General features: G+C 59.0%; 109 protein-coding genes, 1 pseudogene and 2 riboswitches (2 of these 112 running past the window's edge). Of the genes and pseudogenes, 68 read left to right on the forward strand and 42 right to left on the reverse strand.

The window, feature by feature from the left end; translation table 11 throughout:
• A protein-coding gene (locus EXN68_RS03715) for an apolipoprotein A-IV repeat region-like domain-containing protein (protein ID WP_142839667.1) crosses the window boundary here: on the reverse strand, positions 1-3,746 show its 5' portion. It extends 2,635 nt beyond the left edge of the window; 3,746 of the gene's 6,381 nt are visible here — the first part of the coding sequence; it begins with the start codon at positions 3,744-3,746; its stop codon lies beyond the left edge, outside the window.
• Between the two features lie 480 nt (positions 3,747-4,226).
• On the opposite strand from EXN68_RS03715, the gene EXN68_RS03720 reads away from it, so the two are divergent.
• Together EXN68_RS03720 and EXN68_RS03725 are read left to right on the forward strand one after the other, a co-directional pair.
• Entirely contained in the window at positions 4,227-4,595 is a 369-nt protein-coding gene (locus EXN68_RS03720) for an Hpt domain-containing protein (RefSeq protein WP_142839668.1), read from the forward strand.
• 130 nt (positions 4,596-4,725) lie between these two features.
• Positions 4,726-5,046 (forward strand): 2Fe-2S iron-sulfur cluster-binding protein, encoded by a 321-nt coding sequence (locus tag EXN68_RS03725; protein ID WP_142839669.1) that lies wholly within the window; start codon positions 4,726-4,728, stop codon positions 5,044-5,046.
• 307 nt (positions 5,047-5,353) lie between these two features.
• On the opposite strand, the gene EXN68_RS03730 is transcribed toward EXN68_RS03725, so the two are convergent.
• A complete protein-coding gene (locus EXN68_RS03730) occupies positions 5,354-5,980 on the reverse strand; it encodes a DUF922 domain-containing Zn-dependent protease (RefSeq protein ID WP_142839670.1) in 627 nt (208 codons plus the stop codon).
• 104 nt (positions 5,981-6,084) lie between these two features.
• Between EXN68_RS03730 and folP the strand changes: the two genes are divergently transcribed.
• From folP to folK, 3 genes are all read left to right on the forward strand, one after another.
• Entirely contained in the window at positions 6,085-6,945 is an 861-nt protein-coding gene (gene folP, locus EXN68_RS03735) for a dihydropteroate synthase (RefSeq protein WP_161991180.1), read from the forward strand.
• Positions 6,946-7,023: 78 nt separating this feature from the next.
• Complete coding sequence (gene folB / locus EXN68_RS03740) at positions 7,024-7,389, forward strand: dihydroneopterin aldolase (protein ID WP_142839671.1); 366 nt, start codon at positions 7,024-7,026, stop codon at positions 7,387-7,389.
• Positions 7,390-7,393: 4 nt separating this feature from the next.
• Positions 7,394-7,909, forward strand: coding sequence for a 2-amino-4-hydroxy-6-hydroxymethyldihydropteridine diphosphokinase (gene folK / locus EXN68_RS03745; RefSeq protein WP_193559503.1), 516 nt, complete (start codon positions 7,394-7,396; stop codon positions 7,907-7,909).
• Positions 7,910-7,923: 14 nt separating this feature from the next.
• Here the strand turns inward: folK and EXN68_RS03750 are convergent, their stop codons facing one another.
• The 4 genes from EXN68_RS03750 to EXN68_RS03765 form a co-directional block, all read right to left on the reverse strand.
• A complete protein-coding gene (locus EXN68_RS03750; RefSeq protein WP_142839672.1) occupies positions 7,924-8,484 on the reverse strand; it encodes a hypothetical protein in 561 nt (186 codons plus the stop codon).
• 129 nt (positions 8,485-8,613) lie between these two features.
• Complete coding sequence (locus EXN68_RS03755; protein ID WP_142839673.1) at positions 8,614-9,693, reverse strand: YcjF family protein; 1,080 nt, start codon at positions 9,691-9,693, stop codon at positions 8,614-8,616.
• Complete coding sequence (locus tag EXN68_RS03760) at positions 9,690-11,168, reverse strand: YcjX family GTP-binding protein (RefSeq protein WP_142839674.1); 1,479 nt, start codon at positions 11,166-11,168, stop codon at positions 9,690-9,692. Before EXN68_RS03760 ends, EXN68_RS03755 begins: the two co-directional genes overlap by 4 nt.
• 131 nt (positions 11,169-11,299) lie before the next feature.
• Complete coding sequence (locus tag EXN68_RS03765; RefSeq protein WP_237681348.1) at positions 11,300-11,776, reverse strand: SixA phosphatase family protein; 477 nt, start codon at positions 11,774-11,776, stop codon at positions 11,300-11,302.
• Positions 11,777-12,078: 302 nt separating this feature from the next.
• On the opposite strand from EXN68_RS03765, the gene dksA reads away from it, so the two are divergent.
• Positions 12,079-12,498: an RNA polymerase-binding protein DksA gene (dksA, locus tag EXN68_RS03770; protein WP_046800250.1), complete on the forward strand. Its 420-nt coding sequence runs from the start codon at positions 12,079-12,081 to the stop codon at positions 12,496-12,498.
• 113 nt (positions 12,499-12,611) lie between these two features.
• On the opposite strand, the gene EXN68_RS03775 is transcribed toward dksA, so the two are convergent.
• Complete coding sequence (locus EXN68_RS03775; protein ID WP_161991182.1) at positions 12,612-13,895, reverse strand: flagellar biosynthetic protein FliO; 1,284 nt, start codon at positions 13,893-13,895, stop codon at positions 12,612-12,614.
• Between the two features lie 332 nt (positions 13,896-14,227).
• Between EXN68_RS03775 and cckA the strand changes: the two genes are divergently transcribed.
• The 6 genes from cckA (at position 14,228) to EXN68_RS03805 (ending at position 22,188) form a co-directional block, all read left to right on the forward strand.
• Positions 14,228-16,813 (forward strand): cell cycle histidine kinase CckA, encoded by a 2,586-nt coding sequence (cckA, locus tag EXN68_RS03780; protein WP_142839677.1) that lies wholly within the window; start codon positions 14,228-14,230, stop codon positions 16,811-16,813.
• Between the two features lie 305 nt (positions 16,814-17,118).
• Entirely contained in the window at positions 17,119-17,472 is a 354-nt protein-coding gene (gene clpS, locus EXN68_RS03785; protein WP_142839678.1) for an ATP-dependent Clp protease adapter ClpS, read from the forward strand.
• Between the two features lie 10 nt (positions 17,473-17,482).
• Positions 17,483-19,999 carry an ATP-dependent Clp protease ATP-binding subunit ClpA gene (gene clpA / locus EXN68_RS03790; RefSeq protein ID WP_142839679.1) on the forward strand — a complete coding sequence of 839 codons (2,517 nt, stop codon included), beginning with the start codon at positions 17,483-17,485 and terminating at the stop codon, positions 19,997-19,999.
• A 68-nt stretch (positions 20,000-20,067) separates the two neighbouring features.
• The gene (locus EXN68_RS03795) at positions 20,068-20,826 is read left to right on the forward strand and encodes an AzlC family ABC transporter permease (RefSeq protein WP_142839680.1); all 759 of its coding nucleotides are present in this window, start codon (positions 20,068-20,070) and stop codon (positions 20,824-20,826) included.
• Positions 20,823-21,167, forward strand: a complete 345-nt coding sequence (locus tag EXN68_RS03800) for an AzlD domain-containing protein (protein ID WP_161991183.1) — start codon at positions 20,823-20,825, stop codon at positions 21,165-21,167. Before EXN68_RS03795 ends, EXN68_RS03800 begins: the two co-directional genes overlap by 4 nt.
• Before the next feature lie 70 nt (positions 21,168-21,237).
• Complete coding sequence (locus tag EXN68_RS03805; RefSeq protein WP_142839958.1) at positions 21,238-22,188, forward strand: phosphatase PAP2 family protein; 951 nt, start codon at positions 21,238-21,240, stop codon at positions 22,186-22,188.
• Here the strand turns inward: EXN68_RS03805 and EXN68_RS03810 are convergent.
• A complete protein-coding gene (locus EXN68_RS03810) occupies positions 22,167-23,057 on the reverse strand; it encodes a LysR family transcriptional regulator (protein WP_142839681.1) in 891 nt (296 codons plus the stop codon). The genes EXN68_RS03805 and EXN68_RS03810 overlap by 22 nt on opposite strands.
• 109 nt (positions 23,058-23,166) lie before the next feature.
• On the opposite strand from EXN68_RS03810, the gene EXN68_RS03815 reads away from it, so the two are divergent.
• The gene (locus EXN68_RS03815) at positions 23,167-24,018 is read left to right on the forward strand and encodes an urea carboxylase-associated family protein (RefSeq protein ID WP_142839682.1); all 852 of its coding nucleotides are present in this window, start codon (positions 23,167-23,169) and stop codon (positions 24,016-24,018) included.
• Positions 24,019-24,199: 181 nt separating this feature from the next.
• On the opposite strand, the gene EXN68_RS03820 is transcribed toward EXN68_RS03815, so the two are convergent.
• From EXN68_RS03820 to EXN68_RS03835, 4 genes are read right to left on the reverse strand one after another with little or no spacing between them, the layout of a single operon-like run.
• The gene (locus EXN68_RS03820; RefSeq protein WP_142839683.1) at positions 24,200-24,628 is read right to left on the reverse strand and encodes an HIT family protein; all 429 of its coding nucleotides are present in this window, start codon (positions 24,626-24,628) and stop codon (positions 24,200-24,202) included.
• Between the two features lie 22 nt (positions 24,629-24,650).
• A complete protein-coding gene (locus EXN68_RS03825; protein WP_142839684.1) occupies positions 24,651-25,844 on the reverse strand; it encodes a GNAT family N-acetyltransferase in 1,194 nt (397 codons plus the stop codon).
• Positions 25,841-26,581, reverse strand: a complete 741-nt coding sequence (locus EXN68_RS03830) for a glycerophosphodiester phosphodiesterase (protein WP_161991184.1) — start codon at positions 26,579-26,581, stop codon at positions 25,841-25,843. The genes EXN68_RS03825 and EXN68_RS03830 overlap by 4 nt, the downstream gene beginning before the upstream one ends.
• The gene (locus EXN68_RS03835) at positions 26,578-27,048 is read right to left on the reverse strand and encodes a RidA family protein (protein WP_065115506.1); all 471 of its coding nucleotides are present in this window, start codon (positions 27,046-27,048) and stop codon (positions 26,578-26,580) included. Before EXN68_RS03835 ends, EXN68_RS03830 begins: the two co-directional genes overlap by 4 nt.
• Positions 27,049-27,164: 116 nt before the next feature.
• Between EXN68_RS03835 and EXN68_RS03840 the strand changes: the two genes are divergently transcribed.
• The 14 genes from EXN68_RS03840 (at position 27,165) to lpxB (ending at position 41,488) form a co-directional block, all read left to right on the forward strand.
• Positions 27,165-28,007: a cell envelope integrity EipB family protein gene (locus EXN68_RS03840; protein ID WP_142839685.1), complete on the forward strand. Its 843-nt coding sequence runs from the start codon at positions 27,165-27,167 to the stop codon at positions 28,005-28,007.
• 192 nt (positions 28,008-28,199) lie between these two features.
• Positions 28,200-28,967: a 30S ribosomal protein S2 gene (gene rpsB / locus EXN68_RS03845; RefSeq protein ID WP_046800236.1), complete on the forward strand. Its 768-nt coding sequence runs from the start codon at positions 28,200-28,202 to the stop codon at positions 28,965-28,967.
• A 362-nt stretch (positions 28,968-29,329) separates the two neighbouring features.
• On the forward strand, positions 29,330-30,256 hold the full coding sequence (tsf, locus tag EXN68_RS03850; protein ID WP_142839686.1) for a translation elongation factor Ts: 927 nt from the start codon (positions 29,330-29,332) through the stop codon (positions 30,254-30,256).
• A 97-nt stretch (positions 30,257-30,353) separates the two neighbouring features.
• Positions 30,354-31,076, forward strand: coding sequence for a UMP kinase (gene pyrH, locus EXN68_RS03855; RefSeq protein ID WP_003502561.1), 723 nt, complete (start codon positions 30,354-30,356; stop codon positions 31,074-31,076).
• A gap of 67 nt (positions 31,077-31,143) precedes the next feature.
• Positions 31,144-31,701, forward strand: a complete 558-nt coding sequence (gene frr / locus EXN68_RS03860; RefSeq protein ID WP_046800234.1) for a ribosome recycling factor — start codon at positions 31,144-31,146, stop codon at positions 31,699-31,701.
• A 64-nt stretch (positions 31,702-31,765) separates the two neighbouring features.
• A complete protein-coding gene (locus tag EXN68_RS03865; RefSeq protein WP_142839687.1) occupies positions 31,766-32,509 on the forward strand; it encodes an isoprenyl transferase in 744 nt (247 codons plus the stop codon).
• Positions 32,509-33,342, forward strand: a complete 834-nt coding sequence (locus EXN68_RS03870; RefSeq protein WP_142839688.1) for a phosphatidate cytidylyltransferase — start codon at positions 32,509-32,511, stop codon at positions 33,340-33,342. The genes EXN68_RS03865 and EXN68_RS03870 overlap by 1 nt, the downstream gene beginning before the upstream one ends.
• A gap of 49 nt (positions 33,343-33,391) precedes the next feature.
• Positions 33,392-34,513, forward strand: coding sequence for an RIP metalloprotease RseP (gene rseP, locus EXN68_RS03875; protein ID WP_161991216.1), 1,122 nt, complete (start codon positions 33,392-33,394; stop codon positions 34,511-34,513).
• 199 nt (positions 34,514-34,712) lie between these two features.
• Entirely contained in the window at positions 34,713-37,037 is a 2,325-nt protein-coding gene (bamA, locus tag EXN68_RS03880; protein ID WP_142839690.1) for an outer membrane protein assembly factor BamA, read from the forward strand.
• A gap of 49 nt (positions 37,038-37,086) precedes the next feature.
• The gene (gene lpxD, locus EXN68_RS03885) at positions 37,087-38,154 is read left to right on the forward strand and encodes a UDP-3-O-(3-hydroxymyristoyl)glucosamine N-acyltransferase (RefSeq protein WP_142839691.1); all 1,068 of its coding nucleotides are present in this window, start codon (positions 37,087-37,089) and stop codon (positions 38,152-38,154) included.
• Positions 38,147-38,614 carry a 3-hydroxyacyl-ACP dehydratase FabZ gene (fabZ, locus tag EXN68_RS03890; RefSeq protein WP_142839692.1) on the forward strand — a complete coding sequence of 156 codons (468 nt, stop codon included), beginning with the start codon at positions 38,147-38,149 and terminating at the stop codon, positions 38,612-38,614. The genes lpxD and fabZ overlap by 8 nt, the downstream gene beginning before the upstream one ends.
• On the forward strand, positions 38,611-39,426 hold the full coding sequence (lpxA, locus tag EXN68_RS03895; RefSeq protein ID WP_142839693.1) for an acyl-ACP--UDP-N-acetylglucosamine O-acyltransferase: 816 nt from the start codon (positions 38,611-38,613) through the stop codon (positions 39,424-39,426). Before fabZ ends, lpxA begins: the two co-directional genes overlap by 4 nt.
• A gap of 3 nt (positions 39,427-39,429) precedes the next feature.
• A complete protein-coding gene (locus tag EXN68_RS03900) occupies positions 39,430-40,302 on the forward strand; it encodes an LpxI family protein (protein ID WP_161991185.1) in 873 nt (290 codons plus the stop codon).
• A 4-nt stretch (positions 40,303-40,306) separates the two neighbouring features.
• Positions 40,307-41,488, forward strand: a complete 1,182-nt coding sequence (lpxB, locus tag EXN68_RS03905) for a lipid-A-disaccharide synthase (protein ID WP_142839694.1) — start codon at positions 40,307-40,309, stop codon at positions 41,486-41,488.
• Between the two features lie 112 nt (positions 41,489-41,600).
• Here the strand turns inward: lpxB and gltA are convergent, their stop codons facing one another.
• A complete protein-coding gene (gene gltA / locus EXN68_RS03910) occupies positions 41,601-42,890 on the reverse strand; it encodes a citrate synthase (RefSeq protein WP_006312523.1) in 1,290 nt (429 codons plus the stop codon).
• 307 nt (positions 42,891-43,197) lie between these two features.
• Here gltA and EXN68_RS03915 point away from each other — a divergent pair, with 307 nt between their 5' ends.
• Positions 43,198-45,633, forward strand: a complete 2,436-nt coding sequence (locus EXN68_RS03915) for a ComEC/Rec2 family competence protein (RefSeq protein WP_142839961.1) — start codon at positions 43,198-43,200, stop codon at positions 45,631-45,633.
• Between the two features lie 19 nt (positions 45,634-45,652).
• Here EXN68_RS03915 and EXN68_RS03920 read toward each other — a convergent pair whose 3' ends face one another.
• Both EXN68_RS03920 and lexA read right to left on the reverse strand, forming a co-directional pair.
• Positions 45,653-46,330 carry a glutathione S-transferase family protein gene (locus EXN68_RS03920; protein ID WP_142839695.1) on the reverse strand — a complete coding sequence of 226 codons (678 nt, stop codon included), beginning with the start codon at positions 46,328-46,330 and terminating at the stop codon, positions 45,653-45,655.
• A gap of 413 nt (positions 46,331-46,743) precedes the next feature.
• Positions 46,744-47,466 (reverse strand): transcriptional repressor LexA, encoded by a 723-nt coding sequence (gene lexA, locus EXN68_RS03925; protein WP_142839696.1) that lies wholly within the window; start codon positions 47,464-47,466, stop codon positions 46,744-46,746.
• Positions 47,467-47,678: 212 nt separating this feature from the next.
• Between lexA and EXN68_RS03930 the strand changes: the two genes are divergently transcribed.
• The 12 genes from EXN68_RS03930 (at position 47,679) to lipA (ending at position 59,372) form a co-directional block, all read left to right on the forward strand.
• Positions 47,679-48,560, forward strand: a complete 882-nt coding sequence (locus EXN68_RS03930) for a VOC family protein (protein WP_142839697.1) — start codon at positions 47,679-47,681, stop codon at positions 48,558-48,560.
• Positions 48,560-49,405 carry a 3-deoxy-8-phosphooctulonate synthase gene (gene kdsA, locus EXN68_RS03935; RefSeq protein ID WP_142839698.1) on the forward strand — a complete coding sequence of 282 codons (846 nt, stop codon included), beginning with the start codon at positions 48,560-48,562 and terminating at the stop codon, positions 49,403-49,405. Before EXN68_RS03930 ends, kdsA begins: the two co-directional genes overlap by 1 nt.
• Positions 49,406-49,542: 137 nt before the next feature.
• On the forward strand, positions 49,543-50,817 hold the full coding sequence (gene eno / locus EXN68_RS03940; protein ID WP_003512870.1) for a phosphopyruvate hydratase: 1,275 nt from the start codon (positions 49,543-49,545) through the stop codon (positions 50,815-50,817).
• A 344-nt stretch (positions 50,818-51,161) separates the two neighbouring features.
• The gene (locus EXN68_RS03945) at positions 51,162-51,479 is read left to right on the forward strand and encodes an FtsB family cell division protein (protein ID WP_003512872.1); all 318 of its coding nucleotides are present in this window, start codon (positions 51,162-51,164) and stop codon (positions 51,477-51,479) included.
• Positions 51,480-51,632: 153 nt separating this feature from the next.
• Positions 51,633-52,676: a pyruvate dehydrogenase (acetyl-transferring) E1 component subunit alpha gene (gene pdhA / locus EXN68_RS03950; RefSeq protein ID WP_046800221.1), complete on the forward strand. Its 1,044-nt coding sequence runs from the start codon at positions 51,633-51,635 to the stop codon at positions 52,674-52,676.
• A 17-nt stretch (positions 52,677-52,693) separates the two neighbouring features.
• The gene (locus EXN68_RS03955) at positions 52,694-54,115 is read left to right on the forward strand and encodes a pyruvate dehydrogenase complex E1 component subunit beta (protein ID WP_142839699.1); all 1,422 of its coding nucleotides are present in this window, start codon (positions 52,694-52,696) and stop codon (positions 54,113-54,115) included.
• Between the two features lie 12 nt (positions 54,116-54,127).
• Positions 54,128-54,415, forward strand: a complete 288-nt coding sequence (locus tag EXN68_RS03960) for a hypothetical protein (RefSeq protein ID WP_161991186.1) — start codon at positions 54,128-54,130, stop codon at positions 54,413-54,415.
• 2 nt (positions 54,416-54,417) lie between these two features.
• Positions 54,418-55,788: a pyruvate dehydrogenase complex dihydrolipoamide acetyltransferase gene (locus EXN68_RS03965; RefSeq protein ID WP_142839700.1), complete on the forward strand. Its 1,371-nt coding sequence runs from the start codon at positions 54,418-54,420 to the stop codon at positions 55,786-55,788.
• Between the two features lie 12 nt (positions 55,789-55,800).
• A complete protein-coding gene (locus tag EXN68_RS03970; RefSeq protein ID WP_142839701.1) occupies positions 55,801-56,445 on the forward strand; it encodes an SGNH/GDSL hydrolase family protein in 645 nt (214 codons plus the stop codon).
• A gap of 60 nt (positions 56,446-56,505) precedes the next feature.
• Positions 56,506-57,951 carry a dihydrolipoyl dehydrogenase gene (lpdA, locus tag EXN68_RS03975; RefSeq protein ID WP_142839702.1) on the forward strand — a complete coding sequence of 482 codons (1,446 nt, stop codon included), beginning with the start codon at positions 56,506-56,508 and terminating at the stop codon, positions 57,949-57,951.
• Positions 57,952-58,047: 96 nt separating this feature from the next.
• A complete protein-coding gene (locus tag EXN68_RS03980) occupies positions 58,048-58,296 on the forward strand; it encodes a GlsB/YeaQ/YmgE family stress response membrane protein (RefSeq protein ID WP_065115534.1) in 249 nt (82 codons plus the stop codon).
• Between the two features lie 104 nt (positions 58,297-58,400).
• Positions 58,401-59,372, forward strand: coding sequence for a lipoyl synthase (gene lipA, locus EXN68_RS03985; RefSeq protein ID WP_142839703.1), 972 nt, complete (start codon positions 58,401-58,403; stop codon positions 59,370-59,372).
• Positions 59,373-59,540: 168 nt separating this feature from the next.
• Here the strand turns inward: lipA and EXN68_RS03990 are convergent, their stop codons facing one another.
• The 3 genes from EXN68_RS03990 to EXN68_RS27585 form a co-directional block, all read right to left on the reverse strand.
• Positions 59,541-60,473: a DMT family transporter gene (locus EXN68_RS03990; protein WP_142839704.1), complete on the reverse strand. Its 933-nt coding sequence runs from the start codon at positions 60,471-60,473 to the stop codon at positions 59,541-59,543.
• Positions 60,474-60,834: 361 nt separating this feature from the next.
• Complete coding sequence (locus tag EXN68_RS04000; RefSeq protein ID WP_142839705.1) at positions 60,835-61,569, reverse strand: helix-turn-helix transcriptional regulator; 735 nt, start codon at positions 61,567-61,569, stop codon at positions 60,835-60,837.
• A 128-nt stretch (positions 61,570-61,697) separates the two neighbouring features.
• Positions 61,698-61,874 (reverse strand): hypothetical protein, encoded by a 177-nt coding sequence (locus tag EXN68_RS27585; protein WP_003496171.1) that lies wholly within the window; start codon positions 61,872-61,874, stop codon positions 61,698-61,700.
• A gap of 247 nt (positions 61,875-62,121) precedes the next feature.
• Here EXN68_RS27585 and EXN68_RS04010 point away from each other — a divergent pair, with 247 nt between their 5' ends.
• Both EXN68_RS04010 and EXN68_RS04015 read left to right on the forward strand, forming a co-directional pair.
• On the forward strand, positions 62,122-62,691 hold the full coding sequence (locus tag EXN68_RS04010) for a P-loop NTPase family protein (RefSeq protein WP_142839706.1): 570 nt from the start codon (positions 62,122-62,124) through the stop codon (positions 62,689-62,691).
• A 9-nt stretch (positions 62,692-62,700) separates the two neighbouring features.
• Positions 62,701-63,156 carry a type II toxin-antitoxin system RatA family toxin gene (locus EXN68_RS04015; protein WP_142839707.1) on the forward strand — a complete coding sequence of 152 codons (456 nt, stop codon included), beginning with the start codon at positions 62,701-62,703 and terminating at the stop codon, positions 63,154-63,156.
• On the opposite strand, the gene EXN68_RS04020 is transcribed toward EXN68_RS04015, so the two are convergent.
• A complete protein-coding gene (locus tag EXN68_RS04020; protein ID WP_142839708.1) occupies positions 63,138-63,647 on the reverse strand; it encodes a CinA family protein in 510 nt (169 codons plus the stop codon). The two genes, EXN68_RS04015 and EXN68_RS04020, sit on opposite strands and share 19 nt — an antisense overlap.
• Positions 63,644-64,831, reverse strand: a complete 1,188-nt coding sequence (locus EXN68_RS04025; protein ID WP_142839709.1) for a bifunctional 2-C-methyl-D-erythritol 4-phosphate cytidylyltransferase/2-C-methyl-D-erythritol 2,4-cyclodiphosphate synthase — start codon at positions 64,829-64,831, stop codon at positions 63,644-63,646. Before EXN68_RS04025 ends, EXN68_RS04020 begins: the two co-directional genes overlap by 4 nt.
• A 275-nt stretch (positions 64,832-65,106) precedes the next feature.
• On the opposite strand from EXN68_RS04025, the gene dusB reads away from it, so the two are divergent.
• The 8 genes from dusB to hflX all read left to right on the forward strand — a co-directional run bounded on the left by dusB (position 65,107) and on the right by hflX (position 75,863).
• Complete coding sequence (gene dusB / locus EXN68_RS04030) at positions 65,107-66,123, forward strand: tRNA dihydrouridine synthase DusB (protein WP_142839710.1); 1,017 nt, start codon at positions 65,107-65,109, stop codon at positions 66,121-66,123.
• On the forward strand, positions 66,120-67,268 hold the full coding sequence (locus tag EXN68_RS04035) for a two-component system sensor histidine kinase NtrB (protein WP_046800206.1): 1,149 nt from the start codon (positions 66,120-66,122) through the stop codon (positions 67,266-67,268). Before dusB ends, EXN68_RS04035 begins: the two co-directional genes overlap by 4 nt.
• On the forward strand, positions 67,265-68,716 hold the full coding sequence (gene ntrC / locus EXN68_RS04040; RefSeq protein ID WP_046800205.1) for a nitrogen regulation protein NR(I): 1,452 nt from the start codon (positions 67,265-67,267) through the stop codon (positions 68,714-68,716). Before EXN68_RS04035 ends, ntrC begins: the two co-directional genes overlap by 4 nt.
• Before the next feature lie 150 nt (positions 68,717-68,866).
• Positions 68,867-71,128 (forward strand): sensor histidine kinase NtrY-like, encoded by a 2,262-nt coding sequence (locus tag EXN68_RS04045; RefSeq protein WP_142839711.1) that lies wholly within the window; start codon positions 68,867-68,869, stop codon positions 71,126-71,128.
• Positions 71,118-72,482, forward strand: a complete 1,365-nt coding sequence (gene ntrX / locus EXN68_RS04050; RefSeq protein ID WP_035217431.1) for a nitrogen assimilation response regulator NtrX — start codon at positions 71,118-71,120, stop codon at positions 72,480-72,482. Before EXN68_RS04045 ends, ntrX begins: the two co-directional genes overlap by 11 nt.
• 47 nt (positions 72,483-72,529) lie before the next feature.
• Positions 72,530-73,906 (forward strand): Trk system potassium transporter TrkA, encoded by a 1,377-nt coding sequence (gene trkA / locus EXN68_RS04055; RefSeq protein WP_142839712.1) that lies wholly within the window; start codon positions 72,530-72,532, stop codon positions 73,904-73,906.
• Positions 73,907-74,090: 184 nt separating this feature from the next.
• Positions 74,091-74,333, forward strand: a complete 243-nt coding sequence (gene hfq, locus EXN68_RS04060; RefSeq protein ID WP_003496145.1) for an RNA chaperone Hfq — start codon at positions 74,091-74,093, stop codon at positions 74,331-74,333.
• Positions 74,334-74,441: 108 nt separating this feature from the next.
• Entirely contained in the window at positions 74,442-75,863 is a 1,422-nt protein-coding gene (gene hflX / locus EXN68_RS04065) for a GTPase HflX (RefSeq protein WP_193559495.1), read from the forward strand.
• Between the two features lie 153 nt (positions 75,864-76,016).
• On the opposite strand, the gene mazG is transcribed toward hflX, so the two are convergent.
• Both mazG and EXN68_RS04075 read right to left on the reverse strand, forming a co-directional pair.
• Complete coding sequence (mazG, locus tag EXN68_RS04070) at positions 76,017-76,862, reverse strand: nucleoside triphosphate pyrophosphohydrolase (protein ID WP_142839713.1); 846 nt, start codon at positions 76,860-76,862, stop codon at positions 76,017-76,019.
• Between the two features lie 69 nt (positions 76,863-76,931).
• The gene (locus tag EXN68_RS04075) at positions 76,932-77,519 is read right to left on the reverse strand and encodes a deaminase (RefSeq protein WP_142839714.1); all 588 of its coding nucleotides are present in this window, start codon (positions 77,517-77,519) and stop codon (positions 76,932-76,934) included.
• A 262-nt stretch (positions 77,520-77,781) separates the two neighbouring features.
• Between EXN68_RS04075 and cysG the strand changes: the two genes are divergently transcribed.
• From cysG to EXN68_RS04105, 5 genes are all read left to right on the forward strand, one after another.
• Complete coding sequence (cysG, locus tag EXN68_RS04085; RefSeq protein WP_142839716.1) at positions 77,782-79,245, forward strand: siroheme synthase CysG; 1,464 nt, start codon at positions 77,782-77,784, stop codon at positions 79,243-79,245.
• Positions 79,238-79,552, forward strand: coding sequence for a DUF2849 domain-containing protein (locus EXN68_RS04090; protein ID WP_046800199.1), 315 nt, complete (start codon positions 79,238-79,240; stop codon positions 79,550-79,552). The genes cysG and EXN68_RS04090 overlap by 8 nt, the downstream gene beginning before the upstream one ends.
• Before the next feature lie 8 nt (positions 79,553-79,560).
• Entirely contained in the window at positions 79,561-81,231 is a 1,671-nt protein-coding gene (locus tag EXN68_RS04095; protein ID WP_142839717.1) for a nitrite/sulfite reductase, read from the forward strand.
• A gap of 10 nt (positions 81,232-81,241) precedes the next feature.
• Positions 81,242-81,748, forward strand: a complete 507-nt coding sequence (locus EXN68_RS04100) for a DUF934 domain-containing protein (protein ID WP_142839718.1) — start codon at positions 81,242-81,244, stop codon at positions 81,746-81,748.
• A 148-nt stretch (positions 81,749-81,896) separates the two neighbouring features.
• The gene (locus tag EXN68_RS04105) at positions 81,897-82,709 is read left to right on the forward strand and encodes a ferredoxin--NADP reductase (protein ID WP_142839719.1); all 813 of its coding nucleotides are present in this window, start codon (positions 81,897-81,899) and stop codon (positions 82,707-82,709) included.
• Positions 82,710-82,774: 65 nt separating this feature from the next.
• Here the strand turns inward: EXN68_RS04105 and EXN68_RS04110 are convergent, their stop codons facing one another.
• On the reverse strand, positions 82,775-84,052 hold the full coding sequence (locus EXN68_RS04110) for an MFS transporter (RefSeq protein WP_142839720.1): 1,278 nt from the start codon (positions 84,050-84,052) through the stop codon (positions 82,775-82,777).
• A gap of 196 nt (positions 84,053-84,248) precedes the next feature.
• Here EXN68_RS04110 and EXN68_RS04115 point away from each other — a divergent pair, with 196 nt between their 5' ends.
• A complete protein-coding gene (locus EXN68_RS04115) occupies positions 84,249-84,752 on the forward strand; it encodes a hypothetical protein (protein ID WP_142839721.1) in 504 nt (167 codons plus the stop codon).
• Positions 84,753-84,781: 29 nt separating this feature from the next.
• On the opposite strand, the gene EXN68_RS04120 is transcribed toward EXN68_RS04115, so the two are convergent.
• The 6 genes from EXN68_RS04120 to EXN68_RS04145 form a co-directional block, all read right to left on the reverse strand.
• Positions 84,782-85,585: an endonuclease/exonuclease/phosphatase family protein gene (locus tag EXN68_RS04120; protein ID WP_142839722.1), complete on the reverse strand. Its 804-nt coding sequence runs from the start codon at positions 85,583-85,585 to the stop codon at positions 84,782-84,784.
• A gap of 186 nt (positions 85,586-85,771) precedes the next feature.
• Positions 85,772-86,329 (reverse strand): fasciclin domain-containing protein, encoded by a 558-nt coding sequence (locus EXN68_RS04125; RefSeq protein ID WP_046800194.1) that lies wholly within the window; start codon positions 86,327-86,329, stop codon positions 85,772-85,774.
• 217 nt (positions 86,330-86,546) lie between these two features.
• Positions 86,547-89,411: an aminomethyl-transferring glycine dehydrogenase gene (gene gcvP, locus EXN68_RS04130; protein ID WP_142839723.1), complete on the reverse strand. Its 2,865-nt coding sequence runs from the start codon at positions 89,409-89,411 to the stop codon at positions 86,547-86,549.
• Positions 89,411-89,773 carry a glycine cleavage system protein GcvH gene (gene gcvH / locus EXN68_RS04135; protein WP_006315335.1) on the reverse strand — a complete coding sequence of 121 codons (363 nt, stop codon included), beginning with the start codon at positions 89,771-89,773 and terminating at the stop codon, positions 89,411-89,413. The genes gcvP and gcvH overlap by 1 nt, the downstream gene beginning before the upstream one ends.
• Before the next feature lie 27 nt (positions 89,774-89,800).
• Complete coding sequence (gcvT, locus tag EXN68_RS04140) at positions 89,801-90,940, reverse strand: glycine cleavage system aminomethyltransferase GcvT (RefSeq protein ID WP_142839724.1); 1,140 nt, start codon at positions 90,938-90,940, stop codon at positions 89,801-89,803.
• Between the two features lie 152 nt (positions 90,941-91,092).
• Positions 91,093-91,180: riboswitch (glycine riboswitch) on the reverse strand.
• A 124-nt stretch (positions 91,181-91,304) separates the two neighbouring features.
• Complete coding sequence (locus EXN68_RS04145; protein WP_142839725.1) at positions 91,305-91,490, reverse strand: DUF3008 family protein; 186 nt, start codon at positions 91,488-91,490, stop codon at positions 91,305-91,307.
• Between the two features lie 165 nt (positions 91,491-91,655).
• Here EXN68_RS04145 and EXN68_RS04150 point away from each other — a divergent pair, with 165 nt between their 5' ends.
• Both EXN68_RS04150 and EXN68_RS04155 read left to right on the forward strand, forming a co-directional pair.
• The gene (locus EXN68_RS04150; protein WP_404944513.1) at positions 91,656-92,045 is read left to right on the forward strand and encodes a hypothetical protein; all 390 of its coding nucleotides are present in this window, start codon (positions 91,656-91,658) and stop codon (positions 92,043-92,045) included.
• An 89-nt stretch (positions 92,046-92,134) separates the two neighbouring features.
• Positions 92,135-93,115 (forward strand): DUF1775 domain-containing protein, encoded by a 981-nt coding sequence (locus tag EXN68_RS04155; RefSeq protein WP_142839727.1) that lies wholly within the window; start codon positions 92,135-92,137, stop codon positions 93,113-93,115.
• A gap of 224 nt (positions 93,116-93,339) precedes the next feature.
• On the opposite strand, the gene EXN68_RS04160 is transcribed toward EXN68_RS04155, so the two are convergent.
• A complete protein-coding gene (locus EXN68_RS04160; protein WP_142839728.1) occupies positions 93,340-93,660 on the reverse strand; it encodes a hypothetical protein in 321 nt (106 codons plus the stop codon).
• 202 nt (positions 93,661-93,862) lie between these two features.
• Between EXN68_RS04160 and crcB the strand changes: the two genes are divergently transcribed.
• The 6 genes from crcB (at position 93,863) to EXN68_RS04190 (ending at position 97,959) form a co-directional block, all read left to right on the forward strand.
• Positions 93,863-94,240 (forward strand): fluoride efflux transporter CrcB, encoded by a 378-nt coding sequence (crcB, locus tag EXN68_RS04165; RefSeq protein ID WP_142839729.1) that lies wholly within the window; start codon positions 93,863-93,865, stop codon positions 94,238-94,240.
• 66 nt (positions 94,241-94,306) lie between these two features.
• Positions 94,307-95,296, forward strand: a complete 990-nt coding sequence (locus tag EXN68_RS04170) for an RluA family pseudouridine synthase (protein WP_142839730.1) — start codon at positions 94,307-94,309, stop codon at positions 95,294-95,296.
• A 6-nt stretch (positions 95,297-95,302) separates the two neighbouring features.
• Positions 95,303-95,965, forward strand: coding sequence for an HAD family hydrolase (locus EXN68_RS04175; protein WP_142839731.1), 663 nt, complete (start codon positions 95,303-95,305; stop codon positions 95,963-95,965).
• Between the two features lie 32 nt (positions 95,966-95,997).
• Positions 95,998-96,792 carry an ATP12 family chaperone protein gene (locus EXN68_RS04180; protein WP_142839732.1) on the forward strand — a complete coding sequence of 265 codons (795 nt, stop codon included), beginning with the start codon at positions 95,998-96,000 and terminating at the stop codon, positions 96,790-96,792.
• A 60-nt stretch (positions 96,793-96,852) separates the two neighbouring features.
• Positions 96,853-97,341: a hypothetical protein gene (locus EXN68_RS04185; protein WP_142839733.1), complete on the forward strand. Its 489-nt coding sequence runs from the start codon at positions 96,853-96,855 to the stop codon at positions 97,339-97,341.
• A gap of 228 nt (positions 97,342-97,569) precedes the next feature.
• A complete protein-coding gene (locus EXN68_RS04190; protein ID WP_142839734.1) occupies positions 97,570-97,959 on the forward strand; it encodes a RidA family protein in 390 nt (129 codons plus the stop codon).
• 59 nt (positions 97,960-98,018) lie between these two features.
• Here the strand turns inward: EXN68_RS04190 and fghA are convergent, their stop codons facing one another.
• From fghA to EXN68_RS04205, 3 genes are read right to left on the reverse strand one after another with little or no spacing between them, the layout of a single operon-like run.
• A complete protein-coding gene (gene fghA / locus EXN68_RS04195; protein ID WP_142839735.1) occupies positions 98,019-98,852 on the reverse strand; it encodes an S-formylglutathione hydrolase in 834 nt (277 codons plus the stop codon).
• A 31-nt stretch (positions 98,853-98,883) separates the two neighbouring features.
• On the reverse strand, positions 98,884-99,561 hold the full coding sequence (locus EXN68_RS04200; protein ID WP_142839736.1) for a DUF1345 domain-containing protein: 678 nt from the start codon (positions 99,559-99,561) through the stop codon (positions 98,884-98,886).
• 25 nt (positions 99,562-99,586) lie between these two features.
• Complete coding sequence (locus EXN68_RS04205) at positions 99,587-100,042, reverse strand: YaiI/YqxD family protein (protein WP_142839737.1); 456 nt, start codon at positions 100,040-100,042, stop codon at positions 99,587-99,589.
• 165 nt (positions 100,043-100,207) lie between these two features.
• On the opposite strand from EXN68_RS04205, the gene EXN68_RS04210 reads away from it, so the two are divergent.
• On the forward strand, positions 100,208-100,660 hold the full coding sequence (locus EXN68_RS04210) for a DUF5680 domain-containing protein (protein WP_142839738.1): 453 nt from the start codon (positions 100,208-100,210) through the stop codon (positions 100,658-100,660).
• Between the two features lie 77 nt (positions 100,661-100,737).
• On the opposite strand, the gene EXN68_RS04215 is transcribed toward EXN68_RS04210, so the two are convergent.
• Positions 100,738-101,394 (reverse strand): peroxiredoxin, encoded by a 657-nt coding sequence (locus EXN68_RS04215; protein ID WP_035217366.1) that lies wholly within the window; start codon positions 101,392-101,394, stop codon positions 100,738-100,740.
• Between the two features lie 476 nt (positions 101,395-101,870).
• Between EXN68_RS04215 and EXN68_RS04220 the strand changes: the two genes are divergently transcribed.
• Both EXN68_RS04220 and EXN68_RS04225 read left to right on the forward strand, forming a co-directional pair.
• The gene (locus EXN68_RS04220) at positions 101,871-103,085 is read left to right on the forward strand and encodes an MFS transporter (RefSeq protein WP_142839739.1); all 1,215 of its coding nucleotides are present in this window, start codon (positions 101,871-101,873) and stop codon (positions 103,083-103,085) included.
• Between the two features lie 91 nt (positions 103,086-103,176).
• The gene (locus tag EXN68_RS04225) at positions 103,177-103,827 is read left to right on the forward strand and encodes a glutathione S-transferase family protein (RefSeq protein ID WP_142839740.1); all 651 of its coding nucleotides are present in this window, start codon (positions 103,177-103,179) and stop codon (positions 103,825-103,827) included.
• Between the two features lie 5 nt (positions 103,828-103,832).
• Here EXN68_RS04225 and EXN68_RS04230 read toward each other — a convergent pair whose 3' ends face one another.
• On the reverse strand, positions 103,833-104,264 hold the full coding sequence (locus tag EXN68_RS04230; RefSeq protein ID WP_404944514.1) for a GNAT family N-acetyltransferase: 432 nt from the start codon (positions 104,262-104,264) through the stop codon (positions 103,833-103,835).
• 86 nt (positions 104,265-104,350) lie between these two features.
• Between EXN68_RS04230 and EXN68_RS27855 the strand changes: the two are divergent.
• Positions 104,351-104,443 (forward strand): annotated as a pseudogene (locus EXN68_RS27855) (3-oxoacyl-ACP reductase); the annotation flags it as partial.
• Positions 104,444-104,449: 6 nt separating this feature from the next.
• Here EXN68_RS27855 and EXN68_RS04240 read toward each other — a convergent pair.
• From EXN68_RS04240 to EXN68_RS04270, 7 genes are all read right to left on the reverse strand, one after another.
• A complete protein-coding gene (locus EXN68_RS04240) occupies positions 104,450-105,124 on the reverse strand; it encodes a trimeric intracellular cation channel family protein (protein ID WP_237681349.1) in 675 nt (224 codons plus the stop codon).
• A 15-nt stretch (positions 105,125-105,139) separates the two neighbouring features.
• Positions 105,140-106,876 carry a peptidoglycan D,D-transpeptidase FtsI family protein gene (locus tag EXN68_RS04245; RefSeq protein WP_404944515.1) on the reverse strand — a complete coding sequence of 579 codons (1,737 nt, stop codon included), beginning with the start codon at positions 106,874-106,876 and terminating at the stop codon, positions 105,140-105,142.
• A 157-nt stretch (positions 106,877-107,033) separates the two neighbouring features.
• A complete protein-coding gene (locus EXN68_RS04250) occupies positions 107,034-107,885 on the reverse strand; it encodes a LysR family transcriptional regulator (protein WP_142839742.1) in 852 nt (283 codons plus the stop codon).
• A gap of 449 nt (positions 107,886-108,334) precedes the next feature.
• Positions 108,335-108,428, reverse strand: a riboswitch (glycine riboswitch).
• Positions 108,429-108,599: 171 nt separating this feature from the next.
• A complete protein-coding gene (locus EXN68_RS04255; protein WP_142839966.1) occupies positions 108,600-109,460 on the reverse strand; it encodes a L,D-transpeptidase in 861 nt (286 codons plus the stop codon).
• 334 nt (positions 109,461-109,794) lie between these two features.
• Positions 109,795-110,568: a class I SAM-dependent methyltransferase gene (locus tag EXN68_RS04260; protein WP_142839967.1), complete on the reverse strand. Its 774-nt coding sequence runs from the start codon at positions 110,566-110,568 to the stop codon at positions 109,795-109,797.
• Positions 110,569-110,613: 45 nt separating this feature from the next.
• Complete coding sequence (locus EXN68_RS04265; RefSeq protein WP_142839743.1) at positions 110,614-111,375, reverse strand: ABC transporter permease; 762 nt, start codon at positions 111,373-111,375, stop codon at positions 110,614-110,616.
• Positions 111,375-112,170, reverse strand: partial view of an ABC transporter permease gene (locus EXN68_RS04270; RefSeq protein ID WP_269699565.1) — the 3' portion only. 119 nt of this gene lie beyond the right edge of the window; 796 of the gene's 915 nt are visible here — the last part of the coding sequence; its start codon lies off the right edge, out of view; it ends in the stop codon at positions 111,375-111,377. The genes EXN68_RS04265 and EXN68_RS04270 overlap by 1 nt, the downstream gene beginning before the upstream one ends.

Below are 112,170 nucleotides of genomic sequence, written 5' to 3' on the forward strand. Positions count from 1 at the left end.
GCCAGACGGGTGGTGCGGCTTTCGAACGTGTCGGTAACACGTGTCGTCTGCTCGTCCAGAATGCCGGTGATGCGCTCGGCAGCTTCGTCGCTGGTGCGGGCAAAGACCGCAGTCTTGTCTTCCAGCGCCTCTGCGAAGCGGCGTCCGGCATCTTCGATCGATGTGTTCACATTGGCCAGATCACCGCCAACGCGGGCCTGCAACGTGTCGAGCGACGTTTCGATACGCGCACCTGTCTCGTCGAGACGGGTGGTGACGTTGCCGATCGAGGTTTCGATGCGGGAGGAGAGGGCGTCTGTCGCGCCGCCGATTTCGCGGGCGGCTTCGCCGATCTTGACGGCGATGTCGCCGGCGCTGTTGCGAAGACGTTCTTCGAGCGTCGCAGCGCTTCCGTCGATTGCCTTCTGCAGCGTGTCCTGCTGGGTTTCGAGCGACAGTTCGAGCATGCTGGCGCTGGAAGCGACAGTGGTGCCGATCATCATCGCCTGCTCGGAGAGCATGTCACCCATCTGGGTGGTGGCCGAGCTCAGCGTTGCAGCCATATCCGCGTGGCGCTGGTCGAGCGCGGTGCGGATATCCTCATGCGATTGCGACAGATTGCTTTCGAGGCGGGAGACCCCTTCTTCCACCGTCTGTGCAAAACGGCTGCTGCCATCTTCCACAACGGTTTCGATGCGGTTGGCCGCGCCAGAAACGCTCTGCTCGATCAGGCCGCTATTGCGCTCCAGCGAACCGGCAATGCGTTCCGCCTGTGAGCCGAGCATGGTTTCCAGCCGCTCGTGGCCGCTGGCAAGGGCGTTTTCAAGTGTAAACGCCGTGGCTTCGAGGCGCTGGCCGACACCGGCCGCCGCAAGCGAAAGCGACGATGTTCTCGCATCCATTGCCTCGGCAATCCGCTCCTCGACACCCGAAATCGTCATGTCGAGCGCCATGGTCCGGCTGTCGAGTGCATCGGCGATGCGTTCTTCCGCGCCGGAAACGATGCCGGAAAGGGCAGCCGTCCGGCTGTCCAGCGCGCCGGCAATACGGTCCTCCACGCCGGAAACGGCGCCGTGCAGGGCGGCGGTGCGGCTATCGAGAATATCGGCAATCTTTTCCTCGACGCCGGAGAAGCTCATGTCGAGCGCCATGGTCCGGCTGTCGAGTACGTCTGTGATCCGCTCTTCCGCACCGGAAACGACGTTTTTCAACGAATCCGTGCGGCTGTCGAGTGCGCCGGCAATACGGGTCTCGGCGCTTGCCACCAGCTCGCCAAGAGCTGCGGTGCGCGTATCGAGCGCATCGGCGATTTTCTCTTCTGCCCCGGAAAATGCCATGTCGAGCGCCATGGTGCGGCTGTCGAGCGTATCGGCGATGCGTTCTTCGGCACCCGAAACCACGGCGTTGAGCGCGGCGGTACGACCGTCAAGCGTTTCAGCGATACGGGTCTCGGCGCCGGCAACAACGTCGCCGAAGGTGGTCGTGCGGCTGTCGAGCGCGCCGGCGATCTTCTCTTCGGCACTGGCGACAATGCCGGTAAGGGCGGATGTGCGGCTGTCGAGTGTTTCGGAAAGCCTTTCCTCGACATTGGCGAAGGTCATGTCGAGCGACAGGGTACGGCTGTCCATCGTGTCGGCGATGCGTTCCTCGACACCGGAAATCGTGCTGGAAAGAGCAGCCGTGCGACCGTCAAGCGTTTCGGCGATACGGCTCTCCGCGCCGGAGACAACGTCGTGCAGGGCAGCCGTGCGGCTTTCCAGCGTGTCGGAAATACGGTCCTCGATACCGGAGACGGCACCGGTGATGGCGGCAGCGCGGGTTTCGAGCGTCTCCGACAGACGGCGTTCGACATCGGCGACAACGCTGTTGATTGCTGCTGCACGTTCGTCAAGCATCGCGGCGAGACGTTCGGCCGTGCCGGAGACAGAGCCGGTAATGGCCAGCGAACGGCTGGCAAGCGCTTCGTCAAAACGATCCTGGCTGGCCGAAAGTGCGCCGAACAGGGCATTGCTGCGTTCCGCCAGCACGTTGTCGATCTTCTCGTGCGAATTGGCGAAGGCATTGGTGATTTCGGCAGTGCGCTGGCCAATCGCGTCGCTGAACTCGCGGGTGCGGGTTTCCAGCGCGCTTTCAAGCATTTCCTGGCCGGTGCCCAGCGCGGTTGCAAGCGCCAGAGACTGATCGGTCATGGTGTTGCCAATGCGCTCAAGACCGCTGTTCAGCATGGTGTCGAGGGCTTCGGAGCCGCCGGCAACGGTTTCGTTGATGCGGGCGAGGCTTTCCATCAGCTTGCTGTCGAGGCTGCCGGCGCGCTGGTCGAAGGCGCTGGCAAATTCCGCCACATGCTCGTCGAAGGCCGAGTTGACCTGGCCAACCGTCGCCTGCAGTCGCTCTTCATAGAGGCCGGAACGCAGATCGAGATCCATGATCGCATCATCAGCCGTGCTCTGCAGGCTCTGGCGGAAGGAGAGACCCTTTTCCTCAAGCGTCGTCGAAAGCTTGTCGAGCACGGTATCCAGCGAACCGCCGATGATCTGCTGGCCGCGATCAATATTGCGGTTGAGTTCCAGCGTGCGCGTGGACAGCGTTTCGTTGAGCTGGCGGGTGCGCTCCTCAAGCGCGCTGTTGAGGCTTTCGGCACCGCTATCCAGCGTCGAAGCATGGATTGCGAACCGCTCAAGCAGCACTTCGCCGCGCTCATCCAGCGTCGAGGCAAGATTGTGCAGGCGCATGTCGAATTCGTTCGACAGGGTCGAACCTGAGGAATTCAATGCCTGAAGCAGGTTTTCGGTCTTGGCGGCGATCAGGCTGCCCATGGCTTCGGTGGAAGCGCGCGATTTTTCAAGCAGGGCGGCGGAGCGCGTATCGATCATCGAGGCGAAGGCTTCGCCTGTCGTGGCAAGCCGCATCGAAAGCTCTTCGCCAACGATGGAAAGCTCTTCCTTGATCTGTTCCTGTGCGCCAACGATGGACGAGCGGATGCGCTCGGCATGGTTGACGATGGCGTCGCGCTCGGCGGTCAGTTCCTGCACAAGGCTGCGGACGCGCAGTTCATTGTCGGCATAGCTGCGCTCAAGCGCGTTGACTTCGGAATGGACCAGCGTTTCCAGTTCCGTCGCACGTGCAATGGTGCGCTCGATACCGTCATTCATGGCCGAAACTTCGCGGCGAACCGCCTGGCCCACGGACATGATACGATCGGAGGCAACCGTTTCGGGCTCGGCAAGGCGAAGAGCGACTTCGGCCATCGAGCGGGCGGCGTTACGCAGATCGCGGGCACGCGCCATCATGATCGCGAAGGCGAAGAACAGCATGACGGGAACGAGGATGCCGACGACGATCGCCATCAGGCCGGGAATTGCGGTGAGGTCGGCCAGCGAGGCAATGTTCCAGAGCGCATTGCCGTAAAGCAGGTGTGCCACACCAAGGCCACCCAGCGCCCAGATTACCGACATGATCGTCGCATTTCTGAGTGCGCCGCCGATCGAGCCGCCTTCGAGCGATTTCAGGATCATCGCCGGGCTGCGCTTGGAGCCGTCATTGGCCGCTTCCAGATTGGGGGATTTGGGTGCCTGTTCGGCAGGCGCGCGCGCAGCCTCGGGAGCAGGGGTCTGTCTGCTTGCTTCCTTCAATCTGGCCTCCGGCTGCTTTGGCGCTGCGGTCTTCCGCGATTCCGGCTTTTCTTCGAAAGCACCGAGCTGCAGGGCGTCTTCCAACGCCTGAAATGCAGTCTCGTCGACAGAGTCGCTGATCTTGTTATTCGCCATGCGGTTACGCCTCGTTACACATACGCCCGGCTTCATGCCGTTGGACCACTTGCAACCTGCAAGCGGACTGCCGCCATCATGCCGGCGGAACATTATCCCGTTAAAGGGAACAATTCCGCCATTTACCAAATCCCGAATTGCTGGTGGTCCAGCTTTCGGGCGAAATTACATCACTGTGCCGTAATAACAAAGCTTGCACTTAAGCCTCGTCTTAACGGCAGTACCGTAGTGACACATTTAGGTGTTCGAAACAATTAATGCGGATTTACGGCAGCAGCGAAGTGTCGGCTTTTTAACAGTTTTTAAACCTGAGTTTCGCTCTGAACGCCTTGTTTCGCATAAGTTTAACATAAATTAACCATAGCAGAAGATTTTCGCCCGCGTCACGCCGTAATTTAAGCCGATAGCACCGGTTTGGATGCGTAAATACGACACAGATGTGACACGAAACAGGAAACGGCGAGACAAGGAATTCCAGCCATGGCAGCGGTCAGTATTGCTTTCGAAGCTCCGGATAATTGCGGCGGTGCGCCGGCCGTTACGAAAAAGCCGATCGATTTCGATCATCTTGCCCGTCAGACGATGGGTGACAAGGATCTGGAAATCGAAGTCCTGCAACTGTTCAGCCGCAACGCCCGCGCCGCATTGCATGAAATTGCCGATGCTGACGACAAGGCCGTGCGGGCAACCGCCCACCGCCTGAAGGGCGCTGCGCAGGCCGTCGGCGCCCCGGCGGTTTCCGCCGCCGCAGCTGCGGTGGAGGACCAGGGCAAGGACAGCGCCGCGATTGCAAAACTCGCGGCAACCATCGTCGAGGCGGAAAACTTCATCCTCAAGCTCTGCCGCTGAGGCGGAGTTCATCAAATTTGTCATTTTACAAGGCCGGTTCCGCCTGTGCACCCTTGAAGCGGGTTGCCAAGGCGAACCGGCCTTTCTATGTGTTTAGAACAGTTCTTAGATCACCATTTTGGATTCCGGCATGACAAAACTGACCATCGTTGCCTTTGACGGCACGCCCCATGAACTCGATGTGAGCAACGGTTCCACCGTCATGGAGAACGCCGTGCGCAACTCCATTCCGGGCATCGATGCGGAATGTGGCGGCGCCTGTGCCTGCGCGACCTGTCATGTCTATGTTGATGACGCCTGGGCGGAGCGTGTCGGCGGGCCGGAGCCGATGGAAGAGGACATGCTGGATTTCGCGTTCGAAGTGCGCCCCACCTCGCGTCTCTCCTGTCAGATCAAGATGAATGACGAGCTTGACGGTCTTGTCGTTCATGTTCCCGAACGCCAGGGCTGAAGGCTCTCCACTTGTCGGTCGCAGAAAAAGCCCCGCTCACCAGATAGAGGAGAGCGGGGCGAGGCGGGTACGCAGCATGCAGGCGAGGGAGGAAACACCTGCGAGCCCTCAAGTGCGCACCGGGAGAACCGGAGAGGGTTTCAAGCGCCGGACCCGCTGCGGGCCACAACCGTTAAAACCATATGAACAAGCTACAATGAGTCTCGGCGGCGGCACCATGACGAGAAGTCACGGGTGAGATCGGACATGACGTAACGTCATGTTTCCGTTGCGTTGCGCCTTTAATGGGAGGTGCGGCGAAGGCGGTTTACCGCCTGTTCTGCCCCTGTTCGAGCCGGTTTTTCAAAAGCCGGGTCATGCGGGCGTCGAAATTTTTCGATTCCACTACATCGAAACGCAGCTGGTCCCTGTCATGCTCATCCATCACCGTCTGGGTGATCTTGCCGACCATTTCCTGAAGCGTCTCGCAATTTTTTTGCGGATGAAGGGCTGCCAGCTGCCTTTCGAGCGAACGGGCATGGGTGCGGGCGATTTCCGCGTGCCGTTCCTCGTGGCGCTTGATATCGGCCAGCAGCGTATCCCAGATGAAGGCCAGCTCCGCCGTGGTGCGGCGGCGGTTTTTCCATCGCGGCAAAAGGATGCGGGTGTTCAACAGAACCTTGGCCGTTCCAACGCTGCACTGGCCGTTTTTTTCCACATAGGTGAGTTCGCCGCCGAATTTAATCTCGGTCGCACCGGGATGGCGCGCGCCGGTGTTGCGCGTCAGCGGGCCATGCTTGGAAAGCTGCTGGTCGAGATCGGCGGCGGTTTTGCCGGTGATCGAAAAATAGGAATAGGTCTTGCGGACGATGGTGTCGGAAAAAGCCGGCCCGGCCGAAGAAAGTGCCAGCGCGCCCGCAAGGGCGACGCAAAGAGCACGTGATGATTTGGTCATGACCCGGCCTTCCGGTTGAACTTGAAAATCGTTTGCTGCATAGGCGGAGCGGAACCTATAAGAATTGGCATAACATTCCGTTATTTCCGAAAGGCGCGTGTTACGTGATAACAGCCGGCAGCAACGTGTGGCAAGCGGCCCATGGCCGCTCCCTGAAACTTGATGGGCGTGGCCGTATTATGGCCATCGTCAACGCCACGCCCGATTCATTTTCCGATGGTGGCCGTTTTCTCGCCGTCGAGGCGGCTTTTTCCCATGCATTGAGCTGTGTGGAACAGGGGGCTGACATCATCGATATCGGCGGCGAATCCACCCGGCCGGGTGCGGCGGAGGTGACGGAGGCGCAGGAGCAGGATCGGGTACTGCCGGTCATCGAGAGGCTGCGCCACGAGACGGACGTTCTGATTTCCGTCGATACCTATCGTGCGTCGACGGCAAGGCTTTCGATCGAAGCGGGCGCGCATATCGTCAATGATGTCTTCGGCTTGCAGAAGGATGCGGAGATGGCGGGGGTGATCGCCGCCACACGCGCCGGCGTCTGCATCATGCATACCGGCCGCGACAGGCAGAAGCTCGCCGACGTCATCGAGGACCAGTTTGAATTCCTCAATCGCTCGCTCGAGATTGCGCAGGATGCGGGTGTTGCCCGAGATGCCGTCGTGCTCGATCCCGGTTTCGGGTTTGCCAAGGACGAGCGCGAAAATGTCGAGCTTATGGCGCGATTCGGTGAGCTTGCCGCTTTCGGCCTGCCGGTTCTGGCCGGCACGTCGCGCAAGCGTTTCATCGGGTCGCTGACGGGCCGGGATGCGGCCCACGAACGCGATATCGGAACGGCTGCGACGACAGCGATCCTGCGCCTTTCTGGTGCTTCGATTTTTCGCGTGCACAATGTCATTGCCACACGCGATGCACTGGCAATTGCCGATGCGGTTCTTGCCAAAGCGTCGGCAAAGGCCGATGCGTAGATCAACGAGTGCCGGAGCGCCGTGTCCCCATGAAGGCGCGGCTTTCGGGCGAAACATTCCTGCCATGGAGGCGATGCGATGAGCCGCTATACCATCATCCTGAAAAACTGTTCCTTTTTCGCCCGTCATGGCCTTCTCGAGCAGGAGGAGGTGCTGGGCCAGCGCTTTTTCGTCGATGCCGAGATGGAGGTTGAGGCGGGTGACGCGCTGGAAACCGACGAAATCGAAAATACCGTCGATTATGGTGTGGCCTTCGCCGTCATCGAAAAAATCGTCGTCGGGCAGCGCCGTTATCTCATCGAGGCGCTGGCGAACGACATCGCCAAGGCGCTGCGCGCCCGGTACCCGCAGATCGTCTGGTTGCGCATCACGGTGCGTAAACCGTCCGCTCCCGTTCCCGGCATTCTCGACTACGCGCAGGTGAGTGTTGAACACCGTGCCTGAAAAGATGACCGTCGCCGCATTGGGTCTTGGCGGCAATATCGGCGATCCCGCCGCCGCGATGGCCAAGGCCTTGCACGAACTGGATATGCATGAAAATTGCCGCCTGCTGGCCGTCTCCGGTCTTTATCGCACGCCTCCCTGGGGCAAGACGGATCAGGCGGATTTCTTCAATTGCTGCGCGCTGGTCGAAACCTCGCTTACGGCGCCCGCGCTGCTGCAATTATGCCTCGACATTGAAAGGGGCATGAAGCGGGTACGCACGGAACGCTGGGGCCCGCGCACCATCGATATCGATGTGCTGACCTACGGCAATGAATCTATCGTAACGGAAAGCATCGAAGTGCCGCATCCGCGCATGACGGGGCGGGCTTTCGTGCTGATGCCGCTCGCCGAGATTGCCCCGGATATCGAGGTGAAGGGAAAGCCGGTGCGGGAATGGCTTCAGCAGGCGGATAGAAGCGGTATTGTCCGCACAAACGAAAAGCGGGAGTGGTGGACACTCCCGCTCGGCAATGACTGAGAGGATTATCGCGCTTAGGGCTTGATCGAACCGACGGCGAGCTGATCAATATCGCGCGCCAGCGTCACACCGATGACGGGGATCATTTGGTCGGCGACCTTGACGGAAATGGTGATGTTCATCGAGTTGTCACTCGAGACGCGAGCAACCATGGCGCCATTGAGCTTGGAACGGTTGATGCCGACGACGACCTTGTCGCCGTTGACCTGTCCGGAGGTAATGTCCAGTCCCTTGCCTTCGGCACCGTCGAGGAACTTGCCTTCGTAGCTGCTGCCCTTCTGGCTGATGATGGCGGACATGGGCTGGCTGAAGACGCCGACGCGGCAGGTGCCGCCAAGCTTGATGCCGGTCTTTTTGTCATCAAGCGGTTCGCCCGTCAGATCACAGGTGAATTTGGTGCCCTTGTATTTGCCCGCGACGATTTCGCCCGGACCTTTCCAGACGCCAGCCACCGAGCGGAAGAACACGTCGTCGCGATCGCGCGATGCGGCATGGACGTCAGACAGGCCGAAACCGCCGCTGACGGACAATATGGCGGCAAGTCCGCCCACAAGCGAAAAGAAGCGCGAATACATGATACTTTCCCCGGCGAAGAAGCCTGTTCGATAGGCGGCAATCTACCGGCGGAATGGTTAATGCTTGGTTTATTTCACCCGTATTTGCGGTTTCGTTCGTAACCTTTTGAACCGCGCATGTCTGGCCGATCAGCCTTTTTCACCGCTTTTTCCGCCGCTTAAATCGGGCGTGAGGTCGGACATGAAATCACTGATTCCGGGCCGCTTCACCGCACGAAACGGTAGCGGGCGGCAAAGGTCCATCGCTGCGATACCGATTCGCGCCGTCATCAGGCCGTTGATGACGCCTTCGCCGAGGCGGGCGGAAAGCTTAGAGGCAAGCCCGTGTCCAAGGACCTGCTGGGCGAGACCATCTCCAACCGCGATCGAACCCGTGACGGCCAGATGGGCGACGACGTCGCGCAGCAGCCGGAGCATGCCGAGCGTACCGGGGCGACCGCCATAAAGCTCCGCCATGCCCCGAACCAGTCGCGTCACTTCGAATAGAACATAAGCGAGATCGACGATAGCACGCGGGCTGACGGCGGTGACCACGGAGACACGCTTGGAGGAATTGAGAATCAGCGCCCGTGCCTGCCGGTCGAGCGGCGCCAGCAATTCACGCTCGGCAAGCTCGATGAGATGCGGGCCGTCGATCACATCGTTTTCCGTATCTTTCAGCGCCGCCCGGCCCTTCGCCGTTTCGGCCCGGTGGGAGAGAACGGCATTGAGACGGGTGATGACGGCGCGGGCAGGTTTCGGGCTCTTGTCGAGGCTCGCCGTCTCGGCATCGGCCTTGAGAGACTGCACGGCGTTGAGCCGCATGATGCCGAAGACTTCCCGCCCGACAAGGACGAGAACGGCGAAGAGCGCGACGATAAGGGCGATACTCGCCGTGTAACCCAGCCAGTCGGAGCGGGAGAACAGGTTACGGATAAGCTGGTCCGCCCAAAGCCCGAAGGCGAGCGAGAACAGGACGCCAAGCGCGCCGAGCGCGAGCTTGCCGAAAGAGAAGCGGTTTTTCTTCGGCGAGGCCACCGGCAATGCGGCCGCATCGATCTCTTCAGGCGCCAGAAACGGATCGTCCTCGTCAGGCGTCAATGAAATCTCGGTATCGAAGCTGCGCGGCGCGCGTTTCTGCGCCGGCGACGGCCGTGCCGTCTCCTCTGTCTCGAGCGTGAAAGCCGCCGGGCGGCGGGCCTGCGGATCGTTGTGTGTGGGAGCCTTCATGCGAGCTTGTCTCCGAACAGGAACTGCATGGCGCGGTCGAGCCTGATATGGGGAACGGAAAGCCGGATGCCGCCGCTGCCCGGCTCGTCCACATTGGGCGGGCGGAAGCGCACGACATTGACATCCGGCAGCGTCGCCTTGTCGCCATCCTCGTCTATGCTGCGAAACAACGGCTCCGGGTCTTCGGGCAGGTCGCCGGGAAAGATCGCTGTTTTGCGATTGCCATCGAAGGTCTCGCCATTGATGGTTTCTCCAGCCATCGGCGTACCGACGATAACCGGAAGCTCGTGGCCGTCCTGACGCACGCTTGCCTCTCTGGTGGCGCGCACGGAAGCAAGCGCCATGACCTCGATGCCGGCGCCGTTCATGCCGATGGTGGTGATGGCGCGGTCCACCAGACGACGGGTCAGCCGCTCCAGCCGGTCATGGCTTTCGTGATGCAGATGGTCGGCCTTCGTGGCGGCAATCAGCACCTTGTCGATGCGCCGGCCGATCAGCGAGGATAACAGACTATTGGTGCCGGGACGGAAACAGGCAAGCACATCGCCCAGCGCCCGTTCCAGATCCTGAACGGCCTCCGGTCCGCGATTGACGGCCTGCAGCGTGTCGATCAGCACGATCTGACGGTCGAGACGGGCGAAATGCTCACGGAAGAAAGGTTTGACCACTATCGACTTATAGGCGTCGTAACGCCGCTCCATCATCGCCCGCAGCGAACCCTTTGGCGCTTTTTCGCCGGTTAGCCCCGGCAGGGGCGCAAAGGTCAGCGCCGGAGAACCTTCCAGATCGCCCGGCATCAGGAAACGGCCGGGCGGCAGGGTGGAGAGCGATCTCTCGTCGGACTTGCAGGCTTTCAGATAGGCCGCGAAACTTTCCGCCAGCCGCCGCGCCGTCATCTCATCGGCAGGTGCGTTGATATCGAGCGAAGAGGCGATCGCCAGCCATTCCTGCGCCAGTTCGGCGCGGATGCCGCTCCCGGCAAGTGCGACGGTCGCGTCACTGAACTGTTTGTAATCCTGCGACAGAAGCGGCAGGTCGAGCAGCCATTCGCCGGGATAATCGACGATATCGATGGATAGCTTGCCGGCCGAGAACCACCGGCCCCAGCCACTGGCGCTCTGGTAATCCAGCGTGATCCTGAGTTCCGAGATTGCCCGCGTCGAATCCGGCCACAGCCTGTCGCGCACCAGCGCCTGAATATGGTCTTCGTACTGGAAGCGGGGAATAGCATCGTCCGGCTGCGGCTCGAGGCGCACATTCGAGACGCGGCCTGACCGCATGGCCTCGAATAAGGGCAGGCGGCCGCCATTCAGGAGATTGTGGACGAGGGAGGAAATGAAAACCGTCTTTCCCGCCCGCGAAAGGCCTGTAACGCCAAGCCGCAATGTCGGATGGGTGAGGTTGCTCGCACGGTCGGCCAGATTATCGAGCGCGATAAGCGCACTGTCTGTCAGGGACGTCAGAGAAGGCGGCAATGGCAGTTTCCCGGCTGTGGTTCATGATCACGGCTGCAATATAGGAAGTCGCGGCTGCCCAAAAAAGAAGCGCCCCGGTGGATTTTCACGGCAGCCGCCATCGGCGGTGGTTCCGTCACGCGTTAGGGCTGCTACTTGCCGGGTGAGAGAAAATCGACCAGTCGCCAGCGATCCGCGCCGTTTACAGCACTGCCGTCGTGATCAAGCACGGCAAGCCCTGCTGTCGGGAAACCGGAGGGCAGGGCGGCGTGCAGCAGGTCTTCGCCGATCATCGCTTCCAGTGTCGCTTCCATGGTGGGGTTATGGCCCACCAGCATCACCGAACCAGCATCCGTCTGCGCTGCGATGAGGGAGAGATAGGTTTCGCTGCGGGCATTATACATCTCATCGACATAGGCGATTTCGATGCCTTCGTTGAAGGCGCGCTGCCAGGCCTGCGTGGTCTGCCGGCAGCGTGCGGCGGTGGAGGATAAGAGCATGTCGGGGCGGTAACGCCGGTCGGCGGCGAGGTCGGCAACGATCTCCGCCTCGGCAAAACCTGCTTCATTCAATCCACGGTCGAAATCGCGTTCCCCCGGCGCCGCCCAGGCGGCTTTGGCGTGGCGCAAAAGATAAACTCGCTTCGGATGAGAATCTGTCAAGGGCAGGAACCGGCGTTCGAAACTCTGGGGTATAGCCGGATGCTACAGGATAGGATCAAGGGACCGCAAGTCCTCTTTCCTGTTGGCAAGTCGCATTGAAGTGATCGAAGAACAGATCGCCCCGACGCCAATAAAGGATAAAAATTAGTCATTTAGATGATTTTTGTGTCAGTTTTAAAAATGCCTGAAAACTGATCTGTAGACTTGAACCGGCCTATATCATTGGAGTATACACCGCCGCATTGAGATGTTCTTCGAGGAGAATCGCGTTGAGTGAGAAGATCGATCTTAGCAAATATGTACTCTCGGAAGACGACGAGTTCATGAATGCCAGCCAGCGGGCCTACTTCCGCGCGAAGCTGGTCGCCTGGAAAAATGACATCCTGAGAGAAGCGCGCGAGACCCTCGGACATCTCGCCGAAGAAAGCGCCAATCACCCCGATCTCGCGGACCGGGCTTCATCCGAAACAGACCGGGCGATCGAACTTCGCGCCCGCGACCGTCAGCGCAAGCTGATTTCCAAAATCGATGCGGCTCTTCAGCGGATCGAAGACGGCACCTACGGTTTCTGTGAGGAAACGGGTGAACCTATCGGCCTCAAGCGTCTTGACGCCCGCCCGATAGCGACACTTTCCATCGAGGCGCAGGAACGTCACGAGCGTCGCGAAAAAGTTTATCGCGACGAATAACAAGGCTGCTGTGCCGGACGCTACCGCGAACCGGCCATCTCAAGCACCGGACATACAAAAAGGGCACGGAATTATTCCGTGCCCTTTTGCATTGAAGCTTCATGCGCGCCGCCTCAGCGGTCGCGGGTAACGGAAAGCTCGCCGAAAATACGCGCCATTTCTTTCTGCACGTCACCATCTGGCGACGCTCCGGTAACTGGTGGCGAAACGGGTTCGTTTTTCTGCTGCTTTTCCGGGGCGGCGGCAATGGACGGTTCATTGTCCGCATCCCGGCTCTTGGCAATCTCGGCTTCGAGAAAGCTCTCGAAATCGCTGGCCAACTCATCGGAAAATTTCGGCTCAGCGTCATTGGACGCAAAAGCGGGAGTTTCCGGTTTCGGCGGGAAAGGGGCCGGCGGTGCATTCGGTTCGGACTTGAGGCCGGGAAGAACCCGCTCGCGCGCCGCGTCAAGAAAATCTGCGGCGCTGGATTGATCGAGCACCGGCTCACGTGCGGCAAAAACCGGTGGAGCGATGACCGTTGGCCGTTCTTCCTCCACCTTTGCCTGCGTCACCTGTGCGGGAACCGGCGAAACGACCGGTATCGGTGTTTGTACCGGAGCGGGGGTGAAGGGTTCCGAACGATGCGGTTCGCTGCGTTCGCCGGCCGTGTCGAGCGATGCGGCGACGGCTGGCACAATGGTTGCTGCAGGAACAGCCGCAGCCACTGCTGACGGTTGCGGCGTTGGGCGAGGGATCTCCCTCTCGGGCGCGGCCTGCCTCACCGGCGGAGCGGGCTCGCGAACTGCGACCGGCGGCGGCGATACGGGTTGGGGTGGTGTCGATGGACGCGGCGGCAATGGTGACGTTGTTGCGGCCGGTTGTGCGGGGCGAGGAGCAGGTGCGGTGGGCTCCGGCCGTTGCTGCGGCTGCCTTACCGGTTCCTGTGTCACGGGAGCCGGGGCTGGCGCTGTGGCTGCGGCTGGTGCTGCGACGGGCTGCTGTTGCGGCAGGGCGGCGCGGCGTTCCTGGGGAATGGACGGCTCGGCTCTCTTCGGCTCGCTTTCCTGACGCGGCAATGCCTTCAGTTCCGGCTCCTGCACGTCCCTGACGATCGGGATTGCGCCGATACCGCTTTCGATGACGATATCTGTCGGCCCGCCGATCATCACCAGATGCTCGACATTGTCGCGGCGAACCAGCACCAGACGGCGGCGCGCATCAACGGCCGTCGCGTCGAGAACCTGCAGGCGCGGCTGCCGGTTACGCCCACCACGGATAAACGGAGAGGAACCGCTGCGCCTGCGCAGAAGCCATAAAGCAATCGCCAGAACGAGAAGCGCCACACCCACACCGACGACGGCGACGATGAGATTGTTTCCATAGGTGCCGATAAAATCATCCATCATGGAGATCATCCCTTCAGATTTTTTCGAGCAATTAATATTGCCGTGGTTCTTATAGTGTGAACGTCAAGCAGGAAAAGACGATTTTTTTGGACGCGATACAAGGTTTATCCGCCACCGTCCCCCTGGAACACAAAACCGGTTGGTGCGGCTTTCGGTTCCCTCGTCGACGGAAACGCCTGTGCATTGCGCCTCTCAGGCCGTTTTCCCTGTGCGTTTTTAAGCCTTTGTGGCCCGGCGGAGCTTTTTGATGCTCAAGCGAGTTGCTACAAGAAATTTTAACGCCCGATTCCGTCGAGGACCGTGGCTGACCGAATGACGACCTGCACGACTGCGAGGCCAAGATGACACGGGTGCGCGAGACAAGCGACAACGACCTTCCGCTGGTGGACAGGCGTGCCCGTTCCGGCACGGTTTTGCGCATCCTGCTTCTGGCGCTGATACTGATCGCCGCTGCCGCCGCCTTCGTTTATTTCAAGAACTCTTTGGAAAACGAAATCGTGCTCGGCATTCTCGGCGTGCTGGCGATGATGGGCATCTTTTTTCTGGTGTCGTCGATCATCGGTTTCATCGAGGTCATGCCGCAGTCGCAGTCGGACGGGCTTGCCCGCCGTTTCCTGTCAGCCCATCCCGAAGGCACGCTGATCACCGATGCCAAGGGGCATATGGTTTATGCCAACGCCACCTATTGCCGCATGAGCGGCACCACCAGGGCGAGCGATATACAGAGCCTTGAAACGCTTTTGTCGCGCAGCCGGGAATCGACCGAGGCGCTTTACCGGCTCATCAATGTGCTGCGGGAAGGCCGTGACGGTTACGAGGAGTTCCGGCTGCAGAAGCCGCTTGGCGAGGATGCGAGCGCCGGGCCGCACTGGTACAGGCTTAAAGGCCGGGTGCTGAAGGATGCGGGTGGCGAGGGGTTGCACGTGTTCCAGATCGCCGACATCACGCCGGAGCGTGAGGATCAGGAACGGTTTTTCCGCGAATTGCAGAATGCCATCGATTATCTAGACCACGCGCCGGCCGGTTTCTTTTCCGCCGGACGCAAGGGCGAGATCGTTTATCTGAACGCTACCCTGTCGGAATGGCTGGGCATCGATCTTGCGCAGTTTTCGCCCGGTTCGATGACGGTGTCCGACATCGTCGCTGGCGAAGGCATGGCGCTGATCGAATCCGTCCATCCGCAGGGCAGCGCCAAGCGCACCGAAATCCTCGATCTCGACATGCGTCGGGTGAACGGCCAGAGCATGCCGGCCCGCCTTGTGCATCAGGTCAGTTCCAAGGACGGTGCACCGGGCGAGAGCCGGACGATCGTTCTGATGCGCCCCAAGGGGCAGGAGGATACGGAATCCTCCTCGGCCATGCGTTTCACGCGCTTTTTCAACAATACGCCGATGGCGATCGCTTCGCTGGATGGCGAAGGCCGCATCCTGCGCATCAACGCACCCTTCCTCAAGCTGTTCTCGGGTGTTGTCGGACGTGACGATATCGACCGCGGCGTGGCGCTCGAAACCGTCCTTCACGACAACGAGAAGCCGCGGCTGGAACAGGCTCTCGCCGAGGCGAAGGATCGTCAGGGCGATATCGCGCCGTTCGATTCGCGCCACCCGAGCGACGAGACCAGGCATTTCCGTTTCTACGTAAACGCCGTCATCGATCAGGACGACGAGGCGCCGGAAGAGGTGGCAATCGTTTATGCCATCGAGGTGACGGAGCAGAAGGCGCTCGAAACCCAGATGGCGCAGACGCAGAAGATGAACGCCGTCGGCACGCTGGCGGGTGGCATCGCCCACGATTTCAACAATGTGCTGACTGCCATCCTGCTGTCGTCCGACCATCTGCTCCTGCAGGCGCGGCCCGCCGATCCGAGCTTTGCCGACCTCATGGAGATCAAGCGCAACGCCAACCGCGCTGCGGTTCTGGTGCGCCAGTTGCTGGCCTTCTCGCGCAAGCAGACCATGCGCCCGGCGGTGCTGAACCTGACCGACGTGATCGGCGATCTGCGCATGCTGGTCGACCGGTTGATTTCCGGCACTAATGTCAAGCTCGAGGTGGATTATGGCCGCGATCTCTGGCCGGTAAAGACGGACCTGTCGCAATTCGAGCAGGTGCTGATCAATCTCTGCGTCAATGCGCGTGATGCCATGCCTGATGGTGGCAAGATCACCATCCGTACCCGTAATGTGGATGCGAAGGAGGCGGCTGCGCTTGGCCGTCCGGAAGTTCCGGCCGAAGACATGGTCATGGTTGAGGTCGGCGATAACGGCACCGGCATTCCGCCTGAAATCATGGACAAGATTTTCGAACCCTTCTTCACGACCAAGGAAGTCGGCAAGGGCACCGGTCTCGGCCTGTCGATGGTCTACGGCATCGTCAAGCAGTCCGGCGGCTACATCTATCCCGAATCGGAAGTGGGAAAGGGCACTGCGTTCCGCATCTACCTGCCGCGCCATGTGGTGGAAGCCGTTGCGGGCCAGCAGCCGGGTGAAGCAGCGCTCACCCCGGTCGCGACACCTGAACCGGTAAAGGAAGAACCGCTAGACCTCACCGGCAACTCCGCTGTCGTGCTTCTGGTGGAGGACGAGGAGGCGGTGCGACGCGGCGGCAAGCGCATGCTGGAAACCCGTGGCTACACCGTGCATGAGGCGGGCTCCGGCACCGAGGCGCTGGAGGTGATGGAGGAGCTGGAGGGCAAGGTCGATATCGTTGTTTCCGATGTGGTGATGCCGGAAATGGACGGCCCTTCGTTGCTGCGGGAACTGCGCAAGTCCTATCCCGACCTGAAGTTCATCTTCGTGTCCGGTTATGCAGAGGACGCCTTTGCGAAAAACCTGCCGGCGGACGCCAAATTCGGCTTCCTGCCGAAGCCCTTCTCCCTGAAGCAGCTGGCGATCGCCGTGCGCGAAATGCTGGATGACAATGCCGGGTGACAACGCCGGGTAAGAGGGAGTAACGGCAGGCCGGTGCGACAGAGATTCGCTCCCACTGTTGGTCACTGTTGCCCTTTCCGACGGGCCGAAAACCCGCCGCCATCGCCGGTTTGTCTGCGCCCACCCTCAGGAAGCCTACACATCCCTACTTTTCCCGAGGTTTGCCCCTTCCCAAACGCAATAGTGATTGCGCCGTTGCGCAAGGGGCTTAAAATCACGTCACGACGACCTAGATATGAAGAGGCGAAGTTCTCCCTGCTGGCGATGAGCTGTCGGTTCGAGAATAGTGTGGAGAATGATGAAAGATGATCGCTAGGCCGATCTACATGCAGGGCGAGGGCGACGGGGAAGAAGGCGGCAACAACCGCGGCACCTCCGTTATCACCCGCGTCAAGGCAAAGACGAAAAGACCGAATTTGTACCGTGTTCTTTTACTGAATGACGACTACACTCCCATGGAGTTCGTCATCCATATTCTGGAGCGTTTTTTCCAGAAGGATCGCGAAGCGGCAACCCGTATCATGCTGCACGTGCACCAGCACGGCGTGGGAGAATGCGGGGTGTTTACATATGAGGTCGCAGAGACGAAAGTAAGCCAGGTCATGGATTTCGCCCGACAGCACCAGCATCCGCTGCAGTGCGTCATGGAAAAGAAATGAGGATCGCAACGTGCCAACTTTTTCCCCGAGTCTCGAGAAGGCGCTGCACCAGGCACTGACCTTTGCAAATGAGCGTCACCACGAATATGCGACGCTTGAACATCTCCTTCTGGCGCTGATCGACGACGCGGATGCCGCCGCCGTGATGGGTGCCTGCAATGTCGATCTCGATGCGCTGCGCAAGACCGTCAGCGATTATGTCGACAATGAACTGACCAACCTCGTGACCGGTTACGACGAGGATTCCAAACCCACATCCGGCTTCCAGCGGGTCATCCAGCGGGCCGTTATTCATGTACAATCGTCCGGCCGCGAGGAAGTGACCGGCGCCAACGTGCTTGTGGCCATTTTCGCCGAGCGCGAAAGCCATGCCGCCTATTTCCTGCAGGAGCAGGAAATGACCCGTTACGACGCGGTCAATTACATCTCCCACGGCATTGGCAAGCGTCCTGGCACGTCGCAGACACGTGCGCCGCGTGGTGCCGATGAGCCCGAAAGCGACAACAAGGCAAGCCGCAGCAATCCCGAGGAAGAAGGCCCGTCCGCCAAAAAGCAGCAGGACGCGCTGAAGGCCTATTGCGTCAACCTCAACGACAAGGCACGCAACGGCAAGATCGACCCGCTGATCGGCCGCCATGAAGAGGTCAACCGTACCATCCAGATCCTCTGCCGCCGCTCCAAGAACAACCCGCTTTATGTGGGGGATCCGGGCGTGGGCAAGACAGCGATCGCCGAAGGCTTGGCCAAGCGCATCGTTGAAGGCAAGGTGCCGGAAGCGCTCGCCAACGACACCATCTTCTCGCTCGACATGGGAACGCTGCTTGCCGGCACCCGTTATCGTGGTGATTTCGAAGAACGTCTGAAGCAGGTCGTCAAGGAACTCGAAGAGTTTCCGGGCGCGGTGCTGTTCATCGACGAGATCCACACCGTCATCGGCGCTGGCGCCACTTCAGGTGGCGCGATGGATGCATCGAACCTGTTGAAGCCGGCGCTGTCTTCGGGCGCGATTCGCTGCATAGGTTCGACCACCTACAAGGAATATCGGCAGTTCTTCGAAAAGGACCGCGCACTGGTGCGTCGTTTCCAGAAAATCGACGTCAACGAGCCGTCGATCGATGACACTATCGCGATCATGAAGGGTCTGAAGCCCTATTTCGAGGATTATCATCACCTCAGATATTCCAATGAGGCGATCAAGGCTGCCGTGGAATTGTCGGCCCGTTATATTTCCGACCGCAAGCTGCCGGACAAGGCGATCGACGTGATCGACGAAACCGGTGCCGCGCAGATGCTGCTGCCCGCTTCCAAGCGCCGCAAGCTGATCACCGAAAAGGAGATCGAAGCCACCATCGCAACGATGGCCCGCATTCCTCCGAAGACGGTGTCCAAGGACGACGAGATGGTTCTCGCCAATCTCGAAAAGGAACTGCGCTCGGTCGTTTATGGTCAGGACATCGCCATCGAGGCGCTGGCAACGGCCATCAAGCTCGCCCGTGCCGGCCTGCGTGAACCGAACAAGCCGATCGGCTCCTACGTCTTCTCCGGCCCGACCGGCGTCGGCAAGACGGAAGTGGCCAAGCAGCTTGCCGCCTCGCTGGGCGTCGAGATGCTGCGCTTCGACATGTCGGAATATATGGAACGACATACCGTGTCGCGCCTGCTCGGCGCACCTCCCGGTTATGTCGGCTTCGATCAGGGCGGTCTCTTGACCGATGGCGTCGACCAGCATCCGCATTCCGTGGTGCTGCTGGACGAAATCGAAAAGGCGCATCCCGACATCTACAACATTCTGTTGCAGGTGATGGACCATGGCTCGCTGACCGACCATAACGGCAAGAAGATCGACTTCCGCAACGTCATCCTCATCATGACGACCAATGCGGGTGCGTCCGAAATGGCCAAGTCGGCCATCGGTTTCGGTTCTTCACGCCGCACCGGTGAGGATGAAGAGGCGATCAACCGCCTGTTCACGCCGGAATTCCGCAACCGTCTGGATGCGATCATTCCGTTCTCGCCGCTGCCGACTGCCGTCATCCACAAGGTCGTGCAGAAGTTCGTCATGCAGCTGGAAACCCAGCTGTCCGAACGCAATGTCACCTTCGATCTGCATGAGGATGCGATCTCCTGGCTGGCGGACAAGGGTTACGACGAAAAGATGGGTGCTCGCCCGCTGTCGCGCGTCATCCAGGAACACATCAAGAAGCCGCTCGCCAATGAAATCCTCTTCGGCAAGCTCAAGAAGGGTGGCGTCGTCAGCGTCACCGTTGGAAAGAAGGACGACGGTTCCGATGGCCTCATGCTCGAGGTTCTGCCGGAAACTGCGCCCGTAAAGCCGAAGCCGGAAGCGGAACTGAAGGCTGCAAAGTCGCCAGGCAAGGCGTCGAAGGCCAAGGCGAAACCCGCCTCGAAGGCGGCAACGGTCAATGAGGAGGCGGATGTTCTGGTCGCTGAGGCGGACAAGCCCGGCGAAGAGAACAAACCGCGCCGCAAGGCCAATACGGTGCCAAAGGTGCCGAAGAAGAAATGATGCGGTGACGCGACCGATAAACCGATGCCGGGCGAAAGCCCGGCATTTTCATGTGTAGTGGATCGTGAATGCAAACGGCCGATAGCAATACCATCCCCCTGCGTGGCTGGTTCTTCAGGGGAATGCGGGGCATATTCTCGCTGCCCTCGCTCATTCTCATGACATCCTTTGTCGGTTTCAGCGCCTTCGCGCTGGAATCCGGCGTGCCGCGCGGCGAAGCGGTGTTCATGACGCTGGTGATCTGGGCTCTGCCGGCCAAGATGATCCTGATCGGCTCCATGGTTGGCGGCGCTAATCTCGCCGCCTGTTTTCTGGCGGTCACGTTATCGTCGGTCCGGATGATGCCGATGGTCGCCTCCATCGTGCCGGAGATGCGCGGTGCGAAGACGCCGACATGGATATTGCTGTTTCTCTCGCATTTTGTCGCGATCACGGCCTGGGTTTTCGCCACGCAAAACCTCTCGAAAGTGCCGCGTGAGGCACGCGCCGCCTGGTTCGCTGGTTTCGGCATCACGCTTACCGTCATCAACGCCATCATTGTCGGCCTGTGTTATGGCGTCGTCGCCGCCTTTCCGCCGCTGGTCGCCGGCGTGCTGTTTTTCCTGACGCCGGTCTATTTCGTGGCATCGATCTGGGCGTCAGCCCGCCATTCCGTCGTCAAGGTCGCTTTTGTCATCGGTGTGATCGCCGGGCCGGCCTTTGCGGTTATCGCCCCCGAATTCGATATTCTCTATGCCGGCATCGGCGGAGGCACGCTTGCCTACATGATCGACCGCTTCGTCTTTCGTCGAAAGATCAAACCCGTGTCGCCGGAGAGTGAGCCATGATGACCGAAAACTGGTGGGCGCCCTATCTGTTCATTGCAATCGCCGGCTGGCTGGCGACCGATCTGTGGCGCTGGCTCGGCGTTCTCGCCGGCAACCGCCTGAAGGAAGATTCCGAGGCGCTTTATTGGGTGAGGGCGGTCGCTACCTCGCTGGTCATGGCCGTTACCGCCAAGCTGATCGTCTTTCCAACCGGAACGCTGGAAGCCACACCCATGTGGCTGCGCATCGGTGCGGCGGCCCTCGGTTTCATCGCATTCCTGCTGGCCGGCCAGCGTGTCATCGTCGGCGTGGCTGTCCCGATCGTGCTTCTGGCCGGCGGGCTTTTTGTACTCGATTTTTAATACACGCCTTATCCGAATATTAAGCCCATTGCCCTACTTTGCCGCTGACTGGAACCGGGGCGGCAATTCCATGCGACTATTTGCGGCAGAACGTTTTGTACTTGGCGTTATAGCCATATTATTCGTCATCGATGCGACATTGATCGCCGTCAAAGGCGTCAGCGTCGACTATGCCGGATATTTTTTGTGTGCGCTGGCGGGCTCGGGCGTTTTCGTCCTTGGTCAGTTCTATCGCAAAAGCGGGCGTGATCTTCGCATCGCCACTGCCCTGATTTCGAGCGGGTTATTCATCCTGTTTTCGCTCGTCGCCTCGGTTTTCAACTACATGTTTCTGCCGGTCGCCTTTCCGGTCATCGATCAGGCGCTTTTCCGCGTGGATGCGGCTTTTGGTTATAGCTGGCCGGATATCGTTATTTGGGCAGCCACATATCCCTGGATTGGCAAAACGCTGTTCATGGTTTACGCCACCTCCTTACCGCAACTCCTGCTGATCATCATCACACTGGGTTTCACCGGTAAGGACAGGATGCTGCACCATTTTCTCGTCACAGGCGTGATTGGCGCGATGGCCAGCATCACCTTCTGGATATTTTTCCCGACCTATGGTGCCAAAGCCTATCATGAGTTGCCGCAGTGGGTTGCCCAGACAATTCCATTGGCGGTCGACCCTGCTTACGGGCGTGAGTTGATGCGACTGGGTCAGGAAGGCGTAAGCTACCTCACACCCACAAACGTGCTGGGGCTGATTGGCTTTCCGTCATTCCACATCTTCATGGCGGCTATGTCCGTCTGGTTTGTGCCGCGTCACTGGCTGGCGATGGCGGTGATCCTGCCATTGAATTTCGTGATGCTACTGGCTGTTCTCGTTCAGGGCGGACATCATCTTGCCGATGTTTTCGGCGGTCTCATCGCTTTTGTCATCGTCTGCGCCGCCTCGGCCCGCCTGCTCAACTGGATGTCGGCAAGGGAGCGGACCCGTGAGACGATAACCGCTCCGGCTCAACTTGCCGCGGCAGAATAATTGCCACGGGTTTCGCTCTCGCGGGCTTCCGTGAGAAGCCAGTCGTATAGCAGCCGGGCTGATGCGCTCATCTCTTCGGCTTCTATCAGCCAATAGTATTTTTCCGTATCGGCCGCTCGGTCAAAAAGCACTGTCAATTGCCCCTCGGTGATCTCGTCGCGCAGAAGCGCAGTCGGGCACAGACCGATACCCTGACCGGCCTTCAGCGCGGTCACCAGCAGGTTGAAATCCGCAAAGATCGGCCCGGCGCTGTGTGGCAGGGGTAGGTGAGCTGTTGCCAGCCAGTCCCGCCATGCCGTCTCGCCGTCGTCATGGAGTAACTCCGCCTGACATAGGCTCGGTGCGTCATCAAAAGGGCCGGATTTTGCAATGTAAGCCGGTGCACATGTCGGGCGCGTCTCGGCGCTGAAGAGCGCCACGGCTTTCTGTGCAGGGGCGGCACCATGTATGATGCTGAGATCGGCCTCCACGGTGTGATCCCCTCCAGCATAGCTGATTGACACCTGTATGTCCGGATGCAAGGCCCGGAAGCGCGGCAGGCGGGGCGTCAGAAAATGCGCCACCACCGAGGGCAGGCTGGCAAGGCGCACAGTCATGCGATCGCGACCCCGGCGGATACGTTCTGCACCGGAGGCGATCTGCCGCAGACCGCCTAAAACTGTGATGCCGAATTCCCGGCCCGCCGGGGTAAGCCTCACGCCTCTTGCATGCCGGTCGAACAGAGCCACGCCAAGCCAGGCTTCCAGATTGCGCACATGCTGACTGACGGCGGTTGCCGTCATGCCAAGTTCCTGCGCGGCCAGAGAAAAGCTCTGTTTTCTGGCCGCGGATTCGAAAGCGCGGAGAGTGGCAAGCGGCGGCAGTTTCATGATTGATGAGGGTAAGTTACACTTGGGCTGAGCGCAAGAAAAACCTGCCTTGTCAGCCGGGCGTTCATGCCGCAATTTCACGTCGACATTTCATCGCTTCGAGGATTTCATGACCCCTGTGCCTGCCGCCGAACCCGTCGATGCCGCCGCGCGCCGCGCTATCCGTCCCGTCGTCGTTTATCCCAATGGTACGCTTGAGACGCCGGACCTTTCGCGTCTGGAAAAGGCAAAAGAGGGCATGGAGAAGATCGACGAAGTGATCGTACCGCCGCGCGACGGTCGTACTTTCAATGTGCCGAAGGGGCATTTTTTCCGCATCGTCAGCATCGAAGGTCCGCAGGTCGGGGATTTGAATCTGTGGAACGCCGATGACCTGAACGAGCGTTTTTTCAGCGGCAAGACCCGTGCCCTGCATGCCACCCATGTTTCCGTCGGCAACCGGCTGTGGAGCAACCTGCCGTCTCTTCGGCCCATGGCGACCATCACCCACGATACGCTGTCATGGTACGGCTGGGATGAGGATGGCGGCGGTGTGCATGACGTGATCGGCACCCGCTGCGATCCCTATACCCACAAGCTGCTGAGTGGTGGCGATTACCACCATTGTTGCCATTCGAACCTGACAAACGCGCTTGCTTCGGCGAGCGGCCTGTCATTCCGGGAGGCGGAACCGCATGTGCATGATGTACTGAACGTCTTCATGTGCACGGGCTTTACCCGCGACACACACCAATATTTCATGAAGGCGAGCCCCGTGCGACCGGGCGACTTTCTGGAACTCTTTGCGGAAATCGATCTCATCGGCGCGCTCTCCGCCTGCCCGGGTGGCGATTGTGGCTCCGCCCATTCCAGCGATGCGGCTGCGTGTTACCCGCTGAAGGTGGAGATATTCCGGCCGGATATGGCTGTGCTTGATGGCTGGCCGTGGCCGGAAAGGAATGCCTATCGCCCTGTGGAGTGATGGTAAACATCACTGTCGTCATGCCGGACCAGATCCGGCATCCAGCCACGGCGCGTCTACGCCGTGAAAGAACTCTTCCGCGATCAAGGACTTGATCGCACTGGACCCCGGATCAAGTCCGGGGTGACGGTATGCGGATGCCTCTGTTCCGCCAAACACGTAGGCGTCTCAGCACCCGTCACTAAGCGAGCGCCGCCTTTATCTTCTCCGCATGGGCCTTCAGCACCTCGCCATCGGCCATCACGCCGGAATGCGGCTTCAGCGGTTCGCCTTCCTTGCGCGGAATGACGTGAAAATGCAGGTGGAACACGGTCTGGCCAGCCGCCGGCTCGTTGAACTGGGCGATGAAGACGCCATCGGCATCGAAGGCTTCCTTGGCCGCCACGGCCAGTTTCTGCACCACGGGAATGGTTTTCGCCAGCACTTCAGGGTCGGCATCGAGCAGGTTGCGCGAACCGGTTTTCGGAACGACCAGCAAATGGCCGGGGGCCTGCGGCATCACATCCATGAAGGCCAGCGTATGCTCGTCCTCGTAAAGCTTGTGGCTCGGAATTTCGCCACGCAGGATTTTTGCGAAGATATTGTTGTCGTCATAGGTGCTGGCCGTCATCGTGATCTCTCCTCATGGCGGACTAAACGTCCGGTTCCTGTCTCTCGCCCTTGCGGAAGGGCGTGTGTTCATCAAGATAGTCGCCGATATGCTCGACCTCTTCGCGCTCGCGCTGAAGATAGTCGGCAATGGCGCGGCGCAGGCCCGGATGGACGATGAAATGTGCCGAATGGGTGGTGACCGGCACATAACCGCGCGCCAGCTTGTGTTCGCCCTGGGCGCCGGCTTCCACCCGTTTCAATCCCTTCGCCAGCGCGAAATCGATTGCCTGATGATAACAGACCTCGAAATGCAGAAAGGGATGGTCCTCGATGCAACCCCAGTGGCGGCCATAAAGCGCATCCGAGCCGATGAAGTTGATCGCACCGGCAATGTAACGCCCATCGCGTTTCGCCATCACCAGCAGCACATCGTCGGCCATACGCTCGCCGATCAGCGAATAAAACTCCCGCGTCAGATAGGGCCGGCCCCATTTGCGCCCGCCGGTATCGAGGTAAAAGGCGAAGAACTGGTCCCAGATATCCTCGGTCAGATCGCTTCCGGTCAGCCAGTCGATTTCGATGCCATTTTCCAGCGCTGCACGACGTTCCTTTTTCAGCCCTTTGCGCTTGCGCGAAGAAAGGGCGTCGAGAAAATCATCATGGTCGCGATAGCCGTTATTGATGAAATGGAATTGCTGGTCTGTCCTGTGCAGGAAATCACGGGGCAAAAGGGCTGACAGGTCGTCTTCGGGTAGAAACGTCACGTGTGCGGACGAAACGCCGATCTTTTCCGTCACCTGGGCAAGGCCGGAGGCCAGAAGCGGCTTGAAGCGCGTTTCGTCCACTGTTTCGGAAGTGAGCAGCCGCGGCCCGGTCGCCGGGGTGAAGGGAACCGAACATTGCAGTTTCGGATAATAATGGCCGCCGGCCCGCTCAAAAGCATCCGCCCAGCCATGGTCGAACACATATTCGCCCTTGCTATGGTTCTTCAGATAGGCCGGTATTGCCCCTACCAGATCACCGGACGCGTTTTCGAGCAGCAGATGGTTTCCAAGCCAGCCGGTCTTGGCCGTCGCCGATCCGGACGCTTCCATCGATGATAGAAATGCGTGGGAAATAAAAGGATTATACGGTTTTCCTGACGTGTCGCGAGAAGTTCCGGAAAGCCGTTTCCAGCTCTCCGGATCGATATCCCCCAGGGATTGCGCAACGCGAATGGAATAGTCTTCTGTCATGCCGTGGCGGAGGGGTTCTCTCTCGGGTCGAAACCTTCGAATGTCATCTGGTCCGCATATTTATAGGTAGTCTCGCGCGCATTTTCATCCCTGACTGTCCAGGTAATCACCGGAAGCCCGAGTTTTCTTTGCGCCTCGATGAAGCTGTTGGGCAGATGACCCCAATGATAGGAGATGAAATCAAGCCCAAGCTGCATCGCTTCGTCGTGTTTGAAGAAGTCTTCCGGCTTGTTGCCTTCGGCCGTCAGACCCAGCGGCCAGGGAGACCCCGCAGCTTTCAGGTCTTTCAGCAGATGATGGTCGAAACTCATCAGCGCCACATGGCCCTTGTAACCCTCGAGGTCTTCCAGAACCGCCTCGGCAAAACCGTCATCGACGCCTTCGCCCTGCCGGCCTTTCAGCTCGATCACCAGCGGCACCTTGCCGGCGCAGAGCGCCAGAAGCTGCTTCAGTGTCGGAACACGATCCTTCGTCTGGCCGATGGAAAGCATCGATAGTTCGCCGGAGGTGCGTTCGCGCACGTCGCCCTTGATGCCGGTCAGGCGCGCCATGTCGTCGTCGTGAAAGATCACCGGCACGCTGTCGGCCGCCAGCTGCACGTCGCATTCGATGGCAAACCCGGCCTCGATGGCGCGGGAAAAGGCCGATAGCGTGTTTTCCCAGACCGCCTTGTTGAGATCATGATAACCGCGATGGGCGACGGGCTGCGCCGTCAACCAGGAAAGTTTCAGTGTCATGCGTCGATTTCCACGATGGCGTCGATCTCGACGGCGGCATTGAAGGGCAGGCAGGCCATGCCAACGGCGGCGCGGGCATGCTTGCCGGCATCACCGAGAACATTGGCGAGAAGATTGGAGGCGCCGTTGATGACGAGGTGCTGTTCGACGAATTCCGGAACGGAGGCAACAAAGCCATTCAGCTTGATGACACGGCGGATTTTCGAGAGGTCGCCATTCAACGCGGCCTTGACCTGTGCGAGAATGTTGACGGCGCATAATTCGGCGGCGCGCTGGGCGCCTGGCACGTCTACATCGCGGCCAACCAGGCCGGTCACCGCAATCTTGCCAGATTCCATCGGCAGTTGACCCGATACATAAAGCAGATTGCCGCTGATGGTGAAGGGAACGTAGTTTGCGGCTGGTGCTGCGGCTACGGGAAGCGTAAAGCCAAGTTCCTTGAGGCGGCCTTCGATGACATCAGACATTTTCGTCTCCGGTTTTGTTGTAAATCCTTCAAGAATCCGGCATTCAGAAGATGTTGATCCAAAAGCCGGGCGGTTGCTTGTACAATATGAGCGGCTCTTCCAACAGGAGATATTGCATGTTTGTCAGGACGCTTGGTTTCGTTGCCGCAACAGGGCTTATGACCGGCCTGTCAAACGCCGCCAATGCCTTGCCGGTGGCGGTTCCGGACCTTGTCGCGCACCGCGCAGTCTATGATCTCGAACTCAAGGATGCGTCCGACCGCTCCGGCATCGAGGGCATGACCGGCCGCATGGTCTATGAATTCACCGGCTCGGCCTGTCAGGGTTACAAGACGGATTTCCGCTTCGTGACGCAGATCAACACCGGCGATGCGGTTCGCATGACGGACCAGCAGACCACCACCTTCGAGGATCTGGCCGCAAAGAAATTCACCTTCGAGACCAAGTCCTACACCGACGACAAGCTGGACAAGGAAGTGCAGGGGGCGGCAATCGACGGCACCGACGGCGTGAAGGTCGATTTGACGAGGCCTGATGCCCGTCAGGTCAGTCTTGTCGCCAGCGAGTTCCCGACGCAGCATATGTTTCAGGTCATCGAACATGCCAGGCAGGGAAAGCGCATCTTCGAATCGCGGATTTTCGACGGTTCCGATGATGGCGATGAGAGCCTGATCACCTCGACGCTGGTCGGCAAGTCACAGACCCCGAAGGATGGCGACGCGGACGCTGGCAAGGCCGGTGATTTCGCCAAGGCGGCATTCTGGCCGGTAACGATCGCCTATTATAACGACAAGACCGGCACCGACGCCCTGCCGATCTACCGCATGTCGTTCAAGCTTTACGAAAACGGAATCACCCGCGATCTGACGATGGATTACGGCGATTTCGTTCTGACGGGGAAGCTTGCGAAGCTTGATATTCTCAAGCCCGAAACCTGCGAAAGCAAGCCAGTCCGCTGAAACGCGGCTATTTGAGCGTTTTTTTCGCATAAATGCTTGCATTTTCATGCAGGCGACTGTATGCGGCTCACCATTCCACACGCGAAGCTTGGGATGTTCCGGGAGAAATCCGGTCCGTTCCGCCCGGTGGTATCGATGAAAATCGGTGCTGTTCGCTTCGCGGGGGTTAAACCGGAAAAGGAGTAACAAGGCATGGCATTGCCCGATTTTTCTATGCGCCAGCTTCTGGAAGCTGGTGTTCACTTCGGCCACCAGACGCACCGCTGGAACCCGAAGATGAAGCCGTACATCTTCGGCGACCGTAACAACATCCACATCATCGACCTGGCTCAGACCGTTCCGATGCTGTCGCGCGCCCTTCAGGTCGTGTCCGACACCGTTGCCCGTGGCGGCCGCGTTCTGTTCGTTGGCACCAAGCGCCAGGCGTCGGAAATCATCGCCGACAGCGCAAAGCGTTCGGCCCAGTATTACGTCAACTCCCGCTGGCTCGGCGGCATGATGACCAACTGGAAGACCATTTCGAACTCGATCCAGCGTCTGCGCAAGGTTGACGAAATCCTCAACTCGGAAGGCTCCGGCTATTCCAAGAAGGAACGCCTGAACCTTGAGCGCGAGCGCGAAAAGCTTGAAAAGGCTCTCGGCGGTATCCGCGATATGGGCGGCGTTCCGGACCTGATGTTCATCATCGACACCAACAAGGAAAAGATCGCGATCGAAGAAGCCAAGCGTCTTGGCATTCCGGTTGTTGCGATCATCGACAGCAACTGCGACCCGGATCACATCGACTACCCGATCCCCGGTAACGACGACGCATCGCGCGCCATCTCGCTTTATTGCGACCTGATCGCCCGCGCTGCCATCGACGGTATCGCACGTCAGCAGGGCGCTTCCGGCCGCGACATCGGCGCTGCTGAAGAAGCTCCGATCGAGCCCGCTCTCGAAGACGAGGCTGGCGCCTGATTTAGGCCCTGTCTGGCGGCGATTTCTTGATCGCCGTCTCCTCGACCAGGATATGACAAGGCCGTCAAAGACCTTCAATGGGTTGACGGCCTTGTTCGTTTCATACCGCTCCGTCTCGGTTTTTACGAAGCTGTCGGCGTCTGATGTGGTTGAAACGGAAAGCAGTCTTCATAACGCTGTCACACTTCGGCGGCACCCATCATTTCGATGTATGGAGACGCCGCAGCACTTGGGAATGCGCATACCCCTTTCCTGAAATCCTCTCCGGTTTCAAAGGGTGTGCGGCCGGGTACACTCATCACCCAGAAATTCGGCACGGCAAATTCAGCCGGCTGACCGATCGAACCGATAAGAGGCAAACAATGACCGAAATCACAGCCGCAATGGTGAAGGAACTGCGCGAGAAATCCGGCGCAGGCATGATGGACTGCAAGAAGGCTCTTGCTGAAACCAATGGCGACATGGAAGCGGCGATCGACTGGCTGCGCGCCAAGGGCATCGCAAAGGCCGACAAGAAGTCCGGCCGCACGGCTGCCGAAGGTCTGATCGGCGTCGCCACCATGGGTCACAAGGCTGTTGTTGTCGAACTCAACTCCGAGACCGACTTCGTTGCCCGTAACGACGCGTTCCAGGATCTCATCCGCGGTATCGCCCAGGTTGCCCTCACCACCGACGGCACCGTTGAGGCTGTTTCCGCCGCCAACTACCCGGCGACCGGCAAGAACGTTTCCGACAGCATCAAGGACGCCATCGCCACCATCGGTGAAAACATGACGCTGCGCCGTTCCGCAGCGCTTGAAGTTCCGCACGGCGTTGTCGCGACCTACGTCCACAACGCTGCCGGCGACGGCATCGGCAAGCTCGGCGTTCTCGTTGCCCTGAAGTCGGAAGGCGACAAGGCTGTCCTGAACTCGATCGGCCGTCAGGTTGCCATGCACATTGCTGCAACCAACCCGCTCGCCATCCGCGCTGAAGAAGTTGACGCCGCTGTTGCTGAACGCGAACGCAACGTCTTCATCGAGCAGGCCCGCGAATCCGGCAAGCCGGAAGCCATCATCGAAAAGATGGTTGATGGCCGCATGCGCAAGTTCTTCGAAGAGGTCGCCCTTCTGTCGCAGGCTTTCGTCATCAACCCCGACATCACTGTCGGTGCTGCCGTCAAGGAAGCTGAAAAGGAAGCTGGCGCTTCCATCGAAGTGACCGGCATGGTTCGTCTGCTGCTCGGCGAAGGCGTCGAGAAGGAAGAAAGCGATTTCGCAGCAGAAGTCGCCGCAGTCGCCAAGGGCTGATTATATTTACCCAATCTTGGGAAAACGGGAGGGCATCGCGTGACAACGCGGTGCCCTTCGTGTATCCGCGTTTCGGTTACATTTCCGAGGAGTCATGATGTCTTCCAAGCCGATCTACAAACGTGTTCTTCTCAAGGCTTCCGGTGAAGCCCTTATGGGTGATCAGGGTTTCGGTATCGATGTGGCGGTGGCTGACCGGATCGCCTCCGATATTGCCGAGGCAAGGGCGATGGGCGTTGAAGTCGGCGTCGTCGTCGGCGGCGGCAATATTTTCCGCGGCGTGGCCGTGGCATCCAAGGGTGGCGATCGCGTCACCGGCGACCATATGGGCATGCTGGCAACCGTCATCAATGCACTGGCGCTCGCAACCTCGCTGCGCAAGCTCAGCATCGACACCGTCGTTCTCTCCGCAATCGCCATGCCTGAAATCTGTGAGAGCTTCTCGCAGCGTGCTGCTCTTCACCATCTTGCGCAGGGTCGCGTGGTGATTTTTGCCGGCGGCACCGGCAACCCGTTCTTCACCACCGATTCCGCCGCGGCGCTGCGCGCTGCCGAAATGGGTGCAGAGGCGATCTTCAAGGGTACCCAGGTGGACGGCATCTATTCCGCCGATCCGAAGAAGGACCCGACTGCCACCCGTTTCGACGAGCTGACCCATAGCGAAGTGCTCGGCAAGGGCCTTGCGGTGATGGATATCGCGGCTGTGGCACTTGCCCGCGAAAACCATATCCCGATCATTGTCTTCTCGATCCACGAGAAGGGCGGTTTCGCACAGATATTGACCGGCGGCGGCCGCAAGACCATCGTGCACGACAAGTAATCAAAAAAACATGCCGCCCCCCGGGGCGAATTCCGGCCGCTATGGCCGACAGAGATGGAGTATCTAGATGAGTGGTATTGACCTCAACGATATCAAGCGCCGCATGGATGGCGCCATCAATGCGTTCAAGAGCGATATAGCATCGCTGCGCACCGGTCGTGCTTCGGCCAACATTCTCGACCCGGTGACCATCGAGGCCTATGGCTCGCGTGTGCCGCTCAACCAGGTGGCAAACATCACCGTTCCCGAGCCGCGCATGCTTGGCGTCAACATCTGGGACAAGTCGATGGTCAATGCCGTCGACCGCGCCATTCGCGAATCCAATCTCGGCCTGAACCCGATCGTCGACGGCCAGAACCTGCGAATTCCGCTGCCTGAACTCAACGAAGAGCGCCGCAAATCACTCGTCAAGGTGGCTCACGACTATGCCGAAAAAGCCAAGGTGGCGATTCGCCATGTGCGCCGCGACGGCATGGATGGCCTGAAAAAAGCCGAAAAGGACGGTGACATCGGTCAGGACGAAAGCCGCGGACAGTCCGAAAAGGTCCAGAAAATGACCGACGACACGATTTCCGAGATTGAACGCTTGCTTGGCGAGAAGGAAAGGGAAATCATGCAGGTCTAATATCCCTTGTGATAGACCTGTATTTTATTCGTTTTAATTTCGCACTGCCTGTTACTGGATCGATATGCCGACGACGACACGTTCCTCAATACCCGAGCACGTCGCCATCATCATGGATGGAAATGGGCGTTGGGCAAAACAGTGCGGTCTTCCGCGCGTAATGGGGCATCGCCGCGGGGTTGAGGCCGTGCGCGAAACCGTGCGTGCGGCCGGCGACTGCGGCATCCGCTATCTCACGCTGTTTGCTTTCTCCTCGGAAAACTGGCGCAGGCCGGAATCCGAGGTGAGCGATCTTATGGGGCTTCTGAAGGCCTTCATCCGGCGCGACCTTGCGGAACTGCATCGTGAAAACGTCCGTGTGCGCATCATCGGCGACCGGCAGGGCCTGAAAAACGACATCCGCTGCCTTCTTGAAGAAGCCGAACAGATGACGGCTGACAACACCAAGTTGACGCTGGTAATCGCCTTCAATTACGGTAGCCGTGACGAGATTACCCGCGCCACCATGGCGATTGCCCGCGATGTCGCCGAAGGCCGGCTGGATGCGGCATCGATCACGCCGGAGATGATCTCGGCGAGACTTGATACGTGCGGAATGCCGGATCCCGATCTCATCATCCGCACCAGCGGCGAAGAACGCCTGTCGAATTTCCTGCTCTGGCAGGCGGCCTATTCCGAGTTCCTGTTCGTTCCGGAATACTGGCCCGACTTCGACCGGCAGCTGTTCTTTTCTGCAATCGAGCAATATGCAACGCGTAATCGCCGTTTCGGCGCCATCGCCGAGCCGGTTGCCGTGGCAGGCGCCTGATGAGCCGTGAACTCAGACTGCGGATCGTGTCCGCAATCGTCATGGCGGCGGTCATATTGGCCGCCACCTGGTATGGCGGCATCCTGTTCCGCATCGTGGCCGGTCTTCTGGCGATCCTCATCTATTATGAGTGGTCGACGATTACCCGGCTGTCCGAAACCAACTCCACCGGCAATGCCTGGGGCTGGTTTGCGGTTGCCGTCATCGCCGGCAACACGATTTTTGGCGAACCTTCGCTTGATCTGCCGCTGCTGTCGGGCTTTACGCTGACGGCAGCACTTTTCCCCGTTCTGCGCGGCAGGAACTGGTGGCTGGTGGGCGGCATCATCTATGCCGGGCTCAGCGGCATTTCGCTGGCTGCCATTCGTGGCGACGAGTTGACCGGCTTCGTCTCCATCCTGTTCATTTTCGCCGTTGTCTGGTCGACGGATATTCTTGCTTATTTCGTCGGACGCGCCATTGGCGGGCCAAAGCTCGCGCCGGCGATTTCTCCCGGCAAGACCTGGTCCGGAGCGATTGGTGGCGCCGTGGCCGCGCTGATCGGCGGCGGTGCGGTATCGCTCGCTTATCACGGCAGGATCAGTCTGCTGGTACTCGGGCTGGCGCTTATCCTCTCCGTTTTCAGCCAGATTGGCGATCTTTTCGAATCCTTCGTGAAACGGCGTTTCCAGGTCAAGGATTCCAGCCATCTCATCCCGGGCCATGGTGGCTTCATGGACCGTGTTGACGGTCTTGTTTTCGCCTGCTTTACGGTATTCCTCATTGCTTTCGTGCATGCGGCGGCAACCGGCGACGTGCCCGGATCGGGCGGCGGTCTCCTGCCGGGCTTTTAAGCGGCACGAAAGGTCACGACATAAAGGGCAGATTGTCATGAACACAGTAATGGCGGCGACCGGTTTTCTGACCGGCTACATCGTGCCCTTCATCCTGGTGCTTTCCCTGCTCGTTTTCGTCCATGAAATGGGCCATTATCTCGTCGGCCGCTGGAGCGGCATTCGCTCCACCGCATTCTCCATCGGCTTCGGCCCGGAGCTGATCGGCTTTACCGACCGGCATGGCACGCGCTGGAAGATTTCCGCGATCCCTCTCGGCGGCTACGTCAAGTTCTTCGGCGACGAAGATGCCGCGAGCAAGCCGGACAGTTCCGGCATGTCGCATATGTCGCTCGAGGAAAGGGCGCAGACACTTGCCGGCGCAAAATTGTGGAAGCGGGCGGCAACGGTTGCGGCGGGGCCCATCGCCAACTTCATCCTGGCGATTCTCATCTTTGCGGTTCTGTTCGGTGTTTATGGCCGGATGATCGCCGATCCTGTCGTGGCCGAGGTGCGTGAAAACAGCGCTGCCGCAGCGGCAGGCGTGCGCCCTGGCGACCGTCTGGTGGCGATCGACGGTGAAAAGGTCATGACTTTCGAGGATGTCCGTCGTTACGTCGGCATCCGGCCGGGCACGCCGATCACCGTGACTGTCGAGAGGGCAGGCGAGGAGCTGAAGCTGCCGATGGTGCCGACCCGCACCGAGACGACGGACCAGTTCGGCAATAAGCTGGAAATGGGCATCATCGGCATCGTCACCGACCAGACCAGTGGCAACTTCCGTCATATTGAATATTCGACGTCTGAGGCCCTGCTTGAGGGCGTGCGGGAGACGGGCCACGTCATCACCGGCACCTTCAACTATATCGGCAATCTCGTGACCGGCCGCATGAATGCCGATCAGCTGGGTGGTCCGGTCCGCGTTGCGCAGGCATCCGGCCAGATGGCAACGCTCGGCATCGCCGCCGTCATCCAGCTCGCCGCCGTGCTTTCAGTGTCGATCGGACTTCTCAACCTGATGCCTGTTCCGGTTTTGGACGGTGGACACCTGGTGTTTTATGCCATCGAGGCCATTCGCGGCAGGCCGCTTGGCGCCGGAGCGCAGGAAGTTGCCTTCCGTATCGGCATGGCGATGATTCTGGGACTTATGGTTTTTGCAACATGGAATGATATCAGCAGCTTGATCGGCTGAGGATTGTGTTTTAACGGTTTTGTTAGGGGCTTGTTTACCTTGTTTTTATGCCGAAGTGGCGAATGAGCCACTCTGGATGACGAAGTAAACAGAATTTAACGTTCTGACTTGCTTGTAGGGGAAAAGCAGGTAAAACGACGCACATGGCCGGAGTCGGGTTCCGCCCGCTGAGGGACAACGTAAAAAGGTAAGATTTGAAATGAAGGCTGGTTCAAGATTTTTGAACGCTGTGTCGGCGGTTGCGCTGTCTGCTGGTGTTTCTTCGGTTGCGGGCCTTGGCGTGCTTGCCTCTGCTGGTGCTGCAAATGCAGCCGTTATCAGCAAGATCGATGTTCGCGGGGCCGAGAGGTCCGGTGCGGACTCCGTGCGTTCCAACATCACCATTGCGCCGGGTAAAAACTTTTCCAATTCGGATATCGATGAATCGGTGAAGCGTCTTTACGCCACCGGTTACTTCTCGAATGTCTCCATGCGCGTTTCCGGCAGCACGCTGGTCGTAACCGTCAACGAGAACCAGCTGGTCAACCAGGTTGTCTTCAACGGTAACCGAAAGATCAAGGACGACAAGCTCGTTGGCATCGTGCAGACCCAGTCGCTCGGCCCGTTCAATCAGGCGATCGTGACTGCGGATATCGCCCGCATCAAGGAAGCTTATGCCGCAATCGGCCGCAGCGACGTCGAAATCACCACGCAGACCGTTTCCGTCGGTCAGGGCCGTGTGAACATCGCTTTCGTCATCAACGAAGGTGAGCGCACCAAGATCGGCCGCATCGATTTCGTCGGCAACAATTCCTATAGCGACGGTCGTCTGGCCGCCGTCATCAATACCAAGAAGTCCAACATGCTGTCGTTCCTGACACGTAAGGACGTCTATAACGAGGACAAGCTGCGCGCCGACGAAGAGGCGCTGCGCCAGTTCTATTACAACCGCGGTTATGCCGACTTCCGGGTCGTGTCGTCCGACGCTGTACTGGATGAGTCCAAGAACGAATACACCATCTCCATCACGGTGGATGAAGGCAAGAAATACGACTTCGGCAACGTCACTGTCGAATCGACTGTTCCGGGTGTCGATGGTTCTGAACTGCAGGGTCTCGTTGAAACCCGCCAGGGCGCCAGCTACAGCGCCAAGGAAGTTCAGCAGAGCATGGAAGCGATTTCCAAGCGCGTTGCCGGCGAAGGTTATCCCTTTGCCCGCGTAACGCCGCGCGGTGACCGCGATATGTCCGGCAACACTATCGGTGTGACCTATATCGTCGACCAGGGCGAACGCGCCTATGTCGAGCGTATCGAAATCCGCGGCAACACCCGTACGCGTGACTATGTCATCCGCCGCGAATTCGATATTTCCGAAGGCGATGCATTCAACCAGACGGTCATCACGGCGGCAAAGCGTCGTCTTGAAGCGCTCGGTTATTTCTCGAAGGTCAACATCTCGACCGCCGGCGGCAGCGCGCCTGACCGCGTTGTCATCGTTGTCGACGTTGAGGATCAATCGACGGGTTCGTTCGGTATCGGTGCTGGTTATTCGCAGAACGACGGCGTTCTGCTTGAAGCATCCATCGAAGAAAAGAACTTCCTCGGCCGCGGCCAGTACATCCGTCTCGCTGCCGGTGCGGGCGAAGACGATGCGCGCAGCTACACGCTGTCCTTCACCGAGCCGTATTTCCTTGGCTACCGTCTGGCCGCAGGTTTCGATCTGTTCAAGAGCCAGAGCCGCAGCGAAGACTATTACGATTACGACGAACAGGGCTTCGCGCTGCGTGTGACCGCGCCGATCACCGAAGACCTCTCGACGACGTTCAAGTATACTTACAAGCAGATCAATTATGATGGGGAAGGCGATTGGGAAAACAATTCCAATCTTGCAGAGCCATATCAGGCGCTGATTAAAGGTGGTGACTGGACGCAGTCCATCATCTCCAACACGCTGAACTACAATACGCTCGACGACCGCAACATGCCGCGCGAAGGCTGGCAGGCTGCCCTGACGAACGAATTTGCAGGCCTCGGTGGCGATTCCGAATATTACAAGATCTACGCCAAGGCGCGCTTCTTCTACACGCTGTCGGACGAGTACGATGTTATCGGCTCGATCACCGGTCAGGCGGGTCATGTTATGCCGACGGGCGACAATCTGCTGGTATTCGATCAGTTCAAGTTCGGTGGCCGTCAGGTTCGCGGCTTCAAGAACGACGGTATCGGCCCGCGCATTGGTTCTGACTCCATCGGCGGCACGACCTACTTCGCGGCCTCCGCTGAAGTCACTGCTCCGATGCCTGGCGTTCCGGAAGATTTCGGCCTGCGTCTGGCTGGTTTCGTCGATGCCGGCACCATGTATGGCAACAAGGTTTCTACGTCTCAGACTGTCCAGGATGACAACTCCATCCGCGCATCCGCTGGTATCGGCGTGATGTGGGCATCGCCCTTCGGTCCGATCCGTGTTGACTATGCTGTACCGATCGCCAAGGAAGACTACGACGAGGAACAGCGTTTCCGGTTTGGCATGTCCAACACTTTCTGATATCGGCAGTCCAGAACTGCAACTTTGAACGTTCTGGAGTTTCCGGCTAATGGAATACAACGCCTTTTTTCCGCCCCATGATGGATTGCGATTGAAAGATATCGCAGACCGTTTTGGGGCGGAACTGTCTGATGAGGCGGCGGGTGAGCGGACTATCAGGTCTGTCGCGCCGGTCTACCGGGCAAAACCCGATCAGCTCTGCTATATTCTCTCCCGCAAGAACCGCGATGAGCTGGTAAGCTGCGAGGCTGGTGCCGTCATCTGCGACGCTGCGCTGGCGAATATGGTGCCGTCTCACATTCCCGCACTGATATCGAAAAATCCGCATACGCTTTTTGCGCAGGTGGGTGCGTTGCTGCATCCCTCCGCCATGCGGCCCGCGACGATTGCGCCGATGGAAGCCGAGATTTCTCCGGCTGCCCATGTTGATCCGTCGGCGAAGCTGGAAGCGGGCGTGATCGTTGAGCCACTCGCCGTCATTGGCGCAGGCGCTCACATTGGCGCGGGTACACGGATTGGCCCGGGTGTCATCATCGGGCCGCATGTGCAGGTTGGGCGTGATTGCACCATTTCCGGTGGCGCGAGCATTCTTGTCGCCCTCATCGGCAACAATGTGATTATCCATAATGGCGCGCGCATCGGTCAGGATGGGTTCGGTTACGCTCCCGGTCCCCGCGGCATGCTGAAAATCGTGCAGATCGGCCGCGTCATCATTCAGGACAATGTCGAGATCGGCGCCAATACCACGATCGATCGCGGCACCATGGATGACACCGTCATCGGTGAAGGCACAAAGATCGACAATCAGGTCCAGATTGGTCACAACGTGCGCATCGGCCGCCATTGTGGCATCGTCAGCAAGGTCGGCATTGCGGGCAGCACCCGCATTGGCGATGGCGTGATGATCGGCGGTGCGGCGGGCGTTAATGGCCATATCACCATTGGTGACGGTGTGCAGATCGCAGCCATGAGTGGTGTGGTCGCCGATGTTCCGGCCGGCGCCCGTTATGGCGGAACGCCTGCACGCCCGATGAAATATTTCCTGCGCGACATGGCCGAAATTCTGGCACGCGCTGAAGCGCGTGATAAAAAAACAGGAGAAAAAAACAATGACTGAAGAAACGAAGACGGCGCTCGGCGCGGCTGACATTCTGGAAGTCATGAAGCTTCTGCCGCATCGTTACCCGTTCTTGCTGATCGACAAGATCATCGATATCGATGGTAACAACTCGGCGACCGGCATTAAGAACGTCACGGTCAACGAACCGCATTTCACCGGCCATTTTCCGGACCGGCCGATCATGCCAGGCGTTCTGATCGTCGAAGCCATGGCCCAGACGGCAGGTGCGATATGCGCTCGCAGTCAGGGCGAGGGCGGTCACCTGGTCTACTTCATGACAATCGACAATGCGCGTTTCCGCAAACCCGTTATCCCCGGCGACCGGCTGGAGATCCACGTCGTCAAGCAGCGTCAGCGCGGCAATGTGTTCAAATTCCATTGCGAGGCGAAGGTGGATGGCGCGCTGGTTGCGGAGGCTGATGTCGGTGCGATGATGATCCCCGAGGACCAGCAATGAGCAGGATCGCCGCCTCGGCCAAAATTCACCCGACCGCCGTTGTCGAAGACGGTGCGGTTATCGGTGAAAATGTCGTCATCGGCGCGCTCAGCTATGTCGGCGCAAAGGTCACGCTGCATGATGATGTCATATTGCACAATCATGCCATCGTTTCTGGCGTAACCGTCATCGGCCGTGGATCAGTGATCCATCCCATGGCCGTCATCGGCGGCACCCCGCAGGCGGTTCGCCATGATGGATCGGAAACGACGCTCGAGATCGGCGAACGCTGTATCATGCGCGAAGGCGTGACGATGAACGCCGGCAGTTCCGATGGCAGCGGCAAGACAATTGTCGGTGACGATAATCTGTTCCTGGCCAATTCGCATGTGGCGCATGATTGCCGCCTCGGCAATCACATCATCCTGTCGAACAATGTGATGCTGGCGGGCCATGTGACTATCGAAGACCGCGCCATCCTGGGCGGCGGCTGTGCCGTGCACCAGTTCACCCGCATCGGTCGTCAGGCCTTTATCGGCGGGCTGTCGGCGGTTAATTACGATGTCATTCCCTATGGCATGCTGAACGGCAATCCCGGCATTCTTGGCGGCCTCAATGTGGTCGGCATGACGCGTGCCGGCATTGAACGGGCGGATATTCACAAGGTCCGGCGCGTCTACAAGCAGATTTTCGAGGCTGAAGGTACGATCCGCGGTAACGCGGCGGCAATCGATCGCAATGAATATCTGGATTGCCCGCAGGCCCTCGAAGTCATCGATTTCATCGGCGCGGGCAGCGACCGCGCGATCTCTTCGCCCAATCGGGGCAAGTGAGCCGTGACAGGCGGCGGGCGTCTCGCCATCGTGGCCGGCAGCGGCCAGCTGCCGCTTTATGTGGCGACCGCCGCCCGCGAGATGGGGGAAAACCCTTTCATCGTGCGCCTGCGCGATGATTCCAGCTTCGACTGGAGCGGCTTCGACAATGCTATAATCAGCGTGGGCGACGTGGCAGGGCTCGGCCGTTTGCTGCGTGAAAACCGGGTGGACCGCGTCGTGCTTTCCGGCGCCGTGGCGCGACGGCCGGAATGGCGGGAGATCCGCCCGACTGTCGGCATCGTGCTGAAACTGCCCTCCATCGTCCGCACGCTTTTGTCGGGCGGTGATGACGCCGTGTTGCAGATGGTGATCAAGGTCATCGGCACGCTCGGCGCGAAGGTCATCGGCGCCCACGAGATTGCGCCCGGCCTGCTTGCCACGACAGGTACTTTGGGCACGCAGAAACCCACGGATGAAGATCTGCGCGATATTCGCAAGGCGGCTGAGGCGGCACTTGCGCTTGGCACGCTTGATGTCGGGCAGGGGGCGGTCTCGGTCGGCGGTCGCATCGTTGCGCTGGAAGGCGTTGAGGGCACCGATGCCATGCTGGCACGTGTTGCGGCACTGCGTGCCGAAGGCCGCATATCGCCCCGACGCAGGGGCGTATTGGTGAAGCTGTGCAAGCCGCAACAGGATATCCGCGCCGACCTGCCGACCATCGGTATCGAAACCGTGGAAAATGCGCAGAAAGCCGGACTGGCGGGCATCGCCGTCGAAGCAGGACGGGCGCTGGTGCTGGACCGCGACGAGATGTTGAAAGCCGCCGATCAGGCGGGCATATTTGTCTGCGGCATCGATACGTCACTCGGTGGTGATATGATCGGGGAGAGATGATCGGATGACGGCAGCATTAAAAGTGGCGGTCATTGCCGGAGAAGTGTCCGGCGATCTTCTGGGCGCGGATCTGATCCGCTCCCTCAAAGCCCGATATCTTGGCTCCGTTGAGCTGATGGGCGTCGGCGGCGAGGCGCTGGAGGCGCAGGGGCTGACCTCGTTGTTCGATTATTCCGAACTCTCCATCATGGGCTTCACGCAAGTCCTGAAAAAGCTGCCGAAACTCATTGCGCGCATCAACCAGACTGCGCAGGCGATCATCGCCGCAAAGCCGGATATTCTGCTGATCATTGACAGCCCGGATTTCACGCATCGTGTTGCGAAAAAAGTTCGCAAACAATTGCCGCATCTGCCGGTCGTCAACTATGTCTGCCCCAGTGTCTGGGCGTGGAAGGAATATCGCGCCACCGCGATGTTGTCCTATGTCGATCACGTTCTAGCCTTGCTGCCTTTTGAGCCCGAGGCGATGCGACGTCTGGGCGGCCCGCCGACCACCTTTGTCGGCCATCGTCTCAGCGTCGATCCCGATGTGCTGGCGGTGCGGCAAAAGCGGGCGGAACGCCCCCTTCCGGCCAAGGGCGAAGCCAAAACTATTCTTCTGCTGCCCGGGTCGCGCTCCACGGAAACCACGCGGTTGATGGAGCCATTTCGAGAGGCCGCAAAGGCCTTTGTGGAACGCAACGGCCCAACCCGTTTCGTGCTGCCCACCGTGCCGCGTCAGGAAAACCGTATCCGCGAACTGGCGGCGACATGGCCGGAAGATATAAGGCCCGAAATCGGCACAGATTCCGCCTTCAAATGGAACGCGTTTGCACGTGCCGATGCGGCAATCGCGGCCTCCGGTACTGTCATTCTCGAACTGGCGCTTGCCGGCGTGCCGACCGTTTCTGTTTATAAGACCGACTGGATTTTCACCATGCTGAGCAAGCGGGTAAAAACCTGGACGGGCGCACTTCCGAACCTGATTGCCGACTACCCGGTTGTGCCTGAATATCTCAACGAGGTGGTGCGGCCAGGATCCATGCTGCGCTGGGCAGAGCGGCTTGCATCTGACACCACAGAGCGGCGGGCCATGCTTGAGGGGTATGCGCTGGTGCAGCAGCGTCTGCACACCGATGTGCCTCCGGGCGAAACCGGCGCTGCCATTCTGCTCGATGTGCTGAACGGCCGCAGACAGCAAGGCTGACACAGGCTTGGCCGTCTTGGCCACGGGTCGAACGTGTTTATCTTACTGAAATACCCAATAGAAAAGGCCAGCGGATTTTCATCCGCCGGCCTTTGATGTTTTGATTGCCGGTTTAGCGCTTGGAAACCGGAACGTAATCGCGCTTGCCGGCGCCCGTGTAGAGCTGGCGCGGACGGCCGATGCGCTGCTGCGGATCTTCGATCATTTCGTTCCACTGTGCGATCCAGCCGACGGTGCGGGCGAGCGCGAAGAGAACGGTGAACATGGTGGTGGGGAAGCCCAGCGCCTTCAGCGTGATGCCCGAATAGAAGTCGACATTCGGGTAGAGCTTCTTTTCGACGAAGTAGGGGTCGGAAAGGGCGATCTTTTCCAGTTCCAGCGCAACCTGCATGATCGGATCGTCAGAATTGCCGGTGGCTTCCAGCACTTCATACATCGTCTTCTGCATGATCTTGGCGCGCGGGTCGTAGTTCTTGTACACGCGGTGGCCAAAGCCCATCAGGCGGAACGGATCGTTCTTGTCCTTGGCGCGGGCGATGTATTCCGGAATACGGTCAACAGAGCCGATTTCGTTCAGCATGTTGAGCGCTGCTTCGTTGGCGCCGCCATGTGCAGGACCCCAGAGGCAGGCGATGCCCGCCGCAATACAGGCGAACGGGTTCGCACCCGAAGAACCGGCAAGACGCACCGTGGAAGTGGAGGCGTTCTGCTCGTGGTCGGCATGCAGGATGAAGATGCGGTCCATGGCGCGGGCCAGAACCGGATCGACCTTGTAATCCTCGCACGGCACCGCAAAGCACATGTGCAGGAAGTTGGAAGCGTAATCCAGATCGTTCTTCGGATAAACGAAGGGCTGGCCGATATGGTACTTATAGGCCATGGCGGCGATCGTTGGCATTTTCGCGATCATGCGCAGCGAAGCGACCATGCGCTGGTGCGGATCGGTAATGTCGGTCGAGTCGTGGTAGAAGGCCGAGAGAGCACCGACCGTGCCGCACATGACGGCCATCGGATGCGCATCGCGACGATAGCCGGTGAAGAAACGGCTCATCTGCTCGTGCACCATGGTGTGGCGCGTAACGCGGGTGTCGAAGTCTTTCTTCTGCGCAGCCGTCGGCAGTTCGCCGTAAAGCAGCAGATAGCAGGTTTCCAGGAAGTCGCCCTGTTCGGCGAGCTGCTCGATCGGGAAGCCGCGGTGAAGGAGAACGCCTTCGTCACCGTCGATATAGGTGATCTTGGATTCGCAGGAGGCCGTCGACGTGAAACCCGGGTCGTAAGTGAAGGAGCCCGTGTGCTTGTAGAGCGTGGCGATATCGACGACGCTTGGTCCAATCGTGCCTTCCCTTACCGGGAGTTCCACCTGCTTTTCGCCAAGTGTCACTGTAGCGCTTTTTTCCGTCATACTGATCCTCCGAGAACATGCGGGTGGAGGCGTTGAGACACGCCTCGCGGTTAAGCGTCTACCGATTAGCTATATGATCCTTGCGCCGATGCCAAGCTATTCGAAGGTCAAATTGTGCATTGCGGCAAACGCAATTACGTTGCTTGCGGCATTATCGGCCATGGCAATTCAATCTCGGTCAACGCACGGTTAAAGGAAAGGATTGCAATCCTTCCCGCCGCCCTGCAAACCTGTTTCCGGTGCGGCAGGGGCGCGGCGCGGATTGCTTGGTCAAGGGGAAAAAAAGCATCTCGGATATGCCGAAACGTTGCAGGGCGACTTGCCCGGCGCGCATGAAATCCTGTTTCCCGTTCACCGTGCCGGCGATCTTGTGGCTTATGATCTGCCCACCCGTGTTGCCAGGCGTAATCTCAAGGCTGTCATCACCGAAAAAGTTGCCGGCTGCGTCGCCGAGGAACGCGCATTCGGCCATGATTTCCTTTTCGTTCCCGTCTTTATCGGCTGCGGCGCGATCCTGTGGTTTTCCCTTGATGTCACGCCGCCCTTGCCTGCTCTCGCCATCATGTTCCTGCTTGCTGCCGGTCTGGCGCTGTTTAGCCGATATAATAACGGCCTGTCGGCGGCGACCTGCAGCGCTGCCGCTTTTCTTCTGCTGGGCATGCTTCTGGCGGATATTGAAACCCGGCGGGCGGGAACCGTGGTACTGGATACCCCGGTTACAACCACCATCACCGGCACGGTGGTGCGCCGGGAAGTGGATGCGCGCGGCTCCTGGCGATATGTCATTCAGCTGGCTGCGACCGAAGCGCCAGCATTGTCGCGCCCGCCGGCGAGAATCTCGCTGCTTTCCCGTGGCGGAGGCGACCCCGTTGCACTTGGCGCGACCATTCAAGGCAAGGCACGGCTGTCGCCGCCTTCCGGCCCTGCTTTGCCGGGTCTGAACGACTTCGCCTTCGCTTCCTATTTCAAAGGTATTGGTGCGACCGGATTTTTCTACAAGCCGCCGCAGGCACTCATATCACCAAGGGGCGACATCAAGGTCGAGACGGGCTGGCTGGAATGGGCGGATATGCGGCTCTATGGCCTGCGCAGCGCCATTGCGGAGCGTATCCGCAATGTCATTGGTGGTGACGCCGGAGCCTTCGCCGCGTCCATCGTCACCGATGAGAGACAGGCGATCTCGGCTAACACGATGGAGGCATTGAGGCTTTCCGGCCTTGCCCATATCGTTGCCATATCCGGACTGAACATGGCGCTTGCCGCAGGCATTTTTTTTGTGGGGCTGAGGCTGACCTTCAGCCTGTTTCCCGCTTTTGCGCAGCGCTGGCCCGTCAAGAAGATTTCGGCTTTCGCGGCACTCTTGATGACGCTCGCTTATTACCTGATTTCCGGTTTCGCCGTCTCCGCCGAGCGCGCCTGGCTGATGATGTCGGTGATGCTGATCGCGGTTCTTTTCGATCAGCCGTCGCTCAGTCTCCGGAATGTCGCTATTTCGGCTCTCATCATCCTTGTCTTTTCGCCTTCGGAAATCATGGGGCCGAGTTTCCAGATGTCGTTTGCCGCGACCATCGCGCTCGTATCCACCTATGCCTGGTGGGGCCGCCGGCGCGGCGATCACGAGCGACTGTTGATCGGACGCAGACCGGTATGGATGACGGCGGCACAGATGGTAGGCACTATCATTGCCGGGGTCATCACCACGTCGCTGATTGGCGGAGTTTCGACGGCGATCTATTCGGCCGAGCATTTCCATCGTGTCACCACCTATGGACTTTTCGCCAATCTGGCTGCGATGCCTCTGATGTCGCTGATCGTCATGCCGTTCGGCCTGCTCGCCATGCTGCTGATGCCGTTCGGGCTTGATGGACCGTTCCTGAAGATCATGGGTTATGGCATGGCGCTTGTCATCGAAGTCGCCAATGAAGTGGCGTCCTGGGGCGGCAGCGCGGCAACGGGGCGGCCGCATGAGTGGTTCATTGGTCTCGGCTCCGCCGGTTTCCTGCTGCTCACCTTGCTGCGCAGCCGGCTTGCATTGCTTGGTATTCCGCTTCTTGTTTCCGCCTTCGGCCTGTCGGCGGCCACGGCCTATCGTGATGGCCCGGATCTGCTCATTCACGAGGAGGGGGAGCTGGTGGCGCTGCTGGAAGACGGCAAGGCCTATACGACAAAAACGCGACCACAGGGCTTCGTATACGGCCAGTGGCAAAGAGCACTCCTGTTGCCGGAACAGCCCGTTCCACCGGTCAATCTCAAAGCGGAGGCCGCGATAACCAGTGTAGGCTTGACCACAAAATCAAAACTTACGCCAGAGGAGATGAGGGCGGTGACACGGCAGATGACGGCAGCGCTGAAAGATGCGGAACCCGGCGTCTTCACCTGCAGCAAAGGCATATGGTGCGTGGCGCGCGTCGGGAGCGGGGAGTGGATCGTCGTTCTGGAAGACGGTCGGTTTGCCGGAAAAGCCTGCGACATCGCCGATATTGTCGTCGTTTCCCGCAGGACCTCGTTTTCGCAATGCCGCTCAGGAGCGCTTCTGCTCAACCGCGATATATTGCGGCGCATCGGTTCGGTAGAAATAAACTTTGCCGGGAGCGACCAATCCGCGGTCGTCGGACGGCTGCGCGCGGCGATTGCCGGGGCGGACAGGCCATGGAGCGAGCACCGCTATTACAACTGGAAAACCGACCGTTTCGAATACGAGGTGCCGGAACCGGTCAGGCAGTTGCTGGCGACATCGCAATGAACGCCGCCAGCATGAATATTCAGACCTTCACACGCAGATCGGCAGTCATTTCACCAATGCCGCCAATTTCCTGTTCATGCGCCGCATCGCGCCAGATTTCCTTCAATCCGGCCTCATACCATTCACGCATGGCGGGCAGGGCCAGCAGCCGGTCGCAATAGGCTTTTGCCGCAGGTGAAAGATCAGCGCCATAGGTCTGGAAACGGAACGCGACAGGGCAGAAGAAAGCATCGACCGCCGTGAATTTTTGACCGGCAAGATAGGGGCCGCCGAATTTTGTCAGACCTTCGCTCCACAACGCATCGATGCGCTTTATGTCTGCCGCAAGCCCGGCATCGCCCCCCTTCGGCTTGACCCGAATGCCGACCGACATCGGATAAAGATTGCGCAGCGAGGAAAAGCCGGCATGCATTTCACTGGCCGCCGAACGCGACCATGCCCGCGCCTGCTTGTCGCCTGCCCAGACGCCCTGGTGCCGTTCTGCGAGATATTCGGCGATCGACAGCGTTTCCCATATCGTCACGCCATCATCGACAAGGCAAGGCACTTTGCCGGTCGGCGAGAAGCTGGAAAAGGCGACACCTTCGCCAAACGGAACAAGTTTTTCATCAAAGGCGATACCCAGAGTGCGCATCAACACCCACGGCCGCAGTGACCATGAAGAGTAGTTCTTGTTGGCGATGTAAAGATCGTACATGGCTTATCTCCCGGATATGACGCGCATTTCTATACCTGTCGGGGCATGATGGAATATCGAAAATAATCCATGGCACTCATAAATCGCGTTGATGAATGGCAGGGGCTTTGCATCGAGTGTCACCATTCGGTGGCAGCGTCAGGCCGGCCGCATCCCGCAAGCGTCAACGACTTCACGCGATCAGAAGTCCACGGCGTACGACGAATTGGTGATAACAGGCCGGTGAGGAGTGCGCGACAAAGATATCCATATGAAACTGGAACTGGCTTTTACCAGACGAGATATATCTGTCTGCGGGAAGAATAAGATTGCCCGAGACTCACGTAGTCAGTCGAACTACGGAATTGCCGTCATCTTCGACAGGTACCGTCTCATGACGACACCTGTCTCGAGAGGATGACGGCCAAGTCAAATCAATGGTAACGGCGTATAAGCCCGACCAGCTTGCCCTGAATTTTTACCCGGTCAGGCCCGAAGATACGGGTTTCATAAGCGGGGTTGGCCGCCTCCAGCGCGATGGAAGCACCCTTGCGGCGGAACCGCTTCAGCGTCGCTTCCTCATCATCCACCAATGCCACGACGATATCGCCTGGATTGGCGGTATTGCTGTTGCGGATGATGACGGTATCGCCGTCGAAAATCCCCGCCTCGATCATCGAATCGCCTTTAACTTCGAGCGCGTAATGTTCACCCGAACCCAGCATGTCCACCGGTACGGCAACATCATGGGTGTTGTTTTGGATGGCGGAAATCGGCACGCCGGCGGCGATGCGGCCCATGACCGGCACCGTGGCAGCACCACCGAGATCGTTGGCGGGCGCCTTGGGCGCAGGTGCGGGTTCCGGTGCCTTCGGTTTGCCGAGGCTGCCTTCGATGACGCTTGGCGAAAAGCCGCGCTGCGGCCTCGCACCCGGCGCATAGGCCTCCGGTAGCTTGATGACTTCCAGCGCCCGTGCCCTGTTAGGTAGCCGGCGAATAAAACCGCGCTCTTCGAGGGCGGTTATCAGCCGGTGGATGCCGGATTTGGAAGCAAGATCGAGTGCGTCCTTCATTTCATCGAAGGAGGGCGGCACGCCGGACTCTTTCATTCGTTCATGAATGAAGAGAAGCAATTCCTGCTGTTTGCGCGTGAGCATGAGGAAAACACCCTTGAGAATCGTAGTGGAGGTCGCGAAACAAATACAGAACGAACACTATATGTTCCATATGTGTTCCGCAATCCCCTAAAATTTCGTGAAGCTGCTATCTGTTGTTTTGATGATTTGCCTGAAAGCACGAAATTGTGCTTTTCTGCCGTCCGGACTGTTCCGGCATGGCCATGCCGCATGCGACAGCAGGAAGCAGGGAAATGACGAAACCATACCGCATCGACCATCTCGTACTGCCTGTCGAGAACATCGACGTTGCGGCAAATCGCCTTGGAAACCTGGGATTTACGGTAGCGCCTGCGGCTCTTCACCCGTTCGGCACGCAGAATGCCTGCGTTTTTTTCGCTGACGGCACATATCTGGAGCCTCTCGCAATTGATAACCCGGCTAACTATAATGCCTCGATTGATCGCGGAGATGTGTTTACCGGGCGAGACCGGGCCTTCCGGAAACAGGTCGCAGGCGAGGGATTTTCCGCTCTGGTCGCTGCAACCCACGACGCTCGTGGCGATCACGACCGATTCGTGGCCGCAGGCCTCTCGGCAGGCAATGGCTTTGAATTTTCGCGGCCGATCAAAATGCCGGATGGTTCGCAGAGCGAGGCGGCCTTCCGGCTGGCTTTTGCAGCAGGCGGTTCCGCGGCGGATTTCTTTCTGTTCAGTTGCCAGCGGCTGCAGGCCTTGCCGGGCGACCGCTCAGTGCTGGAGCGCCATGCCAACGGCGTTTCCGGTCTCAGCGAGATCGTCCTGTTTTCCGGTGGTGACGCGAATGCGGTGCGGCTGATCGAAACTGTTTTTGGCTGTGATGGCAAGATGTCCCCGGATGGTGATGTGCTTTTTGCAACCGGCAATGCCCGCGTAAGACTGACGCAAAAGCCGGTCTTTGGCGGACATGCCTTTAATACTCCCGAAGAGGGCGGCGGTGGATTGCGCGGCGCAGGCATCGTCTTTTCCGTTCGCGATCTTGCCGTGACAGAAGCGGCACTTGCTGCTAATGGCGTGTCCAGCACAGAAGCGGCCGGCCGGCTGGTGGTGCTCCCAGCACCCGGTCAGGGCGTTGCCTTCGCCTTCGAGGAAAAATGATGAGCGTTACGAACAATCTCAAAGTCACCGCCGGCGATGGCGCCAGCAAGGTTTCCTTTTCCAATACCGAGCGTTTTTCGCTGATTGCCGGCCCCTGCCAGATGGAAAGCCGCGAACATGCCTTCATGATTGCCGGCGTGCTGAAGGAACTTTGCGACAGCCTGGGCATCGGTCTCGTTTACAAGTCTTCCTTCGACAAGGCGAACCGCACCTCGCTTTCCGGCAAGCGCGGCATCGGCCTTGACAGCGCGATGCAGGTTTTCGCCGATTTGAAGAAGGAATACGGTTTTCCTGTCCTGACCGACATTCATACCGAGGAACAATGCGCCATCGTGTCCGAAGTGGTGGATGTGTTGCAGATTCCTGCCTTCCTCAGCCGCCAGACCGATCTTCTCGTCGCCGCTGCCAGGACCGGCCGCGTCATCAACGTCAAGAAGGGTCAGTTTCTGGCGCCGTGGGACATGAAGAACGTGCTGGCCAAGCTTAACGAAAGCGGCAACCCGAATGTGCTCCTGTGCGAGCGTGGCGCCTCCTTCGGTTACAACACGCTGGTCTCCGACATGCGCTCGCTGCCGATCATGGCTTCGCTTGGCGCGCCTGTTGTCTTCGACGCCACCCATTCGGTGCAGCAGCCGGGCGGGCAGGGCGGTTCCACCGGCGGCCAGCGCGAGTTCGTCGAGACGCTTTCGCGTGCGGCGGTGGCGGTCGGTGTCGCCGGCCTCTTCATCGAGACCCATGAGGACCCGGACAATGCACCGTCTGACGGCCCCAACATGGTGCACCTGAAGGACATGCCGAAACTGCTGGAAAAGCTTCTGGCCTTCGACGCGATCACCAAAGCCTGAGGCAATGCGTTTCGTTTGTGCCAATCGATTTTAAATGGCGGGCGCTCCGTTTCTGCCGCCCGCCGTCATTGTAATTTCTTCGTCATCGTCTAAGACAGGCGACGGAAAATATCTGTTCCATTCCCAAGGGAGAGACCATGACTGCCATTACCGATATCATCGCGCGCGAAATTCTCGACAGCCGCGGCAACCCGACTGTTGAAGTCGATGTTTACCTCGAAGACGGCTCCATGGGCCGTGCGGCCGTTCCCTCCGGCGCCTCGACCGGCGCGCATGAAGCGGTTGAGCTGCGCGATGGCGGCAAGCGTTATCTCGGCAAGGGCGTGGAAAAGGCGGTTGAAGCCGTCAATACGGAAATCTTCGACGCCATCGGCGGTTTCGACGCTGAAAACCAGATCCAGATCGACCAGATGATGATCGCGCTTGACGGTACGCCGAACAAGTCGCGCATCGGCGCCAACGCCATCCTCGGTGTGTCGCTTGCTGTCGCCAAGGCTGCAGCCGAAGCCTCCGGCCTACCGCTTTACCGTTATGTCGGTGGCCCGAACGCGCATCTGCTGCCGGTTCCGATGATGAACATCATCAATGGCGGCGCGCATGCCGACAACCCGATCGATTTCCAGGAATTCATGATCCTGCCGGTTGGCGCGGAGAACATCCGTGAAGCCGTGCGCATGGGCTCGGAAGTGTTCCATACGCTCAAAAAAGAACTGTCCGCACAGGGCCACAACACCAATGTCGGCGATGAGGGCGGTTTTGCACCGGGTCTCGAAAGCGCGCCGGCAGCACTCGATTTCATCATGAAGTCGATCGAAAAGGCTGGCTACCGTCCGGGCGACGACATGTTCATCGGTCTTGACTGTGCTGCGACCGAATTCTTCAAGAACGGCAACTACGTTTATGAAGGCGAAGGCAAGACCCGTTCGCCGATCGAGCAGGCCGAATATCTGGCTGAACTCGTTGCCAAGTATCCGATCATCTCCGTCGAAGACGGCATGGCGGAAGACGACTGGGACGGCTGGAAGGCTCTGACCGATCTCATCGGCAACAAGTGCCAGCTGGTCGGCGACGACCTCTTCGTCACCAACTCCGCCCGCCTTCGCGATGGTATCAAGATGGGTGTCGCAAACTCCATCCTCGTCAAGGTCAACCAGATCGGCTCGCTCTCCGAGACGCTCGATGCAGTTGAGACCGCACACAAGGCTGGTTACACCGCCGTCATGTCGCACCGTTCGGGCGAGACGGAAGATTCCACCATCGCCGATCTCGCTGTTGCGACGAACTGCGGTCAGATCAAGACCGGCTCGCTTGCCCGTTCCGACCGGCTCGCAAAGTACAACCAGCTGATCCGCATCGAAGAAATGCTGGGTCCGCAGGCTGCCTACGCCGGCCGTTCGATCCTGCGCGGTTAATTCCGGCAGTATTGGTTTGTGATGCGGCCCGCCGCCTTGGCGGGCTCATTCAGAGGCGAGCGGTAGCATCCGCATTCCGTTACCCGGACCTGATCCGGGGTCTAGCGCGATCAAGTCCTTGATCGCGAAAGACTCTCCCCACAGCGCAGACGCGCTGTGGCTGGATGCCGGATCAAATCCGGCATGACGAGGGTTCTTTTGACGTCGCTGCCGTTCTTAGCCCGCCCTCCGGCGGGCTTTTTTCATGCCCAATTGCCAATCGCGATTTAAGGTCAACGGATAGTTAAACAATCCGGCTTAGTCTCGAGACTCAAAGGTTATGCGTTTTAAGGCTTCTCTGCGGCATGTGGACCAGACATCATAAAAAGAGACGATTCGGCCGTTTGATCGTTCCGGCCATCACGATCGCTTTTCTTTCCTATTTCGGCTATCATTCCATCCATGGCGACTTCGGCCTTCAGGCAACGGAGCGGCTGGAGCGGCAGCGTATTGCCAGAACAGCGGAGCTTGCAAAGCTGACGCAGGCGCGTGTAGCGCTGGAGCGGCAGGTGGAATTGCTGAGCGACGGCTCGCTGGAGCGGGACATGATTGATGAAATTTCCCGTTACCAGCTGAATATGTCCCGCACGGACGAAATTGTCATCATGAACACATATTTCTGATTAACCGAAATCTGGTTAATTTAACATTTGTGATTTATTCACAGCATCTTAGCGTGAATATGTGCCATGCGTTTAAAGCATTGCTGCATGGCATTTTCTTGCATATGGTACGCGCCAATCTATCCATTCAAACGGCAACTCAGGGAGGGATGAATGGCGCCGCGAAAACCAGCGACCGTATCCGGCCGCAAGACCACGGCAAAGGCTGCAACCGAATTCACCGGCAAGAACAGCCCGGACTTCTCGAAGGAAGACGAACTTCACGCCTATCGTGAAATGCTGCTCATCCGCCGTTTCGAGGAAAAGGCCGGCCAGCTCTATGGCATGGGCTTCATCGGTGGTTTCTGTCACCTCTACATTGGCCAGGAGGCCGTCGTGGTCGGCATGCAGATGTCGCAGAAGGAAGGTGATCAGGTCATCACCGCCTATCGTGACCATGGCCACATGCTGGCTCTCGGCATGAGCGCCCGTGGCGTCATGGCCGAGCTGACCGGCCGCAAGGGCGGCCTGTCGAAGGGCAAGGGCGGCTCCATGCACATGTTCTCCAAGGAGAAACATTTCTATGGCGGCCACGGCATCGTCGGCGCACAGGTTTCGCTTGGAACCGGTCTTGCCTTCGCCAACCGTTATCGTGGCAACGACAATGTTTCCGTGACCTACTTCGGTGATGGCGCTGCCAACCAGGGCCAGGTCTATGAGAGCTTCAACATGGCTGCTCTCTGGAAACTGCCGATCATCTATATCGTTGAAAACAACCGTTATGCGATGGGCACCTCGACCGCCCGCGCCACCGCACAGTCGAATTATTCGCTGCGCGGCCAGTCTTTCGGCATTCCCGGCATCCAGGTGGATGGCATGGATGTGCGCGCCGTCAAGGCCGCCGCCGACCAGGCACTGGAATATTGCCGCTCCGGCAAGGGGCCGATCATTCTTGAAATGCTGACCTACCGTTACCGTGGTCACTCCATGTCCGACCCGGCGAAATACCGTTCCAAGGACGAAGTGCAGAAGATGCGCTCCGAACACGACCCGATCGAGCAGGTCAAGGCACGGCTTCTGGAGCAGGGCTGGGCAAGCGAAGACGAACTCAAGGCCATCGACAAGGATGTCCGTGATATCGTCGCCGACAGCGCCGACTTTGCCCAGAACGACCCAGAGCCGGATGCGTCCGAGCTTTACACCGACATTCTGCTCTGATCGGGAAAGGGAACCCCATGCCAGTAGAAATTCTTATGCCCGCCCTTTCCCCGACCATGGAGGAAGGCACGCTTTCCAAATGGCTTAAAAAGGAAGGCGACAAGGTCACATCAGGCGACGTGATTGCCGAAATCGAGACCGACAAGGCGACCATGGAAGTGGAAGCCGTGGATGAAGGTATCATCGGCAAGTTGCTGATTGATGCCGGCACCGAAGGCGTCAAGGTCAACACGGCGATTGCCGTACTCCTTCAGGAAGGCGAAAGCGCCGACGACATCTCTTCTTCCGCCAAGAAGGAAGAGCCGAAGGCTGAAGCCGCAAATTCCGGTTCTGATGCCGCCGGCGGCAAGACCCGGGAAGCTGCTGAAGAGCCGAGCGCTGCCAAGGAAGCCGCCAAGGTTCCGGCAGCCCCGAAGATCGATGTCGCAGCCGATCCGGATATCCCGGAAGGTACGGAAATGGTGATGACGACGGTGCGTGAAGCACTGCGCGACGCCATGGCCGAAGAGATGCGCGCCGACGAAAAGGTTTTCGTCATGGGTGAAGAAGTCGCCGAATATCAGGGCGCCTACAAGATCACCCAGGGCCTGCTGCAGGAATTCGGTGAGCGCCGCGTCATCGACACCCCGATCACCGAGCATGGTTTTGCCGGTATCGGCGTCGGCGCTGCGATGACGGGCCTGCGACCCATCGTCGAATTCATGACCTTCAACTTCGCCATGCAGGCGATCGACCAGATCGTCAACTCGGCGGCCAAGACGCTTTATATGTCGGGTGGCCAGATGGGCGCGCCGATGGTGTTCCGTGGTCCGTCCGGTGCTGCTGCCCGCGTTGGCGCGCAGCATTCGCAATGTTACGCCGCATGGTACAGCCATATTCCGGGCCTCAAGGTCGTCATGCCCTACACGGCAGCCGACGCCAAGGGCCTGCTGAAAGCAGCTATCCGCGATCCGAACCCGGTCATTTTCCTGGAAAATGAAATTCTCTACGGTCAGAGCTTCGAAGTGCCGAAGCTCGATGATTTCGTGCTGCCGATCGGCAAGGCGCGCATTCACCGCAAGGGCAAGGATGCGACCATCGTTTCCTTCGGCATCGGCATGACCTATGCGATCAAGGCGGTTGCGGAACTCGAAAAGCTCGGCATCGATGTCGAACTGATCGACCTGCGCACCATCCGTCCGATGGATCTGCCCACGGTCATCGAATCGGTCAAGAAGACCGGCCGTCTGGTCACGGTGGAAGAAGGCTTCCCGCAGTCATCGGTCGGTGACTTCATTGCCAACCAGGTCATGCGCGCCGCTTTCGATTATCTCGATGCGCCAATCCTGACGATTGCCGGCAAGGACGTTCCGATGCCTTACGCGGCAAACCTCGAAAAGCTGGCTCTGCCCAACGTCGATGAAGTTGTTCAGGCCGTCAAAACCGTCTGCTACAAATAAGGGGAGATGATTTTGAGTGTCATAAAACAAATCCTCCCGGCAACCGAAAATTGGTACCGTGTTTTAGGTACCAAAGACGCGCCTTTGTTCGAGCGGGTAATCTTCTGGGCCGTCGTCAACGACGGTGATGGCGATGTTGTCGCCGGTGTTCCGCGTGAGGATATCGGCGTTATCGGTGCAGTCGGCGAATGGCTCGTCGACGTTGCCGGATACATCGAGATTACACCGTCACAGGTGGATTGGCTCATGGAACATCCTGAAGACCTGGAAGATTTTAATCTCGTTTGGGGGGAGGCCTAGTCATGCCTATCAACATCACCATGCCTGCCCTTTCTCCCACCATGGAAGAGGGCAATCTGGCCAAGTGGCTGGTCAAGGAAGGCGACAAGGTCGCACCCGGTGACGTGATCGCCGAGATCGAGACCGACAAGGCGACCATGGAAGTGGAAGCCGTGGACGAAGGCACGGTTGCCAAGCTGGTTGTTCCGGCCGGCACCGAAGCCGTCAAGGTCAACGCCCTGATCGCCATCCTCGCCGCCGAAGGCGAGGACGTGGCCGAGGCGGCAAAGGGCGGCGATGCCGCTCCTGCCAAGGCGGAAGCAAAGGCCGAAGCACCGAAGCAGGAAGCCGTTAAGGCCGAAGCGCCGAAGGAAGAAGCAGTACCTGCCAAGGCTGAAAAGCCGGCCGCCGATCAGGCGCCCGCGTCCTCCACGCCGGCGCCGGTTGCAAAGTCCGGTGAGCGTATCTTTGCTTCGCCGCTTGCTCGCCGTCTCGCCAAGGAAGCCGGTCTCGACCTCTCGGCCGTCTCCGGTTCCGGCCCGCATGGCCGCATCATCAAGACCGACGTGGAAAAGGCTGCCGCTTCCGGCGGTGCAAAGGCTGCTCCGGCCGCCGCGGCATCCGCAGGCACACGGGCTCCGGCCCTTGCCAAGGGTCAGTCGGACGAAGCGGTTCTCAAGCTGTTCGAACAGGGCTCCTACGAGCTTGTGCCGCATGACGGCATGCGCAAGGTCATCGCCAAGCGTCTGGTCGAATCCAAGCAGACGGTTCCGCACTTCTACGTCTCCGTGGATTGCGAACTGGATACGCTTCTGGCGCTCCGCGCCCAGCTTAACGCGGCTGCCCCCGAAAAGGACGGCAAGCCCGCCTACAAGCTGTCGGTCAACGACATGGTCATCAAGGCGCTGGCTCTTTCGCTGCGTGATGTACCTGACGCCAACGTCTCCTGGACGGAAAGCGCCATGGTCAAGCACAAGCATTCGGATGTCGGCGTTGCCGTTTCCATTCCGGGTGGCCTGATCACGCCGATCATCCGCAAGGCGGAAGAAAAGTCGCTCTCCACCATCTCCAACGAGATGAAGGACTACGGCAAGCGCGCGAAAGAGCGCAAGCTGAAGCCCGAGGAGTATCAGGGCGGCACGACCGCCGTGTCCAATATGGGCATGATGGGCGTCAAGAGCTTCTCTGCCGTTATCAACCCGCCGCATGCCACCATTCTGGCGGTCGGCGCGGGCGAACAGCGGGCAGTCGTGAAGAACGGCGAGATCAAGATCGCCAACGTCATGACGGTCACGCTTTCCACCGACCACCGCTGCGTCGATGGCGCGCTCGGAGCCGAGCTGATCGGCGCCTTCAAGCGCTACATCGAAAACCCGATGGGCATGCTGGTTTGATCGGAGAGTAACATGGTGAAGTCGGTCCTCTGCTTTGGCGATTCCCTGACCTGGGGATCAAATGCGGAAACGGGTGGCCGGCACAGCCATGACGATCTTTGGCCGAGCGTCCTGCAAAAGGCGCTCGGGCCTGAGGTGCATGTGATCCATGAAGGTCTGGGTGGCCGTACCACCGCCTATGACGACCACACCGCCGATTGCGACCGCAATGGCGCGAGATTACTGCCGACGCTGCTGCACAGCCATGCGCCGCTTGATCTCGTCATCATCATGCTCGGCACCAACGACCTGAAGCCGGCGATCCATGGTTCGGCCATTGTCGCCATGAAGGGTGTGGAGCGGCTGGTGAAACTCACGCGCAACCACGTCTGGCAGGTGCCGGACTGGGAAGCGCCTCACGTTCTGATCGTCGCGCCGCCGCAATTATGCGAAACGGCCAATCCGTTCATGGGCGCGATCTTTCGCGATGCTATCGATGAATCGGCGATGCTGGCTTCCGTCTACAGGGACCTTGCCGACGAACTCGATTGCGGCTTTTTCGATGCCGGGTCGGTTGCCCGCACGACGCCGGTGGATGGCGTTCATCTCGATGCTGAAAACACGCGGGCCATCGGCCGTGGGCTGGAGCCCGTCGTCCGTATGATGCTCGGACTTTGACAATAATTCCGTTTCGGAACGGCGTGCCGTCATCCGAATTAAGACAAGGCAGGATTTCCAATGGCTCAATCTTATGACGTCATCATCATCGGTTCGGGACCGGGCGGTTATATTGCCGCGATCCGCGCCGCCCAGCTCGGCATGAAGGTCGCCGTTGTCGAGCGCGAGCACCTTGCCGGCATCTGCTCCAACTGGGGCTGCATTCCCACCAAGGCTCTGCTGCGTACCGCCGATGTCATGCACACCGCCACCCACGCCAAGGATTATGGCCTGACGCTGGAAGGTTCGATCAAGCCGGACGTGAAGGCAATCGTCGCCCGCTCGCGCGGCATCGCCGCTCGCATGAACAATGGCGTCGGTTTCCTGTTCAAGAAGAACAAGGTCGATATCATCTGGGGTGAAGCCAAGATCACCAAGCCGGGTGAAATCGTCGTTGGCAAGTCCACCAAGCCGGTGGTTCAGCCGCAGGGTCCGGTTCCGAAGAACACGCAGGGCGAGGGCACTTACACTGCCAAGCACATCATCGTCGCCACAGGCGCCCGCCCGCGCGCGCTGCCCGGCATCGAGCCGGATGGCAAGCTGATCTGGACTTATTTCGAGGCGATGAAGCCGGAAGAGCTGCCGAAGTCGCTGCTCGTCATGGGTTCGGGCGCCATCGGCATCGAATTCGCCAGCTTCTACCGCACCATGGGCGTTGACGTCACCGTCGTCGAAATCATGAGCCAGGTCATGCCGGTCGAAGATGCGGAAATCTCCGCCTTCGCCAAGAAGCAGCTGGAAAAGCAGGGTATCAAGATTCATCTGGAAACCAAGGTTTCCAAGGTCGAGAAGGCTGCAAACTCCGTCACTGCGACGCTGGAGAAGAAGGACGGTTCTTCCGAGAAGATCACCGCCGACCGGATGATTTCCGCCGTTGGCGTCGTGGCGAATGTCGAAGGCATCGGCCTTGAGGCCGTTGGCGTGAAGACCGATCGCGGCTTCATCGTCATCGACGGTTACGGCAAGACCAACGTGCCTGGCATCTACGCCATCGGCGATGTCGCCGGCCCGCCGCTGCTCGCCCACAAGGCCGAACATGAGGCCGTCATCTGCGTCGAAAAGATTGCCGGTCTGCCGAATGTCCACCCGATGGACAAGCTCAAGATCCCCGGCTGCACCTATTGCAACCCACAGGTCGCCTCTGTCGGCCTCACCGAAGCCAAGGCCAAGGAACAGGGCCGTGACATCCGCGTCGGCCGCTTCTCCTTTGCGGCAAACGGCAAGGCCGTTGCGCTTGGCGAGGACCAGGGCATGGTCAAGACCATCTTCGACAAGAAGACCGGTGAGCTGCTTGGCGCGCATATGGTGGGTGCGGAAGTCACTGAACTCATTCAGGGCTTCGTCGTCGCCATGAATCTCGAGACGACCGAGGAAGATTTGATGCACACGATCTTCCCGCATCCGACCATTTCGGAATCGATGAAGGAAAGCGTGCTCGACGCCTATGGGCGTGTGCTGAACGCATAAGTGCCGCGTGATGCCCGGCATTGTCTAACCTTGCCGGGTGTCCCATATGTCTCAACGCCGGTTCCTCAAGGGAACTGTTCTTCAGGGAGCGTGGGAATGGAAAGTGTAGGCTGGATTGCAGCAATCATCATCGGCGGTCTCGCCGGCTGGCTTGCGGGCAAGCTCATGGACATGCGCTTCGGCATCTTCATGAACATCATTCTCGGCATTGTCGGCTCGGTTGTCGCCGTCGCCGTCCTTCGCACTCTTGATGTCTTCGTGCAGGACAGCAGGCTCGGTTATTTCGTCACGTCTTTCCTCGGTGCCAGCCTTTTGTTGTTCCTGGCAAAGCTGGTACGGCGCTGAAAATGCTTCGTGACCGGAAGGGGCTTACGCTTTTTCTGGAATTGTTCTAAAGCATCCGGCCAACAGGTGTTTAGATCGCCACAGGCGATGGAAGCAGGTTTTAAATGGTCACTATTCTCGACAGAACGTCGTCCGACGAAAAGCGTATCCGCCATCCGGAAAAGGCGCATCGGCCCGATACCGAGGTCATGCGCAAGCCGGAATGGATCCGCGTCAAGGCGCCGACCTCCAAGGGCTATCACGAGACGCGCGAACTGGTGCGCAGCCACAAGCTGGTAACGGTGTGCGAGGAAGCCGGCTGTCCGAATATCGGCGAATGCTGGGACAAGAAACACGCGACCTTCATGATCATGGGTGAAATCTGCACCCGCGCCTGCGCCTTCTGCAACGTCGCGACCGGCAAGCCCAACGCGCTTGACATGGACGAGCCTGAGAATGTCGCCAAGGCCGTCAAGCAGATGGGCCTTTCGCACGTCGTCATCACCTCGGTAGACCGTGACGATCTCGCCGACGGCGGTGCTGAACATTTCGAAAAGGTCATATGGGCGATCCGTGCTGCGTCTCCAAACACGACCATCGAAATCCTCACACCCGACTTCCTGAAGAAGCCCGGTGCTCTGGAGCGTGTCGTGGCCGCCAAGCCCGATGTCTTCAATCACAATATGGAAACCGTTCCGGGCAATTATCTGACGGTCCGCCCCGGTGCGCGCTACTTCCATTCCGTGCGCCTCCTGCAGCGCGTCAAGGAACTGGACCCCACCATGTTCACCAAGTCGGGAATCATGGTTGGCCTCGGTGAAGAGCGTAACGAAGTGCTGCAGCTGATGGATGATCTGCGCAGCGCCGACGTGGACTTCCTGACCATCGGCCAGTACCTGCAGCCGACCCGCAAGCACCACAAGGTCGAGGCCTTCGTGACGCCGGAAGAGTTCAAGTCCTACGAAACGGTTGCCTATACCAAGGGCTTCCTGATGGTCTCCTCCAGCCCGCTGACGCGGTCGTCGCATCATGCCGGCGACGATTTCGAGCGCCTGCGTGCTGCCCGCGAAAAGAAGCTGCTGGCGGCTGCGGAGTAAGCAGCGGTAGGCCCAAAAGGGGCGCACTCTCTCTCCCTCGTCATCCTCGCCCTTCAGGCGAGGATCCATTGGCGACCGAAAAGGTGGATACTCGGGTCAGGCCCGAGGACGACGTCGAGTGGCGTGGGCTCGTCAGGAAACTTGGCTGCCTGTTTTAGCTTGCCTCGCTCACACCACAACCTTCTCCGGCCTATGCGCCCGCATGCACAAGATCACGCTCAGCACCACCGAACAGATCGCCACGATCTCGACAATCGTCGGCCCGCGTCCTTCCCATAAAAACCCGTAAAGCAGCGCAAACAGCGTCTCGAACAGGATCATCTGCCCGACCAGGGTGAGCGGCAGCATGCGGCTCATGCGGTTCCAGAATGCATTGCCGAGAATGGAGGCGGTGAAACCGAGGCCAGCGGCGATGGCGGCGAAATGCAGCCAGTCTCCCATATTGTGGCTTCCTCCGCCAAAGCCGAAGGCCGGAATGGCGAGCAGCAGCGCAAGCCCGCCGGTCACGACACCGGTCATCATGTTCCAGTCATCGGCGCTGACATGGTGAAGACGTGACAGCCAGCGGGCATTGCCGACGGCAAAAGCCGTCCAGGAGGCCAGCGCGCCGAGAGCACAGGCAAGCCCGATGACGCGGGACACATCCAGACCGGCATCGTTTTCCGTCAGCGACTGCCAGGAAATGCCGATAATGCCGATTGCGCCGAAGGCAAGCGATGGCCACAGCCGCTTCAGCGACACCGCGCCATGGTCACGACTGCCGATAATGGTAACGGCGACGGGCAGGAAGCCGATGATGATCGAAGTGAAAGCAACGCCGCTGAGCTTCACCGCCGTTGATATGAAGACATAATAGGCGATATTGCCGATCATGCTCAGCCAGCCGAGCGCAAACCATTCCCGCGCGCCGAAATGCGCCGATACCCGTTTCAGGCGCGGCCCGATGATGATGAGGGAAATCAGCCCATAGGTGAGATAACGCGCCGTCGATAATTGCAGGGCCGAAAAATCAGGCACGAGTTTCGGAGCGAGAAATATGCCACCCCAGAGTGCGCCTGCCAGCACGCCGTAAAAAACACCGAGACCCGTTTTGTTGTTCATGTCATGTCACATCCACATTCACATTTGCCTGCGATGTGCCACAGGCCTTTGCGGCTGTCTTGACAAAAACTCCTGAGGTTTTGTCCGCCGCTCTGATTGTTGGTTTTTAGAGGGTTGTCCGTTGATAGCGGATCGAGGGTGTGTGAGGTTTACCCCCCTCTGCCCTGCCGGGCATCTCCCCCACAAGGGGGGAGATCGATCTGCGGCAAGGTCTCGTTCATCTCGAAGCTTGAGAATGAAGTGGAGGTAGCGCCTCCTGCCGATCTCCCCCCTTGAGGGGGAGATGCCCGGCAGGGCAGAGGGGGGTAAACCACGCCCACCTCGATCCGCTATGAGCTGACAACCTCCTGAAAGCTCAAATCTAATGAATGCCGCGGTTCCGGCGATAGGTGGCCGGCGTTTCACCCACCGCATTGCGCATGGCGCGGGTCAGCGCCGTCTGGTCGGAAAAACCGGCACTGAGAGCGATTTCGGCAATCGGCAGGCTGGATTGGCTGAGGAGCGTGCAAACCTTGTCCATCCGCAATCCGGCAAGCCAGCGGTGAGGCGGGAAACCGAATTCTTCGAGAAACAACGCGTGCAGGCGGCTGTCGCTGATCGTCACGCAGGCCGCCAGCATGTCGATCGTCCAGGGAAAGAACGGCTCCGCCCTGACGACTGCACTGAGTTTGCGCAGGCGCTGGCGGATATCGGCTTTTTCAGGCGCAAGGCTGTCCACCAGCAGGGGCGCCCAGAGACCGGCAATATCGTCGCGCCGGCCGTCGGTTTTGATGAGGCCGCGCATATAGGCGATCAATTGCCGTGTATCAGGCGCAATATCGAGAAACGGCGCGCGGGCGAATCTCTCCAGCGTCTGTTCGGAAACGGCACTTTCATCGATATCCACCACCAGCGAATGGTTTATCGCCGTCGCTTCCTGCGTATGCGATGCATCACGGTGGATGAAGACGCCGCGTCCGGTCGACAGTTCGTCCTGCCGTCCGCCCACGTCAATCCGCAGGCAGCCGGAGACTGGAAGAACGATCTGCACGAAACCGTGCCGTTCCCTAGGTCGTTCCTGCCGGTAGGTTCTGATATCTGCCGATGCGACTGTCATGACGCTGTCGTTTCCATTGTGCAAAGAAATGGCCGCCTCGAAAAAGCGGCCAGTTTCATTGTCTGATTATGACATCGTCTTGAAGGTTGGGCCAGCCGGCTTTATCGGTGGGCCATACGAAACGGCAATTAACAGTCTTCCTTGGCGGTCGATTCGCCGCGTTTGCGCTTGCGCAGAACCGGCTTGTTCTCTCTCGCCTCGCATTTTGCAACGTCGATAAGGTAGGCAAGCACGGGCATGCCGTTCATCGATGCGAGTTGCTTGGCGGATTCGAGAAGGTTGATGATGTTGGAAAAATCGTCCATCGGCTCACTCAGTGGCTCAAAGCGGTTATGTGTCGGGTCTGAACCCAAAGATGAATACGCGTGGGAAAAACGGGAGCGCCCGGCGCGTTTGCATCCAGTGGGTGTAATATTAGTGGCAAATAAATAGCAATCCCTGTGAGGGGGTTGCAATAGTCAATTTTCCGTAACTGCCATGCGCAACGACAATATCGCTTGAATGCGGGTGTCCGCACGTTAGGCAATTTTCCGGTCATGACGAGGGTATAGAATGCCGAACTATCTCGAGACAGTGGAAGACGCGGCTGCAATCATTGTTCGGGCGCAGCGCATCATGGTCGTTGGCTGCTCCGGGGGCGGCAAGTCGACGCTCTCGCAGAAACTCGCGCGCAAATTTGAGCTTCGTTATATCTCCATGGATCGCGAAATTTTCTGGCTGCCCGGCTGGGAGTTGCGCCCGCGCGAAGAACAGCGGCAGCGGATAGCCGCCATGGTCATGGAGGAGCGCTGGTTGATGGATGGCAGCAATCCGTCGTCTTTTGATATGCGCATGCCGCGCTCTCACATCGTGCTCTGGGTGAGAATGCCGCGCTGGCTCTGCCTGTGGGGAGCCATCAGCCGGGCGATCAAGGGTTATGGCAAGGCACGGCCTGAAATGGCGGAGGGATGTCCGGAAAGGATAGACGCCGATTTCCTGCGTTATATCTGGAACTTCGAGCGCCGCCATACTCCGATTTTCGAGCAGAATTTCGCTCTTTATGGTCAGGGTGTGCCGGTATTCCAGCTGAAAAGCCGAAAACAGTTTCGCCGCCTTCTTGATCTTCTTGTTATCGGCGATTAACTGCCGCTTATGCCCCAGTTCGAAACGCATCGCCACGTCAAACACTCACCCGACCGCATGTACGACCTTGTCGCCGATGTGGAGAAATATCCGGAGTTTCTGCCCCTTTGCGAAGGGCTTACCGTTCGCTCGCGCAAGGAGCGGGATGGCAAGGTGCTGCTGGTGGCGGATATGACGGTGGGCTACAAGGCCATTCGCGAGACCTTCACCACGCAGGTGCTGCTGAACCCGGCCGAGCGCGCCATCGATGTGAAATATATCGATGGGCCGTTTAAATATCTCGACAATCGCTGGCGTTTCGAAGAATCAAAAGATGGTGGCTCGGCCATTCATTTCTTCATCGATTATGAATTCAAGAGCCGGTTGCTCGGCGCCGTCATGGGGTCGATGTTCGACCGGGCCTTCCGTATGTTCGCCGAAGCCTTCGAGACCCGCGCGGACAAGATTTACGCCGACCCGACCTGATTGAGGGCGACAAGCATCTCAAGTGCAGTTCTGACGGTCGCCAGCCGGATTTCGGTGCGGCCGATCTCGCCGTAACGCATTTCATGATGCAGGATTTCGCCGCTGCGTGCCTTGGCGGCCAGATGCACCAGGCCAACGGGTTTGTCGGCGGAACCGCCTCCAGGACCGGCAATGCCGGTCACGGCCATGGCAAAATCCGCACGCGAGCGGAACAGTGCGCCATGCGCCATCTGCAGCGCCGTCTGCCGGGATACCGCGCCGAAGGTCGTCAGCGTCTCGGCGCCAACCCCCAGCATGTCCATCTTGGCCTGGTTCGTATAGGTGACGAAACCGCGATCAACGACGGCGGAAGAGCCGGCAATTTCGGTCAGCGAACCGGCGATCAGGCCGCCTGTGCAGCTTTCAGCGGTCGAGACCATGAAGCCACGCGCGGTGAAATCGGAGATGATCCGCTGCGCCAGTCTTTCTATGTCACCGGGAAAAAGGCTCATAGTGGTCTGCCCTTGTAAACGACGGTGGCGGTGGCGATGGCCGCAATGCCTTCCCGGCGGCCCACAAAGCCGATGGTTTCATTGGTTGTCGCTTTCACCGAGCAGCGCTCCAGCGCAATCCCAAGCATATCAGAGAGCGCTTCGCGCATGGCCTGGCGATGCGGGCCGATGCGCGGTGCTTCGGCGATCAGTGAGACATCGGCATTCATGATCGTGCCGCCATTGTCGCGCACCACCTTGGCCGCATGTTCGAGGAAGATGCGTGAGGCTGCACCCTTCCATTGCGGATCGGATGGCGGGAAGTGATCGCCGATATCGCCCGCACCACAGGTGGCGAGCAGCGCGTCCGTCAACGCATGCAGCGCCACATCGGCATCCGAATGGCCTTTGAGTCTCTGGTCGTGTTCGATGAACACGCCGCAAAGCGTCACGCCATCGCCGGCCTCCAGCTGGTGCACGTCGTAGCCATTGCCGGTGCGCACGTCGGGCAATGCGTGAGAGAGCTTTTCATCAGCCATGGTGATATCCCGCTTGAGAGTGAGTTTGACATTGTCGACCGAACCTTCGGTCAGCGTCACCGGCAGTCCCGCCCATTCGGCAATCGACGCATCGTCGGTAAAATCGGTCTTTCCGGAAGCGGCAGCGGCGCGGTGTGCGGCGAGAATATCTCCAAAGCCGAAGCTTTGTGGCGTCTGCGCCGCATAAAGTCCCTGCCGGGAAACCGTTTCCACGACGCGATCATCTGACCCGCGCTTCAGCGTATCGGTGACGGGCAGGGCGGGCAGAACGCCGACAGCACCTTCCTGGTGCAGCGCCACGATACGCTCCAGCATCTCGGCGGCGACGAAAGGCCGCACCGCATCATGGATCATGACATGGCTCAGATCGTGCGAGGAAAGCACCTCAAGCCCGGCCAGCACCGATTGCTGGCGCGTTGCGCCGCCGGTCACCGTGATGATCCGCTCGCCGGCGTCAACCCGCTCAAGGATCGGTGACAACAGTGCGGCATCGTCGGCATGGCTGACGATCACGATCGGGCAAGTACCGTCCCAGTCAAGAAAGGTCGACAATGTATGCTCGATCACGGCCTTGCCGCCGATCGGGCGATATTGTTTTGGCCCCTCCTCGGGGGAGCCTGCCCTTTCACCGCGTCCGGCGGCGACGATGACGATGCCGAGTTTCATAGTACTTTCCTGCATTGGTCATATGCTTTGCGCGCAACCCTTAGCGGTTGACAGTCCTGCTCTAGCGTTTCAAAACCGGGATGGCCAGCCCGATAAGACGCGCATTCATCCTGCACGCCGCAGGATCGTCTGTCATTGCGCGTCGCAACCTGCACAAATTGCCACCGACCGCAAAACAGGCAGGCAGCCGCCCCGCAAATAAAAGGTGCAACCTTCTAAAAGTGCTTGGCAACTGCGCAAACACTGTCTAAAAATAATGCAAATAACCCTTCTGCATGAAAGATCATCAGTTGTCCCTTCCGGAATTGTCAGAACCGTTCAGCATCGGCTCAGTAACGATCCGTAATCGTGCGGTGCTGGCGCCCATGTCTGGCGTGACGGATCTGCCGTTCCGGCAGCTTGCCTGGCGTTATGGCGCGGGTCTGGTCGTGACGGAAATGGTCGCTAGCCGCGAACTCGTGGCCAACAGGGGTGAATCCTGGGCGCGGCTGAAAAATGCCGGCATGGTTCCGCATATGGTGCAGCTTGCCGGGCGCGAGGCGCATTTCATGGCGGAAGCCGCCAGGATTGCCGCGGATAACGGCGCCGGCATCATCGATATCAACATGGGTTGCCCGGCCAAGAAGGTGACGGGCGGTTATTCCGGTTCGGCGCTGATGCGCGATCCCGATCACGCTCTTTCATTGATCGAGGCGACGGTTGGCGCGGTTGCTGTGCCCGTCACGCTGAAGATGCGGCTCGGCTGGGACGAAAACACCATCAACGCGCCCGAGATTGCCCGCCGCGCCGAAGCGGCAGGGGTTCAGCTCATCACCATTCACGGCCGTACCCGCATGCAGTTTTATGAGGGACATGCGGACTGGGACGCCATCCGCGCAGTGCGGGAGGTAGTTTCCGTGCCGCTGATCGCCAATGGCGATGTCGAGACCGCTGATGATGCGCGGGAAATTCTCCGTCGTTCCGGTGCGGATGCCGTCATGGTCGGTCGCGGTGCGCAGGGGCAGCCCTGGCTGCCGGCGGTGCTGGCCGGACATTCAGCACCGCAACGCGCCGAAATCGCTGATATTGCCGTCGAGCATTACGAGATGATGCTGGAATTTTACGGAAGGGAAGCCGGTCTGCGGCATGCCCGCAAACATCTGGGCTGGTATCTCGACCGTTTTGCACCGGATTTTACCGCGCCCGACAAGGCTAAAATCATGACATCGCGTGACACGGCGGAAGTGGCGGATCTGCTGCGCTCCGCCCTTTGCGAAAATGCGGGCGAAGAAGCCGCAAGGAAGGCCGCATGAGCGCTGACAAACACAGCCCGGCAGATGCAAACCCGCTCGCCATGGCGGTTCTGAACGCGGTGCAGAACCCCGTCATTCTGGTGGATGCCGAAGGTTTTATCGCATTCGCCAATTGGGAAGCCGAAGCCTTTTTCGGGGCGAGCGCCTCCCATCTTGCCCGCTACCGCGTCTCCACCTTCATTCCCTTTGGCAGCCCGCTTCTGGCGCTGATCGATCAGGTGCGGGAGCGCCGCGCGCCGGTCAATGAATATCGCGTTGACCTGAGTTCTCCGCGTCTCGGACAGGACAAGTTGGTCGACCTTTACGTCGCGCCTGTCGTCAGCGAGCCGGGATCGGTCGTCGTCGTCTTTCAGGAACGGTCGATGGCCGACAAGATCGATCGGCAATTGACCCATCGCGCGGCGGCTCGTTCCGTCACCGGGCTCGCCTCGATGCTGGCGCATGAGATCAAGAATCCGCTTTCCGGTATTCGTGGCGCCGCCCAGCTGCTGGAAACATCGGTTGCCGACGAGGACCGGGCGCTGACGCGGCTGATCTGCGATGAGACCGACCGCATCGTCTCGCTGGTCGATCGCATGGAGGTATTTTCCGATGAGCGGCCGGTGGACCGCGTGCCGGTCAACATCCATTCGGTGCTCGATCATGTGAAGGCCATCGCCAAGGCCGGCTTTGCCCGCAACATCAAGATTTCCGAAAATTATGACCCGTCGCTGCCGCCGGTCTATGCCAATCGCGATCAGCTGGTGCAGGTGTTTCTCAATCTGGTGAAGAATGCGGCGGAAGCCGTGGGCAATCAGCCGGATGGCGAGATATTGCTGACCACCGCTTACCGTCCCGGCATGCGCCTTTCAGTCGCCGGCAGCCGCGAACGCATCTCGCTGCCGCTCGAATTTTGCGTGCATGATAATGGTCCGGGCGTCCCGGCCGATCTTTTGCCGCATCTTTTCGATCCTTTCATTACCACCAAGACGAATGGTTCGGGCCTCGGCCTGGCACTTGTTGCCAAGCTGATCGGCGCGCATGGTGGCATCGTTGAATGTGACAGCCAGAACCACCGCACGACTTTCCGCGTATTGTTGCCCGTCTCGCCGGAAATGGCGCTAGACGACAGCTCTTTGCCGAACACGACAGGAAATGACCCATGACAGCTACGATCCTCGTCGCCGATGATGATGCCGCGATCCGCACGGTTCTGAACCAGGCGCTCAGCCGCGCCGGTTACGATGTGCGCATCACTTCCAATGCCGCAACGCTCTGGCGCTGGGTTTCGGCAGGTGAGGGCGATCTTGTCGTGACCGATGTCGTGATGCCGGACGAAAACGCCTTTGATCTTCTGCCACGCATCAAGAAGGCCCGGCCGGACCTGCCGGTTCTGGTCATGAGCGCCCAGAACACTTTCATGACCGCCATCAAGGCCTCGGAAAAGGGCGCTTATGATTATCTGCCCAAGCCCTTCGATCTGACGGAGTTGATCGCCATCATCGGCCGCGCGCTTTCTGAGCCGAAGCGCAAGCCGGCGAAGCTCGATGACGACATGCAGGACGGCATGCCGCTGGTTGGCCGCTCGGCAGCGATGCAGGAAATCTACCGTGTTCTCGCCCGCCTGATGCAGACTGACCTGACGCTGATGATCACGGGTGAGTCCGGTACCGGTAAGGAACTCGTGGCGCGGGCGCTGCATGATTACGGCAAGCGCCGCAACGGTCCCTTCGTCGCCATCAACATGGCAGCGATCCCGCGTGATCTCATCGAATCGGAACTGTTCGGCCATGAGAAGGGCGCCTTCACCGGTGCGCAAAACCGCTCCACCGGCCGTTTCGAACAGGCCGAGGGTGGCACGCTGTTCCTCGATGAAATCGGCGATATGCCGATGGACGCACAGACGCGCCTGCTGCGTGTGTTGCAACAGGGCGAATATACGACGGTGGGTGGTCGCACGCCGATCCGCACCGATGTCCGCATCGTTGCCGCCACCAACAAGGACCTGAAGCAATCGATCAATCAGGGCCTCTTCCGCGAGGACCTTTATTATCGCCTGAATGTCGTGCCGCTGCGCCTGCCGCCGCTGCGTGACCGCGCCGAGGATATTCCCGATCTGGTGCGTCATTTCATCCAGACAGGCGAGAAGGAAGGCCTGGAAGGCAAGCGTTTCGAGAGCGAAGCCCTTGAGGTCATGAAGGCCTATGCCTGGCCGGGCAACGTGCGCGAGCTGGAAAACCTGATCCGCCGGCTGATGGCCCTTTATCCGCAGGAAGTCATCACCCGCGAGATCATCGAGCAGGAATTGCAGTCGGATGTTCCTGACAGCCCGCTCGACAAGATGGCGGTCCGCACCGGCACGCTTAGCATTTCGCAGGCGGTCGAGGAGAATATGCGGGATTATTTTGCAAGCTTCGGCGACGGCCTGCCGCCGCCCGGCCTTTATGACCGCGTGCTGCGCGAACTCGAATATCCGCTGATTCTCGCTGCCCTGACGGCGACGCGTGGCAACCAGATCAAGGCCGCCGATCTCCTCGGCCTGAACCGCAATACGCTGCGCAAAAAGATCCGCGAGCTTGGCGTTTCGGTCTATCGCAGCTCCCGCCCGACCTGAGAATGTTGACAAGGCCGCACTTGTCGTTGCATTTTCGCCACATTGTGTTGCTTGGAAAACACTAGGAGGGAGAGAGATTCGCTAGTCTCAAGCGTTTCTCGCCTGACTTCAGGAATGTGGTGCTGGCTGGCCAGCGATTGGGAGTAGTGCATGCGGAAACCCGCCGCTGAACACGCCGTTGCCGATGAGGCAGCGGGCATGGTGGTTGCCGATCGCAGGATGTCTTTCGCTCTGCCGGGGCTGGTGCTCGCTGGCGTCGCTCTCGTTTGCGCCATCATTACCCTCTTCGTGCTTCTCGGCGTCACGCCGATTGCGCCGACATCGAATGTCGTCATTGCCTCCGTCGTCATCAATTCGATCTTCGTGATCGGCCTGATCTTTTTGATCGGCCGCGAAATCAACCGCCTGCTGAAAGCGCGCAAAAAGGGCAGGGCGGCGGCCCGTCTGCATGTGCGCATCGTCGTGCTTTTCTCCATAGTGGCAATCACGCCGGCCGTGCTTGTCGCCATCTTCGCCAGTCTGACGCTGAATGTCGGTCTCGATCGCTGGTTTTCGCTTAGAACCCAGTCGATCGTCGATTCCTCCAGCAATATCGCTCAGGCCTATATGATGGAAAATGCCGGCTACCTTCAGGGACAGACCCTGTCGATGGCCACCGACCTTGATCGCAACCGCGCGCTTTTTTATCTCGACCGTACGGGCTTCGTCGATCTGATGACCCGTCAGGCCAAGGGCCGCGGCCTGCTTGGCGCGTTTCTGGTGCAGGAAGATGGCGACGCCGTCGCTCAGGCCAACATCAAGACGGAAAAACCACTTCCCGCCATTCCGCACGATGCGCTGGAAAAGGCCGCCGCCGGCCAGCCGACGCTGATCCCGCCCGGCATTACCAACCTTGTCGGCGCCATCATCAAGCTTGAAGGCATCGAGGGCACTTTCCTCTACACCGTTCGCGCCGTCGATCCCAAGGTGATGGGTGCGATGCGGCTGATGGAGGAGAACCGTGCTGAATACAAGGCAATGGAGGCCGGCCGCGCGCCGCTGCAGATCGCCTTTGCGATCCTCTATCTCGGTTTTGCCTTGATCGTGCTTTTGGCCGCCATCTGGACCGCTATTGCGGTGGCCGACCGTATCGTGCGACCGATCCGCCTGCTCATCAGTGCCGCAGACAGTGTCGCCACCGGCAACATGCATGTTCTGGTGCCCGTCCGCGCAGTGGATGGCGACGTTGGGCGCCTGTCGCGCACTTTCAACAAGATGGTCTCGGAACTGCGCAGCCAGCAGGAGCAGATCATCGAGGCCAAGGATGATATCGACGATCGCCGCCGCTTCATCGAGGCCGTGCTGTCAGGCGTTACCGCAGCTGTTATCGGTGTCGACGAGAACCGCAAGATCACCATCGTCAATCCGTCGGGTGAAGAATTTCTGGCGCAGACCTCCGAGCAGCTGATCGGCGCGCAATTGTCGGAGATCGCGCCCGAGATCGAACAGGTTGTGACCGAGGCCAACACCTGGTCGCGCGGCAATTTCCGCAAGCAGATCAACATCATGCGACGCGGCAAGGAGCGGACGCTCAATGTGCAGGTGACCCGCGAGGATGCCCGCGACAGCCGCGACAGCTACGTCATCACCCTCGATGACATCACCGATCTCGTCATCGCTCAACGCTCCACCGCATGGTCGGATGTGGCGCGCCGTATCGCCCATGAAATCAAGAACCCGCTGACGCCGATCCAGCTTTCCGCCGAGCGCATCAAGCGCCGTTTCGGCAAGCAGATCGACGAAAGCGACCGCGCCGTTTTTGACCAGTGTACGGACACCATCGTCCGGCAGGTCGGTGATATCGGCCGGATGGTGGACGAATTCTCGGCTTTCGCACGCATGCCGAAGCCGACGAAGGAAAAGTCGGACCTGCGTTCGATCCTGAAGGACGCGGCGTTCCTGCGGGAAATCAGCGCCGCCGACACGAAATTCTCCACCGAACTGGGCGATGTCGCGCTGGAGGGCATGTTTGATGCCCGCATGCTGGGACAGGCGTTCGGCAATCTCATCAAGAATGCAACGGAAGCCATCGAGGCGGTGGAAGGCGAAAAGCGGCCGGGGAAAATCCTCGTGCGCGCCTCTTTCGACGAGGCCAATTCCCGTTTCGTGGCTGACATCATCGACAATGGCCGCGGCCTTCCCGTCGAGAACCGTCATCGCATTCTCGAACCCTATATGACGATGCGCGACAAGGGCACCGGTCTCGGCCTCGCCATCGTCAAGAAGATCATCGAAGAGCATGGCGGGTATCTGGAACTCCACGATGCCCCGCCGGAGTTCGATCACGGCCACGGCGCCATGATCAGAGTGCTGCTGCCCTATATCGAGGCGGTCGGCGGCGAAAATAACAAGGAAGCAGCATATGGCGTCTGATATTCTGGTCGTGGACGACGAGGCGGATATTCGCGAAATCGTGGCGGGCATTTTGTCCGACGAGGGCCACGAAACCCGCATGGCCTTCGACAGCGACAGTGCGCTGGCCGCGATTTCGGAGCGCGTGCCGCGCCTGATCTTTCTCGACATCTGGATGCAGGGTTCGAAGCTCGACGGTCTGGCGCTGTTAGACGAGATCAAGAGCCGCCATCCCGAAATTCCTGTCGTCATGATTTCCGGTCACGGCAATATTGAAACCGCCGTCAACGCTATCAAGCGCGGCGCTTTCGATTTCATCGAAAAACCGTTCAAGGCCGACCGCCTTATCCTGATAGCCGAGCGGGCGCTGGAGAACTCCAAGCTGAAGCGCGAGGTTCAGGAACTCAAAAAGCGCACGGGTGACGCGGTTGAACTCGTCGGCGCTTCTCTTGCGGTTTCGCAGCTTCGTCAGACCATCGACAGGGTAGCCCCCACCAACAGCCGCATCATGATCCTTGGCCCCTCGGGTTCTGGCAAGGAACTGGTGGCGCGCATGGTGCACAAGAAATCCTCACGCGCCACCGGGCCTTTCGTGGCGTTGAATGCCGCGACGATCACGCCGGACCGCATGGAAATCGCGCTCTTCGGTACCGAAGGGCTGCCGGGTCAGCCACGCAAGGTCGGCGCGCTGGAAGAGGCCCATCGCGGTGTTCTTTATCTCGACGAAGTCGGCGAAATGCCACGCGAAACCCAGAACAAGATCCTGCGTGTGCTGGTTGACCAGCAGTTCGAGCGTGTCGGTGGCGGCAAGCGGGTGAAGGTGGATGTACGCATCATTTCCTCGACCGCCCATCACCTCGAAAGCCTGATCGCCGAAGGCCAGTTCCGCGAGGATCTTTACCATCGCCTTGCCGTCGTGCCCGTGAAGGTGCCGGCTCTGTCCGAACGGCGCGAGGATATTCCTTTCCTCGTCGACATGTTCATGCGGCAGATTTCCGAGCAGGCCGGCATTCGCCCGCGCAAGATCGGCGACGACGCCATGGCCGTCCTGCAGACGCACGACTGGCCGGGCAATATTCGCCAGCTGCGAAACAATATCGAGCGACTGATGATTCTCGCGCGTCCCGAAGGCGGCGAAGCGCCGATCTCGGCCGACATGCTGCCATCAGATATCGGCGACATGCTGCCGAAGATTTCGGCGCAGGGAGACCAGCACATCATGACCCTGCCGCTGCGTGAAGCCCGTGAAATGTTTGAACGGGATTATCTGGTAGCCCAGATCAACCGTTTCGGCGGCAATATTTCGCGCACGGCAGAATTTGTTGGCATGGAAAGATCGGCACTGCATCGCAAACTGAAATCTCTCGGCGTATAAGGACAGAAGGCGCATTGCCGTAACCGATATTCCGTCAGAGAGACAGCATGAGAGTCATCATTTGCGGCGCAGGGCAGGTGGGTTACGGCATAGCCGAACAATTGTCGCGCGAGGATAACGAGGTATCGGTGATCGATACCGCCGCGCCGCTCATCTCCGCCATCACCGAGACGCTCGATGTGCGCGGTTATGTCGGCCATGGCGCGCATCCGGACATGCTGGCGAAAGCGGGTGCCGACCAGGCGGACATGATCATCGCCGTCACACTGCATGACGAGATCAACATCGTTGCCTGCGAGGTGGCGCATGCCTTGTTCAGTGTGCCGACCAAGATCGCCCGCATCCGCGACCAGAGTTATCTGAAGCCGGAATATGCCGATCTCTTCAGCCGCGAGAACATGTCGATCGACGTGACGATTTCCCCGGAAGTGGAAGTCGGCAAGATGGTGTTGCGCCGCATCGCCTTTCCAGGCGCCACCGACGTAGTGCGGTTCGCGGATGACACGATATACATGCTGGCGATTGAATGCATGGAGGACTGCCCGGTCATCAATACGCCGCTACACCAGCTTTCCAACCTTTTTCCGGACCTCATCGCCACGGTCGTCGGTGTTTTCCGTAACGGCATCCTCAAGGTGGCGCATTCCTCCGAACAGTTGAGGGTCGGCGACCTTGCCTATGTCATCTGTCAGCGCCAGCACGCCCGCCGTACCTTAAGCCTGTTTGGCCATGAGGAGCAGGAAGCGCAACGTATCGTGATTGCCGGCGCCGGCAATATCGGCCACTTCGTTGCCCGCAAGATCGAGGAGATGCAGCCGAAAACCCGGGTAAAGATCGTCGAGGCAGATCGCGACAGGGCTGTTGCCGCATCGGAGCAGCTCAGCAACACCATCGTCATGCATGGTTCGGCGCTTGATCAGAAAATTCTGATGCAGGCCGATATTCAGGATGCGGATCTGATCGTGACGCTGACCAATAACGACCAGACGAATATTCTGGCCGCCGTGATGGCGAAGCAGCTGGGTTGCAAGTCCAATCTTGCGCTGCTGAACAGTTCGTCCTTTCATGATGTCGCGGGTTCGCTTGGTCTCGATGCCTATATCAACCCTCGCGCCGTCACCATCTCCCGCGTTCTACAGCATGTGCGCAAAGGCCGCATCCGCTCGGTCTATGCCGTGCAGCGCGGGTCGGCGGAGGTGATTGAGGCTGAAGCGCTGGAAACCTCGCCGCTGGTGGGCCAGTCCTTCCGTGATATCGACATGCCCGACGGCGTACGCATCGGCGCGATCTATCGCGACGGCGTGGTGATCCGCCCGGATGGCAGCACGAAGATCAAGGCGAAGGACCGCGTCGTGCTGTTTGCCTCGGCGGATGCGGTGCGCGACGTGGAGCAGCTTTTCCGGGTTTCGATACAATATTTCTGACTGTTTCGAATCGAAAAAGCGGGTCAATACTCGTACTCGTCAGGCCGTTTTCGCCGTTGCGGAATGGGACATGATTTGATACCAGAGTTGCAGGCTGGCCAAGCGGGGGACTAGACTCGGCCGGTTTATTATTGATTGATTATTTTCCGGTGTCCCTGCCGGCAATAAAGAAAGAAGCGGCGCCATGGCGGAACGTTCTCAAAACCTTCAGGATCTTTTCCTCAATACCGTTCGTAAGCAAAAGATTTCGCTCACGATTTTTCTGATCAACGGCGTCAAGCTGACGGGCGTTGTCACTTCCTTCGACAATTTCTGCGTGCTTCTGCGCCGTGACGGTCATTCGCAGCTGGTCTACAAGCACGCGATCTCGACCATCATGCCCGGCCAGCCGATGCAGATGTTCGAAAGCGAAGAAGGCGCAGCCTGATCAGGCTCCCTCTGACGGTATCTTCGATATAAACTGACGCGGATCGGAACATTTCCGGTCTCGTCAGGTTAATCTCCATGGCCGTCCGCGCGGATGCGGTCGGCCGCAATGTTCTTTCTGGATAAGGCTGAGCCCATTTCGACGCGCGACACCTCGAACGAATCGATCATTCCGGAGCAGGAGAAGCGCCGCGACGACATGCGCGCCGTGGTCCTCGTGCCGGTCCTCAAGCAACAGCGTGAAAATCGCGATGCGGCGGCACCAGTTGCTCCCGGCCGCTCCGTCGAAGCCAAGCTTGAGGAAGCAAAGGGTCTGGCGCTTGCCATCGAGCTCGAGGTAACGCAGGGTCTCATCGTTTCCGTCAATCAGCCGCGCCCCGCCACCCTGTTCGGAACCGGCAAGATCGAGGAAATCGGTCATCTGCTGGATGAAACCAATTCCGGCCTGGTGATTGTCGATCATCCGCTGACCCCGGTGCAGCAGCGCAATCTCGAAAAGCAATGGAATGCCAAGGTCATCGACCGGACAGGCCTGATCCTTGAAATCTTCGGCCGTCGCGCCTCCACCAAGGAAGGCACGCTGCAGGTCGATCTTGCGCATCTGAATTACCAGAAGGGCCGCCTCGTCAGAAGCTGGACCCACCTTGAGCGTCAGCGCGGTGGTGCGGGCTTCATGGGCGGTCCGGGTGAAACCCAGATCGAGGCCGACAGACGCCTGCTGCAGGATCGCATCGTCAAGCTTGAGAAGGAATTGGAGCAGGTGGTGCGTACCCGCCAGCTTCACCGCGCCAAGCGCCGCAAGGTGCCGCATCCGATCGTTGCGCTCGTCGGTTACACCAATGCCGGCAAATCCACGCTGTTCAACCGCATCACCGGGGCAGGTGTTCTGGCAGAGGACATGCTGTTCGCCACGCTCGACCCGACATTGCGGCGCATGAAACTGCCGCACGGCCGCACGGTTATCCTGTCCGATACCGTCGGTTTCATTTCCGACCTGCCGACCCATCTCGTTGCGGCTTTCCGCGCGACGCTGGAAGAGGTGCTTGAAGCCGATCTCGTTCTGCATGTACGTGATATGTCCGATCCGGACAATGCCGCCCAGTCTGCGGATGTGCTGCGCATTCTCAGTGATCTCGGCATCGACGAGAAAGAAGCCGAAAAGCGCATCATCGAGGTCTGGAACAAGGTCGACCGTCTGGAGCCGGAAGCGCATGACGCCATCATGCAGCGCGCCGAAGGCCGCTCTGATATCCGCGCCGTTTCGGCGATCACGGGTGAGGGCGTCGATGCCCTGATGGAAGAGATTTCAAAGCGCCTGTCCGGTGTGCTGACGGAAACGACTGTTGTCTTGTCTGTCGAGCAATTGCCGCTGATTTCCTGGGTCTACAGCAACTCCATCGTCGATAACCGTGAAGACCATGAGGACGGATCGGTTGCGCTGGATGTTCGCCTGTCGGAAGCACAGGCTGTGGAACTGGAGCGGAAGCTTGGAAAAGCAACCATTCGCGAGCGCGAGGATTGGGAGCGCTGAACGGTCCGTAAGAAAGCCGGCATTCCCTCACATTCGACGTTATCCTTGGGCTTGTCCCGAGGATCTAAACACGTCGAATAAAATCAAGACGTTGGCAGATCCTCGGGACAGGCCCGAGGATGACGGCAGAGTGTTTGGCGAGGTTCGTCGCAATCAGGAGGGAACCACATCAAGCGACCGCTCGATGCGTTTTGCCGCCTGCCAGAGGTCTTCCATCCTCTCGAGGCTCGCCGCCTGAAGCGTCTCGCCATTATCGTTGAGCGATGTTTCGATGTGATTGAAACGTCTGCGGAATTTCGTGTTGGTGCCGCGCAGCGCATTTTCCGGATCAGTCTTGACGTGACGGCCGATATTGACCAGCGCGAAGATCAGGTCGCCAAGTTCGTCCGCAACCTTCTCCGGCCTGCCTTCCGCCAGCGCCTCGCGCAGCTCGGCGATTTCCTCTTCGATCTTGTCGAGGATGGGCGCCGGGTCCGACCAGTCGAAGCCAACGCGCGCCGCCTGTTCCTGCAGCTTCAAAGCCTCGGTCAGCGCCGGCTGGCTGCGCTGTACGCCGCCCAGAAAACCAGCCTTGAAATCCTCGGTAATACCCCGGCGCGCACGGCGCTCCGCACGCTCACGTTTTTCTTCAGCCTTGATCTGGTCCCATTGCAGCTTGACCGTTTCCGGTGTGTCGGCGCTGGAGACGGCGAAAACATGCGGGTGGCGACGGATCATCTTCGAAGTGACGGCATGCACCACGTCACCGAAAGCGAATTCGCCCATTTCCTCTGCGATGCGGGCATGGAAAACCACCTGCAGGAGAAGATCGCCCAGCTCGTCGCACAGATCGTCCGTATCCTTGCGCTCGATGGCATCGGCAACTTCATAGGCCTCTTCGATGGTGTAAGGCTTGATCGTCTCGAAAGTCTGAACGATATCCCACGGGCAACCGGTTTCCGGCTGGCGGAGCGCCTCCATGATCTCGATCAGGCGGGAAATATCCTTCGAGGCTTCCATATGTATCAAACCTTTGTTTTTACGCATTTTTCGCGCGGAGATCCGCACTGCACCCTCAACGAAAATGCCCTAGTTCAGCGGAATATCGTTGTCGCTCTTCGATGACTGATAGCTGGTGGAGAGATCATCGTAAGTTGCCTTGATACGGGCCGTCTGCGCCTTCAGGGTGGTTTTCAGCGGATCGTCCTCGCCCTCAACCAGATCGGCGATGAAGAAAGAATTCCAGAACGCGTTGTTGCGGCGATAACCGCCCGGCTCCAGCCCGAATACCTCCTTCAGGATTTTCAGATCATGCGGGATTGCAAAAGCATCGCGTGAATCCTCATGGCTGAAGAAGGAATAGAAATTGTCGAATCCGGCCCAGGTGATGGCCGACATGCACATGGTGCAGGGTTCATGGGTGGAAAGGAAAATCAGATCCTTGGTATTTGGCTTTTCACCCAGCTCGTAAAACCGCTTCAGCGTATGCACTTCACCGTGCCAGAGGGGATTTTCGAGTTCGTTGTTCGTCTCGGCAACCACCAGCGACAGGTCGGATTTGCGCAGGATCGCCGCACCGAAAACCTTGTTGCCCAAGCCCACACCGCGGGCCGTCAAGGGCAGGATATCATGCTCGATGACGTCGAGAAGGCGGGAAGCGAGGCTGTGGCTGGTCAAGGGTCTGATCCTTCGTGCCGCTTTGAAGAAAGCGGTATTCGCATGGAGAAAACGACAGAAAATGGTCCTCCCTTGTTCGGCGCGAGGACCCGGTTTGTCAAGGGATTCTCATGGGTTTGAGGGCACCGTGACCGGTGCAAAACGGGGGTGCCGGTTTGTTTTCCTCAAAAACAGGGGTGTTCGAGAAATAAAAATCCAAGCGCTGGAAAGGCTTGAATTTCTGTTTCTTCAATCTTGCGCCGCAATGCGGGATATATGTCCAATGCACAACGAACATGATTTTTCCGCAGCTGGCGATCGCCTTTCGACCTTCCCCGCTTTCTTCCGGGTTGAGGGGCGGCAGGTCGCCGTCTTTGGAAATGGCGACGAGGCTTTCGCCAAGGTAAGGCTCCTCGCCAACACCAATGCGCATATCGTTTCTTATGCCGATCAGCCGGAGGCGGATTTTTCCCGCTATCTCAGCGAAAATGGCATAGATCATCGGGCTTTGGCGTTCGCCGCTGAGCTGATCGAGGGCGCGACGCTGGTTTTTGCCGCCACCGGAAACGAGGCGCTCGACCGCGAAATCGTATCCGCCGCGCGTGCGAAGAAAATCCCCGCAAATGCGGTGGATCAGCCGGAATTTTGCGATTTCTTCACCCCGGCGATTGTCGCGCGCGCGCCCGTCGCCATCGCCATTGGCACGGAAGGGGCAGGGCCGGTGCTTGCCCAGATGATCCGCGCCCGCATCGACCAGATGCTGTCGCCGTCGCTCGGGAAACTCGCACGTCTTGCGGTGCAGTATCGTGATGCGGCTGAGGAGAATGTGCCCAGGGGCGCGTTGCGGCGCAATTTCTGGCGGCGGTTCTTTTCGGGTGCGGTTGCGGATGCTGTCGCTCTCGGGGACACCTCTTCCGCCCGTCATGCCGCAGATCGCCTGCTGCAATCGCCGGAACGCAGCGAAGGTCGCGTCTGGCTTGTTGGCGCCGGTCCCGGTGCGGAAGATCTGCTGACGCTGCGCGCACAGCGCGTGCTGATGGAAGCCGATGTGATCGTTTACGACGCACTGGTGCCGCAGGCGATTGTCGATATGGGCCGTCGCGATGCCGAAAGGCTGTCTGTCGGCAAGCGCAAGGGCTGCCACAGCAAGTCGCAGGAAGAGATCAACCGTCTGCTGGTGCGTCTTGGCCGGGATGGCAAACGCGTCGTGCGCCTCAAATCCGGCGATCCGCTGGTCTATGGCCGTGCAGGCGAGGAAATGGCGGCGCTGCGCAATGCCGGCATCGGTTACGAGATCGTGCCGGGCATCACCTCCGCCTTCGCCGCCGCTGCGGATTTCGAATTGCCGCTGACGCTGCGCGGCGTGGCTTCGTCGCTGATTTTCACCACCGGCCACGATCTGACCGGCGATGTCCTGCCCGATTGGGCCCGTCTTGCCGTTTCCGGCGCAACAATCGCCGTTTACATGGGCCGCAGCGTTGCCGCCTCGGTGGCGACGCGGCTGATCGAAGCGGGCCTGGGTGTGGAAACCACCGTCGCCGTCATTGAAAACGCCAGCCGCGCGGATCGCCGCCTGCTGCATGGCACATTGAACGATCTGCCCGACCTCGAACATCGCGATGAACTGACCGGCCCGGTCATGGTCATCATCGGTGATGCGGTGGCGGGCGCCAATTTCGACAGGTCCGAGGCGCTTGCACTGTCAGTGCAGCCGGCGGATTTCAAACGGGAGTACGTAAATGGTTGACAAGGTTTTGACCGCCAATCGTCTGGGCGACGGTATCGCCGTCTGGCTCGACGCCAATGGTGACTGGACGGAGAACCTGCAGGGCGCCATCGTCGCCCGCCATGCGGAGGCCGTCGCTTCGTTCGAGGAAATCGGCAAGCGTGATTTTTCCGCCAACAAGGTGGTCGATGTGGCCATCGTTGACGTGGTGGAGGAGAATGGCAAGCTCTGGCCGACCCGGCTTCGCGAGCGTATCCGCGCTGCCGGCCCCACCGTGCACTATGCCACCGGATTCAAGCCGGCCGATGCAGCATTTATCGCAGTCTGAGGAAGAATATGTACCGTTACGACGAGTTCGATCACGCATTTGTTGAAGGCCGCGTGGCGCAGTTTCGCGATCAGGTCGAGCGCCGGCTGTCCGGTGAGCTGGCCGAGGACGCATTCAAGCCGCTGCGCCTGATGAACGGCGTTTATCTCCAGCTGCATGCCTATATGCTGCGCGTCGCCATTCCCTACGGTACGCTTAATTCGCAACAGATGCGGATGCTGGCCCATATCGCCCGCAAATATGACCGGGGTTACGGCCACTTCACCACGCGTCAGAACATCCAGTATAACTGGCCGAAGCTTTCCGATACGCCGGATATTCTGTCTGAACTGGCCAGCGTGGAAATGCACGCGCTGCAGACGTCGGGCAACTGCATTCGCAATGTCACCGCCGATCATTTCGCCGGCGCGGCCGCCGATGAGGTTGCCGATCCGCGCCCCTATGCGGAAATTCTGCGCCAATGGTCTTCCGTGCATCCGGAATTCTCGTTCCTGCCGCGCAAGTTCAAGATCGCGGTAACGGGTGCCGAGCGCGATCGCGCCGCCATTCAGGTCCATGATATCGGCCTGCATCTGAAAAAGAACGACAAGGGCGAGATCGGTTTTGCCGTTTATGTCGGTGGCGGGCAGGGCCGCACGCCGATGATCGCCAAGAAAATCCGCGATTTTCTGCCGGAAGAGGACCTGTTGTCCTACACCACGGCAATCATGCGCGTTTATAACCTGCACGGCCGCCGCGACAATAAATACAAGGCGCGTATCAAGATCCTCGTGCATGAAACCGGTGCGGAAGAACTGGCCCGCCAAGTCGAAGTCGAGTTCGCCGAGCTGAAAAACACCGAATTGAAGCTGCCGGATGCCGATATCGCGGCGATTTCCGCTTATTTCGCGCCGCCGGAACTGAAGAACCGCCCCGAAGGCTGGGAAAGCCTGGCGCGCTGGAAGAAGGCGGATGAGGGTTTTGCCCGTTTCGTTGACCAGAACGTCCAGCCGCACAAGCACCCCGATTACGGCATGGTGACGATTTCCCTGAAACCGATCGGCGGCATTCCGGGCGATGCGACCGACGAGCAGATGGAACTCGTCGCTGATATCGCCCAGGAATACGCTTTCGACGAAATCCGCATCAGCCACGAGCAGAACATCATCCTGCCGCATGTGGCGCTGGCCGATCTGGAACCGGTCTATCGTGCACTGGTGGGTGCTGGCCTTGCGACCGCCAATGCCGGGCTGATCACCGATATCATTGCCTGTCCCGGGCTGGACTATTGCGCGCTTGCCAATGCGCGCTCCATTCCGGTGGCGCAGGAAATTTCCAACCGTTTCGGTGCTCCGGAGCGTCAGGCGGAAATCGGTGAGCTGAAGATCAAGATTTCCGGCTGCATCAATGCCTGCGGCCATCACCATGTCGGCCATATCGGCCTGCTGGGCGTGGAGAAAAAGGGAGCCGAGCTTTACCAGATCACGCTCGGTGGATCGGGTGACGAAAACACCTCGATCGGTGAGATCATCGGCCGTGGTTTCGAGCCGGACAGGGTAACCGACGCCATTGAAACCATCGTCGATACCTATCTGCGGCTTCGCCTGTCGAAAGAGGAAATCTTCCTCGATGCCTATCGCCGTGTCGGACCGCAGCCTTTCAAGGATGCGCTCTACGGTTCCGCCGCCGAAGCCGCCTGAGGAGAGCGTCATGACGAAAATCTGGAACCGCGACGGCTTCGTGGAAAACGATCCCTGGGTGATCGAAACGGAAGAGGTGAAAGCGACAGCCGCGCAAAAGCCGCTGCTGCCGCTCGCCGATTTCCTCATTCGTGCGGCGGAAAGCAACGATGTAGGCCTGGGCGTGCTGATTGCGCCGGCCGACGATGTCACCCGCCTTGAGCCCTACCTTGACCGTATCGACCTTGTGGCCGTGAGTTTTCCGGCCTTCAACGATGGCCGTGGTTTCAGCCACGCTTCGCTGCTGCGCAACCGCCTGGGTTTTAGAGGTGAGGTGAGGGCAGTCGGCGACGTGCTGATCGACCAGGTGCCGCCGATGCTGCGCACCGGCTTTACCAGTTTTGCAGTGACGAACGGTACGGCGATACGCCGCCTGTCCGAAAATCGCCTGCCGGAAATCCCGGTTTATTACCAGCCGACGGCCCGGCCGGCGGCGGGCGGCGAGGCCTATAGCTGGCGTCGGCGTGCGTCCCTGTGACACGTTGCGCGGAAATATGATTTTTTGATACATATTTCCTGAGCACATAGCAGTTGTGATATTCTCATGCCTTCAAACCTCGGCAAAAATGGTATAATTGCCCGGTTGGAGAATGTCGCTTATCGAATAAGAATGGACGGAACCTGAAATGAACGCGCCAGCCAAGACGGAAGATTTCGCGATCAAGATACCTGATGGTGTTTACGCCGAGACGGTTTTATCTGTGGAGCACTATACGGATCACCTGTTCCGTTTCCGCATGACACGTCCGGCCGGTTTCCGTTTCCGCTCCGGTGAATTCGCCATGATCGGCCTGATGGTCGGAGAAAAGCCGATTTACCGCGCTTATTCCATCGCCAGCCCCGCTTGGGATGAGGAACTGGAATTCTTCTCGATCAAGGTTCCCGACGGTCCGCTGACCTCCCATCTTCAGGCGATCAAGCCCGGTGACACGGTTCTGATGCGCAAGAAGCCGACAGGCACGCTGGTTCTGGATGCGCTGACACCCGGCAAACGGCTCTACATGTTCTCGACCGGCACCGGCATTGCGCCTTTTGCAAGCCTGATCCGTGACCCCGAGACCTATGAGAAGTTTGAAGAGGTCATCCTCACCCATACCTGCCGTGATGTTGCCGAGCTGAAATACGGCTTCGATCTGGTTGAGGAAATCCGCAACCACGAGTTCCTGAACGAAATCGTCGGCGACAAGCTCAAGCATTATGCGACGGTGACCCGTGAGGATTACCCCTTCAAGGGCCGCATCACCACGCTGATCGAAAACGGCAAGCTGTTTGCCGATCTTGGCGTTCCGGCGCTTGATCCGGAAATTGATCGCGGCATGATCTGCGGTTCCTCGGCCATGCTGAAGGACACCAAGGAATTGCTTGAAAAGGCCGGCCTGAATGAAGGCGCTAACAACAAGCCCGCCGAATTTGTGATCGAGCGCGCTTTCGTCGGCTGAACGCATAAGACGACGAGATTTCAGGAGGCCGTCAGGCCTCCTTTTTATTTGCACCTTCAGTGTAGCTATCGAGAAACGCTGTCATCATCCTGTTTCGGTGCGATTTCATTGCGATAGAGAACGAACAGTCCGATGGCAATCGCCGCGATGCCGCCGCCGACGAGATGCGACAGCGAATAACCACCCTTCGTCACCAGCCAGCCTGCCACGACATTGCTGAATGATGCGCCAATGCCCTGAACCATCATGACGCTGGCAAGGCCGACGTTAAAACGGCCGGTCCCCTTCAAGATTCTTTCCACCGCGACAGGTGTGACGATGCCGAGCAGACCGGCGCCAACGCCGTCAAGAAACTGCACCGGAAAGACGACCCAGAAATCCGTAAAGGCTGAAGCGAGAAGGCCACGTATGGGCAGGGCGACGAGAGCGATAATGAACACCGTCGAAAGACCGAAACGGCGTATCAGCCACGGCGCCATCGCAGCGACGAAAATCATCGCGAATTGCGCGACGCCGGTGATGATGGCTGTGGTGCGGAAGGGCGTTTGCAGTTCAATGGCGAAATCCTGTGCGATCAATCGACCCATGGGCGCGTTGCCAAAATGGAAGACGAGCAGAATGATGGCGAGAAAGATCAGCCCGCGTTCGTGCAGCAGAACCCTTATTCCGGATGGCCCGGGCTCTCCCTTGTCTTCGGCAAGACCACGCGCAGCCTTGTGATCGATCCTGTCAGGATCAATCGCCGCCGTCGCGACCAGAGCGCCTGCAGCAGTCAGCAGCATCAGGCCAATAATCCCATTCATGCCGAAGAAGGTGACGACCACATAGGTCGCAAAAAGCGACGCGAAATTGCCGCCGTGGTTCCAGAATTCGTTGCGCGAGATCTGATGGGAAAACAGGCGCTCGCCGACAAGACCCAGTGTGAGGCCGGCAAGTGCCGGGCCGATCACGGCGCCGACGACCGCCGTCATGATCTGCCCGGTCCAGACGATCCAGGCATCCGGAAAAATCAGCGTGATCAGCGCGCCGATGGTCACGAGAACGACAGGGATGGCAATCAGCATCCTCTTCCATGTTGCGCCATCAACAAGGGCACCGCAGAGCGGTGTCGCAAGCAGACCGACAAGGCCACCGACCGTGGCGATCATGCCCAGCGAGAGTGAAGACCAGCCCTGTGTCGCCAGAAATGCATCCAGAAACGGACCGAGACCGTCGCGGGCATCGGCGAGGAAAAAGTTCAATGCTGCAAGGGCAAAAAGCGTGCGGTCCGGGATGCCACCGCTGCGCGGCAGACCGCCCGAAGGAAGACCGCCATGCGGAGTCGAAACGCCAATAGTCGTCATGAAATACGCTCCGAAAAACATGCGCGAGTAATGGGAAATTGATCAAGGCTGGCGAGAAACAGCTGTGTCTGCATTTGGTTGCATCGGCGAGAGATAAACATAAAACTCTCGACATTTTTGATCGCCGCAGAATAGGCTGAAGGAACGTTTGACCGTACTGTCGAGTTAGTCTCCGTGGAAAAACGGATTACTCGCCATGAAAACCCATGCTTTAGCTCTTCTATTTTCGGCTGTATTGCTCGGTGGCCAGCCCGCACATGCGGATGAACGCGCATTCCTCTCATCGCTGAAAGGCACATGGGCGGGCAAGGGGACCGTGATCACACGGATCGGCACTCCGCCGATCAATGTAAGTTGTACGCTGAATTCCAATGCGGGGGCATCGTCGCTCAACATGTCTGGCACGTGCCGCGGCCTTCTTGTGGTAAGGCGCGCTATAGCGGCCGATCTTTCAGAAAAGGGCGGGCGCTATAGCGGGGCTTATACTGGCCCGTCTGGCCGACCATCGGCCCTTTCCGGCACGAGGCGAGGAAACGCAATCAACCTGACGGTCCGCTGGAACCGCGACATAAACGGCGACCGGGTTGCCGCCATGACCATCGAAAAGATTGGAGCCAACGGACTGCGGCTGCGCACCACCGATAAGGACGGCAGAACCGGCAAGACGGTGGTGACGAGCGACATCCGGCTGGTGCGCTGACGAGCGGCGATAATGTAGCGCCAGCTTGTCTATCTGAATTCAAGCAGCAGCGGGCAATGATCCGAAACCTCCGGCCGCGCCACAACGTCGAAATGGTCGATCTTCACAGCCGGATTGACCAGCATGTAATCCGCATAACGGTTCTGCTTGGTGTAATGCGAAGTCCGCGTGTCGTTAAAGCCGCGCGTCGTGACCAACTCGGTGAGGTCAAGTTCTCTTAGAACGGCAAAAGTCTCGCTGTCAGGCAAAACATTGAAATCGCCGCAGACGATAATCCGGTCACCCGCCTCGGCGATATTTCTGACCAGCTGGACGAGCCGCTTCGCCTGGGCCAGACGCGCGGGGCTGTCGTGTTTGCCTTCGGGGTCTCGCAGGCCGTGCATGTGGGCGATGACGGCGGGCTGGCCGGTTGTGAAATCGAAAATACGAATGGCATGGGCGGTCCGCGATCTCGGGTGGTCGCCATATCCATCGGCTGAAAAGGTGCCGTGAACGAAACCCTGCGCCTGCGCGACAATGGGAATGGATTTACGCACGAAGGTCGCGAGCCCCCATTGCGACGGGTATCTTATATCACCGTCCCAGAGATCACCCTGCGCTGCCGGGCAGAAGACCGCCAAGTGATCGGGCAGGGCGTCTGCGATATCCCGCAGGAAATTCGCCCTCTGCGGCAGGTCGATGCCGTGATCGCGATAGGACAGCCAGTCCTGCGTGGCATCAGGCGTATAGACCACTTCCTGCAGACACAGGATATCGGGATCGGAAGAGGAGAGATAGGGAACAAGCTCGTCATGGAGCTTCCCGCCCCAGCCGTTCAGGCAGATCAGACGCATTCACACTCCATCGCCGCGGAATTGCATGATCCCGTTTAGCATGGAACCGCTGGCGATCAATCCGTCCCGCGATTTCAGGGTGTGGAGGTGTCGCGCCCTGATGACAGAGGCCCGGATGTTTCCGGGCCTCTGATCCAGGTTCAAGCCGAATGCCTTATTCGGACATCTTGTGTCAGGCAGCGCTGACTACATCTTCGGCAGCAACACCTTGTCGATGACATGAATGACGCCGTTGGATTGCTTGACGTCGGCGATGGTTACATGGGCAACCGTACCATTCTCGTCTGTCAATGTGATTTTGCCCATGCTTTCCTTGGCCTTGAGCACACAGCCGCCGACGGTCTTCACGTCATGCTCACCCTTGTCGTCCTTGATCATCTTTTCGATGGCCGGTGACAGTGCATTGGCGGCAACGACGTGGCAGGTCAGCACTTTGACCAGCTTCTCCTTGTTCTCGGGCTTAAGAAGATCGTCGACCGCACCCTTCGGAAGCGCAGCGAAAGCTTCGTTGGTCGGCGCGAAAACCGTGAACGGACCTTTTCCTTGCAATGTTTCGACAAGCCCGGCGGCCTTCACCGCTGCGACAAGCGTTGTGTGGTCTTTCGAGTTCATCGCATTTTCAACGATGTTCTTGTCCTCGAACATTGCGGCGCCGCCAACTTTGGGGTTCGCCGCGTAAGCGGAAACCATGCCGATGGAAAGAGCTGCGGCCAGCGTCAGGGCACGAACAGAAACGTTGTACATCGTTATTCCTCCTTGGTGACTTCCAAACCCCGAAAGGCAGTTCTTCCGGTGGCCGCTATCGGTCATCCGTAGCGATAAAAGAGACGAAAGCCGTTTCCCCGAAGTTTCGAGGTGAGCCAGGAAAAATGATAAATAATTGATTTCAGGAATGATTATCTATGCCCCGACATAAAAAAGCCCGGAGCGATCCGGGCTTTTGTCTTGAACGAAACGAAGTTTACTCTGCCGCTTCGGCATAATCCTCCATCGGCGGGCAGGTGCAGATGAGGTTACGGTCACCATAGACATTGTCGATGCGGTTGACCGGCGACCAGTATTTGTCGATGCGGAAGGCGCCGGGCGGGAAGCAACCCTTTTCGCGGCTATAGGGACGGTCCCACTCGCCGACGAGGTCTTCCACCGTGTGCGGCGCGTTCTTCAGCGGATTGTTGAGCTTGTCCGCACGGCCTTCCTCGATGTCGCGGGCTTCCTCGCGGATCGCCAGCATGGCATCGCAGAAACGGTCGATTTCCGCCTTGGTCTCGGATTCCGTCGGCTCGATCATCAGCGTGCCGGCCACCGGCCAGCTCATGGTCGGCGCGTGGAAACCGCAATCGACGAGGCGCTTCGCCACATCGTCCACCGTCACACCGCAGCTGTCTGCAAGCGGGCGGGTGTCGATGATGCATTCATGCGCCACGCGACCGGTCTCGGACTTGTAGAGCACGTCGTAAGCGCCCTTCAGTCGTTCGGCGATGTAGTTGGCGTTGAGGATCGCAACCTTGGTCGCCTGCGTCAGCCCTTCGCCGCCCATCATCAGGCAATAGCTCCAGGAAATCGGCAGGATCGACGGCGAACCGAAAGGAGCTGCAGACACCGCACCCTCACGACCGTCCGTCGCCGGATGGCCAGGCAGGTAAGGAGCAAGATGCGCCTTGACGCCGATCGGCCCCATGCCAGGACCGCCGCCGCCATGCGGAATGCAGAAGGTCTTGTGCAGGTTGAGATGCGAAACGTCCGAGCCGATATCGCCCGGACGGGCAAGGCCGACCATGGCGTTCATGTTGGCACCGTCGAGATAGACCTGACCACCATGCTTGTGGGTGATCTCGCAGATCTCGCGAACGGTCTCTTCGAACACGCCGTGAGTGGAGGGATAGGTGATCATGCAGCACGAGAGGTTTTCCGCATACTGCTCTGCTTTTGCACGGAAATCATCGATATCGATGTCACCGTTATCCCGCACCTTCACCGGCACCACCTTCATGCCGACCATCTGCGCCGAGGCAGGGTTTGTGCCATGCGCCGAGGTTGGAATGAGGCAGACATCGCGATGTGTGTCGCCATTGGCAAGGTGGTAGTTGCGGATGGTCAAAAGCCCGGCATACTCGCCCTGCGCACCGGAATTCGGCTGCATGGAGAAGGCATCGTAACCGGTGACCGAGCACAGCTTTTCCGAGAGATCATCGATCATCTCCTTGTAACCGAGTGCCTGATTGGCGGGTACGAAGGGATGGATGTCGGAAAATTCCGGCCAGGTGATTGGCAGCATTTCCGCCGTGGCGTTCAGTTTCATGGTGCAGGAACCGAGCGGGATCATCGAACGGTCAAGCGCCAGATCGCGGTCCGAAAGACGGCGGATGTAACGGGTCATCTCGCTTTCGGCACGGTTCATGTGGAAGATCGGATGCGTCATGTACTGGCTGGTGCGCAGCAATTCCTTCGGCAGACGATAGTCCGGCGTAAAATCCGAGATCGAGAAATTGCCGCCAAAAGCACGCCAGACGGCCTCGAGCGTTGCCGGGCGCGTACGCTCGTCAAGGCTCATGCCGATCCTGGTCGCGCCGACCTTGCGCAGGTTGACACCTTCCGCCACGGCCGAGCGCAGGATAACGCCCTGCATATGGCCGACTTCGACGGTGATCGTGTCGAAGAAGGTTTCCGGTTCGATGGTGTAGCCGAGCTTTTCCAGTCCCTTGGCCATCAGCACGGCCTTCTGGTGGGTCTGCTGGGCAATCGCCTTGATGCCCTGCGGGCCGTGGAAGACGCCATACATCGAAGCCATGACGGCAAGCAGCACCTGCGCGGTGCAAATGTTCGACGTCGCCTTTTCGCGGCGAATATGCTGTTCGCGGGTCTGCAGCGACAGGCGGTAGGCGCGGTTGCCGCGCGCATCGACGGAAACGCCGACCAGACGGCCGGGCATGGAGCGCTTATGCGCGTCCTTGACGGCCATGTAAGCCGCATGCGGACCACCATAACCGACCGGAACGCCGAAACGCTGCGAGGTGCCGATGGCGATATCTGCGCCCATTTCGCCGGGAGACTTCAGAAGCGTCAGCGCCAGAAGATCGGCAGCGACAGCAGCGATGGCGCCTGTCTGGTGCAGACGGGAAATCAGGCCGGAGAAATCGCTGACATGACCGTGGGTGCCGGGATACTGGAAGATCGCGCCGAACACGTCGACCGGATCGAGATCGGTGAAGGGATTGCCGATAATCACCTTCCAGCCGAGCGGGGCCGCGCGGGTCTCGATCAGCGCAATGGTCTGCGGATGGCAATTGGCGTCCACGAAGAAGGCGGTTGCCTTGGACTTGGCGACGCGCTGGCACATGGCCATGGCTTCGGCAGCGGCAGTCGCTTCATCGAGCAGTGATGCATTGGCGACATCAAGACCGGTGAGATCGCAGACCATGGTCTGGTAGTTCAGCAGCGCCTCAAGGCGGCCCTGGCTGATTTCCGGCTGGTAGGGCGTATAGGCCGTGTACCAGGCCGGGTTTTCCAGAATGTTGCGCTGGATGACCGGCGGCGTGATGGTGCCATAATAGCCCTGGCCGATCAGCGAGGTCAGGACCTGGTTCTTGTTGGCCGTCTCGCGAAGACGATCCAGCGCCTCGCGTTCGGTCAGCGCCGCACCCCAGGTGAGCGGCACCTTCTGGCGGATGGAGGAGGGAACGGTGGCATCGATGAGCGCGTCGAGGCTCTTATAGCCGACGACCTTCAACATCTCTGCCATTTCCGACGGCGACGGCCCGATGTGACGCCGGTTGGCGAAATCATAGGGCTGATAGTCGGTGAAATGGAATTCGGTGGGCGTCGTCATTACGCGATCAGCTCCTTGTAAGCTGCTTCGTCGAGCAGCGTATCGGCATCCGCCACGTTGGAAAGCTTCAGCTTGAAGAACCAGCCGGCACCCTGCGGATCGGAATTGACCAGCGAGGGATCGTCAACGATCGCCTGGTTGATTTCGACCACTTCGCCATCCAGCGGACAATAGACGTCGGAGGCAGCCTTGACGGATTCAACGGTTGCAGCATCGCCATCCTTGGCAAAGGTTGCGCCCACTTCCGGCAGTTCGACGAAGACGAGATCGCCGAGCTGTTCAGCGGCGTGGCTGGTAATGCCAACGGTGGCAATATCGCCTTCGAACTTCAGCCATTCGTGTTCTGCGGTAAATTTCAGCATCGTGTTCTCTCCGGAGATAAGATGGAATTATCGTTTATAGGTGGGCTTGATGAAGGGCAGGGCAGCGACGGCAACGGGCAGGTATTTGCCGCGTACTTCCGCAAAAATCGCCGTGCCGGGAGCCGCGTAGGACACGGGCACATACCCCATGGCGACAGGGCCTTCGACCGAAGGGCCAAAACCGCCAGAGGTCACTTCGCCGATTTCCGTCTTGCCTTCGGCATCCGCGAAAAGCTTCGAATGGCCACGCACCGGCGCCTTGCCCTCGGGCTTCAGACCGACGCGGCGGCGCGAGGTGCCATCCTTGAGTTCGCCGAGAATGCGCTCCGCCCCCGGAAAACCGCCTTCGCGATCACCACCGGTGCGGCGCGCCTTCTGGATTGCCCATTCAAGCGAGGCTTCGATGGGTGACGTCGTGGTATCGATGTCGTTGCCATAAAGACAAAGGCCGGCTTCGAGACGCAGACTGTCGCGCGCGCCAAGCCCGATGGCTTCGCAATCGGGATGTTCGAGCAGGGCTTTGGCGATTTCCTCCGCCTTGCCGGCGGGTACGGAGATTTCAAAACCGTCCTCACCGGAATAGCCGGAACGGGAAACGATGCAGGGCACGTCATGCAGCGGCACTTCCTGCACGTCCATGAACTTCATTTCGGACACGCCAGCCCACAGTTCCGCCAGCACCTCTTCGGCGCGTGGTCCCTGCAGCGCGATCAGCGCGCGATCGCCAAGAAGGGTGATATCGCAGGCGTCGGAAAGATGCGCCTTCATATGGGCGACATCCGCATCCTTGCAGGCCGCATTGACGACGACGAAAAGATGGTCGCCGCGATTGGTGATCATCAGGTCATCGAGGATGTGGCCGTTATCGTCGGTGAAGAAGCCATAACGCTGGCGGCCTTCCTTGAGGCCAAGAATATCGACCGGCACAAGCGTCTCAAGCGCACGAGCGGCATCGGCATTGTCGCCGGACTTAGCCTTCACGATCACCTGTCCCATATGGGAGACGTCGAACAGACCGGCGGAGGTACGTGTCTGAAGATGTTCCTTCATGACGCCGGCCGGATATTGCACCGGCATGTCGTAACCGGCAAACGGCACCATGCGGGCGCCGAGCGAAACATGCAGGGAATGGAGCGGCGTGGTTTTAAGCTCGGCGGTATCGTCCAAGGACGCCTCCAGGGTTGCGCGAAATATCGCGCGGGCTCAGGTCATGGCGCAGACGCGCCGGTTCAAGAGCCCCCTCTGTCCTTGTCGCCTGAGATTGTTATCCCTTCGGCGAGCCGTCCTTTAGATCAAGGTGGCTTCTCTCCAGAGTTCCGTCGTCACCGCTGGTCCTTTTGCCTGAGAGTTTCCGGGGCGGTTGCTCCTTCGGCACCGCAGTGAAGCGGCTTCTCCCAACGATGATGCGACGCTCATTATCTTCGAAGCCCCGCTGTTGGCAAGGACCAAATGACGCATCTGAACAGATTCTTGCTCCATCTGCGCCATCGGCAGCGCAAGATGCGTTCAATAGTCGGAATGTCAGGCAATATCAGTCGGATTTTTTCTCCGGCAAGCCCTTGCGTTTCGTCGAGGCGAAATCCTCAAGTTCCTTTTCTGTCATGGACTTCTCCATACTTTTTGAAGCACCTTGTAAACTGGATTTCTTGATGTCGCCGCGTTTGGCGGCCAATGCTGCACCCGCCGCTTTCTGCTGGGCTTTCGATTTGGCTGGCATGTCTGCCTCCTCTGAAACGATGGTTCCAGCAGGAAAATGCTGCCTTGCGACGATTGTTCCCTTGCGAGACGTCAAGCATGCGGCAAAATTCCCCTTTGAAATCGGCAGGAAAGCGGGATATCGCATGAGGTCATGGATGCAAATCGAAACCGACGACTGACAGGGATGGAGACAATGCTTCGCATTTTCTGCGCGGCCTTGATGTTGTCGCTCGGTTTTGCCCACAAGCCCGTGCTGGCCGCAGCGCCGACGGTGTCTCTGGACGAGAGCTACCGGCTGCCGGACGGCACCTTTGCGGAAATCTGCCTTGGCCACGGCGATGGCGTCAACGTCTCCCATGGCAAGGACGATCCGGCCCATTCCGGCGATGCCATGCTGTTTTGCGAGGCCTGCCTGCTGGCCTCATCCATTCTTCTGCCGATACCCGACACCGAAGGCTGGCTGAAGACCGAATTCTCCTGGCTCGACAATCGTCTGAGCGCAAATTGGAGCTTCCGCTCTGTCCTGACGATTGAGAAACCCGCAGCGCGGGGGCCTCCATCCCTGTTCGCCTGATTTTTCGTTTTACGGGATCATCGCCGCCTGCTGGCGGCACGGAGCGACTGCCACGGCCCTTAAGGGATGCAGTCGAAGGGACAAGAGACATGAAGACCACCAAAATCATCACCTGCACATTGTTCGTCGCCTCGGTTTCGACCGCGCAGGCTTTCGCCCACGCCACTTTTGTTGACGGCTCGGCCGAACAGGAAAGCACCGTCGTCGCCGCGCTGCAGGTGCCGCACGGCTGCGACGGCGGACTTGCCACGACAGAAGTGCAGATCAAGCTGCCGGAAGGCTTCATTTCCGCCAAGCCGCAGCCCAAGGCCGGCTGGGAGCTGGAAGTCATCAAGGGTGACTACCAGAAGGCGTACAAGAACCACGGCAAGGAAATCAAAAGCGGCCCAGTCGAAATCCGCTGGAAGGGTGGCAATCTGCCGGATGAATTTTACGACACCTTCGCCGTACAGGGTAAAATCTCCGGCATCGAAGCCGGACAGGACCTGCCCTTCAAGGTAACGCAGCTTTGTGGCGACAAGGGAAAGGTTTCCTGGGATGAGGTGGCGGCAGCCGGTGTCGATCCGCACTCGCTGAAAAGCCCCGCCCCAACCATTCGCGTTGCCGCAAAGGCGGCCCATGCTGCCGGCGGCCATGATCATGGCGCCATGGATATGGATGTCGTAAAGGCTGGCAGCCTTGAGGTTTCCGGCGGTGCGACCAAGGCCATGCTGCCGGGCCAGCCAGTGGGCGGCGGCTACGTGACGATCAAGAACGCCGGCACCAGCGACGACAAGCTGATCGGCGTCGAATCCTCCACTTCCGGTCGTGCCGAAATCCACGAGATGGCTATGGTCAACGACGTCATGAAGATGCGCAAGCTGGATGACGGCATCGTCATTCCCGCCGGCCAGACGGTGGAACTGAAACCCGGCGGCCTGCACATGATGTTCTTCGACGTGAAGAAGCCCTTTGCCGAAGGCGACAAAGTGCCGGTAACGTTGATCTTCGAAAAGGCCGGCAAGGTTGAGATCGTACTATCCGCCGCCAGCGCGGCCAAGGGCAACGGTGGCGACCACCAGCACAATTGATCAATAAAGAGCGGCTACCGGAACGCGTGACAGGTCCGGTAGCCGCAAGCTTTTTTATTATTGTATCTCGTTTCTAGCGCCGTGGCGGAAAAGGCGTGATGGCCATCGCCTCCGTGATTTTTCCGGCATTCGGTTGTAAATATTTAGAAAATCATCCTGACGCCAGCCTGAATGCCGAAGGCCTGCCGATCGCGTAGCTTTATTTAGAAATTAAATTAAAATATTCAGATATCAGTCTGATTAAAATCGTTATTTTCAGATCGAGTTTTGGCGTTGTTTTCCTCATAGGCTTCCACAGCCTGCTCGAGCGTCGCCTGCGGTTCGTGGCGCTGGCTGGCGGCGGTGAGGAAATAGAGGGTGAGCGCCGGCGGCTTGATGGCCGTCATCAGGGCTCGCAGCTGAAAGTCGTCGCCATGTTCGGCCTTGCGCGCCAGTTCGTGAATGGCCTCTTCGACCTCGCTCTTGCGCGGCACGCGCTGCGACGGCTTGACGGCTTCCAGCGCATAGGCTGCCGTATTCGCAGAAACGGAAAGAACCTGTGTCATTCAACCTCCGGCCATCTTCGCGACCCTTGAAAATTGGAGAATACCATCCGCGTCTTGTTGGAAGGCTAAATCACGGGGCTGCAATTTAATCGTATTTTAGTGGACGCAAGCGGCGGGCAGAGGACTTTCGCCCGCAGTTACGATGGTCTAAAACTGCGTCGGACTGCCCGGTCCGGCCATTTCCTCCGGAGACATAATCCCCATGGTGAATATCGCTCTTGTCGCCGTCGGCGGCGCAATCGGTTCCGTTTTTCGTTATCTGGTCGGCGTCTGGAGCGTTCGGCTGGCGGGGGTGAATTTTCCCTGGGGAACACTGGCGGTCAACGTGGTCGGATCGTTCCTGATCGGTCTTCTGGTCGAGCTGGTAGCGCGGCGATTGAATGCCTCGATGGAAATGCGCCTGTTTCTCGTCACCGGCGTGCTTGGCGGCTTCACGACATTTTCGTCCTTCTCGCTTGATGCGGTAACACTTTTCGAACGCGGCGCGCTCGGCCTTTCGGCCGTTTACATCCTCGCAAGCCTCGTGGTTTCCATCGCTGCGGTTTTTGCCGGGCTGGCCTTGGGCCGCAGTTTGTTCTAAAGGCTTGATCCAAACGGCGCGCCGACGAACAGAGCGCGCGATCAAGACAGAAAGACTGGAAATTTCATGGCAGGTATCGAGCATATCAAGGTCGAGGCCGACGAGGCCGGTATGCGCCTGGATCGCTGGTTCAAGATTCATTATCCGGGCCTTGGTTTCGGCCAATTGCAGAAGCTGCTGCGTTCCGGCCAGGTGCGCGTGGATGGCGGCCGGGTGAAGACGGATGCGCGGGTGCAGCCGGGGCAGATGGTGCGTGTACCGCCTGTTGATTCCGACCTGAAGGTCAAAACCGGCCCGATTGGCTCCAGGGACCTCAAACATTCGGAAGACGCCGAACTTCTGGCGCGCATGCTGCTGCATGAAGACGACAAGGTTTTCGTTTTCAACAAGCCGGCCGGCATTGCCGTGCAGGGCGGTTCCGGCGTCAACCGTCATATTGACGGGCTTCTGGAAGCATGGACGAGCCCGAAGGGTGAAAAACCGCGCCTGGTGCACCGTCTGGACCGCGATACGTCAGGCGTGCTGGTGGTTGCCCGCACAAGAGGTGCGGCGCAGAAACTGACGGCCGCCTTCCGTGAGCGCGATACCAAGAAAACTTACTGGGCGCTGGTCAAGGGCGTGCCGCGCAAACATCAGGACAAGATTTCCACCTGGCTGGTTAAAGAGCAGACGATGGATGGCGACCGCATGCGCATCGCCAAACACGGCGAGGAGGGGGCCGATCACGCCATTTCCTATTACCGTGTCATCGATACAGCCGCGCAGAACCTCGCCTGGCTGGAAATGGAACCCTATACCGGCCGTACCCACCAGCTTCGCGTTCATGCGCTGCATATGGGACATCCGATCATCGGCGATCCCAAATATTACATCGACGATCCGAACTGGGATTTCCCGGGCGGCATCCAGAAGCGCCTGCACCTGCATGCGCGCCATATCGACATACCGCACCCTAATGGCGGCCGGCTTCGGGTCAGCGCGCCTTTGCCGCCGCATATGGTGCAGACTTGGAACCTGCTCGGCCTCGACGTGGCCGATGGCGATAGGGAAGATTGATATCAGATGAAACTGGTTCTTTTCGATTGCGACGGCACGCTGGTGGACAGCGCCGGCCTTATCCATGCCGTGATGGCCGACACGTTTGCCGATTTCGGAAAGCCGCGTCCGGATATCTCGCAGACCAAGGCGATCATCGGCCTGACGCTCGATATCGCCATAGCCCGCATGCTCGGCAAGACGCACGTGGATGACGAGGCGCTTGCGATGACGGCGCGTTATCGTGAAATCTATCACCCGATCCGGGAGCGCCCGGGCATGATCGAACCGCTTTTCGACGGCATCGCGCCTTTGATTGACACGCTTTCGAAACGGGATGACGTGCTGATCGGCGCCGTCACCGGCAAGGGTCGGCGCGGGCTGACCCATATTCTCGAAACCCACGGTTTTACGGATCACTTCATCGTTTCGCGCACGGCGGATGATTGCCCCTCCAAGCCGCATCCGGCCATGGTGATGGAATGCTGCCATGAAACCGGCATGGTTCCGGCCGACACTGTCGTCATCGGCGATGCGATCTATGACATGCAGATGGCCAAGGCCGCCGGCGCAAAAGCCATCGGTGTTGCCTGGGGTTATGCCTCGGTCGACGATCTCTGGAAGGCCGGCGCCGATGCAGTCGTCAGCCACCCGCGTGAAATCCCGGCCTATGTTCCGGCCGATATTTGAATAATCTTCTACCTGACTGATGAGGACGTGCCATGCGTGATCTCCTGAACGACCTTTCGGAGGGCCTGAGCCACCCCGACCCGATCCTGCGTGCGCAAATCCAGATGCAGAAGCCTTTGCCGAAGCGGTTCTACAAGGACGTGACCGTCGCTGATGTGGAGGAGGGCGGTTTCACCATCCATCTTGATGGCAAGCCGCTGCGCACGCCCGCCAAGAAGCCGCTGATCGTGCCGACGAAGGCGCTCGCAGGCCTGCTTCGCGACGAATGGGATGCACAGAAGGAAGTGGTGAACCCGGTGATCATGCCGGTGTCTCGGCACGTGAACACCGCCATTGATGGCATCGCCAGCGACACCCAGGCGGTTTTCGAAGACATCCTGCGTTTCTCGTCCTCCGATCTCCTGTGTTATCGCGCCGGCGATCCCGAAGCATTGGTTCAACGTCAGACTGACCATTGGGATCCGGTGCTCGACTGGGCCGCCAATGTACTTGGCGCCCGCTTTATTCTCGTCGAAGGTGTCATGCACCGTGACCAGCCGCGCGAAGCCATCGCTGCCTTCGCGGTGACGCTGCGGAAATACGATGCGCCGATCGCACTTGCTGCTCTTCACACCATGACGTCATTGACCGGCTCCGCCATTCTGGCCCTTGCACTGGCGGAAGGCGAGCTGACTCTTGAGGAGACCTGGGCGCTTGCCCATCTCGACGAGGACTGGACCGCCGAACAATGGGGTGAGGATGAGGAGGCGCTGGAACGCCGCGCCGTCAGGCTCATCGATATGCGCGCGGCACTCCATGTTCTGGAGTCGCTGAAGAGCGCCTCTTAACGGTTTTCTAACCCTGATGATCGAATATGCGGTTACCTCACGTTAGGGGAGCCGCTGATCATGAACACCACGCTGAAACGCCTTGGCATTGTTTTGCTGGCGTGTTTCACGCTCATGTCTTTCAGGCTGGAACCGGAAGCGACCAATGCCGACCGGTTGCTTTACGATGTGCGCGGCGCATTCGTCGCCGCACGCCCGGATGTCGCACCGGCGCTGATGCAGTCCATCCATGCTCAGGTACAGAGTGCTATCAGGACGACGGCGCGTGGCGAGACCAGACCACGTGTTGTGCTGACCATCCGTCTCACATCCGTCACGCGCGCGCCGTTCCTGTTCGGGGAGCGCGCCTCGGCCAAGGTGATCGTCCGCGCTGCGGCCGTGGCAACCGGCGAGGTGATCGCCGAGGCCAAATTCACCGCCACCGTTGTCAGCTTCGACAATCAGTCCATCGAGCAGGAACTTGCCTATGGCGTCGCTGAACGGGTGATCCGCGAATTCCGGCTGAACCGTTCCGGCCCGACGACACTGGCGACGGCGCTTTTTCCATAAACAGGACGCGAGACGAGCACACGAAAGCCATTCGTCTCTTTGCTGTGGATCCGCTGCTTCAAAAAAGTGCGCCTCGACGTTCGTAGCTTCACATACGTTGCGTATCTTAATTGACATACGCTGCGTACGTCACTATCTCGCATACGTAACGTATGTGAAGTGACGTTCGAAGCTTTGAAAACAGTGCTTCGCCGTCCATTGCCACTCAACCCAAAAGAGAGAAGCAAAATGACCGAACGCGAAGCGATTTTCCCTGCCAACAGGCACGCGCTTTACGAGGAACATGGTTATTCCGCAGCCATTCGCTCCGGTGACCTTCTGTTCGTTTCCGGGCAGGTTGGCAGCCGTGCCGACGGAACGCCTGAACCGGACTTTGAACGGCAGGTCCGGCTGGCCTTCGAGAACCTGAAAGCCACGCTTGAGGCGGCAGGCTGCACCTTTGACGACATAGTCGACGTGACGACGTTCCACACGGACCCGGAAAACCAGTTTGGAACCATCATGAAGGTCAAACAGGAGATTTTCAGCAAATCGCCTTACCCGAACTGGACTGCCGTCGGTGTCAACTGGCTCGCCGGTTTCGATTTCGAGATCAAGGTCATTGCCCGCATCCCATGATGTCGGGCCGGGCCTGAAATGGCGGCGCTCTCAGGGCGCCGCCAGCTCTGTCTTCATCCTCACTTCAGCCGCTCGGCGTGCCACTTCAGGTGGTCGTCCATGAAGGTGGAGATGAAATAATAGGAATGGTCGTAGCGATCGTGCATGCGCAACGTCAGGCCGATATCCGTGCCCTTGATCGCCTCTTCGAACAACCATGGGCGCAGACCTTTCTCAAGGAAGCTATCGGCCTTGCCCTGGTCGATCAGGAACTCGGGAAAGCGGGCGCCATCTTCAACCAGTGAGCAGGCGTCATATTGACGCCACGCGGCCCGATCCGCACCGAGATATTTTTCCAGCGCCGGTTCGGACCAGTCGGCGGAGGAGGGCGCCACGATCGGCGCAAAGGCGGAGCAGCTCTTGAAACGCTCGGGGTTCTTGAGCGCGATGGTCATTGCACCATGGCCGCCCATCGAATGGCCGAATATGCCCTGACGGCTCATATCCGCGCGGAAATGCTGACCGATGAGGGCAGGCAGCTCTTCCGTCACGTAGCTGTACATATGGTAGTGCTCAGACCACGGTGCCTCGGTGGCATCGAGGTAAAAGCCGGCCCCCTTGCCCATCTGCCAGTTGGTCAGCTCATCCGGCACGTCATTGCCGCGCGGGCTGGTATCGGGGCAGACGATGATCAGGCCCAGTTCGGAAGCCATGCGGCGATATTCGCCTTTTTCCATGACATTGGCATGGGTGCAGGTGAGGCCGGAGAGATACCAGACAACCGGGCAGGGCTCATGGACCGCTTTCGGCGGCACATAGACTGCAAAGGTCATCTCGGACTTCAATGTTTCGGATGTGTGCGAAAATACGCCCTGCATGCCGTCAAAAGCCGTATTTTGCGAAATGATGTTCATGAAGCCATTCCTTTGAGAAAAGTTTTCCGGTTCAGCCCGCAAGCGAGACAGCGGCATTCACCGCCGCCGCCACCAGAACCGTGTTGAAAAAGAAAGAAACGATGGAGTGAAGCAGCGTGACCTTGCGCATGGCGGTCGTTGTCACCCCCACATCCGATGTCTGCGCCGTCATGCCGATCACCACGGCAAAATAGAGGAAGTCGTAACCGCAGGGTTCCTTCGTCGCCGGAAAATCCATGCCGCCGCGATGCTGGCGCTTGCCATCCACCATGGCCGGCCGCCAGTATAAATGCGCATAGTGCAGGGCCGTCATGGTGTGGATCGTCAACCAGCCGAAAATCACCGAGGCGAAGGCGATGAGCAGGGTCCACACTGTTTCGCCCGTATGATTGAGCGCCTGAAACAATGAGACAACGGCAACCGCCACCGCAAGCAGTGTGACGGCGATGATGGCGATTGCCGGCAGATCGTCGCTATCGGCGTGGGCCTTCAGATGCTGCGCCGTCAATCCCGGCAGACGAAAGGCAACCAGCGTCAGATAGGTCAGGAAAAACAGAACGGCTGCGATTTCTATGGCAAGCGATGGCGCCAAGGCCAATGCCAGACCAAGACCAAGAGCACCGGCGAAAAAAGCGAAGACGAAAGGCTGATGTCGGCGAAAGGCATTGCTGCCGGTCGTCGCGGAGCTTTTTGGTTTGGCCGTGGTCATGGGCGGCACCTTTCTGTTTGCAGCCTCATTTTTTGACACGGCGGCAGAAGCGGTCAAGCGTCTCCAGAAAAGCGGAGCGGTCGCGCGGCGAAAAAGCTGCGTTATATCCCTTGCTCTCACCGGTTTCACGCAGATGCGCGCCAAGATCACGCATTGCCGTGGCCATGCCGATATTGGCCTGGTCAAAAACACGGCCCGTCGGTCCCGTCACCAGCGCGCCCTTGGCAACACAGCGCCCGGCCAGCGGCACATCGGCGGTGATGACGATATCGTTTTCGCTGGCATGTTCAGCAATCCAGTCGTCAGCCGCATCGAAACCGGCCGATACGATGACGTTCTTCACCATCGGATCCCGCGAGGGGCGCAGGCCGGAATTGGCGACGAAGGTCACCTCCAACCCATGTCGCTCGGCCACCTTGAGGATCTCCGGTTTCACCGGGCAGGCATCGGCATCGACATAGATTTGCGGGTTTTTCGACATGGGCACTCTTCGCAGATAATTCTTGCGACGCTTTTACGGGCAAATGCAGCGATTACCAAGCCCGTCGTCGCCGAAATGCTGGCTTGACAAGGCACGGGAATGGGCTTGCGACAACGCCGAGACTTCCGTATGTTCTCTTTATGTTCTATTGTTTGGAGATGTCGGATGCTGGAAGAATTCATCGTTCAGGCCAAGTCTGCCACCTATGTCGGCGGCGGCGATAAATCCGCGATTTCCACCCGAAAGGGATCGCACGATCTCACCTATCGGCAAGGCGACTGGCACTATATCGACAGCTACTTCGGCGGAACCGATTTCATCGGGCAGGAGGTGGTCTGGCATCAGGGTGTCGCGCTATGGGCGATGAATTATTATGGCCGTATCCTGAGACCGGATATGATCGACGCCGGGATGGCGGGCAGGGTCATCCAGCACTCCCTCTCAAGGCTTTATAAGGAAGGGCGGTTTCTCGGTGGTTTCACCCATCAGCTTGAGGAGCTGATTTATGTGGACGCCAATGAAGGCGAATTCCGATCTTTTACCGGGGTGGAGAGGATTTATCGCGAGGATATCGAGGTTTACCGGCTCGACTATCATGGCGGAACGATAAAGCCCTAGGGTTGGCAGAGGTCGCGCTGCAAGTGGCTGAGAAAAAGAGGCGATGAAGGTTCATCGCCTCCATTGAGATTTTCAGATCAGCCGGGCTGCTTCGTCTTGCGAAGATAGGGAAGCACCGTGTCGTAGGAGCCGAAACGGGCAATCGCATCTTCGTTGGAGACGGCAGCGGTAATAATGACATCCTCGCCCTGTTTCCAGTTGGCTGGCGTTGCCACCTGGTGCTTGGACGTCAGCTGGATGGAATCGATCGCGCGAAGAATTTCCTCGAAGTTGCGGCCGGTGGTCATCGGGTAGGTGAGGACCAGCTTGATCTTCTTGTCGGGGCCGATGACGAAAACGGAACGCACGGTGGCGTTGTCAGCCGGGGTGCGGCCTTCGGAGCTGTCGCCAGCACCGGCCGGCAGCATGTCATAGAGCTTGGCGACCTTCAGGTCCTTGTCGCCGATCAGCGGATAATCGACATTGAAACCTGTCGCGGTGCGGATGTCGTTTTTCCATTTTTCATGGCTTTCGACCGGATCGACCGAAATACCGATGATCTTGACGCCGCGTTTTTCAAATTCCGGCTGCAGGCCGCCCATCGCGCCGAGTTCCGTGGTGCAAACCGGCGTGAAATTCTTCGGATGCGAAAACAGCACCGCCCAGCCGTCGCCGATCCAGTCGTGAAAGCTCACCGGCCCATGGGTGGTCTCGGCGGTGAAATCAGGTGCTATGTCGTTGATACGCAGGCTCATCTGATAGTTTCTCCCTAATGATTTGAACTGAAATTCTGATGATTTTCGGCAATCCGTATCCGGCGCCGAAGCTTAGTGTGTCTGCACGAAATGGCCAGCCTTTTCATCGCGCCGCGGTGATGTTGCCAAGCAGCAGAAGTTTGCGAAGTTCCCGCAAAAGCTTGATGACGTTGCATGGCGGCTATGGCCAGTCCGACAATTTCTGACACGCGTGATACGGACAGGAGAATCTGCTGAATTTGCGGCAAGCTTATGCGACCTTTGGCCACGCCGCCAAAAGCGCTGGGGGGCGCGCGACTAGGAGAACGGGCAGGGAGGTGCCATCGGTTGTTTTTCCACGCTGATATAGGTCAGGAGAGCCGAATGCCGATGACGTTCCATCCCCTAAGGCGGCGGCAGGAGAGCGAAAATCATTGGCGAGACCGGTTGAATGTCGCAGGTGCCGCCATTATTCCTGAGTGGATCGGGGGCCATTCATGACAACATCCTCTGCGCCGGTTTCAGCGGCCGTTCGGGCGCGCATACCGCCCACAGTCTGGGTCCTTGGTTTCGTCAGCCTGCTGATGGATATCTCCTCGGAGATGGTACAGACGCTGTTGCCCTATTATCTCGTATCGGGCCTTGGCGCTTCTGCCGTCACGGTCGGTTTCATCGAGGGCCTGTCGGTTGCCATCGCGACCACAACCAAGCTGTTTTCCGGGATTATCGCGGACTGGACGCGGCGACGGAAGATGCTTGCGGTGATCGGATATGGTCTTGGGGCGATCTCCAAACTCGCTTTTCCCTTCGCCACCTCGCTAGGCTGGATTGTCGTCGCCAAGGCGGTGGATCGCATCGGCAAGGGCATTCGCGGAACACCGCGTGACGCGCTGATTGCCGATGTGACGCCCGCCGAAATCCGGGGAGCGGCATTCGGGCTCAGAAAGTCGCTTGATACGGTCGGCGGTTTCATCGGGCCGCTGGCGGCGATCGCGCTGATGTTTGCACTGAGCGAAAATGTTCTCGCCATTTTCTGGATCGCGGTCATTCCCGCATTCCTTGCCGTTTTCATCCTCATGATCGGCGTGAAAGAGCCGGATGCGCCGGCGAAAACGAAATCGGACAAGCCGTTCCGGATCGCCGATTTTGCAAAGCTCAATCCTGCGGTCTGGGTGGTGATCCTTGGGGCGTCGCTTTTGACCTTTGCGCGGTTTAGCGAGGCGTTCCTGTTGCTGAAATCGGAGGAGGCGGGGTTCAGGCCGGCCTGGATACCCATCACCATGGTCATCATGCATGCCGTTTACGGCCTGACGGCCTATCCAGCCGGCCGGCTTTCAGACCGCATCGGCCGGTCGGGCATTCTCGCTTCAAGCGTGGTGGTGCTGGCAGCCTCCTATCTCGTGCTCGCTTATGCCAACTCCATTCCGCTGTTCCTGATCGGCATTCTTCTCTGGGGCCTGCATATGGGCCTGTCGCAGGGTCTGCTCGCCACCCTCATCGCAGAAACGGCGCCGTCAAATCTCAAGGGCACCGCCTTCGGTGTCTTTAACCTGATGATGGGTGTGGCGGTGCTCCTCGGCAATGTCATCGCCGGATTGGTGTGGGATATCCACGGATCGTTCGGCACCTTCATCCTGGGCGCAGCGCTGTCTTGCGCGGCATTGCCGGTGTTGATCTGGATATCCCGCCGGGGAAGCGCCTTAGCCCGATAAGGCGCGAAAAGATTGTTTTCACTATTTGAAACGCCTATTCTGGCGCGGCATCACCACGCCGTCTCCAAACCCGATGTGATGGAGAATACCGATGACGATCACGATTACCGCCTTTGAACGCTCACCCGATGGCGGCAAGGGTCTCGCCCGTGACATGCGTGTTCGCTGGGCACTGGAAGAGGTGGGCCAGCCCTATGATGTGCGCCTTCTCTCCTTCAAGGCGATGAAGGAACCGGAACATCTCATGCTTCAGCCCTTCGGACAGATTCCGACCTATGAAGAAGGCGGCCTCGTCCTGTTCGAATCCGGCGCCATCATCTTTCATATAGCCGAGAGCCATGCCGGCTTGCTGCCAGAAGAAGCGGGAGCCCGGGCGCGGGCGATAAGCTGGATGTTCGCGGCCCTCAGCACCATGGAGCCGCCAATCGTCGAGCACTTTGTCACCGGCTCTCTCGAAAGGGACAAAAGCTGGCATGATGAACGCCTTCGAATGGTGGATGAACGCATTCGCAGGCGGCTCGGTGAATTGTCCCGCCGCCTCAGCGCCGCCGACTGGCTCGATGGCGCGTTCAGCGCCGGCGATCTGCTGATGGTGTCGGTCCTGCAAAGGATCATAAGTTCAGGCATTCTCGACGAATATCCGAACCTTTCAGCTTATGTGGCCAGAGGTGAAGCGCGTCCCGCCTATAAGCGGGCTTTCGCCGATCAACTGGCGGTTTTCAAAGCCGCGCAGAATGCTTGACCGTCTCACTCCGATACATTGACGCGATATGCCATTCCAAGCGACCGGGGCGCGGTCTCCTTGAAGCCGAATTTTTCATATAACTTATTAGCCGGCACATCGGCGATCAGGCTGACATAGGCTGATGCGGGAAACTCGCTCTTCACATGCTCCATCAGCGCATTCATGATCGCCTTGCCCAGCCCGCGGCCCTGATGCTCGGGCTTGACGGCGATGTCCACCACCTGAAAAAAGCAGCCGCCGTCACCGATAATCCTGCCCATGCCGATGGCGGAATCCTCGTGCAGAACCAGCACGGAAAAAACGGTGCCCGGCAAGCCTTTCTCTGCCGCCTCCCGCGAGAACGGGCTAAGCCCTGCCACGGCGCGCAGATGCAGATACTCCTCGACGGAAGGGGTTCTTGCCACGACTGAATAGGCGGGGTGGTTCATCGACATCTCCTCATCGTCGCGCCACGACTTTGTCGTCTGGCGCCCGAGAGTGGTTCTACATCCATATTTGTCGATTCTGAACCGGACTTATCCAGGGTATCCGGGCGCCCACCATCCTGCCGGGCGAGACCGATACGCCAATCATGAACAACCGAGCGCGTCCACCCGTGAAGGAAGAACGCGCTCGCTCCTCAATGAGGGTCTTTCGTGTAAACGAATGTCGGTACACACCAGTTAAAGCGTATTGCAAGGAGCCGGAGCATCAAGCCGAGGGCCATTGCAACGAGCGAGGATACCGCGTGGGAGACACCCAGAAGGGGCACGAGCAAGTAGATCAGGCCCGTAAAGACTGAGACGGTTGCATAGAGTTCCGAACGAAATAGGAGCGGTACTTCGTTGCACAGGATATCCCGAAGTACGCCGCCCAGACATCCGGTCAGCACGCCAGCCGCCACCACGACAATCAGCGGCAGGTTGAGGCTTGACGCAATCTGGCAGCCGATGACGGTGAAGACGACCAGTCCTATCGCGTCGAGAAAAAGGAACATCTTGCGCAAGTGATACATATATCGGGCGATGGGGATCGTCGCCAGAGCCGATAATCCCGTCACGAGGAGATAGCTGGGATTTTCGACCCACGACAGCGGATAGTGGTTCAGAAAAACATCGCGCACGGTTCCGCCGCCGAGGGCGGTAATACATCCAAGCAGAAATACGCCGATCCAATCCATTTCGCGACGGCCGGCGGCGAGTGCGGCTGTCATGGCTTCTGCGACAATCGCAACGAAATAGAGGATATGGATAATGTCGTTCGTCGGGGGGACGATCATCGAATAACCTGAAAATTCAGTATCTGCGAATGACATGGGTTCATCGTCTATTCAGTAGTTCATCAAAGGAGATGCCTGTGGGTTCCCGAACGATGGCCGAACCCCGAGAAGCGGTGCGGCGCGCTCGATGATATCGCGCACCATCGGCGCGGCATTGAAGGCCGCCAGGCGCCCGCCGCGCTCACCGGAAAGCGGAGCATCAATGATCGACAGCACCAAATAACGGGGGCGGTGCATGGGGAATGCCGCGAGGAATGTATTGAAGTTCAGGTTCTTCGCGTATTTGCCATTGATAACCTTTTCCGCTGTCCCGGTTTTCCCGCCTACATCAAAACCGGCCACCTGGGCGTTTCGGCCAGAACCTTGGGTGCCGTTGTACCAGAACAGCTCACGGACCTTTGCGCTGGTCGATGCCTGCAGGACACGTCTGCCGGTGATTTGGTGACGCCTCCCAGTGTCGGCAATGAAAGTCGGCTGCCGGAACATGCCGCCGTTGACAAGGGCCGCCGCAGCCGCAGCCGTCTGTAGCGGCGTCGTGGCCAGACCGTGACCGAAGGAAATCGTGGCGGAATTGATCTTTTTCCAGTTCCTTGGCGCCGTGGGCGAAGCTATTTCCGGCAACTCCGTCTGCATCTTTGACAACAGGCCCAGTCTGAAGAGAAACTGCTGGTGATTTTCCAGGCCAACGAGATCAGCGACCTTTGCCGTGCCGATATTTGATGAGTAGCGAAAGACTTCCCGGATTGTCAGCGGCCTTCCTCGGCCGTGGAAATCCCGGATGATGAAACCACCCATTTTCAGGGGGCGGGAGGCATCCACGACCGAGTTCAGAGTGACGACGCCCGCATCAATCCCCATGGCAAGGGTAAACGCCTTGAAGGTCGAGCCCATTTCAACCGCTGAATTGCTCATGCGGTTGAACCATCCCTTTTCGTAGTCCCTGTCGATCGTGCCGTCGGCAAGGCGACGCGAAGGTTCATTCGGGTCATAGTCGGGGACGGATGCCATCGCGAGAACCTCGCCTGTGTCGACATCGATTATGACGGCACCTGCCGCCTCCGCCTGATAGTTCCTCACGGCATCGCCAACGACGTTATGCAGGATGCTCTGAACACGCAAATCGATGGACAGCCGGACCGGTTCAAGCTGGGTGGGATCTGTAAGGCCGACGCCACGCAGGTCTGCCAGACCTTGCCTGTCGAGATAGCGCTCAATGCCCGCCAGCCCCTGATTGTCGATATTCACATGCCCGACAATGTGGGACGCCACCGGGCCGCCTGGATAAAAACGCCGCTTTTCCGGTCTGAATCCGATGCCCGGAATGCCAAGGCGCATGATCTCAGCCTCCTGGCGGGGCGTAAGCTGTCTCCTGATCCATTGAAAACCGGAGTCAGACGTTAGTTTTCTGTGCAGATCAGCCCAGTCCAGATCGGGAACAACAGAGGCGAGCTTTTCGATGGCTTCATTTGCATCAACAACACGACGAGGCTCCGCATAAAGCGAGATGAGATTGATATCCGTTGCGATAAGCTGGCCGTTGCGGTCCAGAATGTCGGGGCGGGAGGCGATTATATTGGGTGATCGTGGAATGCTCGCCGTCGCTTCGTTCTCGGAAAAATAGCCATATTGCAAAAGGCGGACTGCGATCGCGGCATAACCGATCGCGAATGCCACGATGAGCAGGCCCACCCGCTGACGATTTCGAGTGGAAGACTTTACGCTGTGTTTTTTCGCAGGAAGAACAAGGTATCCAATGGTACCTTTCCTGTAACGAGCAATCAAAGACATGAAAATACTCCACGCTCACGCGTCGGGAATAGGGTGGGAAGGCGGGCGGGTCCAACCGGTCACTGCACGCGTGCAGGACAGACCCTGTCACGCGGCATTTTACACCGCGCCAAATCCCGGAAAATTCGGCAATGGCGCAGGCTCGATCTGCGCATAATCAGGAACGCCACAAGGGCTTGAGGCTTTCACTTATGAAGTCCATGGCAACACGTATGCGTGGCGTGTCGCGCACGTCTTCGTGGATCACCAGCCATACGTCGATCCTGATGCCTGGATCGAGTGGATCGAATCTCACAAGACCATGTTCGGCGGCGAGGTAGGCGGGCAGCAGTGCCACTCCACACCCGCCCGCGGCGGCGGCAGCCTGTATGCGCAGATCGTTGCTGCACATGAAAACCTCGTCGGCCGAAAGCCTGTCATCAAGCCAGCGATAGTGATCCGACTCCCGCATGGTATCGTCGTAACTGATGTAAAGAGGGGGGCCATTTCTCGTCGGGTAGGCAGGATCGGCATAGAGGAAATAGGACAATTGTCCAAGGCGGCGCGCAACCAGTGTGGCTTCGCTCGGCCGCTTCAGGCTGATGGCAATATCCGCTTCTCCCTTGGAGAGGGACATCGCCTCCATGGTGCCGACAAGACGGAGCCTTACGTCAGGATGCTGAGATTGCAGCGCGGAGATTTGCGGTGCAATGAAGCTGTAGAGCAACGATGGCGGGGCGGATACCACGATATCACCTTCGATACCGTTCTGGCCGGAACCGGCGCAACGGCTCAGAGCAAATGCAGACCTGCTCATTTCCTCGGCGAAGTTCGCGACGTCGCGGCCCATATCGGTCAGTACATATGATCGTGGCCTGCGATCCACGAGCTTCACCGAAAGCGAGGTTTCCAGCGATGTGATGCGCCGACTGACAGTCGTATGATCGACGCGTAGCGCCTTGGCGGTTGCCGTGATGGAGCCGTGGTGAGCGAAGGCGGAGAAAAATCGCAAATCTTCCCAATCGACCATTTTAAATTTCCTGAATTAGGCAGTGTTTTATGAGAACCCCAGATCGGTATCATCGCGAGAAGGCAGGTCGCGAGGTGCTTGCACCACACCTGTCGAGCGCCGTTGCCCGGTGAAACCGCGTGGAGCTGTTCAAATTTTGAAGGGGACCGGGGTGAAATGCCGCCGCTGAAGCCGGCTGACACGAGCGACGGCGCGCCGGAATGCGCCACGCCTGCCAAGGCTGTGTAGGGCAAATGCCATTGCCGCCATCGTCACTGAAAATGGTCTTGAAATTGCGTCAATGCAATCGACTGTCGATAGGGAAGGGTGACTTCCAGCCATAGGTGCTCCTTGCCCTTTTCCTGGGCTCTTGGCACCCCCTCTGTCATTGGCCTGAGAGATTCGCTCACCTTGTTTCGGCGAACTTACACCATCGGCGCGAGCATCAGCTCGCTTTTCAGAGTTTGTATGATCTTGCAGCGGTCCTTTTGCCTGAGAGTTTCCGGGGTGGTTGCTCCGTCGGCGCCGATGTCGGGAGATATCGGTCTCTCCCGCTGCTCGATATGTGTTGCTCCATGCCTCTGTCGCGAGGTTTGGAGCGCTGTGATCTGGCGTTTCCGAGACCGAAAGGCCCCAGATCCGCTAAACCGAACGACGCGAAATATGGTGCCGTTTATGGCGTAAATTTGACCCGCAGCGGTTATTCTTAGTCACTGCGCGCTCAGATTGACGCTATCAGATGACCAAAAGCGGCGTTTTTCCCTTCACTCGGTCATAAAGATCAATCGCATCCTGCATCAGCATCCTGACGCAACCCGAGGACGAATTTTTACCTATGGTTCTCCAGCTCGGTGATCCATGAATACGATAGAGCGTATCCTTGCCGTTCTGGAAAATGTACATGGCGCGCGCACCCAGAGGATTCCGGGGGCCGGGGGCCATTCCGCCAGCTTCAACACCGTATGGCTTGAGTTCAGGATTACGGGCGATCATATCCTCCGGCGCCTTCCATCTTGGCCATTTCTGCTTCCATTGAACGACAGCGCGCCCTTTCCATGATCGGCCCTGAGTTCCAAGCCCTACGCCGTAACGTATGGCTCGGCCACGGGGGAGAACCCAGTAAAGGAACCTATCATTTGTATCTACGACAATTGAATAGGCGGGCTCTGCGGTGATGTATTCAACCTCCTGTCGGAGATATTGTGGGTCGATGGCGCGGTAGTTGACAGCTGGAACGTCAAAGCCACCATCCGTCAGCGCAGCATAAATCTCGTCGTAAGCAAAACCGGTACCCGCAGGCTTTGGCCCGTTATCCTTCGATGTTTTTGCGGCTGTCGTCGTCTCGTTTTTATGTTCGGGCAGGGTAGCCGCGTTAACTTCGAGTTTCGTCTTGGGAACCTGCTCGCAACCTGCAGCCAGAAATGAACTGATGGCCAGGGTGAGCAGCGATCTGCGAGACAAGTGAGAATTGATTTTCTGTTCCAAGGCTGTTCTGCTGTCGAATTCTAGGGGCTGTGCCGGGATCGGGGCGGACAACCGGCGAAGCGCCAAGGCCCGGATGTCTGCGGCGCGACAGAAACCATGAAATCTGCCCATTCGATACTGCACAAATACGCAGATTGGCCCTGCGACATTCCCGGTAAAACCGGCTTTGATATGTATTGGGACCGATCCTGCAAACACAACCTTTTGCCGTCTTGCGATAATTTCTGGATCGGTCATAAAATCCGTCCGGCAACCGGACTTGCGTACCGGCAAGTTCCAACGTTGATATTAACCAGCGTCGTGCAAGGAGAGGGCCGGATTTCAGCGGCCCAAGGCATCGCATCTACAAGATGACCGCCGCATGCGATGATCGCATAAGATAGATTATGGAACTAAATTGCGGTTGAGACGGCGGTCCGGACCAGAAAACGCCTTCGCGACAACGTCACGGACGTTGGCAGGTCAGGATAAAGCGTCGATAAACGAAGGTGCGCAGCCGGTTGCGCAGGTCGGCTTTTTTACGCTGCGCTTTGGCGATTGGGTCGTGGGAATGGAGTTTTATCTCCGCGAAGCCAGCGCCAGTCAGCAACGGCATCAACATGTGAGGCCGCAGCCCTTCACCGAATGGAAGTCCCTTCATGATGGCGGCGTGGCGGCTGCCCAGAGCGCCGTCATAATGACTGTCTTCGCCCACGACACGATCGATGAGCGCAATAAGCAGTCTCGCAATGCGTCCGGTCGGTTTCGGCGTCGCCCAATCGCCGTCGAAAAACAGAAGCCGGCCGCCCGGACGGAGAAGCCTGAACCATTCGTGGAACGTCTGTTCGGGTTGCGTCAAAGTCCAGACCAGATGCCTGCAGATGATTGCGTCATAGGATGCGTCGGGCTCCATGGTGTTTTCGGCATCCGCCATGATGAAACGCAGCCTCGGTTTACCGGCATGTTTGGCGCGTGCCACAGCCAGCATCGCCTCTGAAAAATCGAGCGCCGTAACATCGTGGCCGAGATCATGGATCAGCCGCGTCACCTCGCCGGTGCCGCAGGCCAGTTCAAGGACCCGTTTCGGTTCCGCGCCGATCAGCTCGCGGATCGGTTTCTGCCATGCCTCGGCTTCCGGACCGGCTGAGATTTTATGTCCGAAAGCAAGATCGAAGGTCTCAGATCTTTTGGACCAATAGTCGCGGATTTCCTCCTTGAGATCGAAATTGCCGCCATCCATCGTGTCGTCCTTTGTGTGTTGCATCTGCGAGTTCCGGCAAAACGATCAGTCGGATGTGTCGAATACGGTATTGAGCGTCGCAACCGTGATGGCGATTGCGATGCCGGGCCAGATCATCAGGCTTGGATGATCGAAGATGAAAACGCGATACTCGAACAACATCGAGCCCCAGTCCGGTTTGGAAGGGTCCGCGCCAAGCCCGATAAAGGCCAGCGAGGCATAGGCGGTGACGGCAAAACCCGCCTGATTTCCGGTATGGGTTATCATCAGCGGCAGGATATTCGGCAGAAGATGGCGCAGGACCATCCGCAAGGGCGGAACGCCCAGCGCCTGTGCGGCATGGACAAAGGGTTGCCCAAGCACGCGCCGGCTGAGGGAATGGGCAAGCAGAGCCGTCGGACCAATGCCGGCAAGACCAAGCGCCAGCCCGGCCGTCATCGGTGTAAGCCCAAAAATCGCCGCCGCCGTCAGGGCGATGATGAGCGTCGGAACGGTGATGAAGAATTCGCAACAGCGCAGCACCACCCTCTCCTGCCAGCCACCCAGCACCGCAGCGCCGGCGCCGAGCAAGGTGCCGCCGGTAAAGGCGATGGTGCCGACCGATAACAGCACAAGCGCGGTGCGCCATCCGCCCGCCATGAGGCGCGAAAGAAGATCGCGGCCGAGATGATCGGTACCCAGCAGGTGCTGCGCCGTCATACCGGAATGGCGGGCCAGGATATCCACGGCGTCAGGATCATATGGCTGCCAGATGGCGCTCAGAAGCAGGAAAAGGGCCAGAACGGCAAGTGCGAAATACCGGAGCATCAGGCGAGCCGTGGATCCAGAAGACGTTGAAACAGCTGCACGATCAGGTTCATGAAGAGCAGCCAAAGCGCGATGACCATCACATAGGCCTGCAGCACCATCTGGTCGCGCACCGCGATGCTTTGCACGAGAAACTGGCTGATGCCGGGAAGATTGAAGAGGATTTCCATGGTCGCCGTCGAACCGATCACCCACCCCGCCTCCGAGCGCACCGCCGAAAGCAGGGCATAAAACGCGCCACGATGCGCGTGACGCCAGAGCGCCTGCCGGTGCGAAAGCCCCTTGGCGAGAGCGGTGCGAAAATACGGCTGTCGGGTGGTCTCGATCATGTCGCGGCGGTAGATGCGAGCAAAGACGGCGGCCGAATGGCAGGCGATCAGGATGACGGGCAGAACGATTGCCGTTATGTCGGTTCCGAACGGACGGATCCAGCGCAGCTGGACGCCGAGAACCCAGAGCAGGACAAGCCCCAGCCAGAAACCGGGAACAGCCTGCACAAACACCGAAAATGCCCGGCTGGCACGATCAGCAATGCCGCCTGGCCGCGCCGCAGCGCTGAAACCGAGCGGTACGGCGACGGCAATGGCGAGGAGAAGGCCGGAAATACCGAGCATGAGCGAGAGAGGCAGACGTTCGATAAATTCCGCAAAGACGGATTCGCCGGTGCGGAAGGATCGTCCCCAGTCGCCGGTCACGAAATCCACGAGCCAGTGCAGATAACGCAGGATGAGCGGGCGATCGAGCCCCCACCCTTCCCGCAGCGCTGCAACGGTTTCACTCGTGGCCGTCAGGTTC

It is taken from the genome of Martinezella rhizogenes (assembly GCF_007002745.1).
GTDB classification, from domain to species: domain Bacteria; phylum Pseudomonadota; class Alphaproteobacteria; order Rhizobiales; family Rhizobiaceae; genus Agrobacterium; species Agrobacterium cucumeris.

What these genes read in the sequence shown, in the direction of transcription:
- EXN68_RS03720 (WP_142839668.1), top strand. Translation starts at nt 4,227, where the DNA reads ATGGCAGCGGTCAGTATTGCTTTCGAAGCTCCGGATAATTGCGGCGGT.
- EXN68_RS03725 (WP_142839669.1), top strand. Translation starts at nt 4,726, where the DNA reads ATGACAAAACTGACCATCGTTGCCTTTGACGGCACGCCCCATGAACTC.
- EXN68_RS03730 (WP_142839670.1), bottom strand. Translation starts at nt 5,980, where the DNA reads ATGACCAAATCATCACGTGCTCTTTGCGTCGCCCTTGCGGGCGCGCTG.
- folB (WP_142839671.1), top strand. Translation starts at nt 7,024, where the DNA reads ATGAGCCGCTATACCATCATCCTGAAAAACTGTTCCTTTTTCGCCCGT.
- folK (WP_193559503.1), top strand. Translation starts at nt 7,394, where the DNA reads ATGACCGTCGCCGCATTGGGTCTTGGCGGCAATATCGGCGATCCCGCC.
- EXN68_RS03750 (WP_142839672.1), bottom strand. Translation starts at nt 8,484, where the DNA reads ATGTATTCGCGCTTCTTTTCGCTTGTGGGCGGACTTGCCGCCATATTG.
- EXN68_RS03755 (WP_142839673.1), bottom strand. Translation starts at nt 9,693, where the DNA reads ATGAAGGCTCCCACACACAACGATCCGCAGGCCCGCCGCCCGGCGGCT.
- EXN68_RS03775 (WP_161991182.1), bottom strand. Translation starts at nt 13,895, where the DNA reads ATGATCTCCATGATGGATGATTTTATCGGCACCTATGGAAACAATCTC.
- cckA (WP_142839677.1), top strand. Translation starts at nt 14,228, where the DNA reads ATGACACGGGTGCGCGAGACAAGCGACAACGACCTTCCGCTGGTGGAC.
- clpS (WP_142839678.1), top strand. Translation starts at nt 17,119, where the DNA reads ATGATCGCTAGGCCGATCTACATGCAGGGCGAGGGCGACGGGGAAGAA.
- EXN68_RS03795 (WP_142839680.1), top strand. Translation starts at nt 20,068, where the DNA reads ATGCAAACGGCCGATAGCAATACCATCCCCCTGCGTGGCTGGTTCTTC.
- EXN68_RS03800 (WP_161991183.1), top strand. Translation starts at nt 20,823, where the DNA reads ATGATGACCGAAAACTGGTGGGCGCCCTATCTGTTCATTGCAATCGCC.
- EXN68_RS03805 (WP_142839958.1), top strand. Translation starts at nt 21,238, where the DNA reads ATGCGACTATTTGCGGCAGAACGTTTTGTACTTGGCGTTATAGCCATA.
- EXN68_RS03810 (WP_142839681.1), bottom strand. Translation starts at nt 23,057, where the DNA reads ATGAAACTGCCGCCGCTTGCCACTCTCCGCGCTTTCGAATCCGCGGCC.
- EXN68_RS03815 (WP_142839682.1), top strand. Translation starts at nt 23,167, where the DNA reads ATGACCCCTGTGCCTGCCGCCGAACCCGTCGATGCCGCCGCGCGCCGC.
- EXN68_RS03820 (WP_142839683.1), bottom strand. Translation starts at nt 24,628, where the DNA reads ATGACGGCCAGCACCTATGACGACAACAATATCTTCGCAAAAATCCTG.
- EXN68_RS03825 (WP_142839684.1), bottom strand. Translation starts at nt 25,844, where the DNA reads ATGACAGAAGACTATTCCATTCGCGTTGCGCAATCCCTGGGGGATATC.
- EXN68_RS03830 (WP_161991184.1), bottom strand. Translation starts at nt 26,581, where the DNA reads ATGACACTGAAACTTTCCTGGTTGACGGCGCAGCCCGTCGCCCATCGC.
- EXN68_RS03835 (WP_065115506.1), bottom strand. Translation starts at nt 27,048, where the DNA reads ATGTCTGATGTCATCGAAGGCCGCCTCAAGGAACTTGGCTTTACGCTT.
- EXN68_RS03840 (WP_142839685.1), top strand. Translation starts at nt 27,165, where the DNA reads ATGTTTGTCAGGACGCTTGGTTTCGTTGCCGCAACAGGGCTTATGACC.
- rpsB (WP_046800236.1), top strand. Translation starts at nt 28,200, where the DNA reads ATGGCATTGCCCGATTTTTCTATGCGCCAGCTTCTGGAAGCTGGTGTT.
- tsf (WP_142839686.1), top strand. Translation starts at nt 29,330, where the DNA reads ATGACCGAAATCACAGCCGCAATGGTGAAGGAACTGCGCGAGAAATCC.
- pyrH (WP_003502561.1), top strand. Translation starts at nt 30,354, where the DNA reads ATGTCTTCCAAGCCGATCTACAAACGTGTTCTTCTCAAGGCTTCCGGT.
- frr (WP_046800234.1), top strand. Translation starts at nt 31,144, where the DNA reads ATGAGTGGTATTGACCTCAACGATATCAAGCGCCGCATGGATGGCGCC.
- EXN68_RS03865 (WP_142839687.1), top strand. Translation starts at nt 31,766, where the DNA reads ATGCCGACGACGACACGTTCCTCAATACCCGAGCACGTCGCCATCATC.
- EXN68_RS03870 (WP_142839688.1), top strand. Translation starts at nt 32,509, where the DNA reads ATGAGCCGTGAACTCAGACTGCGGATCGTGTCCGCAATCGTCATGGCG.
- rseP (WP_161991216.1), top strand. Translation starts at nt 33,392, where the DNA reads ATGGCGGCGACCGGTTTTCTGACCGGCTACATCGTGCCCTTCATCCTG.
- bamA (WP_142839690.1), top strand. Translation starts at nt 34,713, where the DNA reads ATGAAGGCTGGTTCAAGATTTTTGAACGCTGTGTCGGCGGTTGCGCTG.
- lpxD (WP_142839691.1), top strand. Translation starts at nt 37,087, where the DNA reads ATGGAATACAACGCCTTTTTTCCGCCCCATGATGGATTGCGATTGAAA.
- fabZ (WP_142839692.1), top strand. Translation starts at nt 38,147, where the DNA reads ATGACTGAAGAAACGAAGACGGCGCTCGGCGCGGCTGACATTCTGGAA.
- lpxA (WP_142839693.1), top strand. Translation starts at nt 38,611, where the DNA reads ATGAGCAGGATCGCCGCCTCGGCCAAAATTCACCCGACCGCCGTTGTC.
- lpxB (WP_142839694.1), top strand. Translation starts at nt 40,307, where the DNA reads ATGACGGCAGCATTAAAAGTGGCGGTCATTGCCGGAGAAGTGTCCGGC.
- gltA (WP_006312523.1), bottom strand. Translation starts at nt 42,890, where the DNA reads ATGACGGAAAAAAGCGCTACAGTGACACTTGGCGAAAAGCAGGTGGAA.
- EXN68_RS03920 (WP_142839695.1), bottom strand. Translation starts at nt 46,330, where the DNA reads ATGTACGATCTTTACATCGCCAACAAGAACTACTCTTCATGGTCACTG.
- lexA (WP_142839696.1), bottom strand. Translation starts at nt 47,466, where the DNA reads ATGCTCACGCGCAAACAGCAGGAATTGCTTCTCTTCATTCATGAACGA.
- EXN68_RS03930 (WP_142839697.1), top strand. Translation starts at nt 47,679, where the DNA reads ATGACGAAACCATACCGCATCGACCATCTCGTACTGCCTGTCGAGAAC.
- kdsA (WP_142839698.1), top strand. Translation starts at nt 48,560, where the DNA reads ATGAGCGTTACGAACAATCTCAAAGTCACCGCCGGCGATGGCGCCAGC.
- eno (WP_003512870.1), top strand. Translation starts at nt 49,543, where the DNA reads ATGACTGCCATTACCGATATCATCGCGCGCGAAATTCTCGACAGCCGC.
- EXN68_RS03945 (WP_003512872.1), top strand. Translation starts at nt 51,162, where the DNA reads ATGTGGACCAGACATCATAAAAAGAGACGATTCGGCCGTTTGATCGTT.
- pdhA (WP_046800221.1), top strand. Translation starts at nt 51,633, where the DNA reads ATGGCGCCGCGAAAACCAGCGACCGTATCCGGCCGCAAGACCACGGCA.
- EXN68_RS03955 (WP_142839699.1), top strand. Translation starts at nt 52,694, where the DNA reads ATGCCAGTAGAAATTCTTATGCCCGCCCTTTCCCCGACCATGGAGGAA.
- EXN68_RS03965 (WP_142839700.1), top strand. Translation starts at nt 54,418, where the DNA reads ATGCCTATCAACATCACCATGCCTGCCCTTTCTCCCACCATGGAAGAG.
- EXN68_RS03970 (WP_142839701.1), top strand. Translation starts at nt 55,801, where the DNA reads ATGGTGAAGTCGGTCCTCTGCTTTGGCGATTCCCTGACCTGGGGATCA.
- lpdA (WP_142839702.1), top strand. Translation starts at nt 56,506, where the DNA reads ATGGCTCAATCTTATGACGTCATCATCATCGGTTCGGGACCGGGCGGT.
- EXN68_RS03980 (WP_065115534.1), top strand. Translation starts at nt 58,048, where the DNA reads ATGGAAAGTGTAGGCTGGATTGCAGCAATCATCATCGGCGGTCTCGCC.
- lipA (WP_142839703.1), top strand. Translation starts at nt 58,401, where the DNA reads ATGGTCACTATTCTCGACAGAACGTCGTCCGACGAAAAGCGTATCCGC.
- EXN68_RS03990 (WP_142839704.1), bottom strand. Translation starts at nt 60,473, where the DNA reads ATGAACAACAAAACGGGTCTCGGTGTTTTTTACGGCGTGCTGGCAGGC.
- EXN68_RS04000 (WP_142839705.1), bottom strand. Translation starts at nt 61,569, where the DNA reads ATGACAGTCGCATCGGCAGATATCAGAACCTACCGGCAGGAACGACCT.
- EXN68_RS27585 (WP_003496171.1), bottom strand. Translation starts at nt 61,874, where the DNA reads ATGGACGATTTTTCCAACATCATCAACCTTCTCGAATCCGCCAAGCAA.
- EXN68_RS04010 (WP_142839706.1), top strand. Translation starts at nt 62,122, where the DNA reads ATGCCGAACTATCTCGAGACAGTGGAAGACGCGGCTGCAATCATTGTT.
- EXN68_RS04015 (WP_142839707.1), top strand. Translation starts at nt 62,701, where the DNA reads ATGCCCCAGTTCGAAACGCATCGCCACGTCAAACACTCACCCGACCGC.
- EXN68_RS04020 (WP_142839708.1), bottom strand. Translation starts at nt 63,647, where the DNA reads ATGAGCCTTTTTCCCGGTGACATAGAAAGACTGGCGCAGCGGATCATC.
- EXN68_RS04025 (WP_142839709.1), bottom strand. Translation starts at nt 64,831, where the DNA reads ATGAAACTCGGCATCGTCATCGTCGCCGCCGGACGCGGTGAAAGGGCA.
- dusB (WP_142839710.1), top strand. Translation starts at nt 65,107, where the DNA reads ATGAAAGATCATCAGTTGTCCCTTCCGGAATTGTCAGAACCGTTCAGC.
- EXN68_RS04035 (WP_046800206.1), top strand. Translation starts at nt 66,120, where the DNA reads ATGAGCGCTGACAAACACAGCCCGGCAGATGCAAACCCGCTCGCCATG.
- ntrC (WP_046800205.1), top strand. Translation starts at nt 67,265, where the DNA reads ATGACAGCTACGATCCTCGTCGCCGATGATGATGCCGCGATCCGCACG.
- EXN68_RS04045 (WP_142839711.1), top strand. Translation starts at nt 68,867, where the DNA reads ATGCGGAAACCCGCCGCTGAACACGCCGTTGCCGATGAGGCAGCGGGC.
- ntrX (WP_035217431.1), top strand. Translation starts at nt 71,118, where the DNA reads ATGGCGTCTGATATTCTGGTCGTGGACGACGAGGCGGATATTCGCGAA.
- trkA (WP_142839712.1), top strand. Translation starts at nt 72,530, where the DNA reads ATGAGAGTCATCATTTGCGGCGCAGGGCAGGTGGGTTACGGCATAGCC.
- hfq (WP_003496145.1), top strand. Translation starts at nt 74,091, where the DNA reads ATGGCGGAACGTTCTCAAAACCTTCAGGATCTTTTCCTCAATACCGTT.
- hflX (WP_193559495.1), top strand. Translation starts at nt 74,442, where the DNA reads ATGTTCTTTCTGGATAAGGCTGAGCCCATTTCGACGCGCGACACCTCG.
- mazG (WP_142839713.1), bottom strand. Translation starts at nt 76,862, where the DNA reads ATGGAAGCCTCGAAGGATATTTCCCGCCTGATCGAGATCATGGAGGCG.
- cysG (WP_142839716.1), top strand. Translation starts at nt 77,782, where the DNA reads ATGCACAACGAACATGATTTTTCCGCAGCTGGCGATCGCCTTTCGACC.
- EXN68_RS04090 (WP_046800199.1), top strand. Translation starts at nt 79,238, where the DNA reads ATGGTTGACAAGGTTTTGACCGCCAATCGTCTGGGCGACGGTATCGCC.
- EXN68_RS04095 (WP_142839717.1), top strand. Translation starts at nt 79,561, where the DNA reads ATGTACCGTTACGACGAGTTCGATCACGCATTTGTTGAAGGCCGCGTG.
- EXN68_RS04100 (WP_142839718.1), top strand. Translation starts at nt 81,242, where the DNA reads ATGACGAAAATCTGGAACCGCGACGGCTTCGTGGAAAACGATCCCTGG.
- EXN68_RS04105 (WP_142839719.1), top strand. Translation starts at nt 81,897, where the DNA reads ATGAACGCGCCAGCCAAGACGGAAGATTTCGCGATCAAGATACCTGAT.
- EXN68_RS04110 (WP_142839720.1), bottom strand. Translation starts at nt 84,052, where the DNA reads ATGACGACTATTGGCGTTTCGACTCCGCATGGCGGTCTTCCTTCGGGC.
- EXN68_RS04115 (WP_142839721.1), top strand. Translation starts at nt 84,249, where the DNA reads ATGAAAACCCATGCTTTAGCTCTTCTATTTTCGGCTGTATTGCTCGGT.
- EXN68_RS04120 (WP_142839722.1), bottom strand. Translation starts at nt 85,585, where the DNA reads ATGCGTCTGATCTGCCTGAACGGCTGGGGCGGGAAGCTCCATGACGAG.
- EXN68_RS04125 (WP_046800194.1), bottom strand. Translation starts at nt 86,329, where the DNA reads ATGTACAACGTTTCTGTTCGTGCCCTGACGCTGGCCGCAGCTCTTTCC.
- gcvP (WP_142839723.1), bottom strand. Translation starts at nt 89,411, where the DNA reads ATGACGACGCCCACCGAATTCCATTTCACCGACTATCAGCCCTATGAT.
- gcvH (WP_006315335.1), bottom strand. Translation starts at nt 89,773, where the DNA reads ATGCTGAAATTTACCGCAGAACACGAATGGCTGAAGTTCGAAGGCGAT.
- EXN68_RS04145 (WP_142839725.1), bottom strand. Translation starts at nt 91,490, where the DNA reads ATGCCAGCCAAATCGAAAGCCCAGCAGAAAGCGGCGGGTGCAGCATTG.
- EXN68_RS04150 (WP_404944513.1), top strand. Translation starts at nt 91,656, where the DNA reads ATGGAGACAATGCTTCGCATTTTCTGCGCGGCCTTGATGTTGTCGCTC.
- EXN68_RS04155 (WP_142839727.1), top strand. Translation starts at nt 92,135, where the DNA reads ATGAAGACCACCAAAATCATCACCTGCACATTGTTCGTCGCCTCGGTT.
- EXN68_RS04160 (WP_142839728.1), bottom strand. Translation starts at nt 93,660, where the DNA reads ATGACACAGGTTCTTTCCGTTTCTGCGAATACGGCAGCCTATGCGCTG.
- crcB (WP_142839729.1), top strand. Translation starts at nt 93,863, where the DNA reads ATGGTGAATATCGCTCTTGTCGCCGTCGGCGGCGCAATCGGTTCCGTT.
- EXN68_RS04170 (WP_142839730.1), top strand. Translation starts at nt 94,307, where the DNA reads ATGGCAGGTATCGAGCATATCAAGGTCGAGGCCGACGAGGCCGGTATG.
- EXN68_RS04175 (WP_142839731.1), top strand. Translation starts at nt 95,303, where the DNA reads ATGAAACTGGTTCTTTTCGATTGCGACGGCACGCTGGTGGACAGCGCC.
- EXN68_RS04180 (WP_142839732.1), top strand. Translation starts at nt 95,998, where the DNA reads ATGCGTGATCTCCTGAACGACCTTTCGGAGGGCCTGAGCCACCCCGAC.
- EXN68_RS04185 (WP_142839733.1), top strand. Translation starts at nt 96,853, where the DNA reads ATGAACACCACGCTGAAACGCCTTGGCATTGTTTTGCTGGCGTGTTTC.
- EXN68_RS04190 (WP_142839734.1), top strand. Translation starts at nt 97,570, where the DNA reads ATGACCGAACGCGAAGCGATTTTCCCTGCCAACAGGCACGCGCTTTAC.
- fghA (WP_142839735.1), bottom strand. Translation starts at nt 98,852, where the DNA reads ATGAACATCATTTCGCAAAATACGGCTTTTGACGGCATGCAGGGCGTA.
- EXN68_RS04200 (WP_142839736.1), bottom strand. Translation starts at nt 99,561, where the DNA reads ATGACCACGGCCAAACCAAAAAGCTCCGCGACGACCGGCAGCAATGCC.
- EXN68_RS04205 (WP_142839737.1), bottom strand. Translation starts at nt 100,042, where the DNA reads ATGTCGAAAAACCCGCAAATCTATGTCGATGCCGATGCCTGCCCGGTG.
- EXN68_RS04210 (WP_142839738.1), top strand. Translation starts at nt 100,208, where the DNA reads ATGCTGGAAGAATTCATCGTTCAGGCCAAGTCTGCCACCTATGTCGGC.
- EXN68_RS04215 (WP_035217366.1), bottom strand. Translation starts at nt 101,394, where the DNA reads ATGAGCCTGCGTATCAACGACATAGCACCTGATTTCACCGCCGAGACC.
- EXN68_RS04220 (WP_142839739.1), top strand. Translation starts at nt 101,871, where the DNA reads ATGACAACATCCTCTGCGCCGGTTTCAGCGGCCGTTCGGGCGCGCATA.
- EXN68_RS04225 (WP_142839740.1), top strand. Translation starts at nt 103,177, where the DNA reads ATGACGATCACGATTACCGCCTTTGAACGCTCACCCGATGGCGGCAAG.
- EXN68_RS04230 (WP_404944514.1), bottom strand. Translation starts at nt 104,264, where the DNA reads ATGTCGATGAACCACCCCGCCTATTCAGTCGTGGCAAGAACCCCTTCC.
- EXN68_RS04240 (WP_237681349.1), bottom strand. Translation starts at nt 105,124, where the DNA reads ATGTCATTCGCAGATACTGAATTTTCAGGTTATTCGATGATCGTCCCC.
- EXN68_RS04245 (WP_404944515.1), bottom strand. Translation starts at nt 106,876, where the DNA reads ATGTCTTTGATTGCTCGTTACAGGAAAGGTACCATTGGATACCTTGTT.
- EXN68_RS04250 (WP_142839742.1), bottom strand. Translation starts at nt 107,885, where the DNA reads ATGGTCGATTGGGAAGATTTGCGATTTTTCTCCGCCTTCGCTCACCAC.
- EXN68_RS04255 (WP_142839966.1), bottom strand. Translation starts at nt 109,460, where the DNA reads ATGGGCAGATTTCATGGTTTCTGTCGCGCCGCAGACATCCGGGCCTTG.
- EXN68_RS04260 (WP_142839967.1), bottom strand. Translation starts at nt 110,568, where the DNA reads ATGGATGGCGGCAATTTCGATCTCAAGGAGGAAATCCGCGACTATTGG.
- EXN68_RS04265 (WP_142839743.1), bottom strand. Translation starts at nt 111,375, where the DNA reads ATGCTCCGGTATTTCGCACTTGCCGTTCTGGCCCTTTTCCTGCTTCTG.